Origin of the sequence: Bacillus sp. 1735sda2 (assembly GCF_024159245.1) — a bacterium.
Lineage (GTDB): Bacteria > Bacillota > Bacilli > Bacillales > Bacillaceae > Bacillus > Bacillus pumilus_O.
The window spans coordinates 519,043-626,589 of sequence record NZ_JAMYWZ010000001.1 but is presented as its reverse complement, the minus strand read 5'-3'; the positions used below and the strand labels follow the sequence as shown (position 1 = coordinate 626,589).

Sequence of the window (107,547 nt, the reverse complement as noted above, 5' to 3'; positions counted from 1 at the left end):
AAGAGTCTGCAATGCAATTTTTTCAGCCATGTTCATTCTCCTCTGATTTCATTTTTTAAAAACAAAAAAGCCGCCTAATAGCAGCTGTTTATTTTGAGAGTCCTTTTTGTTTCAGAATTTCTTTTTGTTTTTTTCCTTTTTCGGTAACATAGTTATTCTTAAACCATGCGACAATGGCTGTAACCATCGTAAAAATGGTGGAACCTGCTACATATAGTGACTCACCAGCGGTTTGTACTTGCTCTTCACTAATCGGCAACACCGTCTGACCAAACATCACAAGTGTTTGATTAATAAAAGCCATTAAAAGAAGCACTGTGCGGATCACAGTGCCTTTGTCTAAATTCTTCATATTCAATTCCCCATTTCGTTTATTTTTGAATCAGTGTATAAACTAGAGCGATACCGCCGCCAATTACACCCGTACAAATAGCGGTAATAAGCGCACCAGTAATAGTACGCTTAATCCATGTGGTGTTTTCTTCAATTTTATTAAGTTGATTGTTCAAGCTAATGATTTGCTGATCGTGCTTGTCTTGCCCTCTTTCGAGTACAGAAACACGCTGCTCCAAAGCTTTTTGACTGGTTTTTAATTCTGACATATCTTTTTGTATGATGTTCACATCGTTAACCTCCGTCATTCCTGACATCAGTAAGCCCCCCTAGTCCTATTTCAAGTTCCTCACCTCCTAAAAGAAGGTAAAATAAAAACGCCTATTCAGCGTTTGTTTGATATTCCTCTTTTGTTATTTCTTTGTATTGTTCCGGCGTGATCTTCTCAAAGCGAACAAATTTTGCTACGTCCTCATTTACATAACACTTCCATTGATAAAACAATGAAATACTACGGAACCAATCCAATTAAATTACCCCCTTTTCAGTCAGTAACATAACAAGTTCTGCTGTTGTTTTTGATTGTTCCTCTGTTCTCTTTTCTGACTCTGCCAGTTGCTGGAGCAGATCAGCATTTTGCTGTTTTAATAGTTCAATATCTGATGGCGGGCTTGGAGCAGGCTGCAAGCTATCAATATACTCTTGAGTAGCAGATTCGCTCCACTCTTCCTTTTTTTCGTTATACATTGGAAGACATAACCCATATTGTGGACGTATACTCGTAGCGTTCTTAGGTGGCTCATCATAATCACTTATTACATCTTCGCCTATATACTTAAAATTTTCGTCATATAAAAAAATATGCATGTTTGTTATCTCCCTCCTTTACCACAATGGTATAGACTCGTTAATTTCGAACCTGCTCACATACGAGTTGTCATTGGCGGACATCCCATCAAAGCGTAAAGAACCATCTTTCTCTAATGTGAATCTAGCTGCCCCATAAGAACCTACCGTTGCGCCTAAAAATACAGTTCTAGCTGACGGATTTTGAGCAAAACGGGCTATAACTGTTTCATTGGCAGGGACTCCCTCAAAAGACCCTCGTAGTAGTAATTCGTTTTGACGTATAGAAAATTTGAGAGGGTTTCCAGCAAAGTGTTTTGTTGATGTTCCTGCGACTAACGTTACTTGGTTCCATGTGCTGCTTAAATCTTTTTCGGATAACATTCGATCCCAACCTTTAAAAACACCGTCAGTATGGACCGTTCCCCACCAATGAAGGTTATCTCCACTTCTAATGATGTGGTACGTTTTACGATTATTACCATTATCAATGACGTAGATGTTAAACCAGGATGAATCGGTTTTACTCGGCATGTTGACAACGTTCGTACCCACTGCATAGTAGTAGCCAGATGGCAGCGTTAAAATGTCCGTGCCATTTGGCAACAATTGACCTTTTCCGTCTTCAGATAGCATGTTATGGTTTGAAATCCTTGACCAGCCACTCCATACATTATTATTTAAATAGTTGGTGTAGATATTATTTACATAGTCGGTTGCATATACCCATCCGAAACTTGCTTTGCCATTCGTTGTGTCGGTCATGTGGAAAAAACCTCTGAAAGAACGGTCGTTAGGTAAATCTTTTGATTTTGCTATGGCGTAAAAAGTGCCCATCCCTAGACCGCTATCAATGATTTTATCTATTATGCTATCGTTTACATCCCTAACGTAAATGCTTGGAGTCCCATTGTCGGCTGTAATTTTGGAAAGTTGTCCGTTGTTCCATTTGTTTTTTTCAGCTTCTGTTGTATGAATTTTTTTATCAGCAGCATGATTATCAAAATCAACTTTTGAAGCTTGCTTAATGTTATCGACATTACCTAACCCGACCTGTGATTTCGTGACAGCATGCGGATTGTTTTTAGCGTTAGAATGTGTTGTTATATCATTCGATAAAACCTTTAAACCTGCTGTAACTTCAGTTGTTGTTGCTGCTTCACTTTGTAACTCATTTAAAGCCTCATAGGTGCCATTCATGTACCAGTTGAACCAATCGGCAGGCGGATGGTCCAATGGTTTAAAACCCTCGGTAATTTTACTTTGTGGCGGCTTTTGTCCCGCATTTTCCCATTGTGGTATTTCTTTTGTAAAAGCCATGCTTTCCCTCCTTATTAGATTGGTAGTGGATAATCATCTTCCGGCTCAAAGATGCCGCCTAATGTGCCACCATCAGTACCATCAGATGAAAAACCGAATTGACTTGTCTCAATTTCATCAGGAATAGATGAAAAACTAAATGTTCCATTAAGATTGATATAGGCAACTCGGACACCAGCTGCTACAGTTTTTTGCACAATAGTTGAAAATTGCGTGGCAGACATTCCAACTTTATTAAGTGCTTCAAGCGGTGCCTTTTTCACAATTATTGCAGCTGGTTCATCTTCGTTATCTTCTTTCACTGTGAATATATTGATCTCGTCATATCCACAATTCAAAGTCTTGGCAAGAGCTTCTATAATGCGGTTTGTTGTTCCATCAGAAATATTTCTTGCTACTTTACCGCGAATCAGAACACGGTATATTTCGTCTGTGGCTCTACCTCTGTTTTGAGCAACGTTATCACCTATTAAATCAAGGCCGCGTCCTTTTGCGTTGTCTATATCACGCCATTTTTCAGCAGTGGTTAGTGTCTTCCTTGCTGCGGTCAGTTGTTCATCTACAATTAAAAAAAGCTTTCCGATGTTGCTCTTCTCATCTTTCTGAAAAGCATCGGTCAGCTTGCTGATTAAGTCCTTAATCATACATGTACCACCTCGATTTCCGAGAAGAGAACTTGCGCCACTTGTTTAGGCTCAATCTCTATGTTCGATTGTCCGAGAGTATCATGAGTTTTCCCAATCTTAATCACAACATCGTCAACACCTGCCACTTGATACACAGCATTATACAGTTGAGACAAAATAACATCGTCACCCATTTGAGATCCCGTAAATGAAGACCCCGATTTGTCAACGCCACCAATTTTATATACAACATTATTCTTAATCAGATCATCCCCATCAATGGGGAATGATGCATTAGTCTTTAATTCAAGGCGGACATAGATTTTCACTTCTTGAGCGAAATCAAAATTAACTGTATGATCAATGCCGCTTAAATCAGTAATGACAACAGATTGATTACCTACTGTTTCTATGCCTGCCGCTACACTATTAAAAAGTGAATCAGCTACATCTTCTTTGATCCCACCAAGTACATAAGCATGAATACTTTTAGGTGGATTACCGTCAGCATCTACTTCCATTGTGTTATTCATAACAACGTTCGCTGACCTTACTCCAGTTGTTTTTATAAGTGCCGCAATGATCCCGCTGTGTGTAGATGCTGAACTGCCTTCTACTGATCTTTTAATTCGTGCACGATACTCCGAATCTATTTCAATATCAGAACCGCCAGCGGCCGCTTCAGGATTGGTCACAGACATGATATTTTCCGTTGGTTCTGCTTGTACAGTGATCGTATCAGCTGCCACATTGTTCATTGCGCCCTTATCGACTGATATGACATCGACTAAAGCCTTTCCATTGGTATCAATCGTTGCTTCTTCAAGTACCTCAAAATAAATATCTGATTCCGTTGCAAACTGGGTTTCTTCTTCAATGATGTGACCGGGTTCACCAGTAATTTCGAGAGTGGCGTATGATTCGCTTGCCGGCTCTCTTGTGATCCCGTTGTTATTGCCTAATCTATCAAGCTGCACCCCCTCAGACTTACTAACAAAGCCGCTGTTGTATACTCTTTCAGCGATGTCCCAAACACCTGCAATAAACCAAGCTATAATTCTGAAAATGATCCCCAGAGGCGTCCGGCTTGATGTATTAACATCCTCTCCGAACTGTTCCTTCGCCTTATCTTCCATCTCATCTAAGATGTCCGAATACGTCTTTCGCTGGAAGCCGTTTTCATTCAACAACGTCAACACCTCCTAACACCAATTCTTGGCCGTCTTCTTCTTTTATCAATTTCAGTTTGATACGACTGGAGCGTGCTTTTCGATTAAACTGAAATTCTATGTCTTCTACTGTGGCAATGCGTTCTTCTTGTGAAATGGCTTCGATAATGTCATATTGAGCTTCTTCCTCATCAAGATTTTTACCGAGAAGATTTTCACGATCGACTCCTAAAAACTCATCTAGTTCAAACTCTCCTAAACTTGTTTTCAAGATCATTTCTACAGATTGTGCAAGCTCTTCATCGCCTTCAATCATTTCTAGTTCTTCATCTTTGAAAACGAGATCACCATTTACCAGTTTTAAAGTCTTCATCCTTCAAACACTCCTATCACTACAGCATCCGTTATATCATGTGTACGGGTACTATCAGGATCAAAAGGTTTGTTTGTTAAATTATCAAGCGCCCGATCTGCAAAAGATAGAAATACCATCGCTCCAACCTTTATGTCTGGCTCGACATGCTTTAAAACAAGGGCGTCTTGTATCAATGGTTGTTCATATAAAGTGGCGTCGTCAGCGGTCATAAAGAGCGGTTTTACATCTGCCGTATGACTGGCAGCATCGTAAGAAACGACCCTACCAGGAGCGCAAACATGAATAGAATGCTTGATGCCTTTTATAAGATTATCGAAAAAATTCGTATCTGCCGCCATTAGATCACATCCGCTTCTGTGTAAAAATCGTTCCCATCAAACACATGCTTACCCTTTTTAACACGATACTTTCCGTTGGCTGTTTTGCTCTTAATGATAATAATTGAAGCGGTGGTTATGCGATGCTGCAATAAGCATTTAACCGAGTACCCTTTCAACTTTTCATCCTCAAACGCTTCAGGAGAGTCAAGCAAACCTGTTGATTCTTTCAATTCAAACCGCTCATCGTCACCCTCTGTGATTGATCGAATAACAAGGCGACCGCGCCTGTAATACAAAGAAGCACCACAATCATGCACAACTTCTTCTAGCTTTTTTTCTAATGACCCAGTGACGGTGTAGCCCTTTTTGTATACCTTATTTCTAGGCAAAGACAGCTTCGCAAGTTTTATATCAAGAATGCGGATTAAACGCTTTATAATCGTGCGGGCTGTTGTTCCTTTTTTGAATGTGATTTTCATGGATTGTTTTCTGTATTTCGCCTCACGAACTGTTTTGTATTTAATCGTTCGTGTGCTTTTGCGGACAGATGTCTTACCCGATTTCAATTTGACCACTTTTTTTGTTTCAACCTTCAATGGTTTCTTCAGCTTGTACCGCTTGTTGGCATAATATTTCACAGGAGCATCAGCGGTATTTTGATCCACTTTAATATGAGAGTAATCGTCGCCTTCTTTCATATAAATTGAAGTGATTTTATCGACCCCTGCGCGCTTCGTCAGTACCTTCGTAACCTTTCCGATGGCTAATACCCCAAAGTCGCTTTTATATCCCGCCTGAACGGTCATAGTAGCGCCTTTTTTGATCTTGTTAATCGTGCTGCTACTTAGGTTGAAAATCTCGACCTTTGTTTCATTTGGCTTGGCGTCATCATCAAAGGGAACTTCAAAGCGAACTTCTAAGTCTTTATAATCAAAGGTCCCTTTATAAGAACCGCTATCAATCGTCACTTTAACAATACGACCGAATAACAATTTGTTATTATTCGTCGCCATCTTCTTCACCTTCCTCGCCAACATCGTCAATATACAGAAACACAGTTTTCATGAAGTTTTCTGATGAAAGCCGAGTTTCTGTATTTGATTCGTCTAACGGTACTAACGAAGGAGCTGGCAAACGATCATCTATAATGTCATCCCACAATGGCACATTTAAAATCATTTTTTCACCTAGTACAATTGGATCCATATCCATGTCATAAAGGTCGATAGAATAGCTGTCATCCGTCTCGTTATAATTGATTTGAAAAACAAAAGTGCTATCAGCTAAGTCGATCTCAAACTGCTGCGGAATGTCTTCTATATCAATTGGAATATAGTCTCTCGTTGCCATTTTGCTCCCCCTACTTCACCCGTAATTTGACCCCTATAGGAATGCGGCGGTCAGGGTACTTATTCCATCGTCTCAGCTGTGATAGGCTCGTACCGTACCACATTCTCATGTGGCTGTATGTTTCGCCTTTCTTCACTTTGTGATAGACAGCTTTGCTTTTCTTCGTATTTGATTTCTTCTTTTTCCCTGCTGCTTTCACTTTCTTTTTTACAAAAGGGCTTTTTGCAATACGGATTTCTTGTAACTCAACTGAGATTGCAAAGCCGTTTTTATACTCTCCAATATCACGGGATAGATTGGTAATGACTACGTTTTTCGCTACTTTTCTTCCTGTGTAGTTAAGCAGTTTGCCCGCATACATCTGTTTTTTTAAATAGGCAAAGTCTTTATTGGGATTTTTACCAAGTAAAAAACCCGAAATTGAGGTGATTTCGGGTTTTCGTTGTACATGATCAGTTATAGGAATGCCTTTTTCCACAGGGTATGATGTCACTTCTACTTCTGGATTATCTGACTCTTTTTCGTTAACGATTTTGATTTTCCCTAGCTTCGCCATCTCATCAATACTCCCCCTCTGGTCCATACATTGGACTCAGTTTTTCCCACGTTTCTTTAAGGGCTTCTTGCACAGCTTGCTTAATGCTGCTCTCGCTGCCTGTTGAAGTACCGCCAGAAACTTGGACATAAACTGTCGGTGAAAAACTATTGCTGTTTGAAGAATTAGAATATGTTGTCGAACTAGATGAAGGTGTATAGGCTGTGTCACTTAACATGCTGTTTGTTCTACGGTTATTGTAAATTGTTGACCCGCCAGACAAACGCATAAGCTCTGGTCCTTGCTCACCAACCATTGCCCATTGGTCACCAATGATACGACCACCTGTTGCATATCCCTTATATGGACCACCGCGCGCCATTGATTTTAAGCCCGGATGATTATAGATCCCACCGTATCTTCTATTAAGATAGTTAATCGCCGCTATAATTTGATGAACTGGGTTTTTGATATTGCCGTAACCCGGTTCTTTGTAAGCTGCAAATGTTGAGGGGATAAACTGCATAAGCCCTTGTGACGGATGCCCCGCTTTAGCGTTGCTATCCCAATTGTTTACTACATTGGGCTTTCCACCTGACTCTTTCATGGCGATCGTTTGTAATGCGCCAGCGTAACTAGGACTGATTCCTTTTATTGAAATGGCTTGAGCAACCCATTTTTTTACGGCAGCAGATCCACCGCCGCCAAACATACCGCCAAAGCTTTCAATCTTTTTCTTTCCCCATTCTAGCGCTCCGTTTTTCACCTTATTAAAAAGTCCTGTAGCTATATTTCCAAGACCTCCTGGCATTGATGGTGTTTTCACTCCAAACATTTCAAATGCCTTTTTCATAAGCTTTACTGGATCCGAAATATAATCCCACACATCAAAAGCTTTCCCAGCAATATTTTTCGCACCATTTAGAACCTTTCCACCTATATTTTTAGCGTTCTCAACCCACCCAGAACCTTTCTTATTTCCACCTGTACCACCACCATACATAGGTACATTAGAAAGTGTTTCTACTGTCTGCCTATGAGATAACACTTGAGTTCCTTTAGGGAGATGCATTAATGTATCGGTGCCAGGAGAAAGCCCCAGATGTCCAGATGGCGTCCTAAATAATTCAGGTCCCCCACCATCGCCAAGTATAGCCGGTCCCCCCGGATGCCCATTTGTACCATTCGCATATTTAGGTGGATTCCATTTGGGAATTTTAGTTTCTTTTATACCGATTTTACTCATAACTTCGTTTATTCCATCTATAACGCCATTTACTACTGAAGCAAGCATACCAGCCAATTGATTCCCTAGGCTTTTCACACCATCAACAGCTTTTGAAGCCATAGCTTTTATTCCATCACCGATTCTTCCAGGCAATGCTTTGGCCCCAGCAACCATATCATTAAATCGTTTCTTTACTGCATCCCACAAAGCACTTACAAGCCTACTGACATTACTTTTAACATAACTCCACCCTTTTATAATCAGACGTCCCATGTTTACTACAACATTTGACGCATTAGTTGCTCCATTAACAAAGAAATTTTTCACACTCGTCCACATTCCTGATACGAGTGCTCTTACACCGTTAGCCAACCCCATGATCCCTTTTACAATTCGACCAATAAATAAAAGCTGTAGTCCGTTCCAAATAAAAGATATTGCTCCGAAAAACAGTTGTTTTACACCATCCCACATTTTGCTGAAATCACCTGTAAATAATCCTGTGAAGATTTTAACAGCACCCATGATGATATTCAGAGCGCCAGTGATAACACCCTTGATATTTCCCCATACCGTTTTTACGATATAGCCAATCACAGGCATTAAAAACACAAATACCTTTTGCAACACGCTAAAAACATTTTGTAATGCTTTCACTATCTGTGATCCGTTTTCTTTCCAAAATCCAGCTACCTGTTTACCTATTGAGGACAAGAATTTGAACACACCGCCCAAGGCTTGCCCTATGTAAGGAGCTATGAACTGCACAGCCGACATTATTCCACTGAAAATCGTATTAAACACAGGCAACATATTTTTCATTGTTGAGATAAAGCTATTTATAAATGACTGCACATATGGTGTTATGGTAGCAAAAATGCCCTTAAACTGACCGAACACATCTTTAATTTGATTTACAACGCCTACGATTTTTGTAACAGCCGATGGTGGAAATATTTTCCCAAGCATTCCAAAGCGATCATCTACATTGGTACTTGTGAACAAATTGAATACCCCAATTATTGCTTTTCGTGCTGTTTCAGCTGGACCTGATATATTTTTCAATATAGAACCGATCGTATTGAAAGTTGGTTGCATTAATTTGCCAATGCCGAAAATTGCATCAGGCAATTTACTAAACTGAGTAGAAAACCATCCCATTGCAGCTTGAATATGAGGCTTTGCAGGCTCCATGATTTTTGCCATTGTCGAACTAATAGACGATTTCATGCTATCAACAGACCCGACCCACGTATCTTTTGAATCTTTCATGATACCGGCCATCGCTGCTGTTTCGCCAGCTGCCCCTTTGGTTCCTTTCTGCATTCCTTTTACAAGTGCGGAAATTGCTTCCTCACTTTCAAAAGCGCCTTTAGAAATGACTTTTTTCAGGTCCGTCACATCTTGACCTGTTTCATTTGCCAGTATCTTAAGCGCAGGAATACCAGCATCCATGAGCCTGTTCATCTCTTCCATAGACAAAGTACCTGATACCTGCATGGCTCCAAAGGCGTCACTGATCTGTCTAAATCCTTCGGCACCTTTACCACTTGCAGCAGCGGCGTCTCCAACCGCTTGCATAGTAGGTATTACATTCTTAACATCCATACCAAAAGCGATAAGATTTCTACCACTATTTGCGATGTCTGTAAATGCATATGGTGTTGTTTTAGCAAAGGTCAGCATGTCATCTAGGAAACTTTGTGCCTTCTTCGCATCGCCCATCAAAACAGATAAGGAGGTTTTAGCCTGCTCAATAGCAGATAAACGCCCCATACCTGTTGCGGCTAAAGCTCCACCTGATAAAAGCCCTAACGCACCTGCATAGCCTTGTACAGCCGTTTTAGCTTCTCGGAATGGTGCTGTTATACCTGATCTAACACTATTGGCAACACTTCGCGACATTGAACTAACCGAAGATGGGATTCGTCCGAAAACTCCGCCTAACCTCGATGCGCTTTGTGTCATCTGTTGAAACTGTCCACCCACTTGTCCGCCCATACGGTTCACTTGCTGGGTAAGTGCTCCTGCATTGCTTGTGCTGTCTTCTAATCTTGTCCGCATTGCAGACAGTTGACTATTAGCCACACGGATTGTTCTAGCGCTTGTGTCAGTGGATCTTGTGAAACGCATTATACTGCGGCTTGCTGTGTTGATATTGGTATTTGTTGAGCTGACACTTTGACCCGCTGTTCTCATTCCGCGGGAAAGGTTTACCACTTGTCCATTTGCCAGCCTAAGTTGTCTAGTAGCTCCTGCCGCAATCTGACTAGTATTGTTAAGCCCATTACTCATTGCTTGTATTGGTCTATTTGCTCCCTGAATACTACTTAGCATGCTATTTACTTGAGTATTCATTTGTTGCAACGGTTTAGAGTTAGCAATGAGTTTCAGTTCAATCGCGGTGGTCCGCAAAGGTTGAGACATCTATTTACCTCCTTTCTGATTTGCTTTGTTCTTCGCTTCTATCATGAGATCAAGGGCGGCATTAGCTTCGGCGATCTCGTCAGGTGTCATATATCTAGCAACATCAAAACTGATCACTCTCTCCATCACTAACCGCCACATGTCCCATTCATTCTTTGCTTTGTTCTTGTAATACAGCCTGTCCTTCGTCTTCCGCTGTAAGAAACGTGTCACATTCGTTCATGACCTCCTGCAAGGCCTTTAAACCTTGCTCATCCCAATGTGACCAATCTACTTTAGGGTTATGAATTACATGTTTCATGTAACCGTCATATAAGGCGTCTAAATTAATAGAACCATCACCAGCAGCTACAGATGATTGCAATTGAACTACCTTTCTTACTCCTGGGTGAACAAGTGTATACTTGACGCCTTTTACTGTTACTTCTTTTGATTCGCCTAATTTAGCCATTGGTTTTCTCTCCTTTAGTGGTTTATTCATATAATTAAAAGCAGCCTTTTCAGACTGCTTTCGTGTGTTCGTTTTCTTTTTTTGAGCCATCTTATTTCACTGTGTAATCAAAGACTTGAATTTCAAACTCTCTATCTCCGACTTCATCTGAATACTCTGCATCAGCATTCTTTTTAACAGCAGCTTTGGTCCCACCGAATGTTTCTTTTATCTCACCATTATTTTTAATCCAGATCGGAAATTGTTTGCCGTTATTTGCGTACTGGTTTAGTAATGCAACGAATGGTGAACCTTGTGACAATGTTAATGTGATAGTGCCAAGTCGATTGTTGGTAATAGCCATACTAGCTTCACCTTTAGCACTCATTTTCGTTTGGAAGTTATCTTCATCCTTAGATGCGGAAACCATAGTGCCTTCTGAAAATCCTGTTACAATTTTACCGGCCACCGTTATGGTGACGTCCATCGGATTATATGTGTATGCCATTGATTAAGCCCCCTTTAAATAATGATTTCCCCTGTGATTTCTGCTGTGTGAACCGCTCCGGCAAGCTCAAATGTAAACGACAATCCGTCATACACACGGTTTTTGCGGTTTTCGTCTGTCATCTCACTTCTTCCTTTAGACTGAACAGAATAGACAGCCTGTCCGTCCTCGTCAGGTGCAATGATGCCGTTTGTGAATGCTGTTTCTAAAACATTAATAATCTGTGATTCTAATAAAGCGAACCCTTCATTTGTATACGGAATTTTATCCGTGGTGCTGAGAGCGGTTTGAATTGACGTCTCGATGTTGAGTTTGACCCAATCTTTACCGTGCAGGACGTCAATAAATTCACCTGAAGCTGTAACGCCTTCACTTGTTTGATTACGGCCAGCTTTAGTTACAAATGCAATGGCACCCGCCTTGTGGATGGTTTCCAACGTATCAACTTTGTAGTCTTGCGGTGTGACACCAACAAGATTTTTAAACTTCCATGTAACAGACCCGACAGGCTTGTTTGCAATTGCTCCGATAAGTGCGGCATCCGGTTCCTCATCAACAAGCGGATGATGGAATACAATGGTCCGATCTTTTCCTGTGTATTGCTCCAATTCTTCGAATGACGCCACTTTCAGCACTACAAACTTGTAAGATTTTTCTTCAAAGAATTTAGACGCCTCAAGACGATCCTCTGCGTTAACAGCAGCCAGCAATACAAAATGAAAGTCTTTGTCAAAATACTCTTCTAATGCGTTTCTAACGCTGAAAACCTGTTTAGGGTGTGTATCTCCTGTTTCGAATTCATGTCCAAATGAAGCCACAGCGACCTTATTTGGTGCGTTGTCACCTTGTGCAAAGATAGCCGCCGCCTTCTTGTAAGTAGCTGTGCTTTCACCATAGTTCTGTTTTAAGGACTCTAGTGACCCATACTCTCGATAAACACTTTCCGTAGCACTTGTGTTTTTAACCAAGATAAGCGGAATGCCAAGACCTACAAGCGTTGTGGGCTTTAAAATATCAATTTTGACTTTTACGTCTGATAAAGGCATGAAATTACCCTCCTATATTCTCGTTATTTATGGTGACGGAATCAAAATACTCTGACTCTGCCCCGTTATGTGTTACTCGTATTCTGAACCGTGCATCAAAGCCATGACGACGCTCATTTTCAATTGATAGAAATGTATCTCTGTTACCTGTTCCCTCTGCTCGAATAAACGCGATTCCCTTATCATAAAGAACTTGCTTCGCCTTCATTGTTCTCAAAAGCGTAGCAGTCTGTTGTGTTAAAGAAATCACTTCAATAGCATCATCGGAAATCCAAGTGAACGAAAAGAAAATATCTACATCCTCAGTGATTGCATCTCCCTCAATAATTCCCCGGTGCTGGGGAAGATATGGGGAAGTAACGGTATATGTGCAAAAAGGATAAGCAGGCTGCTTTCCTGTTCCATTTTCCATAATCACTTTGTGACCGATACTATCTCTGATGACACCAATCACCGTGCTTATAATGGACTCGTAATCAATCAAAGCTGCTCACCGCCTTTAAGATGTAACTATTGAAATCTGCGTAATCCTCGAAAGGATTCATAGATTCAACATGGTATGAGCTTTCCTTGTAAATTACTTTAGATTTTAAAGGGATCTCCACAGATTTGCTAATATACAACTGGCGGTCAAATGTCGTTAATCGGCCACCTGATTGATAGATTAATTGACTAGGTAGAACAACAAGCGCCCCTTTTTGCGTGGTGGTTATGGATTCACTGTCTTGCCAGCGCCCTAGATCATCATAATCTCCAGCACTCTGCACAATAAGATCAAAAGTCACGCTATATTTGTCTATGAGTTTGATGAAATTGAATTGGCTCATCACTGCACCTCATAATCAATGGAACCAATCAGCTCGCCTGTATCAACAAGTGGATTTGATGACCCCTTTTGTTGAGTGGTAAACGGCTGGTTTGCTGGCGACTTCAGATCACGGGCATATTTTTGTATTTTGCCCTTTGTCTCAAGACCGATAGAGTTCATGACGTTTCGAGTACTAATACCTTTTTGAACTGCTTCAAGCAAAAATCTGTCCAGCTTCCGAAGGATTTCACGCTCGTTTTCATCCCAGCCTGATCTAATAAAAGACCGTTCGGGAATCACAACGTGAGTGGTATCTTTTCGCAAATGCAGACCTTGAGAATGAAGATATGCACGCATCTTTGGCGTCACTGTGATGCGTGTACCAAATTCATGCACAGCAGCAATCATGGCTTCTTTTCCTGTTCCAAGAACGCCAACCCTTGCTTTTCTCTCTCCACTACCAAGTGCCTTGACGACTTTTGGAATACGATTTTTATCTTTGATCTTTATTCGTCCCATATCATCACCTCAACGGGCGGAACTTAACTTTCCTGTGTTTTCTCCACAGCTTATACACAGCTTCATAGCGTGTATAATCACTTGTGTATGTCTTGCTCATGCCGCCGATAGATTCGGAGGAAACGCCGACCTCATTCGAGCGGTCAATCTTAATCATCATGGCAATTCCTTTTTTGACTGGTGACGGCAATTCAAGTAACCCCTCTTTGTTTAAAAAGGGGTTGTTGCAATATTCTTGTGCGTATTCAATGCCGTCTTGCAATTCTAGTTTCAACTTTTCATCCTGCGACTCATCATCTAAAGGGATCTCTAAACGGGTTTTTAATTCAACTAACTCCATTATTCACCCCTCAATCCCACTACTTCATATGTTAGAAAGCAGCGGCAATGTATGTCATTGGCTGCGCTGCCTGATTGTCCGGGCGCAACTGCTGTGACACCATTTCCTAGATCAAATTGTTCATTGACCTTTCTACGCTGACCTTGCAACGCCTTATGATTCGCCTTTCGAGTTTGTCGGACCCGCTCGTCATCAACGTTGTTCCATACCTTCTCCATAACTACGCCTTGTTGCTCAAATTCTTCAGCTTTATTGTGCGTGGCTTTTTCTCGCACTCTGTGAGCTTCTGTACGGGTTATTACAGTTGCTCTATAGTAAGAGCTATCAAAAGCGTTTCTAACTCGTCTAGCAATATCAGAAAAGCGTTCACGCTCAATGAAACCTCTTTCTATTGCTTCGTTTATGTCTCGTACTATTGTCGCTCGGTGCTTTTCCAATGCTTGCGTTAGCTTGAGACCATACACAGCATTCTTACGAGCCTCTTCAACTAACTTTGGTAAAGAAGGCGTTGTGTTTCTTAGCTTTTGATCAATCATTGCTTCGACAACAGATGCCATCCAGTCATAAGAGAAATCATAAGTGTCTTCTAAAAGCCTTATTATTTCCTTTTGAGAGCGGGTATCCAGCTTGGACGCCAAAGCGATTACTTGAGACTTCAAGGCCTCAATATCGTCAAACTGATTAATGTCAGCATATGAAAGGTCTTCACCTTGATCTAATTTCTCGTACAGATCCGTAAGAGAACTCATAAATTCCTTTGAGGCTTCACGATATAGCTTTTTTAGCCTTCTCATGGCCCCTCGTTCTTTAAGGTCCAACGGCTTCAAAAGCTCGTTTAAAAATTTCCCTTTATCCACCGTCATCCCCCTTATTCTTCTACTAGTTCTTCAGGAACTTCTTCAACTTCATCTTGTTCCTGCTTCCCCTTTTTGTCGGGCTTATAGCCTAAGTCTTTGTAGATGACTTCAAATGCTCGTTCTGTGACATCGAGTGAGTGCTTACCTTTTTTAATTTTCATTACTCACCAGCAGCTCCTTTTGGTGTGATAGCAGCAAAAGCATCAGCAGCTAAAGTAGTGAAACCTACTTCCATAGTTGCACGAAGAGCAAACATTTCACGTTCAAAAAGGTTGATTGGAACATTATTCTCATCTACCACTGTAGTTAGGGTTGCGTCAGTTGAAATAGCATACTCAATATCTTGTAAGATTCCGTATCTTGCATAATCCCAAGCACCAGTAATCAATTCAGCTTTTGTTTTGTCCCAAGATTTACTGTCAACAAATCCAATTGGTAAGCCTAGCGCTTGAGGCGTTGCATCTGCTGTTACTTGGTTGAACAAAGGTAAACCGTTGTTATCTTTTGATGCTCTCAACTTTTGGCGGAATTTACGAATAGTTGTAAAAGCATCAGGATCTTTGTCGGCATCTTCCACTAACGCCATAACAGCAGCTAAGTCATCATAGATTGTTGAATTGCTGCCTGCTCCTGTGCCTAATTCAACCTTTTGACCAGAAGTATTGATTCTTTCCATAACTGAAACACCTTTTTCAAACGGTGATTCTGTTCCGAATAAAGCTGCTTGGTCAAATTTCACAGCAAAGGCTTCTCTGATAGCTGATTGCATTTGAGTAAAAAAGTCTGAAACGGTATATTTTAAAAACTCTTTAGAAACAGGGATGATTACCCCTAACTTTTTGGTTGTCATTTTTGCGGTGAGCCATTTAGCAGTGCTTGTTTCAATTCGTTCGCCCTCTCCTACCCAGTAGGCTCCCGGTCCTTCTGCTAAGTAAGTAAAAGTCTTTTCAGGCTTTGTCATTGGTTCATATTTTGCTAGTTGTGAGATAGCAGATGTTTGCATAAACTCTTTCATAACAATTTCTGCATGCTCCGTTGGAATCTTTCCGTTTACTGCGTCTTGTAACAATACTGTTTTCGGATCAAATGTTGGCATGATAGCCCTCCTTATTTTCTAATGCTTGATTGTGAAGCTAGTTTTGCAATGTCTACACCACTTGAATGACCTGCTCCGTTACCTCGTTCAATTTCGCGGCCAGATTCTTTGAATTTGACATCTACAGCAGCTTGCACGGCAGCATTGAATGATTCTTCAAGCTTGCTTAGATTTTCCAGTGTAGAATCTTCGTTTTCTCCAATAAAAAAGTCAATAACGTCCTTTGGCAACTTCTTTTCATCAGCTGCTTTAAGGGCTTTATTGACTAAAGTTTCTCTATTTCGTGCTGCTTTTTCTGCTTCAATTTCTTTTCTGAGCTTTTCTACTTCAAGTTGTTCAGGTGTTTTAGAAGGATTCCTTTTTGAAACCTCTTCCTCAACGATTTTTTCAAGATTATTATCTTTCCACGTTTCTAAACCTTTTGTGAAATGTTGGTCTAACCTTGGCTGCAAGACCTTCTTTCCTTCTTCTGTTTCTAGGAATCCTTTCACCTTGTCTGCTGACACGGCTGATAGTTCCCCTACAAACGCCTTTACTTCTTCGTTATCTTTATTCTGCTCAAGAAACTGCTTAATTTCTTCAATGTTCATTATTTTTCATCCTCCAAGCCATGTAGTACGAGCCTACACGTCTAAGTTTTCCGTCTTTTCACGACTTCCGGCAGGTCGTTTATCTAGCTCTTCATCAAAGCTGTATATTGAATCCAATTTCGCTTCAATCATTCTTTCCAGTTCATATTGCACATCATCAACAAACGTAAGAAGTGACAGCCTTGTTTCTTCGCTTACTAAGCCTTTTAGTTTTGCTGTGGTTTCAGCTTCTTCAACGATATTCGCAGGAAGGTTACGTGTAAAAGTGAACCAAACTTTGAGATAATCGTCATTGGTGATAGATGCGTTTTTCCTCGCCCATGCTGAGCAAAGCAATTTGTACTGATACCGAAGGGCAGCAGTCATTTTCCGCTCCATAGTGATACATTTATTCTCAAGAGCCATAAGCTTGTACCGCATTGCAACGCCTGTTAGATTGCCGCCAAAAGCTTCATCTGAGAAGTTAACCGACTTAGAGAAACGCATAATGTTTTCTTCTAGCCGATTTAGATGATTTTCGATCATAGTATCGTTAATATCTTTCGTCAGAAACTTTACGTCATCGTTGTCGCCAAAAAGTTCAAAGACCCCATGCTTTTTAAGCTTTTCAAGCGTTTCTTCATCCGCTCCCGCACCTTTAAAGATCATGTAAGCAAGTCTCAGCTGTTCGATCTCATTTGAGGCGTCTGATAAAGTGCGGTCATAAGCATCGATTAGAGAATGGACCTTTTCAGCATCACCCATAAACTCATCATTGTTTGGCAAACCGAATAAAGGACAGTGGTCGAACAGATGTTTATTAACTTCGATTTCTGTCCATCCATTCTCATTCCTCTCGAAATAATGAACGTGAGAAGAGTCATAAAACTCCGCCTTTTCACGTTTGATCTGCTCTCCATCTACCCAGGTTGTCACCTCATAATATCGAAGAGCAAATTCAGGTTCAGTTATGTCATTGCCGCTACCAATAATGACCGCTTCCCACGGATCAATATTCACGGTCCTAACTTCTCCCGCTGTGTCGACATAAGCCAAGCGAGCGGCATACCCACAGATGGCCGCTTTCTTCCCCAGTTCACTATCAGCATCCTCGATAGTATTTAGCAGATTGAATCTATTGATCACTTCGACTAAAACCCCTGATTCACTTACTTGGTTTTTATCCACCTCATAAGTGATTGGATGACCGAACATGTAACCCACTTTTGTGTCAACAATCTCACTATCAAAACCATTGTTTAAGCGGTTGTTTACTCGATCATCTATTCTGAGGATCGCTCCTGTTTCAAAGTCCTCTTGATGCTCAAGTGTAAAAGCATCCCTTTGGAGAATCGGAACGCCCTCAATGGATGCTTTGTATCTCTCATATTGATTGATCATTTTCTCTCGCTGTGTTTTATGAGAATTTATAATCGCATCAATGACTTTGCTGTTAATATCATTTTCTCTTAAATACTGTACAAATTCATTCATTTGCTCACCTCTTTCAAATTCTAGACCTCTTCTTGATTGGCTCCATACTGTATCTAAGAGCATCAATAAAATGGTTATAGTCGTCAATAGGTCTATTTATAAATTTGCCTTCTTTGTTTCTATCCCACACGTAGTTCCCAAATTCCATTGCAGCATTTGTACACGAAGGATGAATATAAATATCGAACTGTTGCAAGAATTGTATGCCTGCTTTTATGCTGTCTTGTCCTTTTTCCGCTGGGCGAATTTTTCTTATGCCATATCGTCTGATCTCTTCAATACTCTTACGTTCAGCTGAGTCAGCAATAATCAGTTCCTTCGCATAACCCATTGATTTGATTTCATCTGCTATTTCATTATTGAGTAAACCTGGTTTGTACATCTCATCAAAAATAAATAATTCTCTGTTTTTAATGTCCACCAAAGAACACGCCAATGATGAAGGATCTGTTGTATATCCAAAATCCAATCCGAAAGCGCTTTTGATATTTGTTCTCTTTGCTATCTCGTATCGGTCAAAGGCAAATTCACGCCAGTTGCTAAATATAGCACCTTCAGCAATACCCCATTCTCCTAGACCTTCAATTTTGTAACGACGTAGATTGCTCTTTTTCATCCAATCGAAAAGCTGAATATCATCGTCACCAAGGAATTCATTACACAGATAATTAGTTGTAAGGGCTAGAACATTGTAATGTTGCTCATCAAAAAAACGCCGCTTCAACCAGTGTTTCTCATTCCACGGGTTAAATGTCAGCGTTATTTGTTTAAAGTATTTAGGTGGTAGCTCTCCCCTTATACTCATATCCACTTTGTTAAAATCGTCTTCATTTAATATTTGATATGCTTCCTCAAACCAAGCCCAGCATAAATAGCCAACATCAACAGTTATAGATGTTACACTCATAGGATCATCAAGACCCCTGAAAAGAATTTTTTGCCCTGTTGGTAGATACTTTAATTCTAATGGGCTTGTTGTCCACTTCCAAAGGTGCTCTACTTTTAAACGACGAATCGCCCATTTAAGCTGTGCATAGGTTGAGTCTTTATGATCTTTAAATACTTTTCTGATAACAAGAGTATTTGCTAACGGGAATTCCATCATTCGACTAATTGTGTTTAGGGCTGCTGTTGTTGATTTTTTTGAACCACGTCCACCCTTTACAACACGATAACGGCCTTTGTAATTCCAGAAGTCTCTATATCCCCCGCCTACAATCTCCTTTAAACTCACACGTTTTATATTAGTCATCTAAATCATTCACAATCATAACTGGAACCGCTCCGTCTAGTTGTTGTTTATCAGTCCACATCGCATGGCGCTTACCTAGTAGCTCTGCTGCTTTCACTCGGTCTTTCAAGTAAGGGTCTTTGTCTTCTAGTTGCTGTGCGCCTTCACCTAAGCCAACAGGTATTTGCTCTGTTTTCTCTCCACGCATGACAGCCGTTAGAAACTCGAGGATCTCGTCCTGTGAAGCTATCCTTTCAGCATCCTTTTCATTCAACCGCTCTTTAATATAGGATTTAATGTCAGGTTTAGTCAGGTTTTCTTGACCGATTGATTTAGCGGTCTTAGAGCTGTACCCTGCTTTCCTAGCGGCTTCTGTAGCATTTCCTAGTTCGATGTAGTAGTCAGCAAAGCGCTTCTGTTTTTCTGTCAGTTTCATTGCATATCACCCTACCCCCTTTTAATTTGTTCACTCTAAACTGCCGCCGCACTCTACCTTTAAGCCGATGCTTGGTGTAAAGAATTATCGGAAGCAGTTTACAGGGAACAAAAAAAGCACCCCAAATGGGCGCCTACTTTACTAAGTTTTCTGTATAGATTTTCTCAATTTCCACTATTATTTCATTCATATTATACTCATAGTCTTTAAAGGTTATCGTGGCTGCTACAGGATCGAAATTTCTTAAGAATTGAGTATCATTTGAACCGACAAATATAGCTGTTTTAGGTCCAATATTTGAATCTATATAATAAGCATTGGGTTTTCTCACCACTTTTTCTATATGCTCATCAAAGTGTTCGAAAAAATTTCTCATTTTTCTATGTTTTAATTTAGAGTCTTCGGATACACCAAGTTTTTCTCTTAGCTTTTTTCTGATTTTTTCTCTAGTGTCACTGTTCTTACTATAATCTCCCCATAATAGCCTTGAAATGTTGGCTGAGGAAGTTAAAAAAGATTGAATATGGTACCATATTACTTCTGATGGAACGCTCTTTTCTGGTTGCAAATATTGGTCCAAGTATTCAATAGACATAAAAAAGATTTCACATTGTCTTTTAATTTCAAGTTCAAATATTTCAATTTCTCTATTATCCATACTATCCCCTCCCGCCTTTATATCGGCAGAAAGTAAGCACATGGAACTTTTCGCAGAATTTGTCGAACGAAAATCACTTTTCATCCTTTTCTTTTCTTGCCTTTACTTGCTCAAATGTTTTTAACATGGTACCTGAAATAATTCTATCTTTTCTGCTTTTATTCAATGATCTCATTACTATTATAAGTGCTACAGCCCACACAAATGTAAGTACCCATGTGTCCTCGTAAATTTTGAATGCTGTAGTAATATACACAGTAATAAATGGAGTTAAGAACGCAAAATATCTAGCAGGATCTCTTTCGTTATCGATATTATGAAATCTAGAAATAGCAAACTCTAAACATTCAATGTCTAGATCATAAAGCAATGACACACTTCTTTTATATTGATTCTTTTTTTTACCATATCTAAATTCTTCTAAAAAATAAGCAAGTAAGTCTTTTGCTCGATATGTGTAAATCACATCTTCTAGTTCCTTTAATCGTTTATTATTTTGCTTAATATTAGTGGCTGATTTCTTCTTTTCACTCAATTTCACTCACTCCTCGACATTAATATCGGAGAAGATTGATAAAATTGTGGTGTCCGCAAAATTTGTCGAACGAATCCCAAGCTCGCAAGAGCAAGTGAAAATATATTAGTTTGTGGTGACGCGGGAAATTATGCCTCCCCGTCCTGCCTTCCATTTTACACTACGGATTTTTCTTCATTCAACAAGTGCACAAAGTGGCAATATTGGCATAATTGGTCGATGATATTATCTTTCATTTGCCGGACCTTCTCACGAGACAAGCCCAAGTGCAGTCCTATGGCTCGATAACTCATACCTTCCATCATGCAGTCATAGACCACTCTGTTTTTCTCTCCTTCGATTTTGCTTGCTGCTGTTTCTATTACGTACACACGCTCTTCAAACTTACATAGCCGCTTATAAAGCCTTTCTTCTCGTAAATCCATGTCACGTAATTCAGCTTGGCTTTTTCCTTTGCTCCCTTTTGGTAAGGTTGCCTCGATGCCGTATTGCGCCACACCCCAACTTCGCATAGGTATGTCTGACCCATATAAAACACGCTGGAGCCGTTGAACCTCTTTCGACATCCATGAATAGTTGCGAATGAGTCCTTCAATCTCTTTTTTATTCATGTTGTTTCCCCTCTCCGTTATTTACGCTTGTACGCCCCGCCTTTGGCTCTTCTCAGTCTCTGCATGTTTTGCCCCATGAGCTCTTTTATCTCTCTTTCTGTAAGCTCCTGCGGCTGTTTTTTTGGTTTTTCCTTCTTCATGGTGTTGCTCCTTTCCGACAAATAAAAAACGGACACCAACCAGCACCCGTAAAAGGTGTTGATCAGTGTCCGCAGGCTTTCCGTCTTGGACTTATGTTGATTTTTTTTTGAATAGTTTACCAAGAGACAAATCTAAAATAAACCAAGCACTTATAAAACAAGTAATTATTGAAACACTTAACAAAATAGCCATAATTGTTTGCTGAGGATAAAATTTAAATATATCCCAGGACTCATTCAAAGAATAAAATCCAAATGTACAGAAATAAATAAAGACACCCGCACTGAAATACAAATTTAATTTAGCAGGGATACCCATTGCTTTTTCATTGTTATCAACTTTGTCACCTAGTAAATTTTCTTTCAGATCCATTAACTGTTTTGCTATATTAGATTTTTGTTGAACTGATATGAAATTTGTCTCAAAAATATCTTTTAGCAAATGATTTATAACTTGATCTACATTGTTCATTTCTGATCTCTTGACGCTGTTAGATTCTGAATAAGCTTGACTTAGAGATTCTATAAGTAAGACAGATGGAATTTGCCCCTCTGATACAAAATTTTTAACTGTTCTAATTAATTCCATGTTTGCATTTGCAATTCTTTTCTTATAGTATTTTCTTCTAAAAAAGTAAACAACTGAATTAATAAAAAATGAGCTTATTACCGTTGTAACAAAGCTAATAACCCAAGCATTTGACAAAAAATCCATTATAATCAACCTTTTTTACTTCAATTATACAATATAAAAAAATTTCAGCTATATTTTAATAATTTGATTTTCATTTCTTCACTTCAAATGACGGCGTGTAAATGTTCCCCTTAACACCTGTCCAATTGCTGTTTTTGTAGATCGTCATTTTGATACGGTGTTTACCAGCAGTGTGATTGACGGTGTAAAACTCTTTTGCTGGTGTGGCGGTCTTGAACGATCCAACAAGACTAAACCGTTGATCTTTCCATTTGCCGCTCACCCTCTTTTGAAGCGTGAAGCGGTAGTATACTGTTTCATTGCCTGTTTTACGTGCCGTGACATCAATGCTTTTGGCTCTCGGTGTGTATGAATTGGCATCTGTCGATACGCTGACTGTATGCCCTCCAATTGTTTTATATCCGCTCGTTACTGCCGCAACAGACGGCGCATAAAGCACCGCTGCAATAATAATAGTGAGTGTGATTAGTAGTTTTTTCATAATGTTCCCCTTCCTCATAGCAAGCTCCCGTCTACTGCCAATCGCATTTCTTTTTCGTTCGTTAAATCTTCAAGCACTTCTTCAATTGGAACTGTTTTGTTATCTTCTCCAGTACAGCGACTATACTTTGTTGCTGCATATAGTGCCGTTACTTCTTTGATACTTTCCGCAAGTTCTTTCTCTTCATCAGCAGTAACGTCATTATTGTAAATCTCCATTGCACGTTCGATATTGCGCGCTTTGATTAATGCATAATAAGGCTCGCGCGTCTCATAAAACTTCATTTCTTCTTTACCTTGTTCTTGATGACTTTGGACTAAAGTATCTATCACATAGTCTTTGTCCACTACAATATTATTTGATCCATACAGCCCTTCGCTGTTTCGTCTGATGATTTCGCCTGATGGTAAAGTTATTTGAAATTCTTTGTATTCACTCATACCGTTTCCTCCTGCTTAACGTATTGGTTAAACTCAGATAATCTTTTGAGACAGTCCTTACAGAAGCGTGTGCTGGTTTGATTTCCTTTAACATGAATAACTTCATCGTAAGGATATTGCACCCAACTTCTTCCGTAGATTGTGGCTCTGTCGCAATAATTACAAGAACCAGATTCTTTTCTTTTTTCAATTCGAATTTCCACAGGATATATTCCTCCTAAGCCGCTAGGCTGATTAATCAAATAAGCTTAATTGTTTGATTTCATAATTGAACAACAACATTTCTTCTGCGTATCTATCTTTTTCAGAACTGCCAACAACTTGTTTGTAAGCAGCAAATGTTTCTTGATGCCAATCACTATAAAGTTCTTCAATCAATGGATCCTGATAATACGAGAGAATCACTTTCCCCGATGAATTTTTCAGTAGATCAGCCAGGTCTCTGTGATCCTTCTCTGTAAAACCACCCGCATAAAATTTTTCACGGCCGACATACGGTGGATCAATATAAAATAACGTTTCTTTGCTATCGTATTTTTCGATGATTTCTCGGAAGTCTTTCTTTTCGATCATGACTCCCTGCATGCGTTTGGCGAAGTTGGCAATAGCTTCACATGCAGATAAATAGCCATTAGCAGGGTTTTGACCACTTTGTGTACTGTGCCGCCATCCGGTCTGAGGGACATTTTCTGCGTTGCCTTTGCTTATGCCAGAACGGTTCATATAAAACCACCGGACAGCACGTTCAAAGTCGTCCTTTGGATAATCTTCTGCTTTCCATTGTTCATATAGTTGTCGACTATATGGAATGGATTCACAAGCGCTTTGCATTGCCTTCGGATTCTTTCTCACTTGCATTAGAAAATTGACCACATTACCATCTATATCGTTGTATACCTCATGCCCGCCCTTTGGTTTATGGGCAATAACATGAGCAGCACCACCGAATGGCTCTACATACACTTTGTGACCTGGCATTTTGTTTATGATTAATTCAGCGTACTTTGCTTTGCCGCCGAACCATATTAAAGGTGATCTAGTCATTAACCAATCCTCCTTAATCTACTTAATTTGCTTTGCTATAATATTTGTTCATATGCTCAGGTACGCACATCTCAGGGAGGTTAGCCCTGACCAGCTGCTCTGCGAATTGCGGCGGAACACTATTCCCCACCCTGCGTATTTGGTCAGATTTATTACCGATGTTGAATGTGTATCCAGGTGGGAACCCCTGCCCTGCAAATAGTTCATTTGGTTGCAACATACGCAATCCGATGTCTGCGATCCTCTGGCCATTTGTGCAAACTGTTGTTAATGCGAAACGGTCTTTTGTTGTAATGGTATGCAATGGCTCGTCTAATCGTTGGCCAACTCCTTGACCGTAATACTTAGTCAAAAATGCAACAGTCACTAATCCGAATCTATTGCCGCCAGCTGTGATTGTGTGTAATGGACGATCAAGCGAAAGGCCTCTTACCTCTTTATCAGATTGCTCAGTATAATAGCTGATCAAGAATGCCGCTTTGCTCTTATCCGGCACCATTACAGGTCTTGGATTGTTTACGATGAATTTATCAATACCTCTCTTGATTCGTTTCATCGTATTTTCAACAAGAGGACGCTTTCTGCTGAATATGCTAGGCACCCCTATGGACCAATCTATAATTTCGTAAGACGATCGCCACGGCTTTAGCTTCCCCGTTTGAACAAGAAGACTTTTGGGATCTCCATGCGTTGGCTTCGGCCATACGATTTCTTTTCCATCACATCTTGCAACCATGAAGAATCTTTTTCTTATGGTTGGCGCTCCATAGTCACAAGCCGTTAACTCTCTGAACTGGACTTCATATCCAAGTGATTCAAGCGTTTTAACGAATGATTGAAATGTTTGCCCCTTTTGTTCCTTGATCGGTTTACCTTCTTTAGAGATAGGCCCCCAATCTTTGAATTCCTCAACGTTCTCGAGCATGATGACGCGTGGCTTAACTGCTATCGCCCATCTGACAGCAATCCACGCAAGCCCTCTGATACTCTGTTTTACAGGCTTGCCGCCTTTTGCCTTTGAATGGTGGGTACAGTCAGGGGAAAACCATGCTAGACCAACTTTTCGCCCTTTAACTGCTTGTTTCGGATCAACATCCCACACAGATTCACAATAATGTTCCGTGTCAGGATGGTTCACCTCGTGCATTGCAATGGCAGCCGGATCGTGATTGATAGCTATATCTACTGATAAGCCTGTCGCAAGCTCGATGCCTGTGCTTGCTCCCCCGCCACCTGCAAAGTTATCCACTATGATTTCTCTAAAAAGATCAATCTGTTTCATTGCATCAACCCAGTGACAGCAATAATCCCCATGAAAAACAGTAGAGTGAAAATGACAGGTCCGTTTGATTCCCTTTTAGCCATGACCACGTTCCCTTCGATGATCAGATCATCGTTTTTGCGTACCAGCATCGGAACCACATAGTCAGGCACTCTAATTTCAGCAGCTGCATCATCAATCGTCATTGCTTTGTTTTTGCAGGCTTTGACCGCCTGTGACAGTTCAACGTGTTTTGGTAGACTCATAATCTCTCAACCCCCGTTTATTTTTTGATCTTGAATCCTATTTCATGATCGACCCGAGCAAAAGTACCTTTGGCCGTTTGAATGATTGTTTTTCCGTGTTCAGGTGCGTCTGTGATGTGGGCAGTACCTTCGTTGCCGTCAATCACGATTATGCGGACCTTCCCAGGTTCTAAATTCTGATCAATGGTTGTAGCAAAATCCTTTATTTCTTTTGGCTGGTTCATCCGCTTCGCCCCCATGTGTTATAATTAAAGTGTTGGATTTAATTAGCACTGGAGCAGCGGCTTCGGTGTTTTTTTATGCCCATTTATCCATCTGGAACGTTGGTGACGGTTTTAGTTCTTCTCGATATACGATAGGATGTTTTGCTAGATATGCCTCTAGCTCTTCTTTAGTCATCTTCCACTCGATGACCGGTCCTGCTGCATATGGGTTGTTAGGCTTTCCGCTCATGTTTTCTCCCTCCAATCTTCGGTATTTCAACGCCGCCCATGCGTTTACAATCTGCTCCAAAGCGGCTTGAGCAATGTTTATACTGCGAACAACGTGTCATACAGGCCATAAGCTTATCTTCCTTTTGAACCCACAACGGACGATCGTCTGCGATTACCACGTTTAGCAATGGACTTTCCCGCCTTTCGTTTAGGCTTCTTTTTTTCAAGTTCTTTGAGCTTGTCCATTTCTATAAAGCCGTATGTTTTGTCATGAGCAAGGACTTTAAGTGGCGCTTCATAAAGCTTTTCATATAACTTGCGCTTAATTTTGAATACTTCTGTTTCAACGCCTTTAACATCAATGATCTCAACACTGCCATCTAAGTTATGAATTTCAAAATCTGCTTTATACTGAATCTTTCGAAAAGTCTCACCGTTTTTCTCGAAAGAATCTTGCAGCAGGAAGCATGGCTGCAATGAAAAATCTTTTATCTGCTTGTCTTGCTTGAGCCATTTAAGATGCTGATAGTATTTGGCTTCTGCCTTGCTGTCGAAGGTGATGCCGTCTACTACCGTTTTACGTGCGCCGTATTTATTGGACATGTTTTGTTGATCCTCGCTTTCCGTTGCTGGAAGTGCTTTTTCAGTTCGGCAACGAGCTTTGATTTTTCTGTATCGTTTAGATTGGTTCTTTTTAGTAGTTCAGTGATGCTTGGATTCATTGCTATTGTTTTGTGTTACCTCCCATCATCCCGCAGCCATTGCAGGAGCTTCCTCTCTCTCAATCTAGCTGTGAAAGCGATAGTAATTAGTGCTGCCATCGCCTTCATGCTGTCTTTCCTTCTAGTGCTCTTGCTTCGACTAACATTCTGTCTAGCATTTCGATGACTGGCTTTAGGCTTTGCTTACGTCCTGTGGTGTTACAATCAGGACAAGGGAAGAAGCCCGCCATGAAAGTATTTTCGTTTATGACGACTTTCTCGCCATTACATGTGTTGCACATCTGACATTCTCCTTTACTCGTATAGTTCCAAAAGCAGTTCTTCATTTTCTTTTTGTGCTATCTTTTTCCGAATCTTTTCATTTGGCATAATCACAGGGAACGCCAGTTTTTCAATCCTGCTACTGATCCGACCGCTTTTATATACTGTGTCAAGATCATCTATACTTAAATTGCTTGTAAGAATCGTAGGCTTCTTGTTTTGAAGTCGGTAATCAAGAATACGTGTGAATGTTTCTTCAACAAAATCAGTTACCTTTTCCACTCCAATATCATCTAGGACAACAATATCCGCTGTCTTGACAGCATCCATAATGTCGGTGCTTTTCACCTTCGATTCACTATCAAACGTGCTTTTTATTTCTCCGATCAGATCAGCTGTAGACGAATAGATGATTTTGAGTGGCATTTCTTCTTTTTGGTCGTAGACCTTTGTTATTGCGTGAAGAATACTAGCAGCAAGCCTTGTTTTTCCGCTTCCTTTCTCTTCACTAAAGAAATACAAGCCTTTTCCTAACTCCCGCATCTTTTCAAATTTCAAAACGTAGTTTTTAGCAACCCTTTTCGCGTTGGCTGCTCGCTCTTTTGATTCGGGTTTGTCATAAACATTAATATCAAAAGAGTTTAGAGAAGCGTCTTTGAACTCTTCTGGAAGTCTTGCACTCATAAGCCTATTAGAGAGCTTTTTCACTTCTTTGCATGGACACTCTTCCATAAATTCTTTGTTTTCTTCATGATCAATAATCCATATCAACCCCGACCCATCGCATTTTCCATACATGCAATGTTCTTCAGAAGTCACAGTGAGTGTCTCGTACCTGACCGGATAGACCTTTTCTTCTTGCAATTTCTTGGAGTCTTTCAGTCTCTTCGCTAGTGCTGGATTTGCTTTCTCCAACGACTTTAAGGTATCGCCCATACTCTGCATCTTTCTTCACTCCTTCTTGTGCTCGCTGATTTGAAAGGACTCGCTGAACATATTTGATGTTCTGAACGCCATTTTTCAAAGTGATTTCCATTGCTTTAATCACGTTTTCTTCTCCAAAATCGTCTATCAGGTCACCAATTTGTTGACTAACAAAGCTGTTTAACGTGCCACCGAAGTGACTTTCATAAAATTCAAATGGGTTTGGGTTCATTGGCTTGTCCTCCTGTCGTGTTGGTTTTTCTTCTTTTGGCTTTTCAGGTACAGGGCTTGTTACGTTTTCAAGACTGATTATGCGGTACCGTCCAGCTCTCTTTCCTTGCGGGATGTATTCTATTCTTCCCGTCTCGACTAATATCTTTCGATGCTCAAGAACCGTTTTTTCTGATACATTTAACCGCGCCACCAAAGTTGTATTACTAACCGTAAACCACTCTCTCCAGCTGCAACCGTTGTTAATATCCATGAGCTGTAACCACAGTGCTTGTGTAGTTGGCTTCAAGGGTGATGTTTCAAGCCACCGCATGAAGCCGTTAATTTCTTTCAGGTAGTTCAAGCCTCTACCCCCTTTCACAAAGTGCATACAAGCCCTGTATGCGCACAAATCGCATATCAGGCTCATTAGTCTTGATGTAATCTTTCACATAGTTTTCTGCTAATTTGAAAGGATCGGAAGTGCCTTTGACCATCCATGTGTAACAAAAAGGGATAGGAACCTTAATCAAATGGGCTTCTGTTTTCATCCGCTTGCTCCGTATTCGGACTTTCTAAAGTTGGTTCTACACTGTACGGCATATCAAGGACTTCCTCGTCATAAACTGACTTTGCTTCTTGAGTAATATCTTTTCGTACCGTTTCGTCTTTCGCTGCATATTGCTGAATTTCAATACTGATAGGTAGGTATTTCCACATACGGCGAATGACAGTTTTTTTCGCCATTTCTTCATAGTCTGACTTCCACGGGCCACTGTCTTTTGACTTGCTTCGTAAACGTACAGATTCAACATCTTCTTTGCTGAAAACCTCGAACTGATAGCCGCCATCTTTGAAGTGAGCAACCGCATATACATGAGTCATTTCGCCTCTATGTCCTGTTGCTGGCTTGTGCACCAATTTGGGGTTTAAGCCTAGTTCGTACTCGAAAGTATCTTTTTCATAAACGACATGAGAATAGATACTTTCGATGTGACCAGAACGTCTTGCAAGGTCGATCATGCCTTTATATCCGATGATGAACTGAACCTCTTTTGTCCACTTATCCGGCTCTCCATTTTGCCCCTTGATCTTTTTGTTGAAAGGAACAAAATAACAGTGACCAATCAACCCAGGTTCCAATCCTAATTGCGCAGACTGCATAACAGCTCCTAACAATGAAGCGGGTGAGCATTGTTGCAATTGCGGGTTACTTCTGATTGTTGTTAGTGCGATCCTAGTTAGCCTTTCAGTTGTCATGTGTTCAGGCAATGCCTTTTGTAATTCAGGTTTCATTGAAGCTAGGTAGTCAGCAATTGTTTTAGGTTTCTCCTCCTGCTGCTGGACGTTATTTGCTGCTTTGTTTGCCAGCTGATTCCGAATATCTTCGTTTTTAGCCATTGTCTACGCTCTCCTTTACATAAAATCTTCTCTGCGGCTTCGTTTCACTGAATTCCTCAAATAATTCAGGATGTTCACTGGCGAACTTCTTTGTATCAAAGCGGTTTGTTTGAATGGTCTTCCATGTCACACGATGTTTAGTAGCAAGACCGATTTCGTTTTCTCCTAGCATTGCTTTGAGCTGGTTTTCATCCGCTTTAATTCGTTCATCAATTTCTTTCTTTTCTTCTTTTGCGCTTTTTAGTCGGACTATGATTTCATCCGCTTTTAAAGGCAGGCTTGTTTCTTCATCAATTCCAATGGGGTACATGTGATTAAGCAATTCTGTTGATGACTCTGAACCGTCAAACATTGGCGGCTCTTGCTTTTGAACGTGGTTCTCCCAAAAGTCTTTTTCAATCTGAATCAAGTAACCTATCAATTCCTCGTCACGATCGACTTTTTTATAAATGAACTTGTTTCCACCGATCAGAACAGCGATCCACCATGCTTTATAACCCGTCACAGCCATGTAATGCTGGCACTGGATCAGATAAGCGTCTGGAATCTCTTCTCCCGTCCATTCTTCTTTCAAGTATTCAGAAGCCGTTTTGCATTCAAGCCCTACATTTTCACCGACAATTAATCTATCAACGTTTGCAAGCATGAAAGGATATAGAGGGTGTTGTAAAATAGCCTTTTTTCGCCGGACCTTCTTTCCAGTACGGTTGCTAAACTCTCTTGCTACCACTTCTTCGAGTACATGCCCCCAGTATGCGGCTTCTCCCGCTTCATCTTCCTTTGGTGACTGACCCAATTTATCCAAGTAAACTGAAACAGGTGACTTCCATCTGCTCATACCAGCAATAGCGGCGGCATCTGAACCGCCTATACCAGCACGTCTAGCCTCAAGCCATTGCTCTTCTGTCATCTTCTCGGTTGAGATAAGGACCTTTGCTTGCATGGCTACATACCTACCTTTTGGCGATATGCCGCTTGTCCTAGCTGAATGTATTTTTGTTTTGCTTGAGCATTCGGGAAACAGAAGACCGGTAAACCTTTTTTGTAGTCGATCCAACCGCCTGCCTGCTCCAAACGCTCCTGCGCTTCTCTTCTATGATCAAAGCTGATTTGAAATTTACTCATTTGAAACACCTTCTTTTTCTGACGAGCTTTGAACAACAGGTGTACCTTTGGTTTCTCTCATCACACTACGAAGATTGTTGCGTTGTTCCATCTTGTCTTTTACTGTAGGATTAATACCTTTAACAAAATTTGTGATGTGTCCTACTAATCCTTTCATTTCATCACTGGTTAGCCCATCTGCTTCAAGGTTGATTTCTAGCTCATTTCGTTTAATTGATAATTTGATCATCATGTATACCTCCGTCATTGATTTTCATGTGTTTTCTTGGTATACTGTCGGTACCTAATCGAAGCAGTACACCTTAAAACTCGCTATGCCAAGCGGGTTTTTTTATTTGTCTTCGTCTTCCTCTTCATATCCATTTCGCTCTGCTTCATCCTTCCAGTAATCTTTCGGATAACCAAAACTATTAATCTGCGTCACCATCGGATGCTCAATATTCAATGATTTCAGTCCTTTCAGTGCGTGTAACAAGCTCAAGCCGCACACCATGTTTTTTCTGTATTTCTGCCGCCGCTTGAATTAGAAGACCTTTGTTATTCATCCGTACAAGCTCCTCGCTGATATTTCTGATGCTTCCAGCTAGACTTGCAACTTCTTCATAATTTCCGTCTTTCAATTCTTGATGAGCAAGATATAAAAGCTCTTTCACACAATCAATTTTCGTCTTTGCTCTCGATACATCTTCACTAATGAACTGTTTTTCAATCACGCTAGAACCGCCTCCCTATCCTGTCTTTTGTGCATCGCCACCTCTGAAACGATAGCTTTTTTCGACCATTTTTCCGTAAGGTCTTGTATTTTAAGATCAAACTCACGCGCCATTGAATACATGAGCGTTTTATTTGCTTGTGTCAGGTCGTATATTTGCTTGATAGCCTGCATAGGAAGCTCGCCATGTTTGCCCGGACGGGTATTGTTCAACCATTCAGCAAGCTCACCAATAGCTTTTTGTGCGTCTTTCATTTCCTGTACTAGATTGATTAAAGCCTTGTGAGCACTATCATTTAAGGCGGGATCAATCGGTGCCGCGGCGAGCGGATGCATTTTGAAAATGTAGTGTACGAGATCGATATGTTCATAGGCTCCACATGCTTTGAACCAGTTGATACACAATTCAGGAGTAGGTCTGACATAACCATTTTCAATGTCTGATACATTCCTCTGATCACGCCCTCCGATTAATGTGCCAAGCTGATATTGCGAATATCCGGCTTCTTTCCTTACTTTTCTAAGAATTTCAGGTAAATTCTGCTGATTATACGGGCTGTTCTGCATTTGTTCCCATCCTTCTTTATTCGATTTTTATTGGTAAAATTTATTAATGAAGGGACACGGCAGGATCTAGGAAACCCTGCGCGGAACCCAGTTAACAATGTAATTCACAGCTACTTGCATATCTTTTCTTTTTAAATCTTTATAGCTGGATACGGCGAAACGATCTTTAATTTCTCGATGCAGTTCACTGAATAGCCGTTTTCTTTCTGATCCATCTTCTGTAAAACTGTAAACCCTAGAAGCAACGGCTTTTTGAATCCGTCTTTGTTCACCATGATCAAGTGTGATCTGCTCATCCACTTTGGTGTTCAATTCAAGGATTTTCTTTTCATGAGTAGTTAATTTCTTAGACATTTCATCCTGCCGTTGTGATGTTTCTAATAAGAGTTTAAGAGACTCAATTCTCTGTTCTCTTTCAGTGAGAGCTTTTGGTCCACCATATTGACCGGTTTGTCTGATTGTTGGAATAACATCGTGTGTGATCCAACGCTTAAATTGTTTTGCTTCTGGTTTGCGGCTACTCAAGATGAGAGCATATAGACCTGGTTCATTTACTGCTGCTAATTCTTGCGATCCACCAAGGGTGTCGGTTAAAACTACTCCCTTTTCGTCTTCATCAAGTCGGGAAAGAGCATCACGATTGTTTTTGATTTCCAAGACTTCGCACAAGTCTTTTGCAACAAACCAAGGTTGTCCATCTTGAATAACTGTTCGAATCTCTTGATCCTGATAATTGAAAATCTGTTGTAATTGGTTCACGCTGTAACCTCCTGAATGTACGAGGAATTATTTTTAATCCATTCAAAAACCTCATCTCTTGGGTACCTAGCTTGAATTTGAGTGAGTTTAGGAAAATCAGGTCTAGCTGTTATTTTTGATACCGTTGGTCTTTTGACTGACAGAATTTGTATTAAATGATCGACATTTAAAACGGGTGGATATGAGTATTTTTTCATCCCGTCTTCAACACCCTTTTCATAAGCTGCCTGAAACAATTTTTGCATTTGATCTTGAAACACGGCGGCTGTCATTTCATCAAAAGTGATAACTGTCTGTGGCATGATTCAACCTCCTATTGGATTTTTCTACCTTTCAGCCGATAATATTTCTGAAAGGTGGTGAAACATATGGAAATCAAAGGGTTTAAAGAATTTGAAAAACAACTCGAAAAAATGTCTAAAGCTGCTGATGATCTTCAAGGATCTAACGACGTTCCTTTAGAAGAGTTGTTGACAGATACTTTTTTGAGAAAAAACACTAATTTTTCATCCTACAATGAATTTGAAAGTGGAGAGATTTTCTCAAAGCATGAAAACTTAGATCAAATACCTGAAAATGAATTAGATGATTATGTTTTAAATAACACTAAATTCAGTTCATGGAGAGAAATGCTTGAAACAGCTAGTACTGAGTATGTGGCTAGAAAGCTTGGTTTTTAATCAATTTTCACATTAGGTTTAAATGATTCAATTTGACTAAGTGTTTGTTTGAGTTGTTCGATTTGGTACCCAGCCTTATCGAGCAACTCTTTCAATTCAGGTTGGTTTGTTACATGAAGACTTACATTATTTTTTTCCATGCTCATGCTCCTTTCAAATTGAATTATGCTGTGTTTGTATGAGAATCTTGTCCTTTTTGATTTAAAAAAAGAGCTTTTATATCCGCACCTAAAATTTCACTGACTTTAAACGCATCATCCATTTTAGGTTTAGAGTACCCGTTCTCCCAATTAGAAATAGTTGATTTCTTACAATTGAGTTTAAAAGCAAGCTCTTCCTGCGTTAAGCCTTTGGCTTTTCTAGCTTGAACCAATTTGAGATTTTTCATCATGCTCACCACCTTTGTATAAGATTCTTGTACTTGTTGATTTCATTATAAGTATAAGAATCTTGTATGTCAACATAAAAGTATGAGTTTCTTATACTTTTGTTTAGTAAGCTTTTCTTTATAGTACAATAAACTTGTACTTTTAAATTGGAGGAAACTGTCATGCTCTCTAAACGATTAAAGAGTGTCAGAAAGAATAAAGGATTAACACAAGAAGAGTTAGCTAAACGTGTTAAAACAACAAAAGGAACTATAAGCAATTATGAAAACGGCCATAGTACGCCATCTAATGAAATGCTAAAAGATTTGGCCGATGCATTAAATACAACTACTGATTATCTACTTGGCAGAACCGAAAATATTTCCTCGGAACAAGTTGAATATGATTTAAACGATCCTGAATTACAGATTGCTTTTAAAGCTGCATCTGATTTTTCAGAGGAAGCCAGAAAACAAACAATAGACTTTATCAATTACATCAGAGAGAAGGAAAAAAAGATGGGTAGAAAATAAAAGTTTTGGATATGCAAATAAATCCATTTAAACATCATTTCCGGAGCATTTGAGAGATTTTAATAAGCATTTAGATCAAATATACCCGCATGGTATAAAAATGTCCGAGAAGGCAAATACGGCGTTTTTAATAAATTTAGATTTTATATGTGTTTTCCAATAAAACTCTTGCAATACAGATTAGAGTGTGTTATTTTTTAAAATCTTTTTATTTATTATTATTTAGTTTAATTAATACTGTAATTTTTACAGTAATACCTTCAGTTGAACAGCTATTCAACTGTAATTTTTACAGTAAAGTCTACAATTGAATGACTGTTCAACTGTAAAAATTACAGCGATAAAAGGGGTGTTTTACAGATGAGTGAAAAGAAGAAAAAGAATCACAATCAAATTGTCGCAGAATACATAGAACGGCATAATTATAAAAAAGGAGACTTAACAAACGGCAGTATAAAGGGGTATGGAGCATTAGATATTACATTAATATCTGTACACAATGTAGGATTTGATGTCTTTTTAATAAAAAATGATAATGTTCATAATGTGGAATCTTTTAAGTGGGAACAATTTTCACAAACAGATATTGATAAATTTGCTCTTAGCACCGAATTTGCATTGACTGGTGAAAAAGAAATCACTTTAAAACTTGCAGATGACAAACCCTTTTACTCACAACTTGAAGAACACAATATTAAGATGATTCTCAAAAAAAGAAAGTGGCAAAATAAAATTTTAGGGTTCCGCTCTCAAAGTAAATTCAAGATGATTATTGCAACGATAACATACTTAACAGCACTGTCATTAATTGTAGTGCCTATCATTGCATACAACCTCCCAGGCGCTAAACACGAACGTGCAGCCATTGAAGAGGCTAAAATAAAACAAGAAGCAGCCGAAAAGGAAGATAGAGAAAAAGAAGCTGTGGAGGCCGAAGAATTCAACAAAAAACAGGCCGCTAATAAGAAAGAACAAGAAGAAAATATTAAAGAATTAGAGATTGATACTAAAGATCGCCTTAAAGAATATGTAGACAATAGCGATGGCCTATTATTCAAAATTGAACCTATGACTAACAGTTGGGAACATGTTTATGCATTTGTATCAGAAAATTTTAAAACCATGTCTTCATATGAAAAAGAATCATGGGTTAGTGAAGCTGGATTAGATATTAAAAATAGAATTAAAGGCGGCGGAATAGCTGAAAACCCCCGAATTTATTTTGTTTATAAAGATCAATCAAAGCTAGCAGTTCCTGACACATTCAATGAATCTTATAAAATTAAGGATTAGCCTATTAAAAGGCTTTTCTTTTCAAACAAAAACAGAACGCACATTCTCATTTTAGGGGTGGACAAATGAAGGGACTATCTCATTTAGAAGAAGAAGTGAAGAAAATATACACAAAAATAAACATGCTTACGCCAGAGTTAATTGATATGGAACTTATAGCAGCTTCACTAAAAATATGGCTTCACTTTGAAAGAAGGCCTAGTGTCCTTTTTTGCGTGAATGGCTCGTACAGCATGGTTATTGATAAACGTTTAAATAAAAAACAACAATGGGAAGATTTTGGTCATGAGTTATGTCATGTAATTAAGCACTACGGGAACCAGTTTGATATGCACAAGCTCTTTCGAGAGTTGCAAGAATACCAGGCTAATAGTTTTATGTACCATTTCTGTGTGCCATCCTTTATGCTTCAAAAGTTGAACCTGCCTTCTTTGCAATCTGAAGCAATAAAGCTAATTGGTGACACCTTTAATGTGACTTATTCTTTTGCCGCTGCCCGCTTAGAGATGTATAGAAGAAAAAGCTTTGCTTTTGCTTTATACGAGAGATCCTTAAAACAAATTAATTGAGGAGGATTAATTATGGGAAGACTTCAAAAATACGAGACTAAAAAAGGCGACCGCTGGATGTTTATAATTGAGGATGGAGTAAATCCGCAAACTGGCAAGCGGCAAAGGATTGTAAGAAGAGGCTTCACTAAAAGAAAACATGCAGCTGATGCTATGATCGATTTGGAATACATTCTCGGTAAGGCAAAATTAGACTTAAAAAATGATATCACCTTCAAAGACATGGCCGCTGAATGGTTAGATGTTTACAGTAACACGGACAGAAAAGTTAGCACCATTAGAGTTAGAAAGCATGAAATTGGTCATTTAAATAAATTCTTCGGTTTTCGTAAGCTCAAGGATATTACTAAAAAAATGTATCAGGATGCTATAACGAGTTTGAAAGTCGAGAAGAAGCTATCAGAAAACACGATATCTGGTATACACGGTACCGCAAGAATGATTTTCAAACGAGCTTTAGAACAAGATTTGATCTTTGTTGATCCATCTGCATTTGCTTACTTGCCAAAAGATAAGAAGACAGTCGAAGAAATTGAAAATGAAAAAATAGAAGAAAAATACTTTGAGAAGAATGAATTAAAACACTTTTTAGATACTGCATATCATTTAAATTTTGAGTATTACGTTATGTTCTACTTGTTAGCTTGGACTGGTTTAAGAGCTGGTGAGCTTGCTGCTTTAAAGTGGTCAGATATTGATTTCAAGGAATGTACCATCAGTGTTACAAAAACTTATTACAATCCAAGTAACAGCACCAAAAAATATACTCTCCTACCTCCTAAAACTAGTGGCTCCATCAGAAAAATTGATGTTGAGAGTGAAGTTTTACAAGCAATTAATAAATTTCGGATTCAACAAAATGAAATTAAAATGCTAATGAAACATGAATGGCATGATCATAATTTTGTTTTCGCCAGAATTAAGGGACCTTATTGGGGTTATCCTCACTTTATTAAGACTATTGAAAATAGGTTTAATGCAGTTCTAAAAAAGTCAGGTATACAGAAGAAACTAACTCCTCATTCTTTAAGACACACCCATACTTCACTTCTTGCTGAGGCTGGTGTGGATCTTCAAAGGATAATGGATAGACTTGGACATACAGAAGATCAAACAACAACCAAAATATACCTTCACATAACAAAAGACCGAAAAAAAGAAGCTTCTCAAAAGTTCGGAGAACTAATGAAAAGCCTCTAATTTATCTATGTGGCATCAAAATGGCACCAAAATGAGTGTGACTTACGGATAAACCCTTATTAATCAAGGGTTTAATTCCGTAATTACATCATTCCACCCATACCGCCCATGCCGCCCATATCTGGCATTCCGCCGCCTGAGCCGCCTTCTTCTGGTTTGTCAGCAACGACTGCTTCAGTTGTTAGAAGCATTGCTGCTACAGAAGCTGCGTTTTGAAGTGCAGAGCGAGTTACTTTTGTTGGGTCAACGATTCCTTTTTCGATCATGTTTATCCATTCGTTTGTTGCTGCGTTGAAGCCTACGCCAATTTCTTCGTTTTTCAAGCGCTCAACGATGACTGATCCTTCAAGACCTGCGTTGTGAGCGATTTGACGAATTGGCTCTTCAAGAGAACGTAGAACGATGTTCACACCTGTTTGAACGTCACCATCTGCTTCGATTGAAGCGACTTTTTTGTATACATTCACAAGTGCTGTACCACCACCGGAAACGATACCTTCTTCAACTGCTGCACGAGTTGAGTTGAGTGCATCCTCGATGCGTAGTTTACGCTCTTTTAGTTCTGTTTCAGTTGCAGCACCAACTTTGATGACAGCGACGCCACCAGCTAGTTTAGCAAGACGTTCTTGTAATTTTTCTTTATCGAATTCAGAAGTTGTTTCTTCAACTTGTGCACGGATTTGGTTCACACGTGCTGCGATTTGAGCAGAATCTCCTGAGCCTTCTACGATGGTTGTGTTTTCTTTTGTCACAACGACTTTAGACGCGCGGCCAAGCTGACCGATTTCAGTTGATTTTAGGTCAAGTCCTAGGTCTTCTGTGATTAACTCTCCGCCAGTTAGAACAGAGATGTCCTCAAGCATAGCTTTACGACGATCACCGAATCCAGGTGCTTTTACTGCCACTGCGTTGAATGTTCCACGAAGTTTGTTCACAACAAGAGTTGCAAGTGCTTCGCCTTCTACATCTTCAGCAATGAGCAATAATGGTTTTCCTTGTTGTACAACTTGCTCAAGTACTGGAAGGATTTCTTGAATGTTTGTGATCTTTTTATCAGTGATTAAGATGTAAGGATTTTCAAGAACTGCTTCCATCTTATCAGAATCCGTCACCATGTATGGTGAAGCATATCCGCGGTCAAACTGCATTCCTTCAACCACTTCAAGCTCAGTTGTGAATCCTTTAGATTCTTCGATTGTGATCACGCCGTCGTTACCTACACGCTCCATTGCTTCAGCAATTAGGCTTCCAACTTCTTCATCTGCTGCAGAAATAGACGCAACTTGAGCAATTGATTCTTTGCCTTCGATTGGTTTAGAAATCTCGTGCAAGCCTTCAAGAGCTACTTTCACTGCTTCTTCAATCCCTTTACGAACGCCAACAGGGTTTGCACCAGCTGTTACGTTTTTAAGACCTTCACGGATCATCGCTTGAGCTAGAACTGTTGCAGTTGTTGTACCGTCACCAGCTACGTCGTTTGTTTTGCTTGCAACTTCAGCCACAAGTTTCGCACCCATGTTTTCAAATGCATCTTCTAATTCGATTTCTTTTGCAATCGTTACACCATCGTTTGTGATAAGTGGAGAACCGAATTTTTTCTCTAGAACTACGTTACGTCCTTTAGGTCCTAAAGTGACTTTTACAGCATCTGCAAGTGCATCTACACCACGTAACATCGCGCGACGTGCTTCTTCACTGAACTTAATATCTTTTGCCATAATAACGAAACCTCCTCAGTCTTTTTAAAAATTTATTTCAAAGTTTTTTATGTGATTAACCAATAACAGCTAAAATGTCGCTCTCACGAAGGATTAAATATTCTTTGCCTTCATATTTCACTTCAGTGCCTGCATATTTTGAGAAGATAATGCGGTCGCCTGTGTTTACTTCTAACGCAACGCGCTCACCACTTTCAAGTACACGACCTGAACCTGCTGCAACAATTTTACCTTCTTGCGGTTTTTCTTTTGCAGAATCCGGTAACACAATACCGCTAGCGGTTTTTTCCTCAGATTCAACGAGTTCAATGATTACGCGATCGCCTAATGGCTTTAACATAAGAAACAACCTCCTCAATTTTTATATGTAGTCTTTTTTTAGCACTCATCACCAGTGAGTGCTAACACATTTATTATAATAAAGAATGTCTTCTGCAATTTCAAGTAAAAACCTTTAAAAATTTTTACGCTTTCATGATCTTTTTTCAACTCAGATTCTTTCCTTTTCATCGAAAAAGAAGACTTGTGTTACAATAAATCTAGTTCTTTTAGTAAAGGGGTTTTCGTTACTTGAAAAAACAATATTGGTACATCATCTTAACGTATATATTGGTGCAGCTTTCTGCGATTCCTTATGTGTTCATCATGAAATGGTTAGGCTACATTCAGACACCGATGACACAAGCAGAGCTCTCTAAATTGTCAGGTACATGGACAATCATTAGTTTCTGTGTCGGATTAATCATTATTCTGCTCATTCTTCGGACTGTGCCAAAAGCTTCACTTCGAAATGAAGCACCGGCTTCAGTCGGCGCGGCAATCGTTTGGATCATTGTCGGTTTCTTTCTTTCCCTCTTTGCACAATCAATTGCGGGGGCGATTGAACAATATGCATTTGGCATTGGCCGAGAATCCGAAAATACTCAAAACATTTTATCCATTATGGATGCAGTTCCATGGCTTGTGATTGTCATCGCCCTGATTGGACCGATATTGGAGGAAATCATTTTTCGAAAAATCATCTTTGGTGTGGTTTATGAAAAAACGAATTTTTTCATTGGAGCACTTGTCAGTTCAGTGGTTTTCGCTGCTGTACACAATGATTTCCCACATATCTTGCTCTATACCGCAATGGGCTTTACCTTTGCCTTTTTATATGCGAAAACAAAACGAATCATTGTTCCAATCGGTGCTCATATGCTGATGAACTCGCTCGTTATTCTTGTGCAAATTGAGCCAGTAAGAAAAATGATTGAAGAACAATCTCAAACAATGCAAATGATTATTGGAGGCTTTTTCTCATGAGAAACCCTGTTGTATGGGGCATCATTTATTTTGCCGTAGGTGTGGCTTTCACGTATATGGCCATTCAAAATCCAGGTGACATGTGGTCATTTTACAGCATTTTGCTGATGGTGTTTGCGGCCTATAATATCAATATCGCGCTTAAAATGTTTGCCTTCTCTGTCAAACTCAAAAAACAGCAGCAAAAATAAATCAAAAACCATTTTCCGTACGTGGGAAATGGTTTTTTTATGGGGGACACGTTTTCATGGAACAAGAAAAACTGAACATCTTAAATGAGCAGCATGAAACGATTGGAGTCGCTGCCCGATCAGATATCCACGCCCAAGGCCTTTGGCATGAAACCTTTCACTTCTGGCTTCTTAAAAAGGAACATGACATTATGTATCTCTATTTTCAGCTAAGAAGTCCCGTAAAAAAGGATTTTCCTTTTCTGTTTGATATCACCGCAGCAGGTCATCTTCTTGCAAATGAACAGCCTTTTGACGGTGTGAGAGAGGTAGAAGAAGAGCTTGGTCTTACTGTCCCTTTTGAAGATCTAGCCTTTGCAGGTGTTATACAGGATGAAATCCATCTACACAATTTTACTGATCGTGAATTTTGCCATGTCTATCTTTACGTCCATCCAGAAGAGCAGATGAACATTCAATTACAAAAAGAAGAAGTCGCTGGACTTTACAGAGCAAAGCTAATGGATGCACAGCAGCTATTCACTAGAAAAATTGACAACATGAAGCTGGAGGATTTTGAAATTGATAAAGCCGGAGAACGACGTAAGGAAAGCAAAGTAGTCAGTGTAAAAGATTTTGTCCCGCATGAACCCGCCTATTATGAGCATCTATTCCAAGCAATCAATCAATTCCTGTCAAAATAGAAAAAACATCGTGACCCTTATTTGGATCACGATGTTTTTTATGAGACATCATAATTTTCTTTCTCCTCTGTCTCTATTTGCTGCATTTTACGATAGGTCACTCTCGAAATGACAATACTCACTTCGTACAATACGAGCATCGGCAAAGTAACCATGAGGTGGGAAACGATCTCTGGCGGTGTAATCAGTGCGGCAATGACAAGGAGGACAAAATAGGCATACTTCCGTATTTTTGATAAAAACATCGGTGTGATGATGCCAAGTCTTGTGAGAAACATCAACACAACGGGCATCTGAAACAAAAAGCCAAATGGAAGTGTTAACTGCATCAGAAATGTAAAATACTCATGAATCCCAATGACTTGCTCTACATTTAAATCATTCGACATCCGTATCATAAAATCAACGACAAACGGAAACAAAATAAAATAAGAGAAAGCCACACCGCTTAAAAATAAAAGCAGTGCAATCGGAATATAAGCAAGTGTCACCTTTCTTTCTTTATCATATAAGCCAGGGCTCACAAACGCCCATAGCTGATACAAAATCACGGGACACGTCAAAACCAAAGCAATGACAAATGCGAACTGCATAAACACGTACAGAGGATCTGTGAGCTTAAACGCGTTCAGCGTCAGTGTTGCCGCTTCATCCGTATTTTGTAAATACACAATGACCGGCTTAGCGAGAAAAAAACCTGCCACCATAAAGGCAACAAAGAACATCGCAATGACCACTAAACGTTTTCGCAGTTCCACAATATGCTCCATAAGCGGCATATCTTTGACATTCATGAAGCTCATCCTATTCTACTGATCTTCTTTTTTCTTATTTTCTTCCTGATCATCAGCTAAACCCTTTGTGGCATTTTTGAATTCACGTAATGTATCTCCTGCTGCTCTTCCTAATTGAGGAAGCTTTTTCGGCCCAAAAATAATGAGCGCAACAATCGCAATCAGAACCAAACTTCCAGGACCAATCGGACCCATTTGCTCCACCCCCTTTACCCCTTTTCGTCAATCCTCCTGTGTAATAGAGTAATGCTTTAAGAAATACACAAGAGACTGAAGTTCAACCGCCAAATCTATATGATGAATTCGAATGTGTTCCGGCACATTCAATCGGGCCGGCGTAAAATTAAGGATCCCTTTGATGCCAAGGGCAATCAAACGATCTGTAATGGGTTGAGCTGCTACGGCAGGTACTGTCAAAATGGCAACAGGTATATCTCCTACCTCTTGAACATGCTCTTCAAGCTTATCCAAATCATAGACAGGCACGCCGCCTATCTCACTACCTATTTTACTCTCATTGACGTCAAAAGCCATTGAAATTTTTGTATTATTATTTTTGATGAAATTATAGTGTAAAAAAGCAGTCCCTAAATTCCCGACACCGATGAGCATGACATTGGTCATTTCATCTTGGTCAAGTGTCTTTCTGAAGAAAGTCAAAAGGTAATCGACATTATAGCCATACCCCTTCTTCCCAAGTGCACCAAAGTACGAAAAATCTCGGCGAATGGTAGCAGAATCCACTTTGACTGCATCACTAAGCTCTGCCGATGAGACCCTTTGTTTTCCTGATGCATGCAGATTTTTTAAAAAACGGTAATATAGCGGCAAACGTTTGGCTGTCGCTTGTGGAATTTTTGACTGATCTATATTCATATAAGGTCCTCCAACTTAAATATCAGATGCTCTGTGAAAATCACCGTTTTTCCCGCCTGTCTTTTCAATTAAATAGGTAGGACCGATGATCATGCCTTTATCAATCGCTTTGCACATGTCGTAAACGGTCAGTGCACATACTGAAGCAGAGGTGAGCGCTTCCATCTCCACACCCGTACTTCCTTTTGTTTTCACCTGTACTTGTATGTTCAGAATGTGCGCATTTCCGTCTTCCTCCCAATCAAAGGAGATATCCACTCCTTTTAATGCAAGCGGATGACACATTGGAATAATGGTAGATGTTTGCTTTGCTGCCATAATGCCAGCAACCTGTGCAACAGACAGCACATCCCCTTTTCCAATTTCACGTTGCTCTATTTTATGAAACACTTCTTTTATCATACGAACACTTGAAGCAGCAACAGCGGTTCTCATAGTAGATGATTTGTCACTAATGTCGACCATCTTTGCTCTTCCTTGTTCGTTAAAGTGGCTAAATTGACTCATCTTTTCAACGCTCCCTCACTCAAATGATACACTATTTTTTCCTATCTGTCTTTCATTTGAATATGGCGATTGTATGTAATATTTGCTGGTTTACTGCTGATAAGCTACACTTAACATATTATAGCAGAGGTGAAGTTACATGATGATTCTACAAGTGAATCAGCTGTCCAAATCGTTTGGTGCTGATACCGTTTTAACGAATATAAAATTGGAAGTGAAAGCAAGGGATCGGATTGCCATTGTAGGTCGTAACGGCGCAGGCAAATCCACCCTTTTGAAAATCATTGCCGGTCAATTGTCTTACGAACAAGGTGAGATCATCAAACCGAAAGACCTATCGATCGGCTATTTAGCACAGCATACCGATGTGACGTCTACACGTACGTTAAAAGACGAATTATTATCGGTTTTTGATCATTTAAAAAAAATGGAACAAGAGATGAGAACCATCGAGGAGAAAATGGCTTCTTCCACAGGTGCCGAGCTGGATTCCCTTATGAAAACCTACGACAGGCTACAGCAGGAATTTAAAGATCAAGGCGGCTATCAATACGAAGCAGACGTCCGCTCCATTCTTCATGGACTCGGCTTTAGTCACTTTGAAGATGAGACAACCGTTCAATCCTTAAGCGGTGGTCAGAAAACCCGTCTAGCGCTTGGAAAGCTCTTATTAATGAAACCACAACTCTTAATTCTGGACGAGCCGACCAACCATTTAGATATTGATACCTTATCATGGCTGGAGCAGTATTTGCAAAATTATACAGGCGCTATTCTGATCGTGTCCCATGATCGCTACTTCTTAGACAAAGTGGTGAACCATGTATATGAAGTTTCAAGAACGGCCATGAAAAAGTTTGCAGGCAACTATAGTAAGTATCTTGACCTGAAAGCTGAGCAACTAGAGCGTGATATGAAGCTTTACGAAAAGCAGCAAGAAGAAATCTCAAAGCTTCAATATTTCGTAGATCGCAATCTAGCAAGAGCCTCAACCACAAAGCGCGCCCAGAGCAGACGCAAGCAGTTGGAACGGATGGATCGTTTAGATAAGCCATTAGGTGATGAAAAATCCGCAAACTTTCATTTTGATATTACGAGACAAAGCGGCAATGACGTACTAAAGGTACATGATCTAGACATTCGTTATGATGAAAAAACACCGCTTCTATCCTCTCTTTCATTTCAGATCAAACGCGAGGATAGCGTGGCACTCATTGGTCCTAATGGGATCGGGAAATCAACCCTTTTAAAAACGTTAACGAACACATTAAAGACTGCAAAAGGCGACATCACCTTTGGATCTCATGTCACCATTGGCTACTATGACCAAGAACAAGCCAAACTGACATCCTCCAAAAAAGTGCTCAATGAGCTTTGGGATGACTATCCTCACATGAATGAAAAAGACATTCGGACATGTTTAGGGAACTTCCTCTTTTCCGGTGACGACGTCTTAAAGCCCGTTCATGCATTAAGCGGTGGAGAAAAAGCGCGCCTTGCCCTAGCAAAGCTGATGCTCCAAAAAGCCAATTTCCTGATACTTGATGAGCCTACGAACCATTTGGACTTAGATAGTAAGGAAATTTTAGAAAATGCGCTCATTGATTATCCGGGAACTATCTTATTTGTCTCGCATGACCGTTATTTTATCAACCGCCTAGCAACGAAAGTATTCGAGCTGTCACCTACAGAAACAAGAGAGTATCTCGGTGACTATGACTACTATCTTGAAAAGAAAAATGAACAATTAGAGCTTGAGGCGATTCAAGAAAATGAGGCGCTTAAAAAACAAGCAGCAAAGCCAGTTGAAACAGCAAAGCTTTCTTATGCAGAAGAAAAAGAACTAAAAAAGAAAGAAAGACAAAAGCTGCGTAGAATCGAGGAAATTGAAGAACGGATTGCTATCATTGAAGCGAAGCTTGGTGACAATGAAGAGCTTCTATGTGATCCTGCTATTTTTCAAGATCACGAGAAGGTCCAAAACATTCAAATAGAAAATGATACATTTCATCAAGAGCTCGAATCCCTTTTCGCAGAGTGGGAAGAGCTATCCGAATCTTAATGGGCGCCCTAATGGGTGCTCTTTTTTCTTTTAGTGGAGATTTCTTATCCACATTAGTATCCACAATAAGTTCTTTATTATTCTTTTGAAAAATAGACTTATCCACTTTGTCCACAGATATTTAGCCACATATCCACATAAAAGATCATATTTATGCACATCTACATCATTTTATAACGAAATTTTCTAACAATTGTGGATATACCCGGATTGCTTGTGAATAAATCGCTTTCATTAAAAATGAAAAAAACCTGTGTATCCACAGGCGTTTTCATTCATATGAGACAAGTGGTAAGCCCGGCTGGCCATTCATCGCCATATCGCCTCTTATTCCTCTCTCAAACGCAATGGTTCCAGCAGCAGCGATCATGGCTGCATTGTCTGTACAAAGAGATAACGGAGGAACAATGACCTTCACGTCAGGAAGCTTTGTGAATGCTGTCGTTAAGGCTTCTCTCAGACCTTTATTGGCAGCGACGCCACCAGCTAGGACAACCTGCTTGACGCCATAGGCCTCTGCCGCTTTTAATGTTTTTCCAACGAGCACCTCAATGACACTTGCTTGAAAACTTGCTGCCAAATTCTCTGGAGCAATTATTTCACCTTTTTGAGAGGCATTGTGTAGTGTGTTAATAACAGCTGATTTTAATCCACTAAAGCTAAAGTGATAAGAGCCTTCTTCAAGCCATGCTCGTGGAAGCTTAATCGTTGGCTCTCCTTCATGTGCTAACCGATCAATATGAGGTCCGCCTGGATACGGAAGACCCATCGTCCGGGCCACTTTATCGTAAGCTTCTCCAGCCGCATCATCTAATGTTTCTCCGATCACCTCAAATGATCCGTGCTCTTTCATTAGTACAAGCTCAGTATGTCCTCCAGAAACAACAAGAGCCAAGCATGGAAACTGTAATTCATCTACAAGTTGATTTGCATAAATATGCCCCGCAATATGATGTACACCAACAAGAGGAATTTGATGGGCAAAGCTCAGTGCCTTGGCTGCATTGACACCAATCAGAAGGGCGCCAACTAAGCCTGGTCCTTCTGTAACAGCAATGGCATCTAAATCTTGAAAGCTCATATTGGTCTGTGTCATCACTTCTTCTAACACGATAGTAACTTGCTCCACATGATGCCTTGAAGCGATTTCTGGGACAACACCGCCAAATCGTTTATGGCTTTCTATTTGCGACGCGACTACATTCGCTACAATTTCTTTCCCATTTTTCACAATAGATGCAGCTGTTTCGTCACAGCTTGTCTCTATACCTAATATGAATCGATCTGTTTGTTCACTCATTTATATTCACCCACATGACCAATGCATCTTCCCCATTATCCGTATAATAATTCTTTCGAATAGAAGCTGGTCTGAAACCAAGCTTTTCATAAAGGGATTGTGCAGGTGTATTTGAAACCCGCACCTCTAAAGAAAGATGATCTGTCTTTTTTTCTTTACAAAAATCCATGACATATCGCAGCAATGCTTCCCCGTAACCCTTTCCTCTATGCTCAGGGAGAATTGCAATGTTCGTAATTTGTGCATCGTCCATGACGATCCAGACCCCGCAATACCCAACAGGTTGCTCATCTTCTTCAATGAGAAAATAATGGCTGTACTGGTTATGAAGAATCTCATAGACAAATGATTCTTTTTTCCAAGGGGCAGTAAACGAATGCACTTCAATCGTATACACCTCTGGAATGTCCGCTACCGTCATTTTTCGAATCTCTGTTATGTTGAGATTATTTTTGTCCTTCAAGCCATTTCACTTCCGCTTCTGCCATACGAATATAGTTAGGAACAAGCTGATGGACATCTTCATCAGGACGATCTGTCCCTAAAAAGGCAAGCATTGAAGGTCTTGGGTTATGAAAAGCTCCCTCTGCAATCACAGCCGTTTCTCCTAAAATGGAGCGAATGCTCTCTTCATGAAGATGCACATCCTGTCCAAGGAATAGGACAGGCTTTCCTGTCTTTTTCAGCTCATGAAGCCAATCCGTGAGCAAGATATTTTGGTCTTGTTTGATCTCTTGGATTTTTCCTTCTTCAAACATATATAACCCAGTATAAACTTGTCCTCTTCTCGCATCAAATAGTGGTGAGATCCATCCATCAAAGTATTGACCATTTGCCGCAAGTGTTTCTAAACTCGAAACAGCCGATATCGGGATAGACAGCGTCCATGCGAGTGTTTTTGCAATGGTCACACCGATTCGAACGCCAGTGTAGGAACCAGGTCCTTTTGCTACAACAATTTTACTTAGTTCACTTGGCGCTACACCACATTCTTTCATCAATGCCTCAACAGTCGGCATCGCTCGGACGGAATGGTTCTTTTTTAAATACGTAATACTTTCACCAATCACTGTGGAATCTTTGACAAGGGCAATTCCTAGTGTATGGTTTGACGTATCAATTGCCAGTATGGTCAAATTCTTTCATCTCCTTACAAAGGGTCTCATAGCGTTCCCCTTTTGCACTAAACGTAAGTTGACGTTCTTCTTCACGTTCTGTTCTTAGCATTTCTATTTTCAAATAGGAGGAAGGTAATTGAGGTCCAATGAGATGTGCCCACTCAACCAAGCATACACCTTCGCCCTCAAAATATTCTTCAAGACCGATATCTTCTTCCGCATCTTCCATGCGGTACACATCCATATGATAAAGTGGCAGTCTGCCATCGGTATATTCTTTAATAATCGTAAAGGTAGGGCTGTTGACAATACGGGTAATCCCTAAGCCTTCTGCAAAGCCTTTTGAAAAAGTCGTTTTGCCTGCGCCTAAATCCCCTTCTAATGTCAAAACATCGCTCGGCATCACAAGTTTGGCCAAAGCAGCGGCAATTCGTTTCGTCTCATCCGCACCTTTTGTCGTCCACATTAATTTCACAGTGGGTGTCACCTCATTTCTTAAAATGATTATATCCTTTTTTCATTAACATTGTTTGCTGTTCATTGTCTTTTAATAGAACGCTTGCTGCCTGATCATCTTTGACTTGTCCAATACGTTTGACTTGAATGTCTTTTTTTCTACATTGCATTTCAAAGCTATCCCAATCAGCCTGTGGAATTGTACCAGTTAATACAAAGTCTTCCCCACCAAATAACACCCATTCCAGCCAGTCTTTACGCAGGACTGGTAAATCTGGATGTATGGGGAGCTTATTTGCATCTATCTCTATCGTCACATGACTCGCTTCGGCTATCTCATTCAGCTCACTCGCTAATCCATCACTCACATCATTTAAGGAGACCCGCGGGTAACTTGAGCAAATGAGACCAGCTGCAATGTGAGGCTGAGGTTTTTTATGACGCTCTAGAAAAAAGGCTGTGTCGACTGCCTTGGGAGAGTCTAATTCGTTCATTAAAAGTGATAAGCCCGCAGCGGATGAACCAAGCTCACCTGTGACAAAGACGATGTCTCCTGTCTGAGCACTGTGACGATAACAAGCTTTCCCTTTTGGTACCTCGCCAATGACTGTCACTGTAATGACAAAGTCACTGTGAGTGGCAACCGTATCTCCACCAATCAAATCCATTTGATAAGTATCAGCCAATGCTTTCATTCCCTCATAAAGAGCTGACACGACCGTCTCATCACCATGAGGTGGGATAGCAATTGAAACAAGATAATACTTTGGAGCTCCTCCCATTGCGGCGATATCACTGACATTGACCGCTAGTGCTTTAAAGCCAATCTCAAAAGGTGTGGAAAAATCAAAGCGAAAATGAACATGTTCCACCATTGTATCAACACAAACGACCTCTTCACAATGTGAATGAGGTTGATAAACACTTGCATCATCACCGATGCCCATAACCAAAGAACGCTGATGTGTTTCTGTTGGTGTAATTCGGCGAATAAGATCAAATTCATTCATAAAAAGACAGCCCCTTCATGCAATCAAATGATTGAGTAGACACGATGTCAGAAATAATTAGTATTAGTGTAAGCCAATATGAGTTTCAGTTTCAATGAAAAATGATATAAAGAAAGCCTGGTATGAAAAAACCAGGCTGGGTTGAAGTGATCTATCTTTTCTTTTTACATAACATGTAGCCAAACATAAAGCCTTTCAATATATCTTGGATACGTATAAAAAGAAAAAGACATAAAAAAAAACGAAACTATACGTTTTCGTTTACAAGTCATAAAAATGGCGGTCCGGACGGGACTCGAACCCGCGACCTCCTGCGTGACAGGCAGGCATTCTAACCAACTGAACTACCGGACCAATTTGGTTGCGGGGGCAGGATTTGAACCTGCGACCTTCGGGTTATGAGCCCGACGAGCTACCGAACTGCTCCACCCCGCGACGATATAAATATAAATAACAAGCTTGGCGGCGTCCTACTCTCACAGGGGGAGACCCCCAACTACCATCGGCGCTGAAGAGCTTAACTTCCGTGTTCGGTATGGGAACGGGTGTGACCTCTTCGCTATCGCCACCAAACCTGATGGAGAGAATGTTCTCTCAAAACTAGATAACAATGTTCAAACTTCACAATAGAATATAGGTTAAGTCCTCGATCTATTAGTATCTGTCAGCTCCACGTGTCACCACGCTTCCACCTCAGACCTATCAACCTGATCATCTTTCAGGGATCTTACTTCCTTGCGGAATGGGAAATCTCATCTTGAGGGGGGCTTCATGCTTAGATGCTTTCAGCACTTATCCCGTCCGCACATAGCTACCCAGCGATGCCCTTGGCAGAACAACTGGTACACCAGCGGTGCGTCCATCCCGGTCCTCTCGTACTAAGGACAGCTCCTCTCAAATTTCCTGCGCCCGCGACGGATAGGGACCGAACTGTCTCACGACGTTCTGAACCCAGCTCGCGTACCGCTTTAATGGGCGAACAGCCCAACCCTTGGGACCGACTACAGCCCCAGGATGCGATGAGCCGACATCGAGGTGCCAAACCTCCCCGTCGATGTGGACTCTTGGGGGAGATAAGCCTGTTATCCCCGGGGTAGCTTTTATCCGTTGAGCGATGGCCCTTCCATGCGGAACCACCGGATCACTAAGCCCGACTTTCGTCCCTGCTCGACTTGTAGGTCTCGCAGTCAAGCTCCCTTGTGCCTTTACACTCTGCGAATGATTTCCAACCATTCTGAGGGAACCTTTGGGCGCCTCCGTTACATTTTAGGAGGCGACCGCCCCAGTCAAACTGCCCACCTGACACTGTCTCCCTGCCCGATAAGGGCAGCGGGTTAGAAGGTCAATACAGCCAGGGTAGTATCCCACCGATGCCTCCACCGAAGCTAGCGCTCCGGTTTCCAAGGCTCCTACCTATCCTGTACAAGCTGTACCAACATTCAATATCAGGCTGCAGTAAAGCTCCACGGGGTCTTTCCGTCCTGTCGCGGGTAACCTGCATCTTCACAGGTACTATAATTTCACCGAGTCTCTCGTTGAGACAGTGCCCAGATCGTTGCGCCTTTCGTGCGGGTCGGAACTTACCCGACAAGGAATTTCGCTACCTTAGGACCGTTATAGTTACGGCCGCCGTTTACTGGGGCTTCAATTCGCACCTTCGCTTACGCTAAGCGCTCCTCTTAACCTTCCAGCACCGGGCAGGCGTCAGCCCCTATACTTCGCCTTACGGCTTCGCAGAGACCTGTGTTTTTGCTAAACAGTCGCCTGGGCCTATTCACTGCGGCTTCTCGGGGCTTTAACACCCTAAGAAGCACCCCTTCTCCCGAAGTTACGGGGTCATTTTGCCGAGTTCCTTAACGAGAGTTCTCTCGATCACCTTAGGATTCTCTCCTCGCCTACCTGTGTCGGTTTGCGGTACGGGCACCTCTCACCTCGCTAGAGGCTTTTCTTGGCAGTGTGGAATCAGGAACTTCGCTACTAAATTTCGCTCGCCATCACAGCTCAGCCTTCACGGGAAACGGATTTGCCTATTTCCCAGCCTAACTGCTTGGACGCGGATATCCAATACCGCGCTTACCCTATCCTCCTGCGTCCCCCCATTGCTCAAATGGTGAGGAGGTGGTACAGGAATATCAACCTGTTGTCCATCGCCTACGCCTTTCGGCCTCGGCTTAGGTCCCGACTAACCCTGAGCGGACGAGCCTTCCTCAGGAAACCTTAGGCATTCGGTGGACGGGATTCTCACCCGTCTTTCGCTACTCATACCGGCATTCTCACTTCTAAGCGCTCCACCAGTCCTTCCGGTCTGACTTCACAGCACTTAGAACGCTCTCCTACCACTGTTCGTTAGAACAGTCCGCAGCTTCGGTGATACGTTTAGCCCCGGTACATTTTCGGCGCAGAGTCACTCGACCAGTGAGCTATTACGCACTCTTTAAATGGTGGCTGCTTCTAAGCCAACATCCTGGTTGTCTAAGCAACTCCACATCCTTTTCCACTTAACGTATACTTTGGGACCTTAGCTGGCGGTCTGGGCTGTTTCCCTTTCGACTACGGATCTTATCACTCGCAGTCTGACTCCCAAGGATAAGTCATCGGCATTCGGAGTTTGACTGAATTCGGTAACCCGGTAGGGGCCCCTAGTCCAATCAGTGCTCTACCTCCGAGACTCTTACCTTGAGGCTAGCCCTAAAGCTATTTCGGAGAGAACCAGCTATCTCCAGGTTCGATTGGCATTTCACCCCTACCCACACCTCATCCCCGCACTTTTCAACGTGCGTGGGTTCGGGCCTCCATTCAGTGTTACCTGAACTTCACCCTGGACATGGGTAGATCACCTGGTTTCGGGTCTACGACCACGTACTCATGCGCCCTATTCAGACTCGCTTTCGCTGCGGCTCCGCATCTTCTGCTTAACCTTGCACGGGATCGTAACTCGCCGGTTCATTCTACAAAAGGCACGCCATCACCCTTTAACGGGCTCTGACTACTTGTAGGCACACGGTTTCAGGATCTATTTCACTCCCCTTCCGGGGTGCTTTTCACCTTTCCCTCACGGTACTGGTTCACTATCGGTCACTAGGGAGTATTTAGCCTTGGGAGATGGTCCTCCCGGATTCCGACGGAATTTCACGTGTTCCGCCGTACTCAGGATCCACTCTGGAGAGAACAACATTTCAGTTACAGGGCTGTTACCTTCTTTGGCGGGCCTTTCCAGACCTCTTCGCTTATATCGTTCCTTTGTAACTCCGTATAGAGTGTCCTACAACCCCAAGAGGCAAGCCTCTTGGTTTGGGCTGTTCCCGTTTCGCTCGCCGCTACTCAGGGAATCGCATTTGCTTTCTCTTCCTCCGGGTACTTAGATGTTTCAGTTCCCCGGGTATGCCTTCTCATACTCTATGTATTCAAGTATGGATACTACTCCATTACGAGCAGTGGGTTTCCCCATTCGGAAATCTCCGGATCAAAGCTTGCTTACAGCTCCCCGAAGCATATCGGTGTTCGTCCCGTCCTTCATCGGCTCCTAGTGCCAAGGCATCCACCGTGCGCCCTTTCTAACTTAACCATTTCTTACTTTAGAAAGAATCACTATGTGTGATGAACTTTGCATTGCATTCAATGTGAATGTATTACTTATTGTTATCTAGTTTTCAAAGAACAATCCTGTCTCGCTAGAGACATGTTTTGAAGGAATGATCCTTCAAAACTAAACAAGACGAAAACGCACGCTGCTCCATATATCCTTAGAAAGGAGGTGATCCAGCCGCACCTTCCGATACGGCTACCTTGTTACGACTTCACCCCAATCATCTGTCCCACCTTCGGCGGCTGGCTCCATAAAGGTTACCTCACCGACTTCGGGTGTTACAAACTCTCGTGGTGTGACGGGCGGTGTGTACAAGGCCCGGGAACGTATTCACCGCGGCATGCTGATCCGCGATTACTAGCGATTCCAGCTTCACGCAGTCGAGTTGCAGACTGCGATCCGAACTGAGAACAGATTTATGGGATTGGCTAAACCTTGCGGTCTCGCAGCCCTTTGTTCTGTCCATTGTAGCACGTGTGTAGCCCAGGTCATAAGGGGCATGATGATTTGACGTCATCCCCACCTTCCTCCGGTTTGTCACCGGCAGTCACCTTAGAGTGCCCAACTAAATGCTGGCAACTAAGATCAAGGGTTGCGCTCGTTGCGGGACTTAACCCAACATCTCACGACACGAGCTGACGACAACCATGCACCACCTGTCACTCTGTCCCCGAAGGGAAAGCCCTATCTCTAGGGTTGTCAGAGGATGTCAAGACCTGGTAAGGTTCTTCGCGTTGCTTCGAATTAAACCACATGCTCCACCGCTTGTGCGGGCCCCCGTCAATTCCTTTGAGTTTCAGTCTTGCGACCGTACTCCCCAGGCGGAGTGCTTAATGCGTTAGCTGCAGCACTAAGGGGCGGAAACCCCCTAACACTTAGCACTCATCGTTTACGGCGTGGACTACCAGGGTATCTAATCCTGTTCGCTCCCCACGCTTTCGCTCCTCAGCGTCAGTTACAGACCAGAGAGTCGCCTTCGCCACTGGTGTTCCTCCACATCTCTACGCATTTCACCGCTACACGTGGAATTCCACTCTCCTCTTCTGCACTCAAGTTTCCCAGTTTCCAATGACCCTCCCCGGTTGAGCCGGGGGCTTTCACATCAGACTTAAGAAACCGCCTGCGAGCCCTTTACGCCCAATAATTCCGGACAACGCTTGCCACCTACGTATTACCGCGGCTGCTGGCACGTAGTTAGCCGTGGCTTTCTGGTTAGGTACCGTCAAGGTGCGAGCAGTTACTCTCGCACTTGTTCTTCCCTAACAACAGAGCTTTACGATCCGAAAACCTTCATCACTCACGCGGCGTTGCTCCGTCAGACTTTCGTCCATTGCGGAAGATTCCCTACTGCTGCCTCCCGTAGGAGTCTGGGCCGTGTCTCAGTCCCAGTGTGGCCGATCACCCTCTCAGGTCGGCTACGCATCGTCGCCTTGGTGAGCCATTACCCCACCAACTAGCTAATGCGCCGCGGGTCCATCTGTAAGTGACAGCCGAAACCGTCTTTCATCCTTGAACCATGCGGTTCAAGGAACTATCCGGTATTAGCTCCGGTTTCCCGGAGTTATCCCAGTCTTACAGGCGGGTTACCCACGTGTTACTCACCCGTCCGCCGCTAACATCCGGGAGCAAGCTCCCTTCTGTTCGCTCGACTTGCATGTATTAGGCACGCCGCCAGCGTTCGTCCTGAGCCAGGATCAAACTCTCCGAGGTATGCAGGATGCATATCACACATGCGTTGTCGCTACACGATGTAGCGAACTTAGCATGTGATCATTTCCTGCCTCGTCAGCGTTTGACTGACTACCTATGATGTTTCATAGGATTTTTTTATAAAAACTCGAATTAACAGGTACGTTTTGTCTTGTTTAGTTTTCAAAGGTCATATTTCAAAAAAATGGAGCGGGTGATGAGAATCGAACTCACGACATCAGCTTGGAAGGCTGAGGTTTTACCACTAAACTACACCCGCGTGGTTTGTATTGGCGCGCCCGAGAGGAGTCGAACCCCTAACCTTTTGATCCGTAGTCAAACGCTCTATCCAATTGAGCTACGGGCGCTTAATCAGGCGACTTAATTATCTTAACATATCGTTTTTATCAAGTCAACATCTTTTTAAAATTTGTTTGCCGCATGTGTTTGAATGTCTTTGTTTCAAATACGTCATCAGCGACGAATAAAAATATACCATGGATCATACAAAAGGGTCAATACATTTTTCTAAAAAAGTTTCATGTTTTTTAAGAAGTTGTTTTTTCTTAGATAAATAGAGATGCGATAGCCCTATTTTCTTCTCTTCCTTCATAATTCTAATGATTCTTAAATAAAATCTTTCTAAATCCAAAAGAGGACAAAACATGGTCACATAGAATTTTTATTTATTGGAAAATTCTTAAAATTTTCCAAACTTTTAAAGGGGGTAGGAGATGATGAAAAAGTTCGTCGCTTTTCAAATCATGGTCGCTTTGGTGATAGGAGCTCTTATCGGACATTTCTTTCCTGACTTCGGGATGGCCCTCAGGCCAATCGGAGATGGGTTCATCCGATTGATTAAAATGATCGTTGTTCCTATCGTTTTCTCTACCATTGTCATTGGTGCAGCTGGCAGTGGTGGCATGAAGAAGATGGGCAGCCTTGGATTAAAGACGATCATTTGGTTTGAAGTCATCACAACCATCGTTCTAGGAATTGGTCTATTGCTGGCTAATGTTCTAAAGCCTGGCGTTGGCCTCGACTTCTCTAAATTAGCTAAGAAAGATATTGGTGAATTAGATGGCTATACTCAGAAAGTCGTGGACTTTAAACAAATGGTACTCGATATCATTCCAACGAATATTGTGGATGTCATGGCACAAAATGATTTACTTGCTGTCATTTTCTTCGCCATATTATTTGGTGTAGCCGCAAGCGGCATCGGTAAGGCATCCGCTCCTGTTCTCACCTTCTTTGAATCAGTGGCACAAATTATGTTTAAGCTAACGCAGATGGTCATGGTGACAGCACCTATTGGAGTGCTTGCATTAATGGCTGCTTCCGTTGGTCAATATGGCATTGTGTTATTAATCCCAATGATGAAGCTTGTAGGTACTGTATTTTTAGGATTATTCATTATTCTCTTTGCTTTGTTCCCTCTAGTCGCACTGATCTTCCGTTTTAACTACTTCGAAGTGTTAAAAATGATATGGGATTTGTTCTTGGTTGCCTTCTCTACTACAAGTACAGAAACTGTCCTTCCTCAGCTTATGTCACGAATGGAGAAATACGGCTGTCCGAAAAGAATTGTCTCCTTTGTCATTCCATCTGGTCTTTCTCTCAATTGTGATGGGTCCAGTTTATATTTATCGGTTTCCTGTGTGTTCCTTGCACAAGCGTTTGGTGTCGACATGAGTTTGTCACAGCAGCTTTTGATGATGCTTGTTCTTGTATTAACGAGTAAAGGGATTGCAGCGGTGCCATCCGGTTCACTCGTCGTTCTTTTGGCAACCGCACATGCAGTTGGTCTCCCAGCAGAAGGCGTCGCCATTATTGCCGGTGTCGATCGAATTATGGATATGGCACGAACAGGTGTGAATGTTCCAGGTCATGCCGTTGCGTGTATTGTCGTATCAAAATGGGAGAAAGTATTCCGCGAATCTGCTTGGGAAGTTCCAAAAGCAGGTGAGGAAACAAAAGGGATGTAATGTTATATGTATGAAGGAAAGGGATTCCCCCTTTCCTTTCAGATTGTTGACAAAGGGCTAAAATGATCTTGATTTTAGCCCTTTGTCTTCTTTTCAGCGTGATAGAAAACCTTTGCAGTCTAGGAAGGACGAGCATCGGAGCGGAGCGAATTGAACATTCGTGAGCACCGAAGCGCAGATCTGACACCGAATGCGAGGGTTTGTCTACACGCTGGAAGGAAAGGGATTCCCCCTTTCCTTTTCTTATGATAAAAATGCTTGCTTTAAGACCGCTTTGCCATGAGATTGCAACTGTACTTCTGCATATGCGCCATTAATCAGTGTCATTTGCGGCGGGACATGCCCACAATCTATATCGTAAAAAATGGGGATTTGTAATTCCTTATGCAATTCTTCATATACATCCTGATACTGATAACCTTCCACAGGCACATCTACTGCACTTCGCCCATACATCATACCTGAACAGTGATCAAACCATCCTGCTAGTTTTAATTGAACAAGTGATCTCTTCACGCTTGCAGCATTTAATTCGCAGTTTTCGAAGTACCAGAGAATTGGCTCATCTTTTAAGAATGTTTTTTGAAAAGCTTTGACGTCTCCGAAAGGCGTCCCCGCTAAGTGGCGAATGACATCAATACAGCCGCCCATCAGTCTCCCCTTTATCATCTTTTCTTGTCGATCAACCGTATGCCATACGGTCGGTTCTGTTAAATGAAAGACATGTTCAATCGGATTGTCAAACTGCCATTCCTTTTGATACATAGATGAAGAATATTGGCTGATGTTCATTTCCCCTTTTGTTGAAAGTACTTCTTCCCACATGACAGTCGTTTGATCAAGATTTTCTCCCTGAAGGTCTATTAGGTTCGGCCCATGCGCAGTAGCAATGCCTGTTTTTAATGTCAACGCGAGCAGGAGTGCACTCGTATCTGAATAACCAAGAATCCACTTTTTTTGCATTGATGAGAAATCAAGGTGCTCTAGCACTTCCATCAGAAGCTGCCCTCCCCAGGGCGGGATGATGTGATCAATCTCATCACATGTCATCATGTACTGAAGCTCCTTTGCTCGTTCTACGGCAGGGGCGGATTTCGCCTTTTCCTGCTTCCAGACTGTCTCTCCACATACGACATCATAGCCTCTTTTTTCCATTCGTTCGCATGAAAGCCGAAACATGTCATGCAAAGATGGCTGTACACCTGAGGACGGTGCTGTGACACCAATTGTTTGTCCTTTTTGTAATTGTGGAAATTGTATCATCCTATTCCCCTCCATTCTCTCATTTATAAAGAAGATGCCCCTATTAAAAGGGACATCTTCTTTTATTCCTTTTGACGCAGCACAGTATAGACACCTGCGAAGATACATAGAATGCCAATGAATGAGCGTAATCCCATTTCTTCTCCCAAAAGCAGCCAGCCAAGAATGGCACCTACGATCGGTTGAAAGAAAAAGAACAGCCCACCGCTTGAGGCATCCATTAATTGAAGCCCTCGATTCCATAAAAAGAATGCTAGAGCTGTTGAGATGATACCTAGATAAAGAATACCACCCCAAATCTCCGGCCTTGCCATCTGTTCCACATCTAGGTGAGGTAAACGAAATAATACTGGCGGTGTTAAAACAATAAATGCAATGATAATCGCATATGTGGTTGTCACCACCTGAGGGTACTTTCCTGGAACACGTTTGAGCAAAACAGACATCAGCGCCCATGTTAAAGCAGCGAAGACCAATGAAAGACCACCGACAAATTCATCTGTCTGTACTGCAACTGGTCCAATCATGAGCCATACACCTGCTGTCGCAAGCAGGATGGATGCGCACTTTCGAACAGTCATGGCTTCTTTTAATAGAAAGAAAGCAAACAGCACCATAAACGCAGGAGTTGCAGATGTAATAACAGCCCCCATTTGTGCAGAGGTATACATCGTCCCAATTTCTTGAGTCACGATTGAAAGGAAATTTCCGATCAGCCCAATCAACACCATAAGCGGGATATCTTTTTTATCTAATTGAAAGGAATAGCCCAAGCGCCAAATGGTAAACACCAAAAAGATTCCTGCTATAGCATATCTCATCCAGACGAGCTCAAGTGGCGGGACAACCGCTACTGTGACTTTGACAACAACATACATACCGCCCCAAATACTTGCTGCGATTGCTAGGTAAAGGGCGCCTATATATTTTTCATTCATCATTTTCCCTCCGTTATTGGATATTTTGAATACCATATCCACAAACGGAGATCACTCTCCGTTATGGACGGAGGGCATTTGGAACATCATGTTCAAACAAAGGTTTCCACAGCATTGTCGTCACTCCAATTATTTTTATTTTCTGATACTTTATAACAAATTCTGGTTGACTTCAATCCTTTTTGCACCTTTTTTCTTCATATAATAGAAGATAAACGGCTATTGACATGCTGAATTCGTTTTCATATAGTAATTAAAACTATAGGTCGTCATGCAGAAAAGGAGTAGAGGTCGTTGGATATTGAAGCTAGAAAACATATTCCCCGCACGGAACATGAACCATTTCTCGAGGGAATAAAAGATTGTGTGCCAACCCTACTTGGTTATATGAGTATCGGGTTTGCCTTTGGAATTGTTGGAATTAGTGCACAGTTGAGCTTATGGGACATTGCACTTCTAGCAATCTTTATTTATGCAGGTGCTTCACAGTTTATTATCTGTGCACTGCTTGTCACGGGAAGTCCCCTTTCCGCTATTATTCTCACTACATTTATTGTGAATCTGCGTCATTTATTACTCAGTCTGACGCTGGCCCCTCATTTTACACGCTACTCTTTAAAACAAAATATCGGATTCGGTCTATTGCTGACTGATGAATCCTTTGGCGTAGCCATGAATAAATTAGCTCAGCATGGAAAGCTAAATAACCGGTGGATGCACGGGCTGAACATAACAGCTTATTTGTGCTGGATTGCTGCCTGTGTACTTGGCGGCATTTTTGGACATTGGATTTCAAATCCTGAAGCACTGGGTCTTGATTTTGCCCTTTCCGCTATGTTTGCTGCACTGCTGGTTCTTTCTTTACAAACTGTGCCTAAAAGTAAGTTAACCCATCGTCTGTCACTTGTTTTGTATATGGTCGTTGCGATGTTTGTCCTGCTTCACTTTGTTCCCTCACACGTGGCTGTGCTGTTAGCCACCATGATTGTCGCAACCATTGGGGTGGTGACAGATAAATGATTAGTAGTTTTATGATGTGGCTCATTCTCGGCTGTATGATTGTCACCGTGATTCCAAGGGTCGTTCCCTTTATATTTGTTCGAAGTATCGAGCTGCCTGAAGTGGTGCTTAAGTGGTTATCGTTTATTCCCATTTGTATCTTTACGGCTTTGATTGCAGAGCATTTGTTCATTCATACCACAACAGGTGTCACCATTCACTGGATGTACCTTGCTGTCTTGGTTCCGACTGTCGTGATCGCCGTTTGGACAAAGAGCTTGTCACTTACTGTTCTTGTAGGCGTCATGCTGATGGGGACTGCCAGATGGTTTTTCTAAATGAAAAAGCTTAACCGCATGTGGTTAAGCTTTTTTTCATTTGACGATTCCGTATACAAATCCATCGTAACCCTTTTCACCAACAGTTTGAATCGCTGTAGCCTCTATTCTTGACTCTTGTTTGAGTAAATTGAAAAATTCACGAGTTCCTTGCACTCGTTCATCCTCATCAAAGTCATGAAGGACTGCTCCATTTCTGACGACATTGTCTGCAATAATGACTGTCCCCTTTTTAGAGAAATACAACGCCCACTTTAGATATTTCGGGTTGTTCGGTTTATCTGCATCAATGAAAATCAAATCGAATGGAAGCACATCCCTCTCTTTTAACTGAGGTAGCGTATCCAATGCCTTTCCTTGCAAAATGCTCACCCGTTCCGATAATCCCGCTCTGCTGATGTTTTGCTGCGCTATCTGTACATGGTGGCTGACAGCCTCTAAAGTGATGAGTTCTCCATCCTCTTCAAGAGCACGCGCCAACCAAATGGTACTATATCCACCGAGTGTCCCGATCTCTAAAATACGCTTTGCATTCTTAGTTTTTGCTAATAAATAAAGCATTTTCCCTTGAGCTGGTGACACATCAATTTCTGGCAGACCTGCTTGCTTATTATGAGTAAGAGCTTGCTCCAAAACATCATCTTTAGGAATCAACTTGTCTGTGATATACTCGTCAACTTTCTCCCACACTTGCTTCATCTCATCCATCTCCCTTGATCATGTCTTCTGTTATAAGTCTACATGATAATAGTGAGCGCGTATAATCAATTCTTTTCACACATCTATTCATTTTATTGATGAAAGACATGTCATGAGGGAGACATGAAGCAGTGTCCTGTATTCGAATTTACTCGTTCAGGTGATTTTTCAAATCTCCTTTTTTATCTTGAAGCTTTCCTTTGGCTTGATCCTTTTTCCCTTCTGATTTCAGTTTTTGATGATCTGTTGCTTCGCCAAGCTTCTCTTTCAATTGACCTTTGGCTTGATTTGTTTTTCCTTTTGCTTTATCCATATGTCCTTTTTCTTCACTCATTTGTTCCACCTCCACATTTGATACTATTCATTTAGCCTTTTTGACAAATACAAAACATCTGAGTGTGCGATCCCATGAAAACAGCAACAAGAAAATCCAGCCAAGGTCGGCTGGATTAAAAAATAATGATCTATAAGATAGACTTAAAAGCTTTAACCTGTTTTACTCTGATCGTACTCGACCAGATCACCTAGAATTTCATCAATTTGATTCATCAATTCAGCTTCAATTTTCACCTCAGATGCTAAAGCATTCTCCCTCACCTGTTCTGGACTAGAAGCACCGATAATGGCTGCAGAAACGTTCTGATTTTGCAGTACCCATGCTATCGCAAGCTGAGCGAGAGTAAGATCAACCTCTTGTGCGACAAGCTTAAGCTTTTGGATCGCCTCTAAGGTGTTATTATTCATCCAGCGTTGAGCAAGGTTTTTAAAAAAAGGTTTTCCAGCAGTTGAGTTAGCACGTGAATTAGTCGGAAGTGATTTTCCAGGGAGATACTTTCCAGTAAGGATTCCCTGGGCCAAAGGCGACCATACGACCTGCCCAAGTCCTTCACGCTGGCAGGTCGGTATTACATCACTTTCAATGATTCTCCATAACATGGAGTATTGAGGTTGGCTGGCGATTAGAGGAACATTTAGCTCTCGGGCAAGCACTGCCCCTCGAGTAATTTGTTCTGCTGTCCACTCACTTACACCAATATAGTTCACTTTTCCTTGTCTTACTAGATCAGCAAAAGCTAACATCGTTTCTTCCAGAGGCGTAGTTGGATCAAACCTGTGTGCATAGTAAATATCAATATAATCCGTTTGTAAACGTTGCAAAGAGGCATGACAGTTTTCCATGATATGCTTGCGTGATAATCCTCTATCGTTTTTCCCAGTACCGGTTGGATGACATACTTTTGTACAAAGTTCAATGCTTTCACGCCGGATCCCTTTTAAAGACCTGCCTAGTATCTCTTCAGCCTTGGTGTCTGAATAAACATCAGCAGTATCAAACGTCGTAATACCAACATCAAGAGCAGCTTTCACACAATCATGAGCAGTTTCTTCATTTATCTTACCACCATGATTAATCCAATTTCCGTATGCAAGTTTACTAATTGTTAATCCACTATTTCCAAGTTTACTATACTTCATAACAACGTCCCCCTTTTGAAAGAATACTTTCATTATAAAAAGAGGCCGTTAATATGTATAATATATATATTCGGATAGATATATATATATTTTATATAATTATATTTTACACAATAAGCAAGTATGAAATTTACTGGGGGGGCTTAAAGATGGATTTGAGACAAATACGGTATTTTATAATGGTTGCTGAAGAACTAAATTTTAGCCGAGCAGCTGAACGTCTTAAAATGGCACAGCCTCCATTAAGTCAAGAAATTCGCAAATTAGAAGAACAGTTAGGTGTTACGCTTTTTCATAGAACGAGAAGACAGGTTGAACTTTCAGATTCGGGGAGAGTATTTTTAGAAGAAGCCCGCCGTACGCTCCTTCAAGTAGATAGAACGATTAAAGCAACACAACTTGCAGATGACGGAAAAATAGGGCATTTAACGATCGGTTTCGTTGATTCTACTGATATGGTGATTGATATTATTAAAAGGTTTCGAGAAAGTTTCCCTAACATTCATCTTGTCTTATGTGAAATGGCTACAGAACAGCAGTTAAAAGCACTACATAAGAAAGAAATTCAAATAGGATTTATTCGTTCTAACCAAAATAATAAGATACTTACCTCAGAAATCTGTTGTGAGGAATCATTAAGCTTGGTTTTGCCAGAAAACCATCCTTTAGCTTCATTTCCCAAAGTTCCAATTCATTTATTAGCCAATGAACCATTTATCATGTTTCCGCGTCATCTAGGTGCTGCATTTTACGATTTAATTATCAGTTACTTTTGGGAAAATAACATAAGTTTAAACGTAGTTCAGGAAGCTATTCAAATGCATACGATTGTGAATTTAGTTGCTGCAGGAATAGGAATTTCTGTCGTTCCATCCTCAGTAGAAAGCGTAAAACGCTCAGGGGTTGTTTATAGAAAAATCCAAGAAACGACACCAAGAGTAAATTTATATGTTTCATGGAGACATGATGAAACGTCAACCGTCGCTGAGCACTTTTTAACAGTTGTGAGAGAAGCTTATTTAAGTTCTCAGTCTAAATCATGAGAATCCAGCCAGAGCCTGCTGGATTAAAAAATAATGTTTTATAAGACAGGCTTAAAAGCTTTCACCTGCTATTTACACGTTTCAGGTATGATAGACATAACGAAAAGAAGGGTTGTGTTCTATGATTATCGCTGAAAACATATTCACCGTTCGTGACTTGACCTATCGTATTCGGTCTGCTGCAATTGGCGATGCCAAGCAGTTATCAGCGCTCAGGCTGAAAATCGATGGTGAAACAGAATATTTAGACCGTGAACCAGGCGAAGCCTTTCTTCATGAAAAAGATTTTGAGGTGTTGATTCAAGAGGATACCAAACAAAGCAGGCATTTATTTTTGGTCGCTGATATTGAAGGAGACATTGTTGGCTTCTCAAGATGTGAGGGACATTCACTCAAACGCTTTGCTCACAAAGTGACTTTTGGCGTCGCCATTCGAAAGGATGTTTGGGGCTATCACATTGGCAAAGAGCTTTTAGCCGCTTCTATTGACTGGGCAGATCAGCAAGGCATTCAGAAGATATCACTTGAAGTGCTGGAAACGAACCAAAAAGCCATTCGCTTATATGAGCACCATGGCTTTCTGATTGAAGGGGTATTAAAAAATGATAAACGTCTGGCAGATGGACTTTATTACAATACTGTTGTGATGGGCAGGCAGCGGCCAAGATTCTGACACCTTACATGACATAGCCCCATACCATTGAAACCGCACTGTATATTAGAAGCAGCCCCATGACATACTGGAACGGTCTTTCGTAAGCAGTCAAAAAACGCTTATACAAAGAGCCAAATAGGCTCCAGCTGAATGTACCGAGAAAACCAATAAGTGCAAGAATCAGCGTCCATATGACATACTGCATATTAGATTGTCCATACGGCAAAACAAATGTTGAAATCACGGTCAATCCATACAAAATCGCTTTTGGGTTGATAAATTGCAGCATCATACCAGGGACAAAATGATTGTAACGATCAAGTGTTTCGTCATCCCCGCCTTTACTTTTCATGATTTTGACCGCTAAATAAATCATGTATGCAGCTCCGATGAACGCCATGACCCAGCCTATTTTCGGCATCACTTGATAGAGAATGATATTAAAAAAGCAACTCAAACACAAAATAACGAGAAATCCGATACCCACACCTAAACAAAAACGAAATGTTTGCTTAACCCCATATTTATTCGTAAACACCATGGCCATGATATTGTTTGGCCCTGGGGTAAAGCTACTCACAAAAGCATAGATCAACATAGAAAGAATCAAAGTTGCCGCCTCCCTTGTACGTTATTAAGACTTTAATTACTTTATTACGTATGTTACGCTTTATTGTAACGTTTGGTCTTTATAAAGTAAATAGAGAAAGGAGTTTTTTTCATGGAAGATGTACAATCGATTATTTCTAAAAATGTGAGGCTTCTTAGAGACCAAAAGAAATTAAGCCTCGAAAAGATGGCAGAATTAACTGGTGTCAGCAAAACCATGATTGGACAAATTGAAAGAGGAGAATCAACCCCTACCATCACGACTTTGTGGAAAATCGCGAACGGATTAAAGGTATCTTTTAGTGAGCTCATCCATGCACCACAGCCTGAAATCAAAGTAGTACGCCATGAGGATGCACAGATTTTAACGGAAGATGACGGGAGATATCGCGTATATACGACTTTTCCTTTTGATGATCGAGGGAAATTTGAAGTGTACCGAGTAGAAATTGATCCTGGCGGGTCGCTACATGCAAATGAACACATTGGTGGGACAGAGGAATTGATTACCGTTTTTGAGGGATCGCTTGATATATCCATTGGAGATGAACAGTATCGCTTAAAAACCGGCGACTCCATTCGTTTTAAAGCAGACCGTACTCATACATATAAACAAATTGGAGAACAAATGGTCAGGCTGCAAATGATCCTTTATTATCCGCAATAAAAAAGCTGACAGGCTTGTCCACCTGTCAGCTTTTCGTTTATTTAATTAAATCCCGGATCACGTACAACCGTTCCAGTAAATGTGACTCTGTATTTGCCTAATCCTAATTCTTCAATAGACGATTGTTTTAAAATACCGACCCAGCCATCCTTTGCATATGTAATACTTGATGGGATGTTTGATGTCGTATACGTTCTTGTTTCTGAGACAGTTCGACTTGCCTGAACCGTTATTTCACTTTTTGTTTGTTCCTTTGCTTCCACTGGAGCAGTTGTGACCCCAGCACCCGTTAAGACAATTGCTCCAACCAAAACAGAAGACATGACCTTTTTCATAAAAAAATCCCTCCCTTTTTTTGTTGAACATATTAACCATACCATAATTTAGTCCTTTTATAAGTTATTTTTTCATTTTTTTGAAAATTATGATATGATTGTCTTATGTTGGATAGAGAGTATTCTATACTTCTATGCTTTTTTCCTCATCTCATTCCGTCAAACAATTGTGAACGGAGGTGATTTCATGAAAAAATGGCTCATCTGTTTTCAACTTGTTTTCCTCTTCACCTTGACGACCACACCACTTGCTTCTGCTGCTTCATGCCCTACAGTGAAACCATGTGTTATTGATCCTTAAGCATCAAAAAGGTCGATCAAGCCTATTCACTTGATCGACCTTTTTCGTTATGCTTGCTCTGCTTCCCAGCGGGCAACCTCTTCTCTTACTTTAGGAGCGACTTCTTTACCAAATAACTCAATGGCTTTTAATACTTGATCATGCGGCATTGAACCAACCGGTACATGAAGCATAAAACGAGTAATTCCCACATTTTTTCTAAGGTGAATCACTTTCTCTGCCACTGCATCTGGATCTCCTACATACAGCGCGCCTTCTAACGTTCTCGCTGCATCAAATGTAGAACGAGTATATGGGCCCCAGCCTCGCTCTCTTGCTAATGTGTTCATCACATGCTGCGTGGAAGGGAAAAATTGATCTGCTGCAAGATCAGTTTCTTCCGCAACAAATCCATGCGAATGTGATGCCACGGTTAATTTCTCAGGATCATGTCCAGCGTGCGCTGCCGCTTGCTTGTAAAGTTGTACAAGTGGCGCGAACTGTCTAGGACTTCCACCGATGATGGCAAGTACTAAAGGCAGTCCCAATAATCCAGCGCGTACGACAGATTCACGGTTTCCTCCACTGCCGATCCAAATTGGAAGTGGATCTTGAACAGGTCTTGGATATACGCCGACATCTTGAATTGCTGGGCGATGCTTTCCGCTCCATGTGACACGCTCAGACTGCTGTAATTTGAGCAGTAAATCAAGCTTTTCTTCAAATAATTCTTCATAGTCGTCCAGATCATAGCCAAAGAGCGGGAATGATTCAATAAATGAACCACGGCCTGCCATAATTTCTGCACGTCCGTTTGATAGTCCGTCTAAGGTTGCAAAATCCTGAAATACACGAACAGGATCTGCTGATGAAAGGACTGTCACTGCACTTGTCAGACGGATATTCTTTGTCTGTGTTGCCGCAGCCGCTAAGACGACAGCGGGATTCGATGCAGCAAAATCTTGTCGATGATGCTCACCTACTCCAAATACATCAAGGCCGACTTGATCTGCTAAAATAATTTCTTCTACTACTTCTCGAATACGCTGTGCGTGACTGACTGTTTTTCCTGTTTGAAAATCAGGTGTTGTTTCTACAAATGTACTAATTCCTAGTTCCATGAGTGGAACCCCCTATCTTATAAGTATGTTACGAATTCAGAGACTGGTTTTCTGTAGCCTCTCGCTTGTCTGCTCTCTACTTTTTCTTTTCCGAGTGTGATCATTAACACAGGAACCAAATCCGACTCGATGTTTAACACCTTTTTCATGACATCAGGGTCAAAACCGATCATTGGGCACGTATCCCAGCCCTTGTTTTTGGCGGCGAGCATAAATAGCATCGCAGATAATGAAGCATTGCGGATTGCCTCTTCTTTCTGAAAATCCGCTCCTCGCTTTTCATAAAAGCTCATCGTCTCTCTGACCATTTCTTCATATTGCTGCTTATTTAAAATGCCAAGCATTTTCAAACCTTCATAGATGTTCCCCGCTTGCTGATAAGCCTTTGGGTCTCCCAGTACAATAATTGCTGCTGAGGCGGAATGCACTTTATATTGTCCAAAAGCGGCTTCTCTTACTTGTTCTTTAAGACCCTCTGTTTGGACGACAACATATTGTGTGTGCTGTAAGTTAAAAGCAGATGGTGCCATTTTGACTTCTTCAAATATGCTGTTAAGCTCTTCTCTCGAAATCGAGATATTAGGCAAAAAATTTGATGCGGATCTTCTCTCACGTACCAATGTATCAAAGCTGAGTGTCATCTTGTTTCCCCTTTTCGTAAAGTTGTTTCGCACCTAACCCGACTTTTTTTAGTAATTCAATGAGCTGTTCTTTTTCTTCTTTTTCTATAAAGGATAGGTTTTGTGAAATGACATCTGTGTGTTTAGGAAAAATATCGTCAAACAATTGCTTCCCTTTTTCCGTCAACAATACATGAAATACACGTTTATCAGAGGGCGCACATTGCCTTTTCACGAGCCCTTGTTTTTCTAGTTTGTTCACGACATAAGTCATGCTTCCACTTGGGATTGACAGGATGTCGCTGATTTTTTGGACGGGATGCGGCCCCTTACTATAGAGCAATTCAAGGATCTGAAAGTTTTCAAATCCGATATCATAACGTTCAATGTCTTTTTGGATATTTGTAAAAAGAGCTTGATAGGCTTTCATCCACACACGGAATAGCCTTAAGTCTAAATCATGTTCATGCTGCACCATGGCAACTACTCCTTTTTCAAGAAATCCTAAAACTAGGATAAATTTATCCTAACACTAGGGTATTTTATTGTCAACGAGTTTGTTTCATAAAAAAAGACCACCTCTGGTCAGTGATCCTCTTGTTTTAAGATAAAATGCATTTCAGCTATTTGCTTATATTGTCGTACTTCTTTCAATGAAAACTTGGCTTCCATATCCACTGGAGAAAACAGAGGAATGCCTCTCCCAATCATGACAGGTACGATTTGAAGGTAAAGCTCATCAACCAATCCTGCTTTTATGAAAGATTGCAGCAGTTCCCCGCCGCCGACAATCCAGATATGATGACCTGTTTCATATTTAAGTTTTTTCACAAATGATAAGATATCTTCACGAATGATATGAGTTCCTTTCAGACTGTCTTGTAAAGTACGTGACATAATATAACAAGTCTTTCCTTCATAAGGAAACTCATCTGGTGACAGCTGAAGAACCTGTTCATATGTATTGCGCCCCATGATCAGCGTATCAACTGACGCATAAAAGTCATCATAGTTCGTATCTTCTTCGCCCTCTGTCCCTATTAACCAATCGAGCCGGTGATCCTCTCTCGCTAAATAGCCATCGATACTCATTGCCCCATAAAAAAGCAGCTTCCTTTTCTGACTCAACCTCATCACTCCTCACCCTATATAAGAACATATATTCTATCTTGATTGTATCAGAAAGGAAAGATAAAGGATATATGGTTTTCCACCTTTTACGATTCGTGCTCCACTTTGACGAGAAGCTCATATAATTTGTGCGCTAGCTTTCCGGCATCAATTGTCATGTCTTTATGAATCCATTCTTCAAGTACGCCAACAACACCAGACACGACAAAAGAAGCCTCAATTTGTTCTTTCTCTGTAATGTGCCGCTCTACAAGCCGCCACTCTTTCATGATTTTTTCTTTAAAAAATGCTTTGAATTGATTCGTCGTGGGACCATTTGGTTTTACAAATAACGTCAACATATATTGATTCTCTTTCAAGTACTCTGTGGTTTTATTTAAAAAGGAAAGCATGTCAAGAGGGTCCTGACTCGGAAAGGTTTCGTCATATAACCCGCCAAGCTGATCGAATAGTTCTTTCTCCAGCTGTTCGTATAAATCAAACACATCTTGATAATGCAAGTAAAAGGTCCCCCTGCCTAAATCTGCTTTCCTTGAGAGCTCTGATACCGTTATTTGCTGCACTTCTTTTTCTTGTAATAGCTCAAGAAAGCTTTCCCGAATGGCTCTTTTTGTTTTAATTGTTCGTCTATCCTGCATGAGGTCCCCTCCGTTTTTGAACAATCAGGCACACGCTGTCTATTTATGAACAGGTTATGATTCATTGCCGATATTCGTATGGTTTACTTCTTATTATAATCAACACATGTTCAATAATCTATATCTGTTCAAAAAAGGAGGGCCAGCACATGGTTCATTTCAGACTTGCTAGAGAGGACGAACTGCCACAAGTGGCAAATCTATTAGAAGATTCGTTTCGGGATTATTCATTTTTTGATTTATTATGTGAAAAGGTATCGAAGCGCTCTACTTTCGCTCGCGAGCTGCATTTGGTCAACACAAAGGTATATTTCCAGCATCAAATCTGTTTAGTCGGAGTTGAGAACGGTCACATTGTGTCTGCTGCCCTGTTAAAGCATCCGCGTTTTCCTGAGCCAGGTCTCATGGATTATGTGTTGTCAGGCGGGTTAAAGCTCCTCTTCACTGGCGGTATATCGGCCATTCAGCATGTGTTTCGTATGTTAAAGGAGGCTAAAAAAGCGTTTTCTTCCTTAAACAAGCCTTTTTGGTATTTAGAAGCACTTGCCGTCGCAAAAAGTCACCAAGGAAAAAAACTTGGAAGCCGGATGTTAAAGCAATGTCTTTTTCCCTTTATTGCCCGGCAAGGCGGAGGCCTGTTCACGCTGATTACACACAATGAAGCGAACCGTCATTTCTATCGAAAAAATGGATGGGTAGAGTTTGATGAAAGGGTATTGCGCGGAAAAGAAATGTCCTTACAAAGCTGGAGTTATAAAACCGTGATTCAATAAGGTATCCTCTTCAAGGAATGATATAATAAAATCAGTTCAATCAATGATCATACTTGGAGGAGAGACTGATGATACGACGACTTGATCATATCGTGTTGACTGTGCAACATATAGAGGACACCATTCGCTTTTATACAAACGTATTAGGAATGAAGGAAGAAACCTTTGGAGAAGGCCGTAAAGCGCTTCGTTTTGGTTTACAGAAGATCAACCTTCATGAAGCTGGTCATGAATATGAGCAGGCAGCGGCTCATCCACTTCCAGGCTCTAGTGATTTGTGCTTTATTACTGATTTAGATATGGACAGTTTGCTGCTGCATCTTCGCAAGCAAGTGGTTCCTATTGAAGAGGGACCCGTTAAGCGCACAGGTACATTAGGTCCAGTTGAATCTGTTTATATCCGTGATCCTGATCTGAATTTAATTGAAATATCTCGATATATAGAGGAGGGTGATCCGTCATGACCCGCTTATTTTTGAGACCAATTGAAGAACAGGATTATCTGGGTATTCAAAGAGGATGCCAGCATGCAGAAACACTTTACATGACGGGAACACGAAAAACGTTCACACTAGAAGAAATTCGTTCAGCGTACACCCGATTTTCACAAGATGACAGCAGACGAGATTTCGCCATTTGTCTTTTAGACACGCAAGAAATGATTGGGGATGCGGCGATTGTGGATATTGATCCAATCAATCATACGGCAAGCTTCCGCATTGCGCTTCATGGACCAGAACATTTCCAAAAAGGCTATGGCACTGAAGCTGTCCGAATGGTTCAAGCATTCGCCTTTGATACATTAGAACTCAACCGCCTTGAGCTCGAGGTCTTTTCCCACAATCCGAGAGCCTTCAGAAGCTATGAGAAAGCCGGATTTCAATATGAAGGAAAAAGGCGACAAGCACTCTATTTCAACGGTGCCTACTCAGATGTGATCATCATGGGCATCCTTCGTGAAGAATACAATCAGATAAATAGTGGAGATGCCCCTGCTTAAGAAGGGACATCTTTTTTAAAAAATTGAATCGCTGCGACGATGATCAAACAAATCATGGAAGAGAGAACGATCGAGACGCTTGATATACTAAGCGCCATGCCTTCCCACCTGCCAATAAAGAAACTGGATATCAATAAAACCAATCCAAATAGGATGAAACATACAGGGAGGATCAGCCCCGCATGACGGTTTCCACCTCTTTTCCCTGCCCACCATGAGAGACACAATACAACCATTGTAAAAATAGCAGTTTGCAGCCAAAACATGTTGTTTCAACTCACTTTCTCTTTTTATTTTATGACGATGGAGGTACTTTCAATGAACATTAGACCAATTGAACAAAAAGACAATCCGTATATCGCAGCGATTATCCGTCAGTCACTAGAATCAGCGAATCTGGCGATTGAAGGAACAGCCTACACTGATCCCCACCTTGACCAGCTATATGAATACTATCAAACATTGACTCATGCAGCCTATTGGGTTGCTGAAGAGAATGGTGACATCGTGGGCGGCGTAGGCATTGCTCCATTTTCGAACGGCATATGTGAATTACAAAAGCTGTATTTGAGCCCAAAAGCACAAGGAAAAGGTGCTGGCAAAAAACTGATGGATACAGCACTTCACTACGCCTCTACATACTATGGAGCATGCTATTTAGAAACCCGCCAAGAATTAACTGCCGCGACTGGCCTTTATCAGCGATATGGCTTTTCTCTTCTTTCAGAGCCGATTGAAGGCTCTGAGCATTCTGCAATGGATGCTTGGTATCTCAAAACCTTCTCATGAGCTGTAAAACAATCGATAGGTTTTTGTCCGCTGAAAGCCTAGCTTTTCTGCTAATTTGATTGAAGTTAGATGTTGGACATCGCAATCCCAATGCGGTGTCCTTTTATTTTCAAGACAACTCCTGATCATATGCTGACCCGCCAGCTGTGCTAAGCCTTTTCCCCGGCAGGCTTCCTCTGTCCAAATATCGATCTCCACACGATCTTCACTTGAAAAAATGGAGACACATTCACTCACGACGTCCTCACCATCTAAGATAGCGACTCCAATTCCTTTTGATAGAAAGCGCGCCGCTCTCCCCCAATAGGCTTCGTAATAGCTAGGCGTGAAAGCCTTGCTTGCCTTGATCACCTGTTCATTTGTCCGCTCTACTCTGTAGCCTGAATGAGACGCAGGAACATAAGAATGGACCTCCGAAAAAACGTACGCATGCCTCTCCATCTCATTCAAATGTGATCCAAGATATTTTTTCATCATCACATCTGTTAATTGATTTGCTGAAAATACGGTAAACCGGCCGTTTTGTCTTTTCTGCCTTTCGTAAACATCTACAATGAACGCCGAGCAGTGTGACAGCTCTTCTTCCCTCTTGCCTGCAACATAATAAATGCCGCATGCTGTTTCGAGAAAATAAATACGAGGGTGCAAGGTATCATCTACATAAAGATTCCCTTGTACGAAACCGTCCATGACCGCATCTACAAACACTGGATATGCTGGATCGATCTGACGAATTCCTTCTTTTATCGCTGCTGTCCTTTGCTTTTCCAAAAGATACATAGCGTCCCCCTTTTCCAAACATCTTCTTTCCTTCCATTATATATAAAAAAATGCACGTATGCAGTGACTCTTTGCAACAAGAAGAATTCTTCTGCATCAAAACAAAATGTCTTCGCATTTGCTTCTATGTATTGCTATGCTCATTGTGAAAGGAGGTTTATGAATGAAACTTCGTTTTATCTGGAATCAAGAAAAGGATGTGACGGAAGTGGACGTCATTAGCCATCCACATAATCAAGAGCGTTTACAAAAAATCGAAGCGTTACTGGAAACGCCTCCTTCTTTGACGGTGAAAGATCCAAAAAACGATCGTCAATCACTTTTACCATTGGAACAAATTGAAGCGATCTCTGCACTAGGACATCTGTCAAAGGTTGTCACTGCCGATGGGAGAACGTATTTTTTAAACAAACGTTTGAAGGACTTGAAATGGTTAGAGCACGAACTTTTCTTCCGTATCAATAATGCGGTCATCCTCAATTTAGCTCAAGTTCACAGTTTTGCAGCTGGTACGTATGCTCGCTTAGAAGTCGAGACTCTCTCGCAAAACAGCTATACTGTCAGTCGACATTACGCAAAATATATAAAGGAGAGATTTCAATGATCAATGAAATGAAAAATCAATTTATGCAAACGTCTTTTGTCTCTATTGTATGGCTGACACTCATCTTGTCACTGACCAATCAATCAGTCACCATCCCTTTTGGATATGTATGGCACATTATCGCTATTGGCACTTTGGCAGGCTTTGTATTTGGTGTCTTGTACCCTTTACTATGGAATTATCTTACCTTTCCTGCACCTGTCAATATTCTCATCTCCACCGTAGTCAATTTAGCCTTTCAATTAGGGGCTGTCGCTTTATATTCAACCGATTTACTGCAGTTGATTATGCCCTATTTCATCGCCATTGCTTTTCTGACACTAGCAGGCCATATCATTGCCTTTCTGTTTTACAAAAAGCATCAAAATCAAAAAATGGCACAGGCATTGAATCGTCTGAAGCCGCAGTCATAAAAAAAAGAGACCTCTATCAAGGTCTCTTCAGATTGTTGACAAAGGGCTAAAATGATCTTTATTTTAGCCCTTTGTCTTCTTTTCAGCGTGATAGAAAACCTTTGAAGTCTAGGAAGGCCGAGCACTGGCGCGGAGCGAATTTGACATTCGTGAGCACCGGCGCGCAGACCTGACAACGAATGCGAAGGTTTGTCTACACGCTGAAGAGACCTCTATCAAGGTCTCTTTTCTATTATTATGCCGCAGGCTCTTCCGCCTTCCCCTTCCAAATAAGGGTTAACCCTAATCCAAGAAATAAGACAACACCTGCGAATAGAAATGGGAAGTGTATATCTTGATCGAATAAAATCCCGCCAAGGGCTGGGCCAAAAATCGTACCAAGGCTTGTGTAGGTAGAGTTCATCCCTGCGACAAAACCTTGCTGATTGCCAGCGATTTTTGATAAAAAGGTCGTTAATGCTGGACGCAATAAATCAAAGGCTAAGAAAATGACACATGTGACAATCAGGACTACCATAAAGCCTGAGACGACAGTTGAAACAAAAGCGAGCACCGCTCCAACGATCAAGCAAAGCTGAATGACTCTTTTTTCCCCAAGGGCATTTACGAGTTTCCCAAACACCAGCACTTGGATGATAACAGCCACAATCGAGCTGACCGTAATAATCACCGCAATATCTTTTGGACCAAATCCAAACTTATGATTTGTAAACAGACTAAATACCGTTTCATATGCAGACAGTCCAAATGCGAGAACAAACACAATAATAAAAGCGATGAGATAGCTTGGATGAATCGATCTTTTCAAATCTTTAAAGAAGGTCGATTCCTTCACTTGATCCATCTGCTTCGCTCTCTCTTCTTTTGTTAATGGCTCCTTTAGCAAAAGCATAGACGAAATGACGGCTATAAACGCAATCCCTGCTGCAAAGAAGAATGGCAAACGTACGCCGTATTCTGCGATAAATCCGCCAATCCCAGGACCAATAATAAAGCCGGTACTAATGGCCGCTGACACATATCCCATTGCCTTTGATCTTTCTTGAACGGTCGTGATATCTGCGACATAAGCAGTGACAGCTGGCATAATAAATGCCGCACTAATACCGCCTAGCAGTCTTGCAAAATATAGCACATACACGTGTGTCCCAAGACCGAAGACGAGTTCTGATAGCGCAAATAGAAACAGTCCTGACACAATCATAACCTTTCTTCCGTAGCGGTCTACCCATCTCCCTGCAATAGGTGATGCAATGAGCTGAGCCACAGCAAACGCCGCCACAAGGTATCCCATCGTACTTCCCGTTAGATGCATCACATTCATGAATAACGGCATGACAGGAATGATAAGGCCGATGCCTAAAAAGGCAATAAATATGTTACTTAATAAAATAACGAGAACAGCTTTTTGCTCACGAATCGGTTTTTGCATGATGTTTGTTTCCCCTTTATTGATTCAATTGTTACTCATGATGGTTGATTCCGTGAATAATCAATGAGATCGCTTGTTTTTGCAATTCTTTTTTCTCTTCAATTGGATCATTTTTATACAGCACATCTAATCCGTAAAAAACGGATAATAATATTTTCACTGTTGACTCCACATGCTGGATTGACCAGCTGCCGTCTTCGTTACCTTCAAGTATGATGTCTCTCATCACATCATCAAAGTCGGCATCAATTTTGTTCAACCGTTCCATAACCTCGTCTGATGTAAAGGCACTTGCACAAAATTCCTCACTTGCTCTCATTAATGGATAATTAATGCCCATTTGACTGAGCAGTTCTGCAAATCCTGCGAGCTGATCAATGGCCTTGTGCATCGTTTGTTTTTCCTGATGCCACGTCTCCATCATCAGGAGGTGATCCTCTTCCATGATATGAAGGAACAAAAACTCTTTTCCTTTAAAATGGTGATAGAGATTGCCTTTACTCACTTCAGCCGCCTCTAGAATATCTCGCACAGAAGTTTCTGAGTACCCCTTTTTTGCAAATAAATCACGTGAAGCGGTGACGATTTTTCGCTTCGTCTTCTCGCTTTTTTCAGCCCCGCTTTGTATACTTGTCATCTTTCACAATCCCTTCCACCTTGCTTTTCTTCGTCAGGACAAACAAAACCGACCAGTTGGTTTATTTTTTTATTATAAATGGATTTTTTTAAAAATACAATGAAAAAGTCATTGAAACGATCACTGTGCCATCTTCTCATTTAATTTATCTTAATATTTAACTTTTCTTAACTATAAACATCACCTATAATGAAGTAGAGGTGATGTCATTGGATGAGGAAATCATTCATTACAGTAAAAAAATCATTGAATACTCGAATGCTCTAGGCTCCATTTATGTAGAAGAGTATCAACGTTTTTTAAAACATGAGTATGCAGATTTATCGGCTAAACAAGAGCTGACTCTTGAATTATTACGGACAAAAACAAGAACCATCAACGAGCTAGCTGATTACTTTTCCATTTCGGCAAGTGCCGCTAGCCAGCTTGTATCAAAGCTTGAACAACTTGGCTATGTTAAACGAGAAATTAATCCGCAGAACCGGCGGGAAATCATTGTGGATTTTGCTCAAAAGGGTCATGACTTTCACAAGAATACAGAAGAAATTCAATTGCACCTCATTCAAAAATACTATGCAAAGCTTCCTAAAGACGATTTAAAAACATTATTATCTCTATACGAAAAAATCTATCAGATTGCGAAAGAAGCGCCTTGATGTGGTGTTTCTTTCTTCAACATTTAAGTTAATTAAACTATTAAGGGGATGAAAGTATGAACAGTATTCTTTTACAAGATGGACGTCATATTGGTTTGTGTGAATACGGCGATCTAGCAGGATTTCCAATATTCTTTTTTCACGGAACCCCTGGGTCAAGAGTCATGTTTTTAGAAGATGACCCCATTTCTAAAGAGCTCGGTATTCGTCTCATCTGTTTAGACAGACCGGGATTCGGTTTATCTACCCCTCAACCTGAACGTACGATTTTAGATTTGGCAAAAGATGTGCTAGAGGTAGCAGATCATCTCGGCATTCACCATTTTTCAGTGATGGGTGTATCTGGAGGCGGCGCATTCGCTGCTGCCTGTGCTTATCAATTGCCGAATCGAGTGCTTTCAGCCGCTCTGATTTCAAGTACAACGCCATTTCAGGACGGAAAACCACCTAAAAGTATGCTCAAAGAAAACAAATTGGCTTTTTTCCTCAGTAAGAAATTCCCTTGGCTATTGAAAGCAAGCTATCGTTCTCAAAAAAAGATGATTGAGAACAAACCTGAGAAATTTAAGAATCTAGCCAAAAATGGAAACAAACATTTACATCCATGGGATCGTCAATTCCTTCAAACTGATGAGCAATTAGAGATGATGATGACACATTTACACGAAGCCACTCGCCAATCGGTGGATGAATGTATTCGTGAACCAAATTTGCTCTCACGTCCGTGGGCATTCGATATGAAGGATATTCAAATTCCTGTTGATGTCTGGCATGGAAAGGAAGATTCGATGGCTCCGTTTGTCGAAATAGAAAAAATGGCGCCTCACATCCCAAACGTCAAAACCAATTATATCGATGAAGCGGGACATTTCCTTACGGATGTAGACGATATTTGGCGAGATATTTTACTTTCTTTAAAAACACGTGCAAAAGAGCATCATCAGGAGCACGTATAAAAAAAGACCCGAAGCTCCGGGTCCCTTTCTTCATTAATACTTTTCATAAAATGTCTGCACTTTACTTGGATCTTTTGTCTTCGTTAGAGCGAGCATAAGCAGAATACGTGCTTTTTGTGGGTTCAATGAATCTGATGAGACAAAGTGATGTTCATCATCCATTTTTTCATGGGTCACAATCCCATTGCCTGCACGGCTTGATCTCACGACGACTACATCTTTCTTCACGGCATCTGTTGCCCCTTTGATGGCTTCTGTTGACATTGTTCCATTTCCGGCTGCGGCAACGACTATCCCTTTCGCTCCTGCTTTTACTGCTGCATCATACATGTATTTTTGATCATTTTGATAGCCGTATAAAATATCGACTTGTGGTAATTCCTTTATGTTTGATACATCAAATTCACTTTCAGACGTATGTTTTCTGGTCGGTTCGTTATAAAAGGAAACCACTTCACCAGCAATTTCTCCAATGTAGCCATGTTCAAGAGACTTGAAGGAATCGGTTGTGGTCGTATTTGTCTTTGTAATAAATCGAGCGGATGCAATTCGGTCATTTAACGTGACCATGACCCCTTTACCTTTGGCTTCTTTTGTAGATGCAATTTTCACCGCATGATACAAGTTGAGCGGGCCATCCGCACTGATAGCAGATGCTGGACGCATTGAGCCAACGACTACAACTGGTTTATCACTTTTGACAACCAGATTTAAAAAGTAAGCGGTCTCTTCAAGTGTATCTGTTCCATGTGTGATAACAATTCCATCGACTTGATCATCGTTTAAGAGTTTATTCACTCTTTTGGCTAATTTTAAAAGAAGAGCATCATCCACATTTTCACTACCTACGTTCGCCACCTGCTCACCGGTTACGTTTGCAATATCCTTTAGCTGAGGAACTGAGGCAATGACTTTATCGATACCAAGTGCACCAGATTTATAACCTGTCGTATCGGTATCACTGTCTGAACTTCCGGCAATTGTCCCGCCTGTTGCTAAGACTTTAATATTAGATAAGGACTTATTCCCCGTTTCTACGGCTGTCGTTTTGTCCTTTGATTCATTAGATGCGGTTTCATTTTCGTTTTGATTTTTCTCTTGGGTACTTGTATTGGCACAAGCTGCTGTCAACAGTAATAAAACAGAAAGTAGGACAGCACCTAACCATTTTGTTACGTTCATTCGATCATCTCTTTTCTTAAATGTGATGGATTCAAAGCTAAGTCTCTTTCTATAGGGTTTACTTTATACCATTCCTTCATTCATCAGCATGAGGCGAAAGATTCACAACCAAATAAAGGAAGAAAGGACATTATCATAATTATTTATTTACATCTAAATACCTAAATTCACTTTTATAAAAGAGAATATTCGGGTCGTACAATGAATAACAGAAAACGATGATAGCTCATCAATTTATGATAAAATATAGTAAATTCTTCAAAAAGGAGTATATCTAGTGCAATTGCTTCAATCATTTCACAAAATTCTAATCACACTATTCCTTAGTTCGATTTTACTCAGTCTGTTCGTATGCTTCTATCCACCGATTCAGGGCGAGCCTGCGTTCTTGGTTTTTTACGTTCCTATCTTTTTTGTTTATTATTTCGTCTTTGCGGTTCCTTTGCAGTTATTATTTTCTTTGCAGCCAAAGGCTTTCCATCCACTTTATCTTGCTGCTTATTTAATGATTGCAATGGTTGTCATGCTTTTTGTGATTGATGGTATCGGGATTTCAACATCTATACCTATCATCATCATGAGCAGTTTGATCTACTGGGTCTCTGATTCTTTGCTTTATCAAAGAACATATGAAAAAAACACCTAACGTGAAGGTGTTTTTTTCAATTGGTATCCATTTTAGTTTGAGTAAGTTTCGCAGGACGGACGAGATTTTCTACTACATATGGTTACATACTAGTTAATCATGCCATAAAAAAATCACCGAGGGCATCTTCCCTCAGTGATGTGTCATGTCTATTTCATACTTGAGCCAGCATGTGAAAAAATCGGCTCTTTTAATTCAAAATCAAAGGTCTTGCCGTCAACTATACCGACTGTTTTTTCATGATCATACAGCTCAAGCAGACAGGCTGCCATTTCTTTTGAAGTATGATATTTCTTGATATTGCCTTCATATTCGAATTGATCGACATCTAATGAACGCTTTGCAAATTCTGATTCTGTTGCAGAAGGTGCTAATATTTTCGCCTGTAACTTAGCTCCCTTTTCTTTCAACTCTAGTGCTAGTCCTTCTGTAAAGGCGCTCACGTAAAACTTCGTGGCTGAATAGGTGACGGCATTGCCGACGACTGTATAGCCCGCTCTTGAAGAAATGTTGATCAGCTGAGCCCCTTCTACTTGCTCATAATCATGAACAAATAAAGTGGATAAAATCGTTAATGCTTCGATATTCAGGTGAAGCATATCCCCAATTTTACTTAGATCCTGCTCTCCAATCGAGCCGAAATGGCCGAATCCTGCATTATTAATGAAGGTGTCGAGCTCATATTCAGCCAATGATTCATAAAATGAATTCACTTGCGCCATGTCGGTTAAATCGACAGACTGTATGTTTACTTTAATATCGGGATATTGATCAAGAATCTCTTTCTTCAGTTCTTGGAGTTTCTCGAGCCGGCGTGCAGCTAAAATAAGATTTTTGCCTCGTGCTGCAAAGGCCAGTGCCGCCTCATATCCAATACCTGAACTTGCTCCTGTAATGACTGTATAGCCCATTTGATATCCCCCTATTCACGTCTTCTCACTGTTTAAATTATAACGAGAGCATTTCGTTCTAGTCAATTTTGAAGGGATTCTCAGGGTTATTCATTTGTCTAGCTTCATTCATCTTGTTGGAGGATAGCTTGTTGAGATTTTTTTGTTAATTTGCGGAAAACCAATTGATAGGAATGTTCGATTAATTCCTCTACAAATGATGATGGAATGTCTGCATCAAGGTAGATGGAATTCCAATGAGTCTTATTCATATAATAGCCTGGGATAATCCCCTCATGCATCTCTCTTAGTTCTTCAGCACGTTGAGGGTCACATTTTAATGTGATAACAGGCTTTCGATTCGCATCCCCGCCCATCATAGCAAACATCTTTCCACCAATATGATAACGATCTGCCTGCCATTCTGGCTGATAATCATGGGTGACTCCTTTTAAAGAAAGACAAAATGCCTGTAGTTTCTCTTTTTCCATTAGTTTCATCTCCTTTTTAAGTCGTCTTCTATTCTTTCTATTATATCGACTATAAAGGCAAATATCTGATCTTTTTCATTCACTTCACAATAATAAAGCACAGACCCGCTGGGTTCTGTGCTCTTATCTCAATGTTTCTTTCTTATTCAAATGCCTTTTTCAATTGATCACTCATGAGATGCCAAGCTTCTTCAGCTATTTCTAAATCTCCAGCATGTGTGAAGGCGTGGGGGACTCCTTTAAACTGTCTGTATGTGACGTCTACCCCTGCTTCTTTTAACTTCTCCGCATATTGTTCGGCTTCTTGAGCTAGCGAATCTCTTTCAGCTGTGATAACGAGAGCTGGTGGCAATTGGGCCAAAGATGAACGATCGGCAAAGATTGGAGAAACGAGCGGATTGTGCGGATCTTGGCCTTGCAGATAGAAGGCGTTAAAGAGTCTCGCCATTTCAACTGGGATCGCTTCTTCAAATGCTGGCTTTTGTGCTGGATCAGTAGCTAAATCAAGTGGCGGATAATCAAGCACTTGATAGACAATCGGGAGTGGATTCTCTTTTTGAATATTTAAGAGACAAGCAGCGGTTGCCAGGTTTCCTCCTGCGCTATGTCCGCCAATGGCTATTGCTTTGGGGTCTATTTGAAGCTCATCAGGGTGTTCATACAACCACTTCAGGACATCGTAGCATTCATGAAGAGCGGCTGGAAAAGGATGCTCTGGGGCAAGTTGATACTCGACATTGACGACGATACATTGCGCCCTGTCTGCAATGACCGGACACCAGTGGTTATCCATTTCAGCACTGCCTAGGATAAATCCTCCGCCATGTAAATTCACAAAAACGGGAAGCGGCTGCTTTGATGTGTTGACCGGCTTAAATACCCATACCTTTGTTTCACCAGCACTTGTTGGAATGTCATATTCCATTTTGTTCACTTCGGGAGGATGGACTGGTTTTAATTCCGATTGACTCGGTAATGAACCTTCAGCTGGTTGACGTAATGACGCTGCGATTTTGATTTGCTCTTGTAAGTTCATGATCTCAGTCTCCTATCTTATTCATTTCTTCTTAACACATTCGTTCCTTTTTCCTCTTTTCCTTCTACTGAATGAGCAGCACATTCTATTTGGTTCACTTTTAATCTATCTCCCCATTTTCGCCCTCTTTGAAACAAACATTGAACAAATAAAAAAGCACTGCGGCGCTAAGTCCTCAGTGCTTTTCATCTATTTTATGAAACTTGCTGTTCTACCTTCACTCGTTTAATGAAGAAAGCGATAATTAGACCAATGACGGTCATGATCACAGCAAAGATAAATGCATGCTGGACGCCATTTGTAAAGGCGAGCAGCTGATTCATCGGATTTGCAGGATCAGCCACATTCTCCATAAAGCTGCGGGTTCCTGATGAAAGAATTGAAATACCGACCGCAGTACCAATGGCTCCTGACACCTGCTGCAATGTATTCATAATCGCTGTACCATGCGGATATAGCTCTGGCGGCAGCTGATTTAATCCATTTGTTTGTGCAGGCATCATAATCATCGCGATTCCAACCATTAACGTAATGTGAAGGGTCACAATGTATCCAATCGATGTATTCACACTTAGATTGGTGAAACCTAACATCGTTGCTGCAACGATCGCAAGCCCTGGAATCACAAGCCATTTCGGTCCGAACTTATCAAATAATCCCCCCATGATTGGAGATAGCAGACCGTTGATAATTCCACCTGGCAATAGCATTAAACCTGCTGTAAAGGTCGTTAGTGCCAAGGATGTTTGCAAATATAATGGCAAAATCATCATAGCAGATAGCATCACCATCATACACACTAAGATTAGCAGTAACCCAATGACAAACATCGGATATTTAAACGGGCTTAAGTTCAGCATCGGTTCCTTCATATTCAACTGTCTGAGAGAGAATACAAGAATCCCAATGACACCTACTACAATTGCAACGATCACATGCATACTGCCCCAGCCGCCGCCTTCACCGGCACTACTAAAGCCGTACACAATTCCTCCGAAACCAATGGTTGAAAGCACAATCGATAAAATGTCGATTGTCGGTCTTGTTGGTTCTGTAATATTTTGCATGAAAATAAAACCAAAGACGAGTGCAGCAATTAATAGCGGAAGTGAAATCCAGAAAATCCAATGCCAAGTCAGCGAATTCAAAATAAGACCAGAGACTGTTGGGCCAACAGCTGGTGCAAACATGATCACAAGACCTATAATCCCCATAGATCTGCCTCGTTTATGAGGAGGGATGATCACCAAAATCGTATTGAACATCAATGGAAGAAGCAATGCTGTTCCAACTGCCTGTACGACACGTGCCACCATTAAAATACTAAAGACTGGCGCAACTGCTGCGATAAAAGTTCCAATGATCGAAAAGACGAGCGACGTCATGAAAAGCTGTCTTGTTGTAAACCATTGAAGAATAAGTCCTGAAATTGGTACGAGAATACCGAGTGTTAATAAATATCCTGTTGTTAGCCACTGAGCTGTCGTCGCTTCAATTCCAAAGTCTAACGTTAAGCTTCTCAGTGCCATATTGAGTGCCGTTTCACTGAACAGTCCAATAAAACCAGCTGTGATAAATGAGATAATGATGGGCAGCGTTCGAATATGAGAATTTGCTGCTTGCTGTTTGTTCATAGTAGGTTGGCTCCTTTTCTTTTTCAATTTAAATCAATCATAGGAAGTGAGAATGGTCAGAAATGAGCCACTTCAATGTCTATTGAAAACAGATAAAATCTGTTTTTCTGCAGCGAATTGAGCGATTTTTTCGATTGAATAACCAGATTCATGAATATAAAACATCAGTTCAGGCGTCATTGGAGAGGACATACAAAGTGTGGTCAGCTCAATATCCTGTATGCTCGCTTCCCCTTTTTCATCTGCTTCTTCTAGCAAATCACGAATCATTTGTCTAAGCGATTGACTGTAATGGCAATCATACACTTTACTCGTCTGCTCTAGATTCCCAGATATCGTAAGCATCCGAATCCAGTCTAAATGATGACCGACAATGAGGTGAATTTCTTCGAGGACATAACGCAAACGTTCACGAACCGGCTGGTCACTGATTTTGCTCAAGTAAAGATGCAAAGCAGGAATCAGCTGTTCAACTTTTTCTCCAAGGATCGAAAGGCACAAATCACTTTTATTGGCATAACGGCGATATAGAGTACCCTGTCCAACACCAGCTGTTTTGGCAATTTTATGCATGCTAACATTTTCTACACCAAATTCCTGAAACAAAGAAAAAGCAACTTCTTCAATTTCCTTCCCAATATCCTTTTCCATGATGCTTCACCTTCTTTACCTTCATCCAAATTACACTTCTCTCTATGTGTTCAATCAAAACTTTTTTGTTTTCATTAGGACAATTGTACCGGTATTATCTTACGGACAACTGTCCGCTTTGTCAATCATTCTTTAGTAATTCGCTTGAAAAAGATCATTTTCTTTCATAACTTCCTATGAAATAAGAGAAGAATCTAGTAAAAAATCCTCCTTAATATCATATATTAGACCGATTTTCGATTTCGAGAGAATCAGGTATGATCAATTAAGAAAACGCTTTCAAAACAAGAGAGGGGAATGCCTACATGTCTTACCGTGTGAAACGAATGTTGATGCTACTTGTCACTGGAATCGTCTTGAGTTTATCCACATTTACTGCGGGTGCCTCTGCCCAAACGGGTGGATCGTTTTATGAGCCTTTTAACAACTATAATACGGGGTTATGGCAAAAAGCCGATGGGTACTCGAATGGAAATATGTTTAACTGTACGTGGCGTGCAAACAATGTCTCGATGACGTCGTTAGGTGAAATGCGATTATCGCTCACAAGTCCTTCCTATAATAAGTTTGACTGCGGAGAAAACCGTTCTACTCAAACATATGGCTACGGGCTTTATGAAGTCAGCATGAAACCAGCCAAAAATGTGGGGATCGTGTCTTCGTTCTTTACTTATACAGGACCGACGGATGGTACGCCTTGGGATGAAATTGACATCGAATTTCTAGGAAAAGATACGACAAAGGTTCAGTTTAACTACTATACCAATGGTGTAGGAAATCATGAAAAGATCGTCAACCTTGGTTTTGATGCAGCAAACTCTTATCACACGTATGCATTTGACTGGCAGCCTAACTCGATTAAATGGTATGTGGACGGACAATTAAAACATACTGCCACTACTCAAATCCCTCAAACGCCAGGAAAGATTATGATGAACCTGTGGAATGGTGCAGGTGTCGATGAATGGCTCGGCTCCTATAACGGTGTTACACCACTCCACGCACATTATAACTGGGTGCGTTACACAAAAAGATAACCACATCAGAAAACCTGTGACTTGTCACAGGTTTTTCTTCATTCAAATGGAATTGGTTTTTAGTTGATGAACGAGCTTTTGTTCATAACTGTGGATAATATCTTCATAACTTTCTATCTTGTAATCTAATCGCTTAATCGTCTCTTCGATTTCCTTTTGCTTTTCTACAAGTCTTTCTCGCTCATTGACCAAAATACTTTTTCGCGAGGACAGGGTATGATCCTCGCCCTCAATAAATAAAGCCGTATATTCTCGAAGTGCATCAATTGAGAGACCCGCATTTCTCATACATTTGATAAATTCAATCCACTGAATATCCTCTTCTGCATAATCACGAATACCGCTTTCATCACGACGGATCGGTCGAATTAACCCAATATTCTCGTAGTATCTGAGCGTAGCAGTAGATAAATCGAGCTGCTTGGCGGCTTGTGCTATTTTCATTGTTTTCACCCTTCTCTTCTTCTCTCACCTTATGAAAAATGAAATTCCTTCTTTTTATCATCTCCAATTTGATAGAGAACGCAAGATGCTTTTGGCTCAATTCTTTATTTAAGGATGTTGAAAAGCCTGAAGAGGGTTCTCCATTGACTTAGAGTTCACTTTAAGACGTACAGTATAGAAGTAAAACAGAATCTTACTTTTGAAAGGATGATCCAGAATGTGTCAGACGCACCAATCAAACGTTTTAAGTGTTTCACATGCAAAAGCGAATTTTGAACGGACAACCATTGAACGAAGAGCGCTTCGTCCACATGATATTTTAATTGATATTCAATTTAGCGGAATCTGTCATTCAGATATCCACAGCGCCTTTGATGAATGGGGCGGCGGTATTTTCCCAATGGTTCCGGGTCATGAAATTACTGGAGTTGTTGCGGCTGTCGGTGATGATGTGACGAAGTTTCAGATTGGAGACTGTGTAGGCGTTGGTTGCTTTGTGGATTCCTGCGGCACCTGTGAATATTGCCAAAATGGAGACGAGCAATATTGCACGAAAGGAGTCGTCCAAACCTATAATAGCATTGATTATGACGGGGAACCAACTTATGGCGGCTATAGTCAGAAGATTGTCGTGACAGAGCGTTTTGTCGTCAGCATTCCAGATCAATTATCCCTTGATGCCGCAAGTCCTCTCCTCTGCGCTGGTATTACCACTTATTCTCCGTTAAAGCACTGGAAGGCAGGCCCCGGTAAAAAAGTCGCCATCGTCGGGATGGGTGGGCTCGGTCATGTGGCCATTCAATTCGCACGTGCACTTGGCGCTGAAGTCACGGTATTAAGCCGCTCGATGAATAAAAAAGAAGAGGCACTGTCATTTGGTGCAAAAAACTATTTTGCTACAAGTGATCCCGATACATTTAAAACATTAGCCGGTCAATACGACCTCATTCTCAATACAGTCTCTGCCAATATCAATGTAGACGCCTATTTGTCCTTACTTCGCGTGGATGGAACCTTAGTGAATGTCGGTGCACCACCTAAGCCAGATCAATTCCACGTCTTTTCATTAATTTCCGGCCGCCGTAGCATTGCAGGTTCACTCGTTGGCGGCATCCAAGAAACACAAGAAATGCTCGATTTCGCAGCTGCTCACAAAATCGCACCACAAATTGAAGTAATCAACGCAAGTCAAGTGGATGAAGCGTATGAACGTGTGCTAAAAAGTGATGTGCGTTATCGGTTTGTGATTGATATTTCGACATTATGATCGGATTCTATTTGGAAAGACCAGCTCATCGGCTGGTCTTTTTTTAATGGTGAATATTCTGTTTTTCTTGTAGCAAGAATTCTTGAGAATATGATCAAAAACCCACCTAAATTTCCATAAAAAAATCTCTCTTTTTTAGAACTAAATTTATTGACAAAAAATAAATAAACATGTTATTATTAAAAATTTGATTATTTTAGCTCCAAGTGTGGTACCCTTAAAGTAGATACATGATATGGAGGCGGATGATATGTTTCAAATTGGTGATAACATTGTTTATCCAATGCACGGAGCAGGTATAATTGAAGCCATTGAAGAAAAAGAATTCTCTGATGAAAAGCAACAGTATTATGTGATCAAAATGTCAATCAGTCATATGAAAGTGATGATTCCGACACGGAAAATATCGGGTTCACGTATTAGACCTGTTACAGATCTACTGGCGTTAAACAATGTGATGCACGTTTTCCAGCATGGCAAATCAGATCAATTACTGACTTGGAAAGAACGCCATACAATTAATACAAACAAAATAAAAACGGGTGACATCCAAGACGGTGCAGAAGTTGTGCGTGATCTAATGCGGATGAAGAAAGAGAAAGCACTAAATGCAAGTGAAAAGAAAATGCTAGATGAAGCCCATGAATTTTTACTAAGTGAATTAGAAGTCATCGAAGGGATTACAGAAAAACAAATCAAAAGTTTCTGTTAAGAACTATGCCGTTCTTTACGGTATCCCTCACCATTTTTGAATACATGTTCTCTCGAACCAATCCATCCTTCAATTTTATTAAAGAAAAAAGAATTTATTTAGGCAAATTCCGCATATTGTAAATCCAATATGCTATACTGTTGATAAACCTTTGAAGCATGAATTTTTTTACGATTACCTTGTAACATCTCCCTACTTGTACGTTGAGTAGGGTTTTTTATTGCAGAAATAAATGAAAGCACAAAAAAACAGGCTCTCTACAGAGAACCTGTTTTGATAGAATGAAGATTAAGCAATTTTTTGAACGTTAGCAGCTTGAGCTCCACGAGAACCTTGCTCTACGTCAAATGATACTTTTTGACCTTCGTCTAAAGATTTGAATCCGTCGCCTTGGATAGCTGAGAAATGTACGAATACATCGTCGCCTTCTTCACGTTCGATAAATCCAAAACCTTTTTCTGCGTTAAACCATTTTACTGTACCTTGTTCCATGTTTGTTGCCTCCTAGTGCGTTATCACACAATGTATTATACTATCCTTGCCCAAAGTATCCTCAAGACGAAAAGTCTTTCTTCATGCTATCCTTTACGCCGAACAAAAATAATTATTCTTATTGTAACATGAAGCGGAAATAATTGCAATTTAGGATTTAAAAGAAGAAAATCAACGATCATATTTACCTTTTTTCTTCTCACACTTTAAGATATTTTTACTGCAAAATGTGCTTTTAATCATGAAAAGAATAAAGTAAGTTCATACTCTTAGGAAATTGATGTCGTTTTATTTCAGTTAAGATTGGCATCTTTATTCCTTTCATTTCTTAAAGTTACTATAAGACTAGCTAGGCTGGCTAAAGTTCCTAACACAGAAACAACAACTGTTAAAAAATCTGGAATAAGAAATCCTATTGGAATGAGTCCCAGAAAAGATAGAACAATAAAACATTGGTATACACTCGATATAGTTCTCACAATCAAGTGACTGAAAAAGGACATCACTAACGGAGGTATGAATAAACATACCATTATTCCAATTGATATTATTAAGATGTGAGGCTGATCAAATGAAATGACATTATCCCCTGAGGAATTTCTGGCAGCCACTAACATAACAACTATAGACATCATGAGAGTAAGTAAAACTAGAGAAAACCTTTTTATCATGTGATAACTCCTTTGGTTGATCTTATGAAACTTAATTACTTTTTATCAAATTATCTCATCATCACCTTTATTTAACAATATGGAAAATGATTGAAAACAACCCAATCATGACTGAAAACTATTTTTTAGAGGTTATTATTTAAGATTTCACAGCTAAGATAATTTGAAATGGATTCGTTCATACAAAAGAGAAGCTTATATTATAATCGATGTATCTTGTGATCTCTTTCTAATAAAAGAGCACAAAAATACCAAGGGTAGTGTACCCTTGATATTTTTTAGAAGTAATCGAGAGGACTTAAACCTCCTTGAATTATTCAGCCGTGACTCCGATTTACACAACTTTTGCACAAGATCTAAGCTATTTCTTCACTTTTTCCGACTCAAGTCTCTTTAACCAGTTATAAACTAATGAGTTAAATACATCGGGTTGTTCGATTTGCAGGTTGTGGCCACCCATATCAAGCACTGCAAAAGTTGCCCTTGGATAGTCTTCAATCAGCCGCCACGCATCGTGATATCCGACTACATTGTCTTGACGCCCTGTGATAATGAGCGTGGGATACTGAAATTCAGATGAAATGTCGAAGGTATAGCCATACCCATTTTGAAGAATGTTATTGATGAATTCATGATTTGTTTGTTTAGAAGGAAGGTAAATTTCATCTCGAAATCTTTCCCATTCCGTTTTTCCTTGCACAATTGCCATGGAGCAAAACTCATCCGTCTCCTCTGAAGAGAGCTGTGATATGAAGCTGTTGTCACTTTTTAGAACGATCTTCTCTGGCACGACTCTTTTATCGAATACAGGTATAGTCATTGGGGCTACAAGCAGTAATCCACGAACGGTTTCCCGGCGTGAATGAACGATCCCTCTAGCTATGTACCCTCCATATGAATAACCACAAACAATAAACTGTTCATCAGGAATAATCTCGTCCAAAAGACGCAATACCGCTTCTAACATATCATCAGAGTTCTGAATAGATGGATTCGCCTCGGAACGTCCCATCCCTGGTAAGTCTATGTATATTCTTTTCCAACCGCTTTGTTTTTCAAATACCGGTTCCAATGCATGTAACATCACTTGATGGTCAAGTGTCCAACCATGCAATATAACGATCGGAAATCCTTCTCCAATGACTTTATGATAAATTGACATGTATTATTTCCCCTTTCCTACCCTTCAATATTTTATCACAATTTTAGCAATATTCTTTGTTCCACTGAATTTAGCATCAGCGTAAACTGTCATAAATAACGGTTCAATTACTTCGAACACACAAAAAAACCAAAGGTCTACAACCTTTGGTTTCTTAGATGCGGCCGAGAGGACTTGAACCTCCACGGGTTATTCACCCACTAGGCCCTCAACCTAGCGCGTCTGCCATTCCGCCACGACCGCGTGTATGATGTGCTCATATATTCATAAGTGCACTGTTTGAAAAAACAATGCGGGTGAAGGGACTTGAACCCCCACGTCATAAAGACACTAGATCCTAAGTCTAGCGCGTCTGCCAATTCCGCCACACCCGCGTGACAATGGTGAGCCATGAAGGACTCGAACCTTCGACCCTCTGATTAAAAGTCAGATGCTCTACCAACTGAGCTAATGGCTCATCTGCTATGCAGAAAAACATATTAAAAAATGGCTGGGCTAGCTGGATTCGAACCAACGCATGACGGAGTCAAAGTCCGTTGCCTTACCGCTTGGCTATAGCCCAACGAATCAAAAATAACAAAACATGACCCGTACGGGATTCGAACCCGTGTTACCGCCGTGAAAGGGCGGTGTCTTAACCGCTTGACCAACGGGCCATAAAATAATGGCGGAGAAGGAGGGATTTGAACCCTCGCGCCGCTTACGCGACCTACACCCTTAGCAGGGGCGCCTCTTCAGCCACTTGAGTACTTCTCCATTATGGCTCCGCAGGTAGGACTCGAACCTACGACCGATCGGTTAACAGCCGATAGCTCTACCACTGAGCTACTGCGGAATAATAAGACATGTTTCATTATATATATGCCAGAAAAATGTGTCAAGAATTTTTAAGCTTTTCATTCCTGCTTCATTTGCGACGGCTTTTATAATTTAACATATACTAATATAACAGTCAAGCCTTTTTCCATGCCATTTGTTTAACATGGCAGAAAGCCCCGGGCCTCTTCACGTAGACCAAGGGCCTTGATGCGGCCTTCCATGAGATTAAGACAGATGAAACTTTCGCATCCACTTATAAAAAGTACTTCTTGGCACTCCTGATAGCCTCGCTGCTTCTGACACATGACCTTTCGTTTTATGCAGTGCGTCTACCACTGTTTGCTTTTGAATCCGTTCCCTGAATGTGAGTTCTTTTGGTGTCTTCGTATACTCTGCTAGATGAAGCTTCTGCTTTTTATGATCAATAAACTCTAATACTGAAGCATATTGCGATTCACCAATCCATCCACCATTCGGAAAGAGAACCCTTAAATGTTCAAACAGGTTAAAAAGCTCTCGTATGTTACCTGGCCAGTGATACTCCTGCAATTTCTGAAAAAGTGATTCAGGAAACGATGCATTCCAGTGGTGCTTTTTTTGGTAATAACGATATAAATCATGAATGTCTTCTTTTCTTTCTCTAAGCGGCGGGATGTTGATCGGATAGACATGAAGACGGTAATACAAGTCTTCTCGTATTTTTCCTTCCTTCAGCAGTTCGTTCATATTACGGTGAGTCGCTGTGATGATCCGAATATCCAAAGGGATTTCGTGTGTCCCTCCGAGCGGTACGACTGCCCTTTCTTCTATCACCCGAAGAAGCGCTACTTGCATCGCATATGGGATTTCACCTATTTCATCTAGAAAGAGCGTTCCTTTATGGGCTTGTTCAAATTTCCCTTTAGCTCCGTGACGTTTCGCCCCTGTAAAAGCCCCTTCAGCATAGCCAAACAGCTCACTTTCTAACAGACTTTCAGGAATGGCTCCGCAATTAACAGCAATAAACGGCCCCTTATGCCTTTCACTGGCGGAGTGAATGGCTCTAGCGGCAAGTTCCTTCCCTGTCCCTGTTTCTCCCCAAATATATACATGAGCATCTGTTTGTGCCGCTTTCTTCATCTGACTAAGTGTCTGTTGAAATACCTTACTTGTTCCTGATTCCCCGGGAAATTGAGCAAATGAAACGGTGATGTCATTTTTCGCTGCTTCTTCAAAGGAAAAGGATATACCTAGCACCTTCCCGTCTTGCTCTGATCGAATGATCTGCTTTCCCCGGATAACAAATGAATGATCCTTAAGCCGCTCGACATCCATTCCATACCAGTCTGAAAATCGGTCTCTAATCGACCTGCTGGCAGAAACAATTTGCTTTTTTTCATTACAGACCACATACGGTTTGTCTACTTCCACCTGCTGGAGACAATGAGTGATCAGCTCCATTTCTCTCCTTTTTTGCTGGACTTGAATGTCTCTCTCGATGGCATAAGCAACCGTTGAAGCAATTCCAAGCATAAAAGGGTGCTTGTTATCCGTCATACAGGAGATGTCAATTACCCCTATGATTGTACCGTCTGCATCGCGAATTGGAGCAGCGGAACAACTCCAATGATGAGAGGCGATAGAAAAATGCTCAGTTCCGTTGATCGTCACCGCTTCTCCGATGACGAGTGCCGTTCCGATCGCATTTGTCCCTACATCCGTTTCGGTCCAGCGCGACCCCTCCATAAAATTAATTCTTCTTGCTTCCACCATCGTTCTTTCGCTTCCTGCCAGACTTAGCACATAACCGTCTGCATCGATGAGTAAGGCCAACATGTCAGATTCTTTTAATTGCTGACTGATTTTATTTAAGTAAGGAACAGCCGCATTTAAAAATAATGAATATTTCTTTTTTTGGGCACTGAATAATTCCTTTTCTAACAACGACTGTCCTTTATCTAAATACGGATTCACATTTGCCTGTTTACACCTATGCCATGATTCTGCCACTCTCTTATTCAGACGAGACTGATCAAGCAAACCTTCACGAACAAAACGTTTCCACGTATTTAAATAACAAGGCGGCGGATTCATTCCATCCTCTCCTCTGGGGGCTTTTTATTCATTATAGATAAATATAAAAGCGCTTTCAATTATCATTGGCTAACCCAAGAAGTCAATCGGATAGAAAAGGAGTCTTGTTCAGCAGTGCACCGCTCGGCCAATGGTTTGCAGCAAGGCTTCATGTATTGCCTCTGAAAGTGTCGGATGTGCCGCAATAAACTGCTCTAATGTATCAGCGGTCAGCTCGGTATGCATCATCACCGCCGCTTGTCCAATCAGTTCTGTTGCATGCGGTCCGATGATTGAAATGCCTACTATTTCTTGATATTGCGGTTCTACAATGACCTTTACTTGACCGACTGGTTGATTTAAGATCAATGCCTTTCCATTTGCAGAAAAAGCACATGTCCCGATCCGAATCTCCTCATATTGTTTTCTAGCACTCTCTTCATTTAAACCAACACTGGCGATTTCTGGAGAGGTGTAGATGCACCTCGGAATCACTTGTTCATTGACCTTTATATGTTCACCTGCTGCATGGGATGCCGCAACTGTTCCTTCATGAAAGGCAGTATGAGCAAGCTGTACACCACCTGTCACATCACCGCACGCATAAATATGCGGGAGATTGGTTTGCATATGTTCATTGACGTAGATTCCGTTTCTATCAAATTCAATTCCAATCTGATCAAGATTCAACTCTTCAAGTTGCGGAGTTCTGCCAATCGCCACTAAGCATAGATCCGACTGGATGTCACACCGCTCTCCTTGATTATTCTCCACCATTATATTTCTTGAAGTGGAATCAAGCTGTTTAACTGCGGCGGCCGTTAAAATGTCTACACCCGTTTCTTCGAGCTGTTCGTGAAGACATTGTGCGATTTCCCGATCTTCTTCGGGTAAAATGTGCAGAGCCCGCTCAATCATGACAACCTTTGATCCCATTCTGCTATAGATGCTCGCAAACTCACAGCCGATCACCCCGCCCCCAATGATACAAAGTGAATCTGGGATCGAAGAAAGTGACATGGCATCCTTACTGTGAATGATCCATTCGCCATCAAAAGGTGCAAACGGTAAAGCAGCAGGCGCAGCCCCTGTTGCAATAATGATTTGCTTTGCTTGAATGATTTCAGACTTTCCTTCACTTTCTATGAATAACTCATGTGCTGATAGAAATGTAGCCTTCCCATTTACTACGGTGATTTTGTTTTTATTCATCAAGTAACGAACACCATCAGTGAGCTGTTTGACGACAGACTGTTTCCGTTTTTGGACAACATTCCAATGGATGATAGGCTCATGTTCTGGAAGCTCTATACCAAAATGTACAGCCGATTTCACATGCTCATACATATCGGCGCTTTGCAAAAGTGCTTTGGTCGGGATACAGCCTTCATTGAGGCAGGTACCTCCCAGCTGACCTTGATCAATTAACACAACCTCCCTGCCAAAACGGGCGGCTGTTATGGCCGCCACATAACCTGCTGGTCCGCCTCCTATAATGACCAGTGTCATGGTACATTCACCTTCTTCCTATAAAAGAATGGATATTGGTTCTTCTAAGTGTGCTTTGACCGTTGATAAAAATGCAGACGCAGGTGCCCCGTCCAGCACGCGGTGGTCAAACGTAAGACTGAGTGGCAAGATGGTTCCTTTACACAATTCATCCTCTCGATAAACAGGGGTGTCATACATTGTTCCGATACCAAGGATCCCCGCTTCCGGCGGATTCAAAATTGGCGTGAAATGCTCTACGCCATACGCTCCAAGATTGGTGATGGTAAAGGTAGAACCTCTGATTTCGTCATGAAGAAGCTTTCCTTCTCGTGCTTTTTTGCCATACAATTTAATGCTCTTCGCCAGCTCTATCAGCGTTAACCGCTCCGCATGCTGAATGACTGGTACAGCCAATCCGTTATCTAACGCAGCAGCAATCCCAAGATGAACATTCTCAAAGGTTTCCACAACTCCGTTATGATATTGACTATTCATTGCAGGATGTTCTAACAACGAAAGGATCGCTGCTTTGGCTACAAAATCGGTGATGGTCAACTTTGTCTCGTAACGTGCGATGGCTGTTTCATTCAGCTGTTGTTGTAAGTTTGTCAGTTTTGTCACGTCCGCTTTCATCGTAATGGTTAATTGTGCACTTGTTTGCAGGCTTTCCATCATTCTTGAGGCAATTGTTTTCCGCATCATGTTCATTGGCTGATGCTCTGTCTCGTTTTGTTTTGTCTCTTTCCGTTCAGGAAGGGCATTTAGTACATCCTCTTTCGTAATTCTTCCACCTGGTCCTGTCCCCACCAGCGTATCAATGTCTAAGTTGGCGCTATTCGCCATTTTGCGGGCAACAGGGGAGATTTTCTTTCTCTCTTTCTTTGGTTTTGGCTGGATGTCTCTTTCTTTCTTTTCCTTCACTTGTTCATTTCCTTCACCGATATAGCAGATGACCGTGCCAGGCGGTACACCTTCTCCCTCGGGCACTTTTATATCCAATATGGTTCCTTCAGCAGGTGATTCAATCTCCATTTCAATTTTTTCTGAGTTGATGCTTGCAATGCTTTCTCCTTTATTTACGGTCTCACCGACCTCTTTATTCCAGACAGATACCGTTCCTTCTTTCATCGACATGCCCAATTTAGGCATCACAACTTCGACAGCCATCTCCCTCTCTCCTTTCTCTAGTTCAAGATCTTGTCATGACTCTTGCCAATCATCTCTAATACAGTGTTCACAACTTTATCAGGTGTTGGCAGATATATATCTTCAAGAGGTGGTGAAAATGGTACCGGCGTATGAGGAGCCGTCACTTTTTTGATTGGCGCGTCAAGTAAATCAAATCCTTTATCCGCAACCAAAGAAGAGATATCTGCGGCAATTCCGCACCTTGGATTTGCTTCATCGACAATGACAAGTCGATTTGTTTTTTCTACTGAAGTCAGAATGGCCTCTTCATCAAGCGGCGACAAGCTTCTTGGATCAATCACTTCCGCTTCAATACCTTGGGCAGCTAATTGCTCTGCCGCTTCGAGTGCTGTATGCACTTGTTTGCCTACTGCAAAGATGGTTACATCAGATCCCTCTCTCTTCACATCTGCTTTCCCAAGCGGCAGTGTGTAATACCTTTCCGGCACATCTCCTGTGATATTGTAAAGCGTCTTGTCTTCAAAAAAGATGACAGGGTCCTGATCCTCAATCGCTGCCAGCAGCAGCCCTTTGGCATCATAAGGGGAAGAAGGTACAACTACTTTCAATCCTGGGATGCTTGTAAATAGCGCATACAAACTTTGCGAGTGCTGAGCTGCTGCTCTAAAACCCGCCCCATGTGTCGTTCTAATTGTGATTGGCACCTCTGCTTTTCCGCCAAACATGTACCGAAATTTTGCCCCTTGATTCAGCACTTGGTCGAGACAAGTACCGATAAAATCATTAAACATAAGTTCCGGAATTGGTCTTAGCCCTGTTGAAGCAGCTGCCATGGCTGCGCCTACATAGCCAGCTTCACTAATTGGTGTATCAAGGACACGCTCACGTCCAAATTCCTGGACGATTCCTTTCGTTACACCAAGAACACCGCCCCATGCTTCATCATCTTGTAAGTGATCTACATGAGCGCCTCCCGCAACATCTTCCCCCATTAAAATGACATCTTCGTCTCTTCTCATTGCCAGTTTAATCGCTTCATTCAAAGCACTAGACATGCTAATTTCCCTTGCCATTTCCCTCTCCCCTTTCAGATTTATTGATACGAAACATACACATCAGTCAGCAATTCCGTATGATCGGGATATTCACTTTCTTCACTGAATCTTACGGCTTCATCTATCGCATCTGCTACAGCCGCTTCAATATTTGATAGCTCTCCATTCGTCAGCAGCTGCTGCTTGATTAATTCATTTTTAAAAAGAGCGATCGCATCTCTCTCTTCTTGATGTTCGGTTTTTTCTTGATTGGTTTTGTAGCGCTGAGCGTCTCCTTCAAAATGACCATAATTCCGATATGTCATGCATTCAATCAATGTCGGACCTTCCCCATTTTTTGCTCGTTCTATCGCTTGTTCTGCGGCTTGATAAACAGCCATCACATCTTTTCCATCTACTTGAATCCCAGGAATGTCATAACCGGCCGCTCGATCTACGATTGATTTGCAGCTTGAAGCATAAGAAAATGGCGTCGCTTCCCCGTACCCATTGTTTTCTGCGATGAAAATGACTGGCAGTTTCCAGATGGCCGCGAGATTGATTCCTTCGTGAAAAGTCCCTTGATTGTTAGCACCGTCCCCAAAAAAGCAAACGCTTACATTATTTGTCTTTTTATATTTAGCCGTAAGGGCTGCCCCGCACGCAAGTGGAAAGCCACCTCCAACAATTCCGTTGGCACCTAGCATTCCTTTATCAAAATCTGCAATGTGCATAGATCCACCTTTTCCTTTACAAAGACCTGTGGCTTTTCCATAGATTTCTGCCATCATTCCTTTTAGATCACAGCCCTTCGCGATACAATGACCGTGGCCGCGATGTGTACTTGTAATACTGTCTTGTTCATTCAGATGAGCGCAGACACCTACAGCAACAGCTTCTTCACCAGCATAAAGATGGACAAATCCTGGCAAGATCCCTTTTGTAAAAAGAGTGTGTACTTGATCTTCAAATTGGCGAATTTCCTGCATTTTTTGATACATCCAAACGGCTTTTTCTTTTGTGAGTGCCATTTCCATGATAAAACCTCCTATCTTTTTTGCTTGCACTTCTATACAAGCAAAAAGCGTGCCAACATCACGGCACTTGAAAACTTAAGTTTTGAGCGGATCACTTCGATCAAAAAAGAGACAAAATGAGACTTGAATCTCTATTTGTCTCAATATGTCTACTTCTTCTCACAAAAAAAAGCATCCCATAAAGGAATGCTTATCAATCTGAACCGATTGTACGCTGCCATTTTAATTTTCCTTTGCAGACGCCGCACACATAACGAGAGGTATCAATTCGCCTTTTTCTAATAAAATACTGACCGCATCCTGTGCAAACATATTCTTGTCGTTTCTGTACACGTCTTTTATTTTGTACGGTCTTTAGCGGTGTACAAAAACGCGGGGCTCCTACTTGTTGTAATAAATCTTTAAAGGAACGGTCACGATGCTGATAGCCTTTCCCCTCAAGATGCAGATGATAATGACACAGCTCATGCTTGATGATTCCGATTAATTCTTCTCGTCCATGTTCCTCTAGGTATCGGCGGTTCAGTTCGATATTGTGTGTTCCAAGTAAATACCGCCCGCCTGTCGTTTTGAGACGGTCATTAAAAACAGCCTGGTGGCGGAATGTCTTACCAAAGAACTGCTCAGAAATATGTTCTGTTAACTGCTGTAGCTCGCTCTCCTTCAATCAAGATCGTTCCTTTCTATAAAAACCTCGAACGGGACAATTTCCCCTTTGCATACATTGAAGGTACACCCACTGTTTCGACCAAAGGAGGAATGGGCGATGCCCAACTGGCTGAAAAATCAGATGCAGAAGGCTTTTTTTGAAAAAAATCATTACCAAATCAAGTTGCTAAATCAATGCTGGTACTTCTACAGAAAAAAACATTCAGTCGCATCAAGGCACACCCCATCCTGAGGTGCGCCTCGTTTTTTTGTTTATTCTGGTTTCAGCATGGAGAGGGCAACGCGGCCTTTTGCCTGGTCAACGGAGTCCACCCATACAGTCACAATGTCACCAACTGATACAACGTCAAGCGGGTGCTTTACAAAACGGTTGCTGAGCTTAGAAATATGGACAAGCCCGTCCTGCTTGACGCCAATATCAACGAATGCGCCGAAGTCTACGACGTTTCTTACCGTTCCTTGCAGCTCCATTCCTTGCTTCAAGTCCTCCAATTTCAACACATCTGTTTTCAAAAGAGGTTTTGGTACTTCATCGCGCGGATCACGCTCAGGTCTTGTCAGCTGATCGACGATATCTTGTAGTGTGATGATGCCAATATCAAGCTGCTCTGCTGCTTCATCCAGCTTAACCTCTGCGATTTTCTCCTTTAACTGCTCTGTGCCAAGATCATCTGGCGTCATCTTGATCATGCGTAAGAACTGTTTTGTTTCTTTATAGCTCTCTGGGTGAATACCTGTCCGATCGAGTGGATCCTGTCCATCTGCGATGCGCAGGAAACCGATACACTGCTCATAAGTCTTTGCCCCAAGTCTCGGAATGTCCTTTAGCTCTTTTCTGCTTGTGAATCTTCCAATCTCTTCGCGGCGTTTGATGATATTTCCTGCGACGGCTTTTGAAAGACCTGACACATATTGCAGCAGCGCCTGTGAAGCCGTATTGACGTTCACACCGACTTGGTTGACGACCGTCTCCACCACGAAGGTTAACGAGCTGTTTAATTGCTTTTGGCTCACGTCATGCTGGTATTGGCCTACCCCGACAGATTTCGGATCAATTTTCACGAGCTCTGCTAAAGGATCTTGTAATCTTCGAGCAATGGATATAGCGCTTCGTTCTTCGACTTGCAGGTCTGGAAACTCTTCTCTCGCCAGTGCAGACGCAGAGTATACACTTGCTCCTGCTTCATTCACAATCAAATAGGAGACTGGCTGATCCAGCTCTTGAATGAGGTCTGCAATGAATTGTTCAGTCTCTCTTGAGGCTGTTCCGTTTCCAATTGCAATGACTTCAATATTTGATGATTGAATGATCTCTTTCACTTTTTGTTTCGCTTCCGCTTTTTTCTGCACTGGCGGATGCGGGTAAATGACGCCGATATGATGGACTTTACCTGTATCATCCACGACGGCTAACTTACAGCCTGTACGAAATGCAGGATCGACTCCAAGTACACGCTTCCCTTTCATCGGCGGCTGAAGCAGCAGTTTTCTTAAGTTTTCAGCGAAAATATGAATCGCTTGTTCTTCTGCTTTTTCTGTCAGCTCTTTGCGAATTTCTCGTTCGATGGAAGGCTGGATGAGGCGCTTATACGCATCGTCAATTGCCGCTTCGATAAACGGTCTCGACGTCGTCTGTTTGCCTTTTATGACTTGTTTGTCGAGATAGAAACGAATATTTTCAGCAGGCGGCTCGATGGCTGCCTTTAAGATGCCTTCTTTCTCTCCGCGATTAACCGCTAGTACACGGTGAGGCACTATCTTTTTGATCGGCTCTTGATAATCGTAATACATTTCATAGACATTTTTCTCATCGTTTTCGATGTCTTTTCCTGATGTGATCAGACTACCCTTTTGGTATGTTTCGCTGCGAATCCATTTCCGCATATCAGGATCATCTGTCAGCTGTTCAGCAATGATGTGCTGCGCACCTTCAAGCGCCTCTTCTACACTTGTTACTTCCTTTTCTTCGTTGATAAAAGAAGCGGCCTTTTTCTCGATCTCATCGCTTGGCAATGTGAGTATATATTCCGCCAGTGGCTCAAGTCCTTTTGCTTTGGCTACATTTGCCTTTGTTTTACGTTTTTGTTTGAATGGCCGGTATAAATCTTCGACATCTTGCAGTTTATGAGCCTGCTCAATTTTTTGTTTTAATTCATCTGTCAGTTTGTCTTGTTCTGCGATTAACCGGATGACTTCTTCTTTTCGGTTCATGACATTTTGGATATATGTATAGCGCTCTGAAATGGTTTGAATTTGCACCTCATCCAGCGAGCCTGTCTGCTCTTTCCGGTAACGGGCAATAAACGGGACGGTGTTGCCATCCTCTAAGAGCTTGATGACACTTTCAATTTGTTTGGTTGAAAGCTTTAATTCTGTTGCAATTTGTTTCAATAAAAAGTCAGATGTCTTCATACTTTGCATCCTCTCACTGTGTCTTCTCTTTTAGTGTATCAAAAAAATCGGTAAAACAGAAAAAAGGTCAGCTATTTTACGTGAGCTGACCAAGTACATAGGTGAGATCGTCCTTCTTGTCTTGTGTATATGTTTCAAGCTGTTTGGCAATATCTTCAACTGAATGACTATGCTTTAAACACATTCTCATGTTTGGCACATTCAGTCCGTCTGAATACATAATGAATGTCGATCCTTTTTCGTAGGAATAGGTGTATGTTTTATATTTTCTAGGTTTCCCTGATAAGTATCCTGATGTCGGAAGTGGATAAATATAGTCGCCAGAAGGGGCATTCAAGATGAACCGAATATTACCAACCGAACAATAGGTAAACTGCTGCTGGGAAAAATTCACCTTTAAGATCCCAACAGTGGCTCCGCGTTTATTTTTCATCGCCTGATTGCATCTGTCGATGAGGGTCGTCATATCCTCATGTCCATATTCTTCGACAATTTCGCTGACTAAAGAAGATGATTCATTGGCGAACTGACCGCTGCCTAATCCGTCTGCCACAGCACAAATTAGTTCTTCATCATCTGCTTTAATAAAAAAACTGTCCCCGCAGCATGATTTCCCTTCTTTATTCGATTGATAGATAATGGCATTCACATGCTCATGCTGTTCAATCTGTTTCATTACCCTAGCTCCATAGACGCATCTTCTGATAATGCATCTCGTAGCTTTTTAACTGCCTTCCGTTGCAGTCTCGATACATGCATTTGGGATATCCCTAGTAAATCGCCTGTTTCTTTCTGACTCTTATTTTGTAAATAAGTCAGATTGATAATCTCTTTTTCTCGATCTGTCAGAACATGAAGCACACTCTCAAGCATCATTTTTTGGTTTACACGCTCGTAGCCCTCTTCTTGTGAGCCGACAACGTCTAAAATGGTGACTGTACTTCCTTCAGAATCAGCCTCTACGCCTTGGTCAACAGACAGTGCTTGATAGCTTTTGCCCATCTCCATGGTTTCTAGAACTTCTTCCTCTGTCACATCTAGGTATTCTGCAATTTCTTGGACTTTCGGTGACTTTTGCGTCTCTGTTGTTAGATGATCAACGGCCATCTTGATTCTTGGTCCAAGCTCTTTGATTCGCCTTGGTACATGGACACTCCATGTTTTATCTCGTAAAAAGCGTTTGATTTCTCCGATAATGGTTGGAATAGCAAAGGCTTCAAATGATTTACCGACGAGCGGATCGTATCGCTTAATGGCGCCAAGTAAACCAATCATTCCAACTTGTCTGAGATCCTCATGAAAGCTTTTTCCTTTTGAATATTTTTTTGCCAGCATATCGACCAAGTTTGTATAGCATTCGACCAGCGTGAGCTGCGCCTGCTCATCTTGATTGGATTGATAGCTTTGGATAAGGCGATCCACTTCATCTTTAGTTAGTTTCATAGTTTTGGATGGTTGTGTCATGGTCAACTCGCTCCCTGTTTAAAAACTTTGTCATCGCAACGGTAACTCCGGAGTTTGCTTGCACCTCGACTTCATCCATCAATGTTTGCATTAAGTATAAACCAAGACCTCCTTCTGCCAATTGATCCACCGTATGAGCAGTTGTATACGGTCCGAGGTCTTCTTGCTTTTGCTTAAAGTCAAAGCTACCGCCTTTGTCAGCGACAATGATTTCTAGACGATCTTCGTAGACAAGAAAGCGAACAGCTACCTCTCCATCTTCACCGTCTTTTCCTTTATAGGCATGCTGAACTGCATTTGTACAAGCCTCACTGACGGCAATTTTTAAGTCTTCAATCTCTTCGTAGACATAGCCCATTCGGCTCGCTACGCCTGAAAGAGTCAGGCGAATGATGCCTACATATTCTGGTTTCGCCGGTATTTTCATCTCGATTAGATCTACTGTTTCGTTCATTGTACCCCACCCTCTGACTTTGCAGAAATGTCAATGATGTCCTTTAATCCAGTAATTTCAAACAACCTTACAAGCCGATCTGATAAGTTTTCAAGCTTTAGTGTTCCGCCTGCTTTTTGAGCTGCTTTAAACAGCCCAACAAATACACCTAATCCTGTACTATCCATATACGTAACATCCTTCAAACAGATCTCAAGATGCTCTCCCGCCTCGGCTTTAGGCATAAGTGTTTCTCTTAGCTGAGGAGCAGAGTACACATCGATTTCTCCACTGACACTAATTTTCGTTTTTTGATCTATTTGATGCTCTTTTACAGACATATTCATTATGCATTCACCTCGAAATTCTTGTTTCCTTGAATTTTATATACCCGTCTATGCACTTTCTAAACCTTCCTTTTAAGGACAAGTAACGTAAAATCATCATGCAGCTGGAATTCTTGCAGCTTAAGTAAGCTGTCATAGATGGCATCCACCATTTCCTGAGCTGAATAGGATAGGTTCTTTGATATCAGCGCTTTGATATCCTCACGCTCTAAGAAACCGTCCTCTGATTTAGATTCTGTGACACCATCAGAGAATAAGATCACCATATCTCCTACGTCCAGATGCTTCTCATACTGCTTATAATCAAAATCTGGTGCGATCCCAAGGACAAGCCCTTTTGCATCTAAATCGTAAAATTGATTCTCTTTATTGCAATAGAAAAAGCCCGGCTCATGACCAGCCGATGCATATTTAAATTCATGTGTTGCTTTATTATAGCTGCCATAAAACATGGTGATAAACATACTTGGGTCTACGTTTTGCTCGACAACACGATTTAGGGTTTTCAGCACTTTAGTTGGGCCGCTCCCTGACTCTGGCAAGGAATCCATCGCATATTTGATCATCGACATACAAAGCGCAGCCGGGATTCCCTTTCCAATGACATCTGCGATCGCGATATTAATCGTATCGTGATCCGTCACAAAGTGGTAATAATCTCCACTCATCTGTTTTGCCGGTACACTGATCGCCCCAATATCGAACGTATCTCCTTCTGGAATTTTCGTTTCCAGAAGGGTTTGCTGAACATTTGCAGCAATTTCAATTTCTGATTTAATTTCTTGCTGGATGCCTCTAAGTGTTAAATGTTCCTGATAGGCAAGTCCGTACCCAATCATGACTTCAATTAAGAAGTCTAGTGAATGAAAAACATCTTCCGGCAAATCAGGGTAAAGCTCCTGAATCACTTTTCGGTGAACACTCACTATTTCTTCAGGAGGTATTTGATGCTCAATGGTTTTACGGCTAAATTTTTGAGCTTGATAAAGCGATGTTTCAGTTAAATCACTGATATAACGACTGAGCAGCTGATGGTACCGCTGCTCCATTACCTCCTTAAAATCCATGGTTTCCCTCCTAGCGAAGCCACTTAACAGCTTGTATCTCCGTTCCTTGTTCTGGTGCAGAATCTAATTTAAATTCATCCATCAGTCTTCTGACGCCCGGCAAGCCTGCTCCGAGTCCACCTGATGTAGAAAATCCGTCTTCCATCACTTTACGTATATCCATGATGCCAGGACCCTCATCGGCTGCGATGACCTTGAGTCCACGCTTTCCACGCTCCATCACTTCTTCTATACAAATCTGACCTTTACCAGCGTATAAATAGATGTTTCGAGCTAATTCTGAAATGGCCGTCGTAATTCTTGCTTGGTCAACTGTTCCAAAACCAAGTTCTTTTGCAACATTGCGCCCCAATTGTCTTGCTGCGACTATATCCCATTCCGTCAATATTTTTACACAGGATTGGTCTTTCATATCTATTCCCCCAATTCCCGCTTCAGTGTCTCAAGCCCTTGTTCAAGATCTAGTGCTGTTTGTATTTCTTCCAGCGATATACCAAGTTCAATAAGCGTCACAGCGACTGCCGGTTGTATTCCTGTTAATACAACTTTTGCCCCCATGAGCTTAGACATGGTGATCACATCGCCTAATACCTTAGCGATAAATGAATCAATCATATCGACGGATGTTAAATCAATGACAACACCGTTTGCTCCTGTTTCATGAATTTTATTCAGTAAGTCTTCTTGAAAGTGAAGAGCTGTTTGATCATCAAGCTCCCACTGTATTGAAATCAGAAGACAGTTATATAATTTTAAGATTGGAATCTTCGGGTGATTTCTCAATTGGTTATCCCTCCAATGAAACAATTTTTCGATTTGTCATTTCCAAAGCAGTTTGAATTCCTTTTTGAAGGGTATTCTTTGTTGTAACCTGAGATAAATCAATTCCAAGGTTAACGATCGTTTGGGCTATTTCTGGGCGAATCCCGACAAGTAAACACTTCGCTCCTACTAATCTCACAGCCTCTGACGCTTGTATGATATGGTGGGCAACCATTGTGTCCACGACAGGTACACCCGTGATATCAATTAAGACGACCTGTGAGCGATGTTTGACGACACCATTGAGCAGGTTCTCCATAATTTTTTTCGCACGATCTGTATCAATTGTTCCAACAAGTGGCATGACGGTGATGTGCTCAAATACTGGGATTAGCGGGGCAGATAGTTCCTGCAGCGCAATTTTTTGAAGGCTGACGGTTTTTTCCCATGAGATGGAGTACTGGTTTAAAATCTCGTTATGGATGGGTGTGATGAATCGGTCGATTTGCCAAATGAGGTCATGACTTTCTTGTGTTGTATCTTTGTCATCGTTCATTTTTTCATATAAATGTGTACGAATTTCCGTTAGACCGTTTGCCAGTAACTTAAGTGATATACCCATTTGAACAATTTTTAAAGCAAAATTTTGCACTTTTTCTTCAAAATCCTCATTATCCCCCTCTGAAAGAGATGTAATGATGAGTTGAACATATTCCGAACAGATGGTTTCATACATTTTGTCGTTCAGCATCATGTCCGTTTCTTTTTCTCCGAGTCGTTTTAAAATGTCCGTCCACTCTTTTTCTAATTCCTTTTGATGCTTTCTTGCAAAAGCTAACACGATATGATTCGACATGTTTTACCCCCTACTTACATTTAAAGCTCTTCTTTAGTCTTTCTTCATTATAACGTTAATAAAAATTGAACACAAAAAAAGTTGCTCCCAGTAGAGCAACCATATCTCACCATATTAAAAATCAATAAGAGCCAAACTAACTTGTAAGGCTTCATCAACCTTCTCCATCATCTCATCATCAAGATGTGTGATTTTATCTGTCAGTCTTTGTTTATCGATTGTACGAATTTGTTCTAAAAGAATGACAGAATCTCGTTCAAAGCCGTACCGCTTTGCATTAATTTCGACGTGAGTCGGTAATTTCGCTTTTTGTATTTGGGCTGTTATGGCTGCAACGATAGCAGTCGGGCTGAAGCGATTTCCAATGTCATTTTGAATCACCAATACTGGGCGAACCCCGCCCTGCTCGGAGCCAACAACAGGAGATAAATCAGCAAAGTAAACATCACCGCGTTTAACAATCAAATGTTTAACCCCCGCTGACTAATCGCTCAACTGTATTCTCAGCCTCAAATTCTGCGTATTGTGCCTCTGAAGAGATATTCAGATTAATTTTCGCCATCTCCATGTAGCCGCGTCTCATCGATTCACGATTTTGTCGAATATTACGTTCACGAATATACGTTTTTGTCGCTCGGTAGATCAATTCATTTCTTGTTACCTTATCCTGCTCTGCTACTCGTTCGATCTCAGACATTAAAGTCTCCGGCAGTCGAATCTTCATTTCGTTTGTTGCGCTGGATTCAGACAAAAAACATACACCTCCACAAAACTTACGGATACCGTATCGATCCATTCCAAGACTAATCATACCATTATTCAATGCACAAGCAAAGCTGTTTTTTCATGATTTCTTATTAGAACATGAAGCGGCTCGCCACCCGTAAATCAAGATGATAATGGAGTTCCTCCTTCCCATTATACGCTTTTTTCCGAAAATCATACGGTATTTCCAAAATCTCTAAAAAAGGGAGAATGTTTACCCTACTTTTGTCGAATAAAAAAGAACGAAGTCAGTTTGACTATCGTTCTTTTGAATGTTGTTTATCAAAAACTTGGTCCGCCTTGAAGGAGTGGATTCCGCACTTGAACTCTTTTGCCGTCCTCTATATACACTCTCGGGACGCGGTGACCAATCGAGCATGTGATTTCATAGTTAATGGTTCCAAGCCTTTTGGCGATTTCATCGACTGGTATCATGTCTTCGCCTTGCTTACCAATTAAAACGACCGGCTCGCCCACTGGAAGCTTGTCTTTCAGTTCAACCATGAATTGATCCATACAAATCCTTCCGGCAATCTTCCGGCGCTTTCCGCCAACAAGTACTTCCGTTCCTGCAAGCTTCCGAATCCATCCATCTGCATAGCCGACTGGAACCGTGCCGATCCACGTATCTTGATTGGCTGTATACGTTGCCCCGTAGCTGACACTCTCACCCTTTTGAATGTGCTTCACATGGGCAAGCTTCGTATGAAGAGACATGGCTTCTTCAAGCTTGAAAGGCAATTCATCCTTGATTTCTTCTGACGGTGACAGCCCGTACATACTGATGCCGAAGCGAACCATGTTAAACAAAACGTCTTTAAACCTTAAACCTGCTGCACTGTTGGCACAATGAACGAGAAGCTTGTCCGTATGAAGCGGCTCAAGCAGTGTTTGAAAGGTGTCAACCTGGCGATCAAAGTAGGCCTCATCCTTTTCATCTGCTGTCGCAAAGTGAGTAAATACGCCT

At 41.2% G+C, this 107,547-nt stretch carries 139 protein-coding genes, 11 tRNA genes and 3 rRNA genes (2 of these 153 cut by a window edge); 28 read left to right on the top strand and 125 right to left on the bottom strand.

What is annotated here, in order from left to right:
• From NKR21_RS03235 to NKR21_RS02980, 54 genes are all read right to left on the bottom strand, one after another.
• Nucleotides 1–30 carry the 5' portion of a M15 family metallopeptidase gene (locus NKR21_RS03235; RefSeq protein ID WP_253602453.1) on the bottom strand. Its footprint begins 789 nt before the window's first position, so only the first 30 of its 819 coding nucleotides appear in the window; it begins with the start codon at nt 28–30; its stop codon lies off the left edge, out of view.
• Between the two features lie 58 nt (nt 31–88).
• The gene (locus NKR21_RS03230; protein WP_253602452.1) at nt 89–352 is read right to left on the bottom strand and encodes a phage holin; all 264 of its coding nucleotides are present in this window, start codon (nt 350–352) and stop codon (nt 89–91) included.
• A gap of 19 nt (nt 353–371) precedes the next feature.
• A complete protein-coding gene (locus NKR21_RS03225; protein ID WP_144468463.1) occupies nt 372–650 on the bottom strand; it encodes a hemolysin XhlA family protein in 279 nt (92 codons plus the stop codon).
• A 64-nt stretch (nt 651–714) separates the two neighbouring features.
• Nucleotides 715–861 (bottom strand): XkdX family protein, encoded by a 147-nt coding sequence (locus tag NKR21_RS03220; protein WP_076839206.1) that lies wholly within the window; start codon nt 859–861, stop codon nt 715–717.
• Nucleotides 862–1,200 carry a hypothetical protein gene (locus NKR21_RS03215; protein WP_144468462.1) on the bottom strand — a complete coding sequence of 113 codons (339 nt, stop codon included), beginning with the start codon at nt 1,198–1,200 and terminating at the stop codon, nt 862–864.
• Between the two features lie 18 nt (nt 1,201–1,218).
• Entirely contained in the window at nt 1,219–2,499 is a 1,281-nt protein-coding gene (locus NKR21_RS03210) for a hypothetical protein (protein WP_253602451.1), read from the bottom strand.
• A gap of 14 nt (nt 2,500–2,513) precedes the next feature.
• The gene (locus NKR21_RS03205) at nt 2,514–3,143 is read right to left on the bottom strand and encodes a DUF2612 domain-containing protein (protein ID WP_253602450.1); all 630 of its coding nucleotides are present in this window, start codon (nt 3,141–3,143) and stop codon (nt 2,514–2,516) included.
• Nucleotides 3,140–4,324 carry a baseplate J/gp47 family protein gene (locus tag NKR21_RS03200; RefSeq protein ID WP_253602449.1) on the bottom strand — a complete coding sequence of 395 codons (1,185 nt, stop codon included), beginning with the start codon at nt 4,322–4,324 and terminating at the stop codon, nt 3,140–3,142. Before NKR21_RS03200 ends, NKR21_RS03205 begins: the two co-directional genes overlap by 4 nt.
• The gene (locus tag NKR21_RS03195) at nt 4,305–4,667 is read right to left on the bottom strand and encodes a DUF2634 domain-containing protein (protein ID WP_253602448.1); all 363 of its coding nucleotides are present in this window, start codon (nt 4,665–4,667) and stop codon (nt 4,305–4,307) included. Before NKR21_RS03195 ends, NKR21_RS03200 begins: the two co-directional genes overlap by 20 nt.
• The gene (locus NKR21_RS03190; RefSeq protein WP_253602447.1) at nt 4,664–5,008 is read right to left on the bottom strand and encodes a Gp138 family membrane-puncturing spike protein; all 345 of its coding nucleotides are present in this window, start codon (nt 5,006–5,008) and stop codon (nt 4,664–4,666) included. The genes NKR21_RS03195 and NKR21_RS03190 overlap by 4 nt, the downstream gene beginning before the upstream one ends.
• Entirely contained in the window at nt 5,008–6,003 is a 996-nt protein-coding gene (locus NKR21_RS03185; RefSeq protein WP_253602446.1) for a phage protein, read from the bottom strand. Before NKR21_RS03185 ends, NKR21_RS03190 begins: the two co-directional genes overlap by 1 nt.
• Nucleotides 5,990–6,340 carry a phage baseplate plug family protein gene (locus NKR21_RS03180; RefSeq protein ID WP_113768177.1) on the bottom strand — a complete coding sequence of 117 codons (351 nt, stop codon included), beginning with the start codon at nt 6,338–6,340 and terminating at the stop codon, nt 5,990–5,992. The genes NKR21_RS03185 and NKR21_RS03180 overlap by 14 nt, the downstream gene beginning before the upstream one ends.
• A gap of 10 nt (nt 6,341–6,350) precedes the next feature.
• Nucleotides 6,351–6,896, bottom strand: coding sequence for a LysM peptidoglycan-binding domain-containing protein (locus NKR21_RS03175; protein WP_253602445.1), 546 nt, complete (start codon nt 6,894–6,896; stop codon nt 6,351–6,353).
• A 4-nt stretch (nt 6,897–6,900) separates the two neighbouring features.
• Nucleotides 6,901–10,530: a tape measure protein gene (locus NKR21_RS03170; protein WP_253602444.1), complete on the bottom strand. Its 3,630-nt coding sequence runs from the start codon at nt 10,528–10,530 to the stop codon at nt 6,901–6,903.
• Nucleotides 10,531–10,656, bottom strand: a complete 126-nt coding sequence (locus tag NKR21_RS21135; protein ID WP_008348699.1) for a hypothetical protein — start codon at nt 10,654–10,656, stop codon at nt 10,531–10,533.
• Between the two features lie 22 nt (nt 10,657–10,678).
• The gene (locus NKR21_RS03165) at nt 10,679–10,981 is read right to left on the bottom strand and encodes a hypothetical protein (RefSeq protein WP_144472014.1); all 303 of its coding nucleotides are present in this window, start codon (nt 10,979–10,981) and stop codon (nt 10,679–10,681) included.
• Between the two features lie 91 nt (nt 10,982–11,072).
• A complete protein-coding gene (locus tag NKR21_RS03160) occupies nt 11,073–11,468 on the bottom strand; it encodes a phage structural protein (RefSeq protein WP_071167989.1) in 396 nt (131 codons plus the stop codon).
• 14 nt (nt 11,469–11,482) lie between these two features.
• Nucleotides 11,483–12,514, bottom strand: coding sequence for a DUF3383 family protein (locus tag NKR21_RS03155; protein ID WP_253602443.1), 1,032 nt, complete (start codon nt 12,512–12,514; stop codon nt 11,483–11,485).
• A gap of 4 nt (nt 12,515–12,518) precedes the next feature.
• A complete protein-coding gene (locus tag NKR21_RS03150) occupies nt 12,519–12,998 on the bottom strand; it encodes a phage neck terminator protein (RefSeq protein WP_144472009.1) in 480 nt (159 codons plus the stop codon).
• On the bottom strand, nt 12,991–13,341 hold the full coding sequence (locus NKR21_RS03145; RefSeq protein WP_253602442.1) for a hypothetical protein: 351 nt from the start codon (nt 13,339–13,341) through the stop codon (nt 12,991–12,993). Before NKR21_RS03145 ends, NKR21_RS03150 begins: the two co-directional genes overlap by 8 nt.
• A complete protein-coding gene (locus NKR21_RS03140) occupies nt 13,341–13,841 on the bottom strand; it encodes a hypothetical protein (RefSeq protein WP_253602441.1) in 501 nt (166 codons plus the stop codon). The genes NKR21_RS03145 and NKR21_RS03140 overlap by 1 nt, the downstream gene beginning before the upstream one ends.
• Before the next feature lie 4 nt (nt 13,842–13,845).
• Entirely contained in the window at nt 13,846–14,181 is a 336-nt protein-coding gene (locus NKR21_RS03135) for a phage head-tail connector protein (protein ID WP_253602440.1), read from the bottom strand.
• The gene (locus NKR21_RS21255) at nt 14,181–15,038 is read right to left on the bottom strand and encodes a phage minor head protein (RefSeq protein ID WP_253602439.1); all 858 of its coding nucleotides are present in this window, start codon (nt 15,036–15,038) and stop codon (nt 14,181–14,183) included. The genes NKR21_RS03135 and NKR21_RS21255 overlap by 1 nt, the downstream gene beginning before the upstream one ends.
• 11 nt (nt 15,039–15,049) lie before the next feature.
• On the bottom strand, nt 15,050–15,199 hold the full coding sequence (locus tag NKR21_RS03125) for a hypothetical protein (RefSeq protein WP_186321782.1): 150 nt from the start codon (nt 15,197–15,199) through the stop codon (nt 15,050–15,052).
• Nucleotides 15,199–16,134: a phage major capsid protein gene (locus NKR21_RS03120; protein WP_144487698.1), complete on the bottom strand. Its 936-nt coding sequence runs from the start codon at nt 16,132–16,134 to the stop codon at nt 15,199–15,201. Before NKR21_RS03120 ends, NKR21_RS03125 begins: the two co-directional genes overlap by 1 nt.
• Before the next feature lie 11 nt (nt 16,135–16,145).
• Entirely contained in the window at nt 16,146–16,724 is a 579-nt protein-coding gene (locus tag NKR21_RS03115; RefSeq protein ID WP_253602438.1) for a DUF4355 domain-containing protein, read from the bottom strand.
• Between the two features lie 33 nt (nt 16,725–16,757).
• Nucleotides 16,758–18,197 carry a phage portal protein gene (locus NKR21_RS03110; protein ID WP_253602437.1) on the bottom strand — a complete coding sequence of 480 codons (1,440 nt, stop codon included), beginning with the start codon at nt 18,195–18,197 and terminating at the stop codon, nt 16,758–16,760.
• Nucleotides 18,198–18,210: 13 nt separating this feature from the next.
• Complete coding sequence (locus NKR21_RS03105; RefSeq protein WP_253602436.1) at nt 18,211–19,449, bottom strand: PBSX family phage terminase large subunit; 1,239 nt, start codon at nt 19,447–19,449, stop codon at nt 18,211–18,213.
• Nucleotides 19,442–19,864 carry a terminase small subunit gene (locus tag NKR21_RS03100; protein ID WP_253602435.1) on the bottom strand — a complete coding sequence of 141 codons (423 nt, stop codon included), beginning with the start codon at nt 19,862–19,864 and terminating at the stop codon, nt 19,442–19,444. Before NKR21_RS03100 ends, NKR21_RS03105 begins: the two co-directional genes overlap by 8 nt.
• A 133-nt stretch (nt 19,865–19,997) precedes the next feature.
• Nucleotides 19,998–20,522 (bottom strand): hypothetical protein, encoded by a 525-nt coding sequence (locus NKR21_RS03095; protein WP_253602434.1) that lies wholly within the window; start codon nt 20,520–20,522, stop codon nt 19,998–20,000.
• A 73-nt stretch (nt 20,523–20,595) separates the two neighbouring features.
• Complete coding sequence (locus tag NKR21_RS03090) at nt 20,596–21,057, bottom strand: hypothetical protein (RefSeq protein ID WP_301287500.1); 462 nt, start codon at nt 21,055–21,057, stop codon at nt 20,596–20,598.
• A 155-nt stretch (nt 21,058–21,212) separates the two neighbouring features.
• Complete coding sequence (locus NKR21_RS03085) at nt 21,213–21,668, bottom strand: sigma-70 family RNA polymerase sigma factor (RefSeq protein WP_253602433.1); 456 nt, start codon at nt 21,666–21,668, stop codon at nt 21,213–21,215.
• A 17-nt stretch (nt 21,669–21,685) separates the two neighbouring features.
• Nucleotides 21,686–21,808 carry a hypothetical protein gene (locus tag NKR21_RS21125; protein WP_282959912.1) on the bottom strand — a complete coding sequence of 41 codons (123 nt, stop codon included), beginning with the start codon at nt 21,806–21,808 and terminating at the stop codon, nt 21,686–21,688.
• A gap of 91 nt (nt 21,809–21,899) precedes the next feature.
• Nucleotides 21,900–22,523 (bottom strand): hypothetical protein, encoded by a 624-nt coding sequence (locus tag NKR21_RS03080; RefSeq protein ID WP_113747111.1) that lies wholly within the window; start codon nt 22,521–22,523, stop codon nt 21,900–21,902.
• Nucleotides 22,524–22,593: 70 nt separating this feature from the next.
• Nucleotides 22,594–23,004 carry a hypothetical protein gene (locus NKR21_RS03075; protein WP_253602432.1) on the bottom strand — a complete coding sequence of 137 codons (411 nt, stop codon included), beginning with the start codon at nt 23,002–23,004 and terminating at the stop codon, nt 22,594–22,596.
• A 14-nt stretch (nt 23,005–23,018) separates the two neighbouring features.
• Nucleotides 23,019–23,444, bottom strand: coding sequence for a hypothetical protein (locus NKR21_RS03070; RefSeq protein ID WP_253602431.1), 426 nt, complete (start codon nt 23,442–23,444; stop codon nt 23,019–23,021).
• Nucleotides 23,441–23,647: a hypothetical protein gene (locus NKR21_RS03065; RefSeq protein ID WP_253602430.1), complete on the bottom strand. Its 207-nt coding sequence runs from the start codon at nt 23,645–23,647 to the stop codon at nt 23,441–23,443. The genes NKR21_RS03070 and NKR21_RS03065 overlap by 4 nt, the downstream gene beginning before the upstream one ends.
• A gap of 31 nt (nt 23,648–23,678) precedes the next feature.
• Complete coding sequence (locus NKR21_RS03060) at nt 23,679–24,488, bottom strand: DNA adenine methylase (protein WP_253602429.1); 810 nt, start codon at nt 24,486–24,488, stop codon at nt 23,679–23,681.
• 22 nt (nt 24,489–24,510) lie between these two features.
• Nucleotides 24,511–25,770: a DNA cytosine methyltransferase gene (locus NKR21_RS03055; RefSeq protein ID WP_253602428.1), complete on the bottom strand. Its 1,260-nt coding sequence runs from the start codon at nt 25,768–25,770 to the stop codon at nt 24,511–24,513.
• Nucleotides 25,767–26,015: a hypothetical protein gene (locus NKR21_RS03050; protein WP_253602427.1), complete on the bottom strand. Its 249-nt coding sequence runs from the start codon at nt 26,013–26,015 to the stop codon at nt 25,767–25,769. Before NKR21_RS03050 ends, NKR21_RS03055 begins: the two co-directional genes overlap by 4 nt.
• 17 nt (nt 26,016–26,032) lie before the next feature.
• Complete coding sequence (locus NKR21_RS03045; RefSeq protein WP_144474290.1) at nt 26,033–26,239, bottom strand: XtrA/YqaO family protein; 207 nt, start codon at nt 26,237–26,239, stop codon at nt 26,033–26,035.
• 73 nt (nt 26,240–26,312) lie between these two features.
• Nucleotides 26,313–26,468, bottom strand: coding sequence for a hypothetical protein (locus NKR21_RS03040; RefSeq protein WP_008348759.1), 156 nt, complete (start codon nt 26,466–26,468; stop codon nt 26,313–26,315).
• Nucleotides 26,469–26,581: 113 nt separating this feature from the next.
• Nucleotides 26,582–27,052 (bottom strand): DUF1064 domain-containing protein, encoded by a 471-nt coding sequence (locus NKR21_RS03035; RefSeq protein WP_253602426.1) that lies wholly within the window; start codon nt 27,050–27,052, stop codon nt 26,582–26,584.
• A gap of 223 nt (nt 27,053–27,275) precedes the next feature.
• The gene (locus tag NKR21_RS03030; RefSeq protein ID WP_253602425.1) at nt 27,276–27,452 is read right to left on the bottom strand and encodes a hypothetical protein; all 177 of its coding nucleotides are present in this window, start codon (nt 27,450–27,452) and stop codon (nt 27,276–27,278) included.
• Between the two features lie 13 nt (nt 27,453–27,465).
• The gene (locus NKR21_RS03025) at nt 27,466–27,975 is read right to left on the bottom strand and encodes an ATP-binding protein (protein ID WP_483298369.1); all 510 of its coding nucleotides are present in this window, start codon (nt 27,973–27,975) and stop codon (nt 27,466–27,468) included.
• A gap of 265 nt (nt 27,976–28,240) precedes the next feature.
• Nucleotides 28,241–28,930: a DnaD domain protein gene (locus tag NKR21_RS03020; RefSeq protein WP_253602424.1), complete on the bottom strand. Its 690-nt coding sequence runs from the start codon at nt 28,928–28,930 to the stop codon at nt 28,241–28,243.
• Between the two features lie 161 nt (nt 28,931–29,091).
• Nucleotides 29,092–29,967, bottom strand: a complete 876-nt coding sequence (recT, locus tag NKR21_RS03015) for a recombination protein RecT (RefSeq protein WP_253602423.1) — start codon at nt 29,965–29,967, stop codon at nt 29,092–29,094.
• Entirely contained in the window at nt 29,960–30,910 is a 951-nt protein-coding gene (locus NKR21_RS03010; RefSeq protein ID WP_253602422.1) for a YqaJ viral recombinase family nuclease, read from the bottom strand. Before NKR21_RS03010 ends, recT begins: the two co-directional genes overlap by 8 nt.
• A gap of 2 nt (nt 30,911–30,912) precedes the next feature.
• Complete coding sequence (locus NKR21_RS03005; RefSeq protein WP_076839268.1) at nt 30,913–31,092, bottom strand: hypothetical protein; 180 nt, start codon at nt 31,090–31,092, stop codon at nt 30,913–30,915.
• Nucleotides 31,085–31,321 (bottom strand): hypothetical protein, encoded by a 237-nt coding sequence (locus tag NKR21_RS03000; RefSeq protein ID WP_250026932.1) that lies wholly within the window; start codon nt 31,319–31,321, stop codon nt 31,085–31,087. Before NKR21_RS03000 ends, NKR21_RS03005 begins: the two co-directional genes overlap by 8 nt.
• A gap of 205 nt (nt 31,322–31,526) precedes the next feature.
• Nucleotides 31,527–31,805 carry a YqaH family protein gene (locus tag NKR21_RS02995; protein WP_253602421.1) on the bottom strand — a complete coding sequence of 93 codons (279 nt, stop codon included), beginning with the start codon at nt 31,803–31,805 and terminating at the stop codon, nt 31,527–31,529.
• Nucleotides 31,802–32,371, bottom strand: a complete 570-nt coding sequence (locus tag NKR21_RS02990; RefSeq protein WP_253602420.1) for a helix-turn-helix domain-containing protein — start codon at nt 32,369–32,371, stop codon at nt 31,802–31,804. Before NKR21_RS02990 ends, NKR21_RS02995 begins: the two co-directional genes overlap by 4 nt.
• A 66-nt stretch (nt 32,372–32,437) precedes the next feature.
• The gene (locus tag NKR21_RS02985) at nt 32,438–33,130 is read right to left on the bottom strand and encodes a BRO family protein (RefSeq protein WP_253602419.1); all 693 of its coding nucleotides are present in this window, start codon (nt 33,128–33,130) and stop codon (nt 32,438–32,440) included.
• A complete protein-coding gene (locus NKR21_RS02980) occupies nt 33,127–33,432 on the bottom strand; it encodes a helix-turn-helix transcriptional regulator (RefSeq protein WP_253602418.1) in 306 nt (101 codons plus the stop codon). The genes NKR21_RS02985 and NKR21_RS02980 overlap by 4 nt, the downstream gene beginning before the upstream one ends.
• 66 nt (nt 33,433–33,498) lie before the next feature.
• Here NKR21_RS02980 and NKR21_RS02975 point away from each other — a divergent pair, with 66 nt between their 5' ends.
• Nucleotides 33,499–33,810 carry a hypothetical protein gene (locus NKR21_RS02975; protein WP_253602417.1) on the top strand — a complete coding sequence of 104 codons (312 nt, stop codon included), beginning with the start codon at nt 33,499–33,501 and terminating at the stop codon, nt 33,808–33,810.
• Here NKR21_RS02975 and NKR21_RS02970 read toward each other — a convergent pair.
• Complete coding sequence (locus NKR21_RS02970; RefSeq protein WP_253602416.1) at nt 33,807–33,950, bottom strand: hypothetical protein; 144 nt, start codon at nt 33,948–33,950, stop codon at nt 33,807–33,809. The genes NKR21_RS02975 and NKR21_RS02970 overlap by 4 nt on opposite strands.
• 23 nt (nt 33,951–33,973) lie before the next feature.
• Nucleotides 33,974–34,198, bottom strand: coding sequence for a helix-turn-helix transcriptional regulator (locus tag NKR21_RS02965; RefSeq protein ID WP_098676748.1), 225 nt, complete (start codon nt 34,196–34,198; stop codon nt 33,974–33,976).
• A 162-nt stretch (nt 34,199–34,360) separates the two neighbouring features.
• On the opposite strand from NKR21_RS02965, the gene NKR21_RS02960 reads away from it, so the two are divergent.
• From NKR21_RS02960 to NKR21_RS02945, 4 genes are all read left to right on the top strand, one after another.
• Nucleotides 34,361–34,711: a helix-turn-helix domain-containing protein gene (locus tag NKR21_RS02960; protein WP_144482357.1), complete on the top strand. Its 351-nt coding sequence runs from the start codon at nt 34,361–34,363 to the stop codon at nt 34,709–34,711.
• Nucleotides 34,712–35,071: 360 nt separating this feature from the next.
• The gene (locus NKR21_RS02955) at nt 35,072–36,004 is read left to right on the top strand and encodes a hypothetical protein (RefSeq protein WP_253602415.1); all 933 of its coding nucleotides are present in this window, start codon (nt 35,072–35,074) and stop codon (nt 36,002–36,004) included.
• Between the two features lie 65 nt (nt 36,005–36,069).
• Complete coding sequence (locus tag NKR21_RS02950; protein ID WP_253602414.1) at nt 36,070–36,573, top strand: ImmA/IrrE family metallo-endopeptidase; 504 nt, start codon at nt 36,070–36,072, stop codon at nt 36,571–36,573.
• Nucleotides 36,574–36,585: 12 nt separating this feature from the next.
• Complete coding sequence (locus tag NKR21_RS02945; RefSeq protein ID WP_212046616.1) at nt 36,586–37,773, top strand: tyrosine-type recombinase/integrase; 1,188 nt, start codon at nt 36,586–36,588, stop codon at nt 37,771–37,773.
• Nucleotides 37,774–37,856: 83 nt separating this feature from the next.
• On the opposite strand, the gene groL is transcribed toward NKR21_RS02945, so the two are convergent.
• Complete coding sequence (groL, locus tag NKR21_RS02940; RefSeq protein WP_144456893.1) at nt 37,857–39,491, bottom strand: chaperonin GroEL; 1,635 nt, start codon at nt 39,489–39,491, stop codon at nt 37,857–37,859.
• Between the two features lie 55 nt (nt 39,492–39,546).
• Nucleotides 39,547–39,831 carry a co-chaperone GroES gene (groES, locus tag NKR21_RS02935; protein ID WP_003214120.1) on the bottom strand — a complete coding sequence of 95 codons (285 nt, stop codon included), beginning with the start codon at nt 39,829–39,831 and terminating at the stop codon, nt 39,547–39,549.
• 230 nt (nt 39,832–40,061) lie between these two features.
• On the opposite strand from groES, the gene NKR21_RS02930 reads away from it, so the two are divergent.
• From NKR21_RS02930 to NKR21_RS02920, 3 genes are read left to right on the top strand one after another with little or no spacing between them, the layout of a single operon-like run.
• On the top strand, nt 40,062–40,796 hold the full coding sequence (locus NKR21_RS02930) for a CPBP family intramembrane glutamic endopeptidase (protein ID WP_144456895.1): 735 nt from the start codon (nt 40,062–40,064) through the stop codon (nt 40,794–40,796).
• Complete coding sequence (locus NKR21_RS02925; protein ID WP_003213897.1) at nt 40,793–40,987, top strand: YdiK family protein; 195 nt, start codon at nt 40,793–40,795, stop codon at nt 40,985–40,987. The genes NKR21_RS02930 and NKR21_RS02925 overlap by 4 nt, the downstream gene beginning before the upstream one ends.
• Nucleotides 40,988–41,043: 56 nt before the next feature.
• Entirely contained in the window at nt 41,044–41,670 is a 627-nt protein-coding gene (locus NKR21_RS02920; RefSeq protein ID WP_144456897.1) for an NUDIX hydrolase, read from the top strand.
• A gap of 38 nt (nt 41,671–41,708) precedes the next feature.
• Here the strand turns inward: NKR21_RS02920 and tatC are convergent, their stop codons facing one another.
• The 4 genes from tatC to moaC are packed head-to-tail and all read right to left on the bottom strand — an operon-like array spanning nt 41,709 to nt 43,847.
• A complete protein-coding gene (gene tatC / locus NKR21_RS02915) occupies nt 41,709–42,473 on the bottom strand; it encodes a twin-arginine translocase subunit TatC (protein ID WP_144456899.1) in 765 nt (254 codons plus the stop codon).
• A 6-nt stretch (nt 42,474–42,479) separates the two neighbouring features.
• Complete coding sequence (locus NKR21_RS02910; RefSeq protein ID WP_012009077.1) at nt 42,480–42,659, bottom strand: twin-arginine translocase TatA/TatE family subunit; 180 nt, start codon at nt 42,657–42,659, stop codon at nt 42,480–42,482.
• 27 nt (nt 42,660–42,686) lie between these two features.
• Nucleotides 42,687–43,340, bottom strand: coding sequence for a redox-sensing transcriptional repressor Rex (locus tag NKR21_RS02905; protein WP_012009076.1), 654 nt, complete (start codon nt 43,338–43,340; stop codon nt 42,687–42,689).
• 15 nt (nt 43,341–43,355) lie between these two features.
• Nucleotides 43,356–43,847 carry a cyclic pyranopterin monophosphate synthase MoaC gene (moaC, locus tag NKR21_RS02900; protein WP_012009075.1) on the bottom strand — a complete coding sequence of 164 codons (492 nt, stop codon included), beginning with the start codon at nt 43,845–43,847 and terminating at the stop codon, nt 43,356–43,358.
• Nucleotides 43,848–43,986: 139 nt separating this feature from the next.
• Here moaC and abc-f point away from each other — a divergent pair, with 139 nt between their 5' ends.
• A complete protein-coding gene (abc-f, locus tag NKR21_RS02895) occupies nt 43,987–45,909 on the top strand; it encodes a ribosomal protection-like ABC-F family protein (protein WP_144456902.1) in 1,923 nt (640 codons plus the stop codon).
• 271 nt (nt 45,910–46,180) lie between these two features.
• Here abc-f and tsaD read toward each other — a convergent pair whose 3' ends face one another.
• The 12 genes from tsaD to NKR21_RS02835 all read right to left on the bottom strand — a co-directional run bounded on the left by tsaD (nt 46,181) and on the right by NKR21_RS02835 (nt 55,436).
• Nucleotides 46,181–47,209, bottom strand: coding sequence for a tRNA (adenosine(37)-N6)-threonylcarbamoyltransferase complex transferase subunit TsaD (gene tsaD / locus NKR21_RS02890; RefSeq protein WP_144456905.1), 1,029 nt, complete (start codon nt 47,207–47,209; stop codon nt 46,181–46,183).
• Nucleotides 47,202–47,630: a ribosomal protein S18-alanine N-acetyltransferase gene (rimI, locus tag NKR21_RS02885; protein WP_088004291.1), complete on the bottom strand. Its 429-nt coding sequence runs from the start codon at nt 47,628–47,630 to the stop codon at nt 47,202–47,204. Before rimI ends, tsaD begins: the two co-directional genes overlap by 8 nt.
• Nucleotides 47,631–47,655: 25 nt before the next feature.
• Nucleotides 47,656–48,345 carry a tRNA (adenosine(37)-N6)-threonylcarbamoyltransferase complex dimerization subunit type 1 TsaB gene (gene tsaB, locus NKR21_RS02880; RefSeq protein WP_144456906.1) on the bottom strand — a complete coding sequence of 230 codons (690 nt, stop codon included), beginning with the start codon at nt 48,343–48,345 and terminating at the stop codon, nt 47,656–47,658.
• On the bottom strand, nt 48,326–48,793 hold the full coding sequence (tsaE, locus tag NKR21_RS02875; RefSeq protein ID WP_253602568.1) for a tRNA (adenosine(37)-N6)-threonylcarbamoyltransferase complex ATPase subunit type 1 TsaE: 468 nt from the start codon (nt 48,791–48,793) through the stop codon (nt 48,326–48,328). The genes tsaB and tsaE overlap by 20 nt, the downstream gene beginning before the upstream one ends.
• A gap of 22 nt (nt 48,794–48,815) precedes the next feature.
• The gene (thiL, locus tag NKR21_RS02870) at nt 48,816–49,793 is read right to left on the bottom strand and encodes a thiamine-phosphate kinase (RefSeq protein ID WP_144456910.1); all 978 of its coding nucleotides are present in this window, start codon (nt 49,791–49,793) and stop codon (nt 48,816–48,818) included.
• Nucleotides 49,794–50,070: 277 nt separating this feature from the next.
• Nucleotides 50,071–50,147, bottom strand: a tRNA-Asp gene (locus NKR21_RS02865).
• A gap of 4 nt (nt 50,148–50,151) precedes the next feature.
• Nucleotides 50,152–50,228: transfer RNA gene (locus NKR21_RS02860), tRNA-Met, on the bottom strand.
• A gap of 22 nt (nt 50,229–50,250) precedes the next feature.
• A 5S ribosomal RNA gene (rrf, locus tag NKR21_RS02855) occupies nt 50,251–50,366 on the bottom strand.
• Between the two features lie 61 nt (nt 50,367–50,427).
• Nucleotides 50,428–53,358: ribosomal RNA gene (locus NKR21_RS02850) — 23S ribosomal RNA — on the bottom strand.
• A 182-nt stretch (nt 53,359–53,540) separates the two neighbouring features.
• Nucleotides 53,541–55,089: ribosomal RNA gene (locus tag NKR21_RS02845) — 16S ribosomal RNA — on the bottom strand.
• Together the 16S, 23S and 5S rRNA genes with 4 tRNA genes alongside form the textbook arrangement of a ribosomal RNA operon.
• 185 nt (nt 55,090–55,274) lie before the next feature.
• Nucleotides 55,275–55,348: transfer RNA gene (locus NKR21_RS02840), tRNA-Gly, on the bottom strand.
• An 11-nt stretch (nt 55,349–55,359) separates the two neighbouring features.
• Nucleotides 55,360–55,436, bottom strand: a tRNA-Arg gene (locus NKR21_RS02835).
• Between the two features lie 369 nt (nt 55,437–55,805).
• On the opposite strand from NKR21_RS02835, the gene gltP reads away from it, so the two are divergent.
• Nucleotides 55,806–57,056, top strand: coding sequence for a glutamate-aspartate/proton symporter GltP (gene gltP / locus NKR21_RS02830; RefSeq protein ID WP_144456916.1), 1,251 nt, complete (start codon nt 55,806–55,808; stop codon nt 57,054–57,056).
• Between the two features lie 243 nt (nt 57,057–57,299).
• On the opposite strand, the gene NKR21_RS02825 is transcribed toward gltP, so the two are convergent.
• Both NKR21_RS02825 and NKR21_RS02820 read right to left on the bottom strand, forming a co-directional pair.
• Complete coding sequence (locus NKR21_RS02825) at nt 57,300–58,319, bottom strand: S66 family peptidase (protein ID WP_144456918.1); 1,020 nt, start codon at nt 58,317–58,319, stop codon at nt 57,300–57,302.
• A 62-nt stretch (nt 58,320–58,381) separates the two neighbouring features.
• Nucleotides 58,382–59,257 (bottom strand): DMT family transporter, encoded by an 876-nt coding sequence (locus NKR21_RS02820; RefSeq protein ID WP_144456920.1) that lies wholly within the window; start codon nt 59,255–59,257, stop codon nt 58,382–58,384.
• Between the two features lie 294 nt (nt 59,258–59,551).
• Here NKR21_RS02820 and NKR21_RS02815 point away from each other — a divergent pair, with 294 nt between their 5' ends.
• Nucleotides 59,552–60,277 (top strand): AzlC family ABC transporter permease, encoded by a 726-nt coding sequence (locus NKR21_RS02815; RefSeq protein ID WP_012009050.1) that lies wholly within the window; start codon nt 59,552–59,554, stop codon nt 60,275–60,277.
• Nucleotides 60,274–60,594, top strand: coding sequence for an AzlD domain-containing protein (locus tag NKR21_RS02810; RefSeq protein WP_003214160.1), 321 nt, complete (start codon nt 60,274–60,276; stop codon nt 60,592–60,594). Before NKR21_RS02815 ends, NKR21_RS02810 begins: the two co-directional genes overlap by 4 nt.
• A gap of 36 nt (nt 60,595–60,630) precedes the next feature.
• Here NKR21_RS02810 and NKR21_RS02805 read toward each other — a convergent pair whose 3' ends face one another.
• The 3 genes from NKR21_RS02805 to NKR21_RS02795 all read right to left on the bottom strand — a co-directional run bounded on the left by NKR21_RS02805 (nt 60,631) and on the right by NKR21_RS02795 (nt 62,769).
• The gene (locus tag NKR21_RS02805; protein ID WP_012009049.1) at nt 60,631–61,293 is read right to left on the bottom strand and encodes an O-methyltransferase; all 663 of its coding nucleotides are present in this window, start codon (nt 61,291–61,293) and stop codon (nt 60,631–60,633) included.
• Between the two features lie 148 nt (nt 61,294–61,441).
• Nucleotides 61,442–61,627, bottom strand: a complete 186-nt coding sequence (locus NKR21_RS02800; RefSeq protein ID WP_012009048.1) for a CsbD family protein — start codon at nt 61,625–61,627, stop codon at nt 61,442–61,444.
• A gap of 152 nt (nt 61,628–61,779) precedes the next feature.
• On the bottom strand, nt 61,780–62,769 hold the full coding sequence (locus NKR21_RS02795) for an aldo/keto reductase family protein (RefSeq protein WP_144456922.1): 990 nt from the start codon (nt 62,767–62,769) through the stop codon (nt 61,780–61,782).
• Between the two features lie 149 nt (nt 62,770–62,918).
• Between NKR21_RS02795 and NKR21_RS02790 the strand changes: the two genes are divergently transcribed.
• A complete protein-coding gene (locus NKR21_RS02790) occupies nt 62,919–63,812 on the top strand; it encodes a LysR substrate-binding domain-containing protein (RefSeq protein ID WP_144456924.1) in 894 nt (297 codons plus the stop codon).
• A 121-nt stretch (nt 63,813–63,933) separates the two neighbouring features.
• A complete protein-coding gene (locus NKR21_RS02785) occupies nt 63,934–64,485 on the top strand; it encodes a GNAT family N-acetyltransferase (RefSeq protein WP_144456926.1) in 552 nt (183 codons plus the stop codon).
• A gap of 4 nt (nt 64,486–64,489) precedes the next feature.
• Here the strand turns inward: NKR21_RS02785 and NKR21_RS02780 are convergent, their stop codons facing one another.
• Entirely contained in the window at nt 64,490–65,077 is a 588-nt protein-coding gene (locus NKR21_RS02780; protein ID WP_012009044.1) for a LysE family transporter, read from the bottom strand.
• A gap of 111 nt (nt 65,078–65,188) precedes the next feature.
• Between NKR21_RS02780 and NKR21_RS02775 the strand changes: the two genes are divergently transcribed.
• On the top strand, nt 65,189–65,743 hold the full coding sequence (locus tag NKR21_RS02775) for a helix-turn-helix domain-containing protein (protein WP_088000231.1): 555 nt from the start codon (nt 65,189–65,191) through the stop codon (nt 65,741–65,743).
• 41 nt (nt 65,744–65,784) lie between these two features.
• Here the strand turns inward: NKR21_RS02775 and NKR21_RS02770 are convergent, their stop codons facing one another.
• From NKR21_RS02770 to NKR21_RS02745, 6 genes are all read right to left on the bottom strand, one after another.
• Complete coding sequence (locus NKR21_RS02770; RefSeq protein WP_088000229.1) at nt 65,785–66,078, bottom strand: hypothetical protein; 294 nt, start codon at nt 66,076–66,078, stop codon at nt 65,785–65,787.
• A gap of 348 nt (nt 66,079–66,426) precedes the next feature.
• On the bottom strand, nt 66,427–67,479 hold the full coding sequence (locus NKR21_RS02765) for an LLM class flavin-dependent oxidoreductase (protein ID WP_144456929.1): 1,053 nt from the start codon (nt 67,477–67,479) through the stop codon (nt 66,427–66,429).
• A 17-nt stretch (nt 67,480–67,496) separates the two neighbouring features.
• Nucleotides 67,497–68,120, bottom strand: a complete 624-nt coding sequence (locus NKR21_RS02760; RefSeq protein WP_088000227.1) for a nitroreductase family protein — start codon at nt 68,118–68,120, stop codon at nt 67,497–67,499.
• A complete protein-coding gene (locus NKR21_RS02755; protein ID WP_144456931.1) occupies nt 68,104–68,577 on the bottom strand; it encodes a MarR family winged helix-turn-helix transcriptional regulator in 474 nt (157 codons plus the stop codon). Before NKR21_RS02755 ends, NKR21_RS02760 begins: the two co-directional genes overlap by 17 nt.
• A gap of 107 nt (nt 68,578–68,684) precedes the next feature.
• Entirely contained in the window at nt 68,685–69,227 is a 543-nt protein-coding gene (locus tag NKR21_RS02750; RefSeq protein ID WP_391509405.1) for a dihydrofolate reductase family protein, read from the bottom strand.
• Nucleotides 69,228–69,316: 89 nt separating this feature from the next.
• Nucleotides 69,317–69,868 carry a TetR/AcrR family transcriptional regulator gene (locus NKR21_RS02745; RefSeq protein ID WP_144456935.1) on the bottom strand — a complete coding sequence of 184 codons (552 nt, stop codon included), beginning with the start codon at nt 69,866–69,868 and terminating at the stop codon, nt 69,317–69,319.
• Between the two features lie 149 nt (nt 69,869–70,017).
• Between NKR21_RS02745 and NKR21_RS02740 the strand changes: the two genes are divergently transcribed.
• The 3 genes from NKR21_RS02740 to NKR21_RS02730 all read left to right on the top strand — a co-directional run bounded on the left by NKR21_RS02740 (nt 70,018) and on the right by NKR21_RS02730 (nt 71,641).
• Nucleotides 70,018–70,641, top strand: a complete 624-nt coding sequence (locus NKR21_RS02740; RefSeq protein ID WP_144456937.1) for a GNAT family N-acetyltransferase — start codon at nt 70,018–70,020, stop codon at nt 70,639–70,641.
• 68 nt (nt 70,642–70,709) lie between these two features.
• Nucleotides 70,710–71,105, top strand: a complete 396-nt coding sequence (locus NKR21_RS02735; protein WP_012009034.1) for a VOC family protein — start codon at nt 70,710–70,712, stop codon at nt 71,103–71,105.
• Nucleotides 71,102–71,641 carry a GNAT family N-acetyltransferase gene (locus NKR21_RS02730; RefSeq protein ID WP_144456939.1) on the top strand — a complete coding sequence of 180 codons (540 nt, stop codon included), beginning with the start codon at nt 71,102–71,104 and terminating at the stop codon, nt 71,639–71,641. Before NKR21_RS02735 ends, NKR21_RS02730 begins: the two co-directional genes overlap by 4 nt.
• Here the strand turns inward: NKR21_RS02730 and NKR21_RS02725 are convergent.
• Nucleotides 71,638–71,907, bottom strand: a complete 270-nt coding sequence (locus NKR21_RS02725) for a YesK-like family protein (protein WP_012009032.1) — start codon at nt 71,905–71,907, stop codon at nt 71,638–71,640. The genes NKR21_RS02730 and NKR21_RS02725 overlap by 4 nt on opposite strands.
• Nucleotides 71,908–71,959: 52 nt before the next feature.
• Between NKR21_RS02725 and NKR21_RS02720 the strand changes: the two genes are divergently transcribed.
• Nucleotides 71,960–72,430, top strand: a complete 471-nt coding sequence (locus tag NKR21_RS02720; RefSeq protein ID WP_144456941.1) for a GNAT family N-acetyltransferase — start codon at nt 71,960–71,962, stop codon at nt 72,428–72,430.
• Here NKR21_RS02720 and NKR21_RS02715 read toward each other — a convergent pair.
• Complete coding sequence (locus NKR21_RS02715) at nt 72,425–73,210, bottom strand: GNAT family N-acetyltransferase (RefSeq protein WP_144456943.1); 786 nt, start codon at nt 73,208–73,210, stop codon at nt 72,425–72,427. The genes NKR21_RS02720 and NKR21_RS02715 overlap by 6 nt on opposite strands.
• Nucleotides 73,211–73,373: 163 nt before the next feature.
• On the opposite strand from NKR21_RS02715, the gene NKR21_RS02710 reads away from it, so the two are divergent.
• Together NKR21_RS02710 and NKR21_RS02705 are read left to right on the top strand one after the other, a co-directional pair.
• A complete protein-coding gene (locus NKR21_RS02710; protein WP_012009029.1) occupies nt 73,374–73,814 on the top strand; it encodes a LytTR family DNA-binding domain-containing protein in 441 nt (146 codons plus the stop codon).
• Nucleotides 73,811–74,227: a hypothetical protein gene (locus NKR21_RS02705; protein WP_144456945.1), complete on the top strand. Its 417-nt coding sequence runs from the start codon at nt 73,811–73,813 to the stop codon at nt 74,225–74,227. The genes NKR21_RS02710 and NKR21_RS02705 overlap by 4 nt, the downstream gene beginning before the upstream one ends.
• A 235-nt stretch (nt 74,228–74,462) precedes the next feature.
• Here NKR21_RS02705 and NKR21_RS02700 read toward each other — a convergent pair whose 3' ends face one another.
• Both NKR21_RS02700 and NKR21_RS02695 read right to left on the bottom strand, forming a co-directional pair.
• On the bottom strand, nt 74,463–75,659 hold the full coding sequence (locus tag NKR21_RS02700) for an MFS transporter (protein ID WP_144456947.1): 1,197 nt from the start codon (nt 75,657–75,659) through the stop codon (nt 74,463–74,465).
• 31 nt (nt 75,660–75,690) lie between these two features.
• The gene (locus NKR21_RS02695; protein WP_144456949.1) at nt 75,691–76,296 is read right to left on the bottom strand and encodes a TetR/AcrR family transcriptional regulator; all 606 of its coding nucleotides are present in this window, start codon (nt 76,294–76,296) and stop codon (nt 75,691–75,693) included.
• A gap of 203 nt (nt 76,297–76,499) precedes the next feature.
• On the opposite strand from NKR21_RS02695, the gene NKR21_RS02690 reads away from it, so the two are divergent.
• Complete coding sequence (locus NKR21_RS02690; protein WP_144456951.1) at nt 76,500–76,952, top strand: MarR family winged helix-turn-helix transcriptional regulator; 453 nt, start codon at nt 76,500–76,502, stop codon at nt 76,950–76,952.
• Nucleotides 76,953–77,008: 56 nt separating this feature from the next.
• On the top strand, nt 77,009–77,908 hold the full coding sequence (locus tag NKR21_RS02685) for an alpha/beta fold hydrolase (RefSeq protein WP_144456953.1): 900 nt from the start codon (nt 77,009–77,011) through the stop codon (nt 77,906–77,908).
• A 33-nt stretch (nt 77,909–77,941) separates the two neighbouring features.
• Here the strand turns inward: NKR21_RS02685 and NKR21_RS02680 are convergent, their stop codons facing one another.
• Nucleotides 77,942–79,090: a type II asparaginase gene (locus NKR21_RS02680; protein ID WP_144456955.1), complete on the bottom strand. Its 1,149-nt coding sequence runs from the start codon at nt 79,088–79,090 to the stop codon at nt 77,942–77,944.
• A 277-nt stretch (nt 79,091–79,367) separates the two neighbouring features.
• On the opposite strand from NKR21_RS02680, the gene NKR21_RS02675 reads away from it, so the two are divergent.
• Complete coding sequence (locus NKR21_RS02675) at nt 79,368–79,736, top strand: UPF0715 family protein (RefSeq protein WP_144456957.1); 369 nt, start codon at nt 79,368–79,370, stop codon at nt 79,734–79,736.
• Between the two features lie 149 nt (nt 79,737–79,885).
• Here the strand turns inward: NKR21_RS02675 and NKR21_RS02670 are convergent, their stop codons facing one another.
• From NKR21_RS02670 to NKR21_RS02650, 5 genes are all read right to left on the bottom strand, one after another.
• A complete protein-coding gene (locus NKR21_RS02670; protein ID WP_144456959.1) occupies nt 79,886–80,647 on the bottom strand; it encodes an SDR family NAD(P)-dependent oxidoreductase in 762 nt (253 codons plus the stop codon).
• Between the two features lie 104 nt (nt 80,648–80,751).
• Nucleotides 80,752–81,117, bottom strand: a complete 366-nt coding sequence (locus NKR21_RS02665) for an MmcQ/YjbR family DNA-binding protein (protein ID WP_144456961.1) — start codon at nt 81,115–81,117, stop codon at nt 80,752–80,754.
• Between the two features lie 142 nt (nt 81,118–81,259).
• Nucleotides 81,260–82,153 (bottom strand): alpha/beta hydrolase, encoded by an 894-nt coding sequence (locus NKR21_RS02660; RefSeq protein WP_144456963.1) that lies wholly within the window; start codon nt 82,151–82,153, stop codon nt 81,260–81,262.
• A 194-nt stretch (nt 82,154–82,347) separates the two neighbouring features.
• Nucleotides 82,348–83,787 carry a DHA2 family efflux MFS transporter permease subunit gene (locus tag NKR21_RS02655; RefSeq protein WP_144456965.1) on the bottom strand — a complete coding sequence of 480 codons (1,440 nt, stop codon included), beginning with the start codon at nt 83,785–83,787 and terminating at the stop codon, nt 82,348–82,350.
• Nucleotides 83,788–83,859: 72 nt separating this feature from the next.
• Nucleotides 83,860–84,438: a TetR/AcrR family transcriptional regulator gene (locus NKR21_RS02650; protein WP_144456967.1), complete on the bottom strand. Its 579-nt coding sequence runs from the start codon at nt 84,436–84,438 to the stop codon at nt 83,860–83,862.
• Between the two features lie 305 nt (nt 84,439–84,743).
• Here NKR21_RS02650 and bglS point away from each other — a divergent pair, with 305 nt between their 5' ends.
• Nucleotides 84,744–85,475, top strand: coding sequence for a beta-glucanase (gene bglS, locus NKR21_RS02645; RefSeq protein ID WP_003214284.1), 732 nt, complete (start codon nt 84,744–84,746; stop codon nt 85,473–85,475).
• Nucleotides 85,476–85,517: 42 nt separating this feature from the next.
• On the opposite strand, the gene NKR21_RS02640 is transcribed toward bglS, so the two are convergent.
• The gene (locus NKR21_RS02640; RefSeq protein ID WP_088003280.1) at nt 85,518–85,919 is read right to left on the bottom strand and encodes a MerR family transcriptional regulator; all 402 of its coding nucleotides are present in this window, start codon (nt 85,917–85,919) and stop codon (nt 85,518–85,520) included.
• A 217-nt stretch (nt 85,920–86,136) separates the two neighbouring features.
• Here NKR21_RS02640 and NKR21_RS02635 point away from each other — a divergent pair, with 217 nt between their 5' ends.
• Both NKR21_RS02635 and NKR21_RS02630 read left to right on the top strand, forming a co-directional pair.
• Nucleotides 86,137–87,186 (top strand): NAD(P)-dependent alcohol dehydrogenase, encoded by a 1,050-nt coding sequence (locus tag NKR21_RS02635; RefSeq protein WP_144456969.1) that lies wholly within the window; start codon nt 86,137–86,139, stop codon nt 87,184–87,186.
• A 250-nt stretch (nt 87,187–87,436) separates the two neighbouring features.
• A complete protein-coding gene (locus NKR21_RS02630) occupies nt 87,437–87,898 on the top strand; it encodes a CarD family transcriptional regulator (RefSeq protein WP_144456971.1) in 462 nt (153 codons plus the stop codon).
• A 288-nt stretch (nt 87,899–88,186) separates the two neighbouring features.
• Here NKR21_RS02630 and cspC read toward each other — a convergent pair whose 3' ends face one another.
• The 16 genes from cspC to NKR21_RS02550 all read right to left on the bottom strand — a co-directional run bounded on the left by cspC (nt 88,187) and on the right by NKR21_RS02550 (nt 98,472).
• Nucleotides 88,187–88,390 carry a cold shock protein CspC gene (gene cspC, locus NKR21_RS02625; RefSeq protein WP_008346765.1) on the bottom strand — a complete coding sequence of 68 codons (204 nt, stop codon included), beginning with the start codon at nt 88,388–88,390 and terminating at the stop codon, nt 88,187–88,189.
• Between the two features lie 293 nt (nt 88,391–88,683).
• Nucleotides 88,684–89,061, bottom strand: coding sequence for a hypothetical protein (locus NKR21_RS02620; protein ID WP_144456974.1), 378 nt, complete (start codon nt 89,059–89,061; stop codon nt 88,684–88,686).
• A 361-nt stretch (nt 89,062–89,422) separates the two neighbouring features.
• Entirely contained in the window at nt 89,423–90,223 is an 801-nt protein-coding gene (locus tag NKR21_RS02615; protein ID WP_144456976.1) for an alpha/beta fold hydrolase, read from the bottom strand.
• 159 nt (nt 90,224–90,382) lie between these two features.
• Nucleotides 90,383–90,466: transfer RNA gene (locus NKR21_RS02610), tRNA-Leu, on the bottom strand.
• A 48-nt stretch (nt 90,467–90,514) separates the two neighbouring features.
• Nucleotides 90,515–90,597, bottom strand: a tRNA-Leu gene (locus NKR21_RS02605).
• A 7-nt stretch (nt 90,598–90,604) separates the two neighbouring features.
• A tRNA-Lys gene (locus tag NKR21_RS02600) sits at nt 90,605–90,680 on the bottom strand.
• 30 nt (nt 90,681–90,710) lie between these two features.
• Nucleotides 90,711–90,785, bottom strand: a tRNA-Gln gene (locus NKR21_RS02595).
• A 22-nt stretch (nt 90,786–90,807) separates the two neighbouring features.
• Nucleotides 90,808–90,879, bottom strand: a tRNA-Glu gene (locus tag NKR21_RS02590).
• Nucleotides 90,880–90,888: 9 nt separating this feature from the next.
• Nucleotides 90,889–90,979 (bottom strand) — tRNA-Ser (locus NKR21_RS02585).
• A 4-nt stretch (nt 90,980–90,983) separates the two neighbouring features.
• Nucleotides 90,984–91,058, bottom strand: a tRNA-Asn gene (locus NKR21_RS02580).
• A 209-nt stretch (nt 91,059–91,267) separates the two neighbouring features.
• Complete coding sequence (locus tag NKR21_RS02575; protein ID WP_144456978.1) at nt 91,268–93,115, bottom strand: sigma-54-dependent Fis family transcriptional regulator; 1,848 nt, start codon at nt 93,113–93,115, stop codon at nt 91,268–91,270.
• 108 nt (nt 93,116–93,223) lie between these two features.
• Complete coding sequence (gene lpdA / locus NKR21_RS02570; protein WP_144456980.1) at nt 93,224–94,603, bottom strand: dihydrolipoyl dehydrogenase; 1,380 nt, start codon at nt 94,601–94,603, stop codon at nt 93,224–93,226.
• 18 nt (nt 94,604–94,621) lie between these two features.
• Entirely contained in the window at nt 94,622–95,752 is a 1,131-nt protein-coding gene (locus NKR21_RS02565) for a dihydrolipoamide acetyltransferase family protein (RefSeq protein WP_144456982.1), read from the bottom strand.
• 17 nt (nt 95,753–95,769) lie between these two features.
• Nucleotides 95,770–96,807: an alpha-ketoacid dehydrogenase subunit beta gene (locus NKR21_RS02560; protein WP_144456984.1), complete on the bottom strand. Its 1,038-nt coding sequence runs from the start codon at nt 96,805–96,807 to the stop codon at nt 95,770–95,772.
• A gap of 20 nt (nt 96,808–96,827) precedes the next feature.
• The gene (locus tag NKR21_RS02555) at nt 96,828–97,805 is read right to left on the bottom strand and encodes a thiamine pyrophosphate-dependent dehydrogenase E1 component subunit alpha (protein WP_012009005.1); all 978 of its coding nucleotides are present in this window, start codon (nt 97,803–97,805) and stop codon (nt 96,828–96,830) included.
• 193 nt (nt 97,806–97,998) lie between these two features.
• The gene (locus tag NKR21_RS02550; protein WP_012009004.1) at nt 97,999–98,472 is read right to left on the bottom strand and encodes a SprT family protein; all 474 of its coding nucleotides are present in this window, start codon (nt 98,470–98,472) and stop codon (nt 97,999–98,001) included.
• 99 nt (nt 98,473–98,571) lie between these two features.
• Here NKR21_RS02550 and cmpA point away from each other — a divergent pair, with 99 nt between their 5' ends.
• The gene (cmpA, locus tag NKR21_RS02545) at nt 98,572–98,706 is read left to right on the top strand and encodes a cortex morphogenetic protein CmpA (protein WP_012009003.1); all 135 of its coding nucleotides are present in this window, start codon (nt 98,572–98,574) and stop codon (nt 98,704–98,706) included.
• Nucleotides 98,707–98,726: 20 nt separating this feature from the next.
• On the opposite strand, the gene NKR21_RS02540 is transcribed toward cmpA, so the two are convergent.
• The 12 genes from NKR21_RS02540 to alr form a co-directional block, all read right to left on the bottom strand.
• Nucleotides 98,727–100,886: a Tex family protein gene (locus tag NKR21_RS02540; protein ID WP_144456985.1), complete on the bottom strand. Its 2,160-nt coding sequence runs from the start codon at nt 100,884–100,886 to the stop codon at nt 98,727–98,729.
• Between the two features lie 76 nt (nt 100,887–100,962).
• Nucleotides 100,963–101,562 (bottom strand): PP2C family serine/threonine-protein phosphatase, encoded by a 600-nt coding sequence (locus NKR21_RS02535; RefSeq protein WP_012009001.1) that lies wholly within the window; start codon nt 101,560–101,562, stop codon nt 100,963–100,965.
• Entirely contained in the window at nt 101,562–102,350 is a 789-nt protein-coding gene (gene sigB / locus NKR21_RS02530) for an RNA polymerase sigma factor SigB (protein ID WP_012009000.1), read from the bottom strand. The genes NKR21_RS02535 and sigB overlap by 1 nt, the downstream gene beginning before the upstream one ends.
• Nucleotides 102,316–102,804: an anti-sigma B factor RsbW gene (rsbW, locus tag NKR21_RS02525; protein ID WP_012008999.1), complete on the bottom strand. Its 489-nt coding sequence runs from the start codon at nt 102,802–102,804 to the stop codon at nt 102,316–102,318. The genes sigB and rsbW overlap by 35 nt, the downstream gene beginning before the upstream one ends.
• A complete protein-coding gene (locus tag NKR21_RS02520) occupies nt 102,801–103,130 on the bottom strand; it encodes an anti-sigma factor antagonist (RefSeq protein WP_012008998.1) in 330 nt (109 codons plus the stop codon). Before NKR21_RS02520 ends, rsbW begins: the two co-directional genes overlap by 4 nt.
• Before the next feature lie 59 nt (nt 103,131–103,189).
• Nucleotides 103,190–104,197, bottom strand: a complete 1,008-nt coding sequence (locus tag NKR21_RS02515; RefSeq protein ID WP_144456987.1) for a PP2C family protein-serine/threonine phosphatase — start codon at nt 104,195–104,197, stop codon at nt 103,190–103,192.
• Nucleotides 104,198–104,207: 10 nt separating this feature from the next.
• On the bottom strand, nt 104,208–104,609 hold the full coding sequence (locus tag NKR21_RS02510; protein ID WP_003214085.1) for an anti-sigma regulatory factor: 402 nt from the start codon (nt 104,607–104,609) through the stop codon (nt 104,208–104,210).
• Between the two features lie 2 nt (nt 104,610–104,611).
• Nucleotides 104,612–104,980 (bottom strand): RsbT antagonist protein RsbS, encoded by a 369-nt coding sequence (gene rsbS, locus NKR21_RS02505; RefSeq protein ID WP_003214235.1) that lies wholly within the window; start codon nt 104,978–104,980, stop codon nt 104,612–104,614.
• 4 nt (nt 104,981–104,984) lie between these two features.
• A complete protein-coding gene (locus tag NKR21_RS02500; protein ID WP_012008996.1) occupies nt 104,985–105,815 on the bottom strand; it encodes an RsbT co-antagonist protein RsbRA in 831 nt (276 codons plus the stop codon).
• Nucleotides 105,816–105,929: 114 nt separating this feature from the next.
• Complete coding sequence (gene ndoA / locus NKR21_RS02495) at nt 105,930–106,280, bottom strand: type II toxin-antitoxin system endoribonuclease NdoA (RefSeq protein ID WP_003214169.1); 351 nt, start codon at nt 106,278–106,280, stop codon at nt 105,930–105,932.
• Between the two features lie 4 nt (nt 106,281–106,284).
• A complete protein-coding gene (locus NKR21_RS02490; RefSeq protein WP_012008995.1) occupies nt 106,285–106,566 on the bottom strand; it encodes a hypothetical protein in 282 nt (93 codons plus the stop codon).
• Nucleotides 106,567–106,862: 296 nt separating this feature from the next.
• Nucleotides 106,863–107,547 carry the 3' portion of an alanine racemase gene (gene alr, locus NKR21_RS02485; RefSeq protein WP_144456989.1) on the bottom strand. Its footprint extends 494 nt past the window's final position, so the window shows 685 of its 1,179 coding nt (coding positions 495–1,179); the start codon falls outside the window, past its right edge; it ends in the stop codon at nt 106,863–106,865.

Excerpts from the sequence above, each read along its gene's own strand:
- NKR21_RS03230 (WP_253602452.1), bottom strand. The coding sequence starts at position 352 with ATGAAGAATTTAGACAAAGGCACTGTGATCCGCACAGTGCTTCTTTTA.
- NKR21_RS03225 (WP_144468463.1), bottom strand. The coding sequence starts at position 650 with ATGTCAGGAATGACGGAGGTTAACGATGTGAACATCATACAAAAAGAT.
- NKR21_RS03215 (WP_144468462.1), bottom strand. The coding sequence starts at position 1,200 with ATGCATATTTTTTTATATGACGAAAATTTTAAGTATATAGGCGAAGAT.
- NKR21_RS03210 (WP_253602451.1), bottom strand. The coding sequence starts at position 2,499 with ATGGCTTTTACAAAAGAAATACCACAATGGGAAAATGCGGGACAAAAG.
- NKR21_RS03205 (WP_253602450.1), bottom strand. The coding sequence starts at position 3,143 with ATGATTAAGGACTTAATCAGCAAGCTGACCGATGCTTTTCAGAAAGAT.
- NKR21_RS03195 (WP_253602448.1), bottom strand. The coding sequence starts at position 4,667 with ATGAAGACTTTAAAACTGGTAAATGGTGATCTCGTTTTCAAAGATGAA.
- NKR21_RS03190 (WP_253602447.1), bottom strand. The coding sequence starts at position 5,008 with ATGGCGGCAGATACGAATTTTTTCGATAATCTTATAAAAGGCATCAAG.
- NKR21_RS03185 (WP_253602446.1), bottom strand. The coding sequence starts at position 6,003 with ATGGCGACGAATAATAACAAATTGTTATTCGGTCGTATTGTTAAAGTG.
- NKR21_RS03180 (WP_113768177.1), bottom strand. The coding sequence starts at position 6,340 with ATGGCAACGAGAGACTATATTCCAATTGATATAGAAGACATTCCGCAG.
- NKR21_RS03175 (WP_253602445.1), bottom strand. The coding sequence starts at position 6,896 with ATGGCGAAGCTAGGGAAAATCAAAATCGTTAACGAAAAAGAGTCAGAT.
- NKR21_RS03170 (WP_253602444.1), bottom strand. The coding sequence starts at position 10,530 with ATGTCTCAACCTTTGCGGACCACCGCGATTGAACTGAAACTCATTGCT.
- NKR21_RS21135 (WP_008348699.1), bottom strand. The coding sequence starts at position 10,656 with ATGGAGAGAGTGATCAGTTTTGATGTTGCTAGATATATGACACCTGAC.
- NKR21_RS03165 (WP_144472014.1), bottom strand. The coding sequence starts at position 10,981 with ATGGCTAAATTAGGCGAATCAAAAGAAGTAACAGTAAAAGGCGTCAAG.
- NKR21_RS03160 (WP_071167989.1), bottom strand. The coding sequence starts at position 11,468 with ATGGCATACACATATAATCCGATGGACGTCACCATAACGGTGGCCGGT.
- NKR21_RS03155 (WP_253602443.1), bottom strand. The coding sequence starts at position 12,514 with ATGCCTTTATCAGACGTAAAAGTCAAAATTGATATTTTAAAGCCCACA.
- NKR21_RS03145 (WP_253602442.1), bottom strand. The coding sequence starts at position 13,341 with ATGAGCCAATTCAATTTCATCAAACTCATAGACAAATATAGCGTGACT.
- NKR21_RS03140 (WP_253602441.1), bottom strand. The coding sequence starts at position 13,841 with ATGGGACGAATAAAGATCAAAGATAAAAATCGTATTCCAAAAGTCGTC.
- NKR21_RS03135 (WP_253602440.1), bottom strand. The coding sequence starts at position 14,181 with ATGGAGTTAGTTGAATTAAAAACCCGTTTAGAGATCCCTTTAGATGAT.
- NKR21_RS03125 (WP_186321782.1), bottom strand. The coding sequence starts at position 15,199 with ATGAAAATTAAAAAAGGTAAGCACTCACTCGATGTCACAGAACGAGCA.
- NKR21_RS03120 (WP_144487698.1), bottom strand. The coding sequence starts at position 16,134 with ATGCCAACATTTGATCCGAAAACAGTATTGTTACAAGACGCAGTAAAC.
- NKR21_RS03115 (WP_253602438.1), bottom strand. The coding sequence starts at position 16,724 with ATGAACATTGAAGAAATTAAGCAGTTTCTTGAGCAGAATAAAGATAAC.
- NKR21_RS03110 (WP_253602437.1), bottom strand. The coding sequence starts at position 18,197 with ATGAATGAATTTGTACAGTATTTAAGAGAAAATGATATTAACAGCAAA.
- NKR21_RS03105 (WP_253602436.1), bottom strand. The coding sequence starts at position 19,449 with ATGACTAATATAAAACGTGTGAGTTTAAAGGAGATTGTAGGCGGGGGA.
- NKR21_RS03100 (WP_253602435.1), bottom strand. The coding sequence starts at position 19,864 with ATGAAACTGACAGAAAAACAGAAGCGCTTTGCTGACTACTACATCGAA.
- NKR21_RS03095 (WP_253602434.1), bottom strand. The coding sequence starts at position 20,522 with ATGGATAATAGAGAAATTGAAATATTTGAACTTGAAATTAAAAGACAA.
- NKR21_RS03085 (WP_253602433.1), bottom strand. The coding sequence starts at position 21,668 with ATGAATAAAAAAGAGATTGAAGGACTCATTCGCAACTATTCATGGATG.
- NKR21_RS21125 (WP_282959912.1), bottom strand. The coding sequence starts at position 21,808 with ATGAAGAAGGAAAAACCAAAAAAACAGCCGCAGGAGCTTACAGAAAGA.
- NKR21_RS03080 (WP_113747111.1), bottom strand. The coding sequence starts at position 22,523 with ATGGATTTTTTGTCAAATGCTTGGGTTATTAGCTTTGTTACAACGGTA.
- NKR21_RS03075 (WP_253602432.1), bottom strand. The coding sequence starts at position 23,004 with ATGAAAAAACTACTAATCACACTCACTATTATTATTGCAGCGGTGCTT.
- NKR21_RS03070 (WP_253602431.1), bottom strand. The coding sequence starts at position 23,444 with ATGAGTGAATACAAAGAATTTCAAATAACTTTACCATCAGGCGAAATC.
- NKR21_RS03060 (WP_253602429.1), bottom strand. The coding sequence starts at position 24,488 with ATGACTAGATCACCTTTAATATGGTTCGGCGGCAAAGCAAAGTACGCT.
- NKR21_RS03055 (WP_253602428.1), bottom strand. The coding sequence starts at position 25,770 with ATGAAACAGATTGATCTTTTTAGAGAAATCATAGTGGATAACTTTGCA.
- NKR21_RS03050 (WP_253602427.1), bottom strand. The coding sequence starts at position 26,015 with ATGAGTCTACCAAAACACGTTGAACTGTCACAGGCGGTCAAAGCCTGC.
- NKR21_RS03045 (WP_144474290.1), bottom strand. The coding sequence starts at position 26,239 with ATGAACCAGCCAAAAGAAATAAAGGATTTTGCTACAACCATTGATCAG.
- NKR21_RS03040 (WP_008348759.1), bottom strand. The coding sequence starts at position 26,468 with ATGAGCGGAAAGCCTAACAACCCATATGCAGCAGGACCGGTCATCGAG.
- NKR21_RS03035 (WP_253602426.1), bottom strand. The coding sequence starts at position 27,052 with ATGTCCAATAAATACGGCGCACGTAAAACGGTAGTAGACGGCATCACC.
- NKR21_RS03030 (WP_253602425.1), bottom strand. The coding sequence starts at position 27,452 with ATGTGCAACACATGTAATGGCGAGAAAGTCGTCATAAACGAAAATACT.
- NKR21_RS03025 (WP_483298369.1), bottom strand. The coding sequence starts at position 27,975 with ATGCGGGAGTTAGGAAAAGGCTTGTATTTCTTTAGTGAAGAGAAAGGA.
- recT (WP_253602423.1), bottom strand. The coding sequence starts at position 29,967 with ATGGCTAAAAACGAAGATATTCGGAATCAGCTGGCAAACAAAGCAGCA.
- NKR21_RS03010 (WP_253602422.1), bottom strand. The coding sequence starts at position 30,910 with ATGCAAGCAAAGGTCCTTATCTCAACCGAGAAGATGACAGAAGAGCAA.
- NKR21_RS03005 (WP_076839268.1), bottom strand. The coding sequence starts at position 31,092 with ATGAGTAAATTTCAAATCAGCTTTGATCATAGAAGAGAAGCGCAGGAG.
- NKR21_RS03000 (WP_250026932.1), bottom strand. The coding sequence starts at position 31,321 with ATGATCAAATTATCAATTAAACGAAATGAGCTAGAAATCAACCTTGAA.
- NKR21_RS02990 (WP_253602420.1), bottom strand. The coding sequence starts at position 32,371 with ATGCAGAACAGCCCGTATAATCAGCAGAATTTACCTGAAATTCTTAGA.
- NKR21_RS02980 (WP_253602418.1), bottom strand. The coding sequence starts at position 33,432 with ATGCCACAGACAGTTATCACTTTTGATGAAATGACAGCCGCCGTGTTT.
- NKR21_RS02975 (WP_253602417.1), top strand. The coding sequence starts at position 33,499 with ATGGAAATCAAAGGGTTTAAAGAATTTGAAAAACAACTCGAAAAAATG.
- NKR21_RS02970 (WP_253602416.1), bottom strand. The coding sequence starts at position 33,950 with ATGGAAAAAAATAATGTAAGTCTTCATGTAACAAACCAACCTGAATTG.
- NKR21_RS02965 (WP_098676748.1), bottom strand. The coding sequence starts at position 34,198 with ATGAAAAATCTCAAATTGGTTCAAGCTAGAAAAGCCAAAGGCTTAACG.
- NKR21_RS02960 (WP_144482357.1), top strand. The coding sequence starts at position 34,361 with ATGCTCTCTAAACGATTAAAGAGTGTCAGAAAGAATAAAGGATTAACA.
- NKR21_RS02955 (WP_253602415.1), top strand. The coding sequence starts at position 35,072 with ATGAGTGAAAAGAAGAAAAAGAATCACAATCAAATTGTCGCAGAATAC.
- NKR21_RS02950 (WP_253602414.1), top strand. The coding sequence starts at position 36,070 with ATGAAGGGACTATCTCATTTAGAAGAAGAAGTGAAGAAAATATACACA.
- NKR21_RS02945 (WP_212046616.1), top strand. The coding sequence starts at position 36,586 with ATGGGAAGACTTCAAAAATACGAGACTAAAAAAGGCGACCGCTGGATG.
- groL (WP_144456893.1), bottom strand. The coding sequence starts at position 39,491 with ATGGCAAAAGATATTAAGTTCAGTGAAGAAGCACGTCGCGCGATGTTA.
- groES (WP_003214120.1), bottom strand. The coding sequence starts at position 39,831 with ATGTTAAAGCCATTAGGCGATCGCGTAATCATTGAACTCGTTGAATCT.
- NKR21_RS02925 (WP_003213897.1), top strand. The coding sequence starts at position 40,793 with ATGAGAAACCCTGTTGTATGGGGCATCATTTATTTTGCCGTAGGTGTG.
- NKR21_RS02920 (WP_144456897.1), top strand. The coding sequence starts at position 41,044 with ATGGAACAAGAAAAACTGAACATCTTAAATGAGCAGCATGAAACGATT.
- tatC (WP_144456899.1), bottom strand. The coding sequence starts at position 42,473 with ATGAGCTTCATGAATGTCAAAGATATGCCGCTTATGGAGCATATTGTG.
- NKR21_RS02910 (WP_012009077.1), bottom strand. The coding sequence starts at position 42,659 with ATGGGTCCGATTGGTCCTGGAAGTTTGGTTCTGATTGCGATTGTTGCG.
- NKR21_RS02905 (WP_012009076.1), bottom strand. The coding sequence starts at position 43,340 with ATGAATATAGATCAGTCAAAAATTCCACAAGCGACAGCCAAACGTTTG.
- moaC (WP_012009075.1), bottom strand. The coding sequence starts at position 43,847 with ATGAGTCAATTTAGCCACTTTAACGAACAAGGAAGAGCAAAGATGGTC.
- abc-f (WP_144456902.1), top strand. The coding sequence starts at position 43,987 with ATGATGATTCTACAAGTGAATCAGCTGTCCAAATCGTTTGGTGCTGAT.
- tsaD (WP_144456905.1), bottom strand. The coding sequence starts at position 47,209 with ATGAGTGAACAAACAGATCGATTCATATTAGGTATAGAGACAAGCTGT.
- rimI (WP_088004291.1), bottom strand. The coding sequence starts at position 47,630 with ATGACGGTAGCGGACATTCCAGAGGTGTATACGATTGAAGTGCATTCG.
- tsaE (WP_253602568.1), bottom strand. The coding sequence starts at position 48,793 with ATGTGGACGACAAAAGGTGCGGATGAGACGAAACGAATTGCCGCTGCT.
- thiL (WP_144456910.1), bottom strand. The coding sequence starts at position 49,793 with ATGAATGAATTTGATCTTATTCGCCGAATTACACCAACAGAAACACAT.
- gltP (WP_144456916.1), top strand. The coding sequence starts at position 55,806 with ATGAAAAAGTTCGTCGCTTTTCAAATCATGGTCGCTTTGGTGATAGGA.
- NKR21_RS02825 (WP_144456918.1), bottom strand. The coding sequence starts at position 58,319 with ATGATACAATTTCCACAATTACAAAAAGGACAAACAATTGGTGTCACA.
- NKR21_RS02820 (WP_144456920.1), bottom strand. The coding sequence starts at position 59,257 with ATGAATGAAAAATATATAGGCGCCCTTTACCTAGCAATCGCAGCAAGT.
- NKR21_RS02810 (WP_003214160.1), top strand. The coding sequence starts at position 60,274 with ATGATTAGTAGTTTTATGATGTGGCTCATTCTCGGCTGTATGATTGTC.
- NKR21_RS02805 (WP_012009049.1), bottom strand. The coding sequence starts at position 61,293 with ATGAAGCAAGTGTGGGAGAAAGTTGACGAGTATATCACAGACAAGTTG.
- NKR21_RS02800 (WP_012009048.1), bottom strand. The coding sequence starts at position 61,627 with ATGAGTGAAGAAAAAGGACATATGGATAAAGCAAAAGGAAAAACAAAT.
- NKR21_RS02795 (WP_144456922.1), bottom strand. The coding sequence starts at position 62,769 with ATGAAGTATAGTAAACTTGGAAATAGTGGATTAACAATTAGTAAACTT.
- NKR21_RS02790 (WP_144456924.1), top strand. The coding sequence starts at position 62,919 with ATGGATTTGAGACAAATACGGTATTTTATAATGGTTGCTGAAGAACTA.
- NKR21_RS02785 (WP_144456926.1), top strand. The coding sequence starts at position 63,934 with ATGATTATCGCTGAAAACATATTCACCGTTCGTGACTTGACCTATCGT.
- NKR21_RS02775 (WP_088000231.1), top strand. The coding sequence starts at position 65,189 with ATGGAAGATGTACAATCGATTATTTCTAAAAATGTGAGGCTTCTTAGA.
- NKR21_RS02770 (WP_088000229.1), bottom strand. The coding sequence starts at position 66,078 with ATGAAAAAGGTCATGTCTTCTGTTTTGGTTGGAGCAATTGTCTTAACG.
- NKR21_RS02765 (WP_144456929.1), bottom strand. The coding sequence starts at position 67,479 with ATGGAACTAGGAATTAGTACATTTGTAGAAACAACACCTGATTTTCAA.
- NKR21_RS02760 (WP_088000227.1), bottom strand. The coding sequence starts at position 68,120 with ATGACACTCAGCTTTGATACATTGGTACGTGAGAGAAGATCCGCATCA.
- NKR21_RS02755 (WP_144456931.1), bottom strand. The coding sequence starts at position 68,577 with ATGGTGCAGCATGAACATGATTTAGACTTAAGGCTATTCCGTGTGTGG.
- NKR21_RS02745 (WP_144456935.1), bottom strand. The coding sequence starts at position 69,868 with ATGCAGGATAGACGAACAATTAAAACAAAAAGAGCCATTCGGGAAAGC.
- NKR21_RS02740 (WP_144456937.1), top strand. The coding sequence starts at position 70,018 with ATGGTTCATTTCAGACTTGCTAGAGAGGACGAACTGCCACAAGTGGCA.
- NKR21_RS02735 (WP_012009034.1), top strand. The coding sequence starts at position 70,710 with ATGATACGACGACTTGATCATATCGTGTTGACTGTGCAACATATAGAG.
- NKR21_RS02730 (WP_144456939.1), top strand. The coding sequence starts at position 71,102 with ATGACCCGCTTATTTTTGAGACCAATTGAAGAACAGGATTATCTGGGT.
- NKR21_RS02725 (WP_012009032.1), bottom strand. The coding sequence starts at position 71,907 with ATGTTTTGGCTGCAAACTGCTATTTTTACAATGGTTGTATTGTGTCTC.
- NKR21_RS02720 (WP_144456941.1), top strand. The coding sequence starts at position 71,960 with ATGAACATTAGACCAATTGAACAAAAAGACAATCCGTATATCGCAGCG.
- NKR21_RS02715 (WP_144456943.1), bottom strand. The coding sequence starts at position 73,210 with ATGTATCTTTTGGAAAAGCAAAGGACAGCAGCGATAAAAGAAGGAATT.
- NKR21_RS02710 (WP_012009029.1), top strand. The coding sequence starts at position 73,374 with ATGAAACTTCGTTTTATCTGGAATCAAGAAAAGGATGTGACGGAAGTG.
- NKR21_RS02705 (WP_144456945.1), top strand. The coding sequence starts at position 73,811 with ATGATCAATGAAATGAAAAATCAATTTATGCAAACGTCTTTTGTCTCT.
- NKR21_RS02700 (WP_144456947.1), bottom strand. The coding sequence starts at position 75,659 with ATGCAAAAACCGATTCGTGAGCAAAAAGCTGTTCTCGTTATTTTATTA.
- NKR21_RS02695 (WP_144456949.1), bottom strand. The coding sequence starts at position 76,296 with ATGACAAGTATACAAAGCGGGGCTGAAAAAAGCGAGAAGACGAAGCGA.
- NKR21_RS02690 (WP_144456951.1), top strand. The coding sequence starts at position 76,500 with ATGTCATTGGATGAGGAAATCATTCATTACAGTAAAAAAATCATTGAA.
- NKR21_RS02685 (WP_144456953.1), top strand. The coding sequence starts at position 77,009 with ATGAACAGTATTCTTTTACAAGATGGACGTCATATTGGTTTGTGTGAA.
- NKR21_RS02680 (WP_144456955.1), bottom strand. The coding sequence starts at position 79,090 with ATGAACGTAACAAAATGGTTAGGTGCTGTCCTACTTTCTGTTTTATTA.
- NKR21_RS02670 (WP_144456959.1), bottom strand. The coding sequence starts at position 80,647 with ATGGGCTATACAGTCATTACAGGAGCAAGTTCAGGTATTGGATATGAG.
- NKR21_RS02665 (WP_144456961.1), bottom strand. The coding sequence starts at position 81,117 with ATGGAAAAAGAGAAACTACAGGCATTTTGTCTTTCTTTAAAAGGAGTC.
- NKR21_RS02660 (WP_144456963.1), bottom strand. The coding sequence starts at position 82,153 with ATGAACTTACAAGAGCAAATCAAAATCGCAGCGTCATTACGTCAACCA.
- NKR21_RS02655 (WP_144456965.1), bottom strand. The coding sequence starts at position 83,787 with ATGAACAAACAGCAAGCAGCAAATTCTCATATTCGAACGCTGCCCATC.
- NKR21_RS02650 (WP_144456967.1), bottom strand. The coding sequence starts at position 84,438 with ATGGAAAAGGATATTGGGAAGGAAATTGAAGAAGTTGCTTTTTCTTTG.
- bglS (WP_003214284.1), top strand. The coding sequence starts at position 84,744 with ATGTCTTACCGTGTGAAACGAATGTTGATGCTACTTGTCACTGGAATC.
- NKR21_RS02640 (WP_088003280.1), bottom strand. The coding sequence starts at position 85,919 with ATGAAAATAGCACAAGCCGCCAAGCAGCTCGATTTATCTACTGCTACG.
- NKR21_RS02635 (WP_144456969.1), top strand. The coding sequence starts at position 86,137 with ATGTGTCAGACGCACCAATCAAACGTTTTAAGTGTTTCACATGCAAAA.
- NKR21_RS02630 (WP_144456971.1), top strand. The coding sequence starts at position 87,437 with ATGTTTCAAATTGGTGATAACATTGTTTATCCAATGCACGGAGCAGGT.
- cspC (WP_008346765.1), bottom strand. The coding sequence starts at position 88,390 with ATGGAACAAGGTACAGTAAAATGGTTTAACGCAGAAAAAGGTTTTGGA.
- NKR21_RS02620 (WP_144456974.1), bottom strand. The coding sequence starts at position 89,061 with ATGATAAAAAGGTTTTCTCTAGTTTTACTTACTCTCATGATGTCTATA.
- NKR21_RS02615 (WP_144456976.1), bottom strand. The coding sequence starts at position 90,223 with ATGTCAATTTATCATAAAGTCATTGGAGAAGGATTTCCGATCGTTATA.
- NKR21_RS02575 (WP_144456978.1), bottom strand. The coding sequence starts at position 93,115 with ATGAATCCGCCGCCTTGTTATTTAAATACGTGGAAACGTTTTGTTCGT.
- lpdA (WP_144456980.1), bottom strand. The coding sequence starts at position 94,603 with ATGACACTGGTCATTATAGGAGGCGGACCAGCAGGTTATGTGGCGGCC.
- NKR21_RS02565 (WP_144456982.1), bottom strand. The coding sequence starts at position 95,752 with ATGGCTGTCGAAGTTGTGATGCCTAAATTGGGCATGTCGATGAAAGAA.
- NKR21_RS02560 (WP_144456984.1), bottom strand. The coding sequence starts at position 96,807 with ATGGCAAGGGAAATTAGCATGTCTAGTGCTTTGAATGAAGCGATTAAA.
- NKR21_RS02555 (WP_012009005.1), bottom strand. The coding sequence starts at position 97,805 with ATGGAAATGGCACTCACAAAAGAAAAAGCCGTTTGGATGTATCAAAAA.
- cmpA (WP_012009003.1), top strand. The coding sequence starts at position 98,572 with ATGCCCAACTGGCTGAAAAATCAGATGCAGAAGGCTTTTTTTGAAAAA.
- NKR21_RS02540 (WP_144456985.1), bottom strand. The coding sequence starts at position 100,886 with ATGAAGACATCTGACTTTTTATTGAAACAAATTGCAACAGAATTAAAG.
- NKR21_RS02535 (WP_012009001.1), bottom strand. The coding sequence starts at position 101,562 with ATGAAACAGATTGAACAGCATGAGCATGTGAATGCCATTATCTATCAA.
- sigB (WP_012009000.1), bottom strand. The coding sequence starts at position 102,350 with ATGACACAACCATCCAAAACTATGAAACTAACTAAAGATGAAGTGGAT.
- rsbW (WP_012008999.1), bottom strand. The coding sequence starts at position 102,804 with ATGAACGAAACAGTAGATCTAATCGAGATGAAAATACCGGCGAAACCA.
- NKR21_RS02520 (WP_012008998.1), bottom strand. The coding sequence starts at position 103,130 with ATGAATATGTCTGTAAAAGAGCATCAAATAGATCAAAAAACGAAAATT.
- NKR21_RS02515 (WP_144456987.1), bottom strand. The coding sequence starts at position 104,197 with ATGGATTTTAAGGAGGTAATGGAGCAGCGGTACCATCAGCTGCTCAGT.
- NKR21_RS02510 (WP_003214085.1), bottom strand. The coding sequence starts at position 104,609 with ATGAAAGACCAATCCTGTGTAAAAATATTGACGGAATGGGATATAGTC.
- NKR21_RS02500 (WP_012008996.1), bottom strand. The coding sequence starts at position 105,815 with ATGTCGAATCATATCGTGTTAGCTTTTGCAAGAAAGCATCAAAAGGAA.